The organism is Caulobacter sp. GW821-FHT10C03 (genome assembly GCF_059415485.1).
Genome location: NZ_JBWKNI010000014.1, coordinates 1 through 111049, shown reverse-complemented (window position 1 = coordinate 111049; position 111049 = coordinate 1). Strand labels below are relative to the sequence as shown.

At 69.3% G+C, this 111049-nt stretch carries 100 protein-coding genes and 2 pseudogenes (1 of these 102 cut by a window edge); 61 read left to right on the top strand and 41 right to left on the bottom strand.

What is annotated here, in order from left to right; all coding sequences use genetic code 11:
* Window positions 1-156, bottom strand: partial view of a phosphatidate cytidylyltransferase gene (locus tag AC07NG_RS18030; RefSeq protein WP_494595443.1) — the 5' end (the start) only. It extends 828 nt beyond the left edge of the window; only the first 156 of its 984 coding nucleotides appear in the window; the start codon lies at window positions 154-156; the stop codon falls past the left edge of the window.
* Window positions 157-264: 108 nt separating this feature from the next.
* Here AC07NG_RS18030 and AC07NG_RS18025 point away from each other — a divergent pair, with 108 nt between their 5' ends.
* A complete protein-coding gene (locus AC07NG_RS18025) occupies window positions 265-936 on the top strand; it encodes a CDP-alcohol phosphatidyltransferase family protein (RefSeq protein ID WP_494595441.1) in 672 nt (223 codons plus the stop codon).
* Window positions 937-942: 6 nt separating this feature from the next.
* Here the strand turns inward: AC07NG_RS18025 and AC07NG_RS18020 are convergent, their stop codons facing one another.
* Entirely contained in the window at window positions 943-2256 is a 1314-nt protein-coding gene (locus tag AC07NG_RS18020; RefSeq protein WP_494595439.1) for a pseudouridine synthase, read from the bottom strand.
* 145 nt (window positions 2257-2401) lie between these two features.
* Between AC07NG_RS18020 and AC07NG_RS18015 the strand changes: the two genes are divergently transcribed.
* From AC07NG_RS18015 to AC07NG_RS18005, 3 genes are read left to right on the top strand one after another with little or no spacing between them, the layout of a single operon-like run.
* Window positions 2402-2914, top strand: a complete 513-nt coding sequence (locus AC07NG_RS18015; protein WP_494595437.1) for a DUF7662 domain-containing protein — start codon at window positions 2402-2404, stop codon at window positions 2912-2914.
* The gene (locus tag AC07NG_RS18010; RefSeq protein ID WP_494595435.1) at window positions 2904-3335 is read left to right on the top strand and encodes a type II toxin-antitoxin system VapC family toxin; all 432 of its coding nucleotides are present in this window, start codon (window positions 2904-2906) and stop codon (window positions 3333-3335) included. The genes AC07NG_RS18015 and AC07NG_RS18010 overlap by 11 nt, the downstream gene beginning before the upstream one ends.
* Window positions 3332-3811 carry a nucleoside deaminase gene (locus AC07NG_RS18005; RefSeq protein ID WP_494595434.1) on the top strand — a complete coding sequence of 160 codons (480 nt, stop codon included), beginning with the start codon at window positions 3332-3334 and terminating at the stop codon, window positions 3809-3811. The genes AC07NG_RS18010 and AC07NG_RS18005 overlap by 4 nt, the downstream gene beginning before the upstream one ends.
* Here the strand turns inward: AC07NG_RS18005 and AC07NG_RS18000 are convergent.
* Window positions 3808-4212, bottom strand: coding sequence for a hypothetical protein (locus tag AC07NG_RS18000; RefSeq protein WP_492856269.1), 405 nt, complete (start codon window positions 4210-4212; stop codon window positions 3808-3810). The genes AC07NG_RS18005 and AC07NG_RS18000 overlap by 4 nt on opposite strands.
* Window positions 4213-4330: 118 nt before the next feature.
* Between AC07NG_RS18000 and pseB the strand changes: the two genes are divergently transcribed.
* Window positions 4331-5368, top strand: a complete 1038-nt coding sequence (gene pseB / locus AC07NG_RS17995; protein WP_487290188.1) for a UDP-N-acetylglucosamine 4,6-dehydratase (inverting) — start codon at window positions 4331-4333, stop codon at window positions 5366-5368.
* The gene (pseC, locus tag AC07NG_RS17990) at window positions 5368-6531 is read left to right on the top strand and encodes a UDP-4-amino-4,6-dideoxy-N-acetyl-beta-L-altrosamine transaminase (protein WP_494595432.1); all 1164 of its coding nucleotides are present in this window, start codon (window positions 5368-5370) and stop codon (window positions 6529-6531) included. The genes pseB and pseC overlap by 1 nt, the downstream gene beginning before the upstream one ends.
* A gap of 200 nt (window positions 6532-6731) precedes the next feature.
* Here pseC and AC07NG_RS17985 read toward each other — a convergent pair whose 3' ends face one another.
* The 3 genes from AC07NG_RS17985 to AC07NG_RS17975 form a co-directional block, all read right to left on the bottom strand.
* Window positions 6732-7043, bottom strand: a complete 312-nt coding sequence (locus tag AC07NG_RS17985) for an EthD family reductase (protein WP_492856271.1) — start codon at window positions 7041-7043, stop codon at window positions 6732-6734.
* A gap of 66 nt (window positions 7044-7109) precedes the next feature.
* Window positions 7110-7421, bottom strand: a complete 312-nt coding sequence (locus AC07NG_RS17980) for an EthD family reductase (RefSeq protein WP_494595429.1) — start codon at window positions 7419-7421, stop codon at window positions 7110-7112.
* Window positions 7422-7492: 71 nt separating this feature from the next.
* The gene (locus AC07NG_RS17975; RefSeq protein ID WP_492856273.1) at window positions 7493-9199 is read right to left on the bottom strand and encodes a hypothetical protein; all 1707 of its coding nucleotides are present in this window, start codon (window positions 9197-9199) and stop codon (window positions 7493-7495) included.
* A 277-nt stretch (window positions 9200-9476) separates the two neighbouring features.
* Between AC07NG_RS17975 and chvI the strand changes: the two genes are divergently transcribed.
* From chvI to AC07NG_RS17950, 5 genes are all read left to right on the top strand, one after another.
* Window positions 9477-10187, top strand: a complete 711-nt coding sequence (gene chvI / locus AC07NG_RS17970) for a two-component response regulator ChvI (RefSeq protein WP_487290184.1) — start codon at window positions 9477-9479, stop codon at window positions 10185-10187.
* Window positions 10156-11817: a two-component sensor histidine kinase ChvG gene (gene chvG / locus AC07NG_RS17965; RefSeq protein WP_494595427.1), complete on the top strand. Its 1662-nt coding sequence runs from the start codon at window positions 10156-10158 to the stop codon at window positions 11815-11817. Before chvI ends, chvG begins: the two co-directional genes overlap by 32 nt.
* On the top strand, window positions 11814-12248 hold the full coding sequence (locus AC07NG_RS17960) for an HPr kinase/phosphorylase (protein WP_110119892.1): 435 nt from the start codon (window positions 11814-11816) through the stop codon (window positions 12246-12248). The genes chvG and AC07NG_RS17960 overlap by 4 nt, the downstream gene beginning before the upstream one ends.
* A 75-nt stretch (window positions 12249-12323) precedes the next feature.
* Window positions 12324-12728 carry a PTS sugar transporter subunit IIA gene (locus AC07NG_RS17955; protein ID WP_058348726.1) on the top strand — a complete coding sequence of 135 codons (405 nt, stop codon included), beginning with the start codon at window positions 12324-12326 and terminating at the stop codon, window positions 12726-12728.
* Window positions 12725-13003: an HPr family phosphocarrier protein gene (locus tag AC07NG_RS17950; protein ID WP_110119891.1), complete on the top strand. Its 279-nt coding sequence runs from the start codon at window positions 12725-12727 to the stop codon at window positions 13001-13003. Before AC07NG_RS17955 ends, AC07NG_RS17950 begins: the two co-directional genes overlap by 4 nt.
* Before the next feature lie 178 nt (window positions 13004-13181).
* Here AC07NG_RS17950 and AC07NG_RS17945 read toward each other — a convergent pair whose 3' ends face one another.
* Together AC07NG_RS17945 and bioB are read right to left on the bottom strand one after the other, a co-directional pair.
* Entirely contained in the window at window positions 13182-15935 is a 2754-nt protein-coding gene (locus AC07NG_RS17945) for a M16 family metallopeptidase (protein ID WP_494595425.1), read from the bottom strand.
* 183 nt (window positions 15936-16118) lie between these two features.
* Entirely contained in the window at window positions 16119-17147 is a 1029-nt protein-coding gene (bioB, locus tag AC07NG_RS17940) for a biotin synthase BioB (RefSeq protein WP_492856277.1), read from the bottom strand.
* Between the two features lie 108 nt (window positions 17148-17255).
* Between bioB and AC07NG_RS17935 the strand changes: the two genes are divergently transcribed.
* Entirely contained in the window at window positions 17256-18749 is a 1494-nt protein-coding gene (locus AC07NG_RS17935) for a CYTH and CHAD domain-containing protein (RefSeq protein WP_494595423.1), read from the top strand.
* On the opposite strand, the gene AC07NG_RS17930 is transcribed toward AC07NG_RS17935, so the two are convergent.
* Together AC07NG_RS17930 and AC07NG_RS17925 are read right to left on the bottom strand one after the other, a co-directional pair.
* A complete protein-coding gene (locus tag AC07NG_RS17930; RefSeq protein WP_494595421.1) occupies window positions 18733-19425 on the bottom strand; it encodes an imm11 family protein in 693 nt (230 codons plus the stop codon). The two genes, AC07NG_RS17935 and AC07NG_RS17930, sit on opposite strands and share 17 nt — an antisense overlap.
* Before the next feature lie 68 nt (window positions 19426-19493).
* Window positions 19494-21590 carry an AsmA family protein gene (locus AC07NG_RS17925; protein WP_494595419.1) on the bottom strand — a complete coding sequence of 699 codons (2097 nt, stop codon included), beginning with the start codon at window positions 21588-21590 and terminating at the stop codon, window positions 19494-19496.
* Between the two features lie 364 nt (window positions 21591-21954).
* Here AC07NG_RS17925 and ahcY point away from each other — a divergent pair, with 364 nt between their 5' ends.
* Both ahcY and AC07NG_RS17915 read left to right on the top strand, forming a co-directional pair.
* Window positions 21955-23346: an adenosylhomocysteinase gene (gene ahcY, locus AC07NG_RS17920; RefSeq protein WP_110119885.1), complete on the top strand. Its 1392-nt coding sequence runs from the start codon at window positions 21955-21957 to the stop codon at window positions 23344-23346.
* Between the two features lie 175 nt (window positions 23347-23521).
* A complete protein-coding gene (locus AC07NG_RS17915; RefSeq protein ID WP_494595417.1) occupies window positions 23522-24370 on the top strand; it encodes a PfkB family carbohydrate kinase in 849 nt (282 codons plus the stop codon).
* Window positions 24371-24545: 175 nt separating this feature from the next.
* On the opposite strand, the gene AC07NG_RS17910 is transcribed toward AC07NG_RS17915, so the two are convergent.
* On the bottom strand, window positions 24546-25457 hold the full coding sequence (locus AC07NG_RS17910; RefSeq protein WP_494595415.1) for a 2-hydroxyacid dehydrogenase: 912 nt from the start codon (window positions 25455-25457) through the stop codon (window positions 24546-24548).
* Between the two features lie 72 nt (window positions 25458-25529).
* Between AC07NG_RS17910 and AC07NG_RS17905 the strand changes: the two genes are divergently transcribed.
* On the top strand, window positions 25530-26669 hold the full coding sequence (locus AC07NG_RS17905) for a serine hydrolase domain-containing protein (RefSeq protein ID WP_494595413.1): 1140 nt from the start codon (window positions 25530-25532) through the stop codon (window positions 26667-26669).
* Window positions 26670-26748: 79 nt separating this feature from the next.
* On the opposite strand, the gene AC07NG_RS17900 is transcribed toward AC07NG_RS17905, so the two are convergent.
* The 3 genes from AC07NG_RS17900 to AC07NG_RS17890 all read right to left on the bottom strand — a co-directional run bounded on the left by AC07NG_RS17900 (window position 26749) and on the right by AC07NG_RS17890 (window position 29276).
* Window positions 26749-27078, bottom strand: coding sequence for a DUF8776 family protein (locus AC07NG_RS17900; RefSeq protein ID WP_487290173.1), 330 nt, complete (start codon window positions 27076-27078; stop codon window positions 26749-26751).
* 113 nt (window positions 27079-27191) lie between these two features.
* Complete coding sequence (gene rarD / locus AC07NG_RS17895) at window positions 27192-28109, bottom strand: EamA family transporter RarD (RefSeq protein ID WP_487290172.1); 918 nt, start codon at window positions 28107-28109, stop codon at window positions 27192-27194.
* 138 nt (window positions 28110-28247) lie between these two features.
* Window positions 28248-29276 (bottom strand): aspartate-semialdehyde dehydrogenase, encoded by a 1029-nt coding sequence (locus AC07NG_RS17890; protein ID WP_487290171.1) that lies wholly within the window; start codon window positions 29274-29276, stop codon window positions 28248-28250.
* A 218-nt stretch (window positions 29277-29494) separates the two neighbouring features.
* Here AC07NG_RS17890 and AC07NG_RS17885 point away from each other — a divergent pair, with 218 nt between their 5' ends.
* Window positions 29495-30745 carry a UbiH/UbiF/VisC/COQ6 family ubiquinone biosynthesis hydroxylase gene (locus AC07NG_RS17885; protein ID WP_492856399.1) on the top strand — a complete coding sequence of 417 codons (1251 nt, stop codon included), beginning with the start codon at window positions 29495-29497 and terminating at the stop codon, window positions 30743-30745.
* A gap of 101 nt (window positions 30746-30846) precedes the next feature.
* Here the strand turns inward: AC07NG_RS17885 and AC07NG_RS17880 are convergent, their stop codons facing one another.
* Complete coding sequence (locus AC07NG_RS17880) at window positions 30847-31053, bottom strand: Trm112 family protein (RefSeq protein ID WP_110119879.1); 207 nt, start codon at window positions 31051-31053, stop codon at window positions 30847-30849.
* Window positions 31054-31161: 108 nt separating this feature from the next.
* Here AC07NG_RS17880 and AC07NG_RS17875 point away from each other — a divergent pair, with 108 nt between their 5' ends.
* Window positions 31162-31554 carry a hypothetical protein gene (locus AC07NG_RS17875; protein WP_494595409.1) on the top strand — a complete coding sequence of 131 codons (393 nt, stop codon included), beginning with the start codon at window positions 31162-31164 and terminating at the stop codon, window positions 31552-31554.
* Between the two features lie 139 nt (window positions 31555-31693).
* On the opposite strand, the gene AC07NG_RS17870 is transcribed toward AC07NG_RS17875, so the two are convergent.
* The 6 genes from AC07NG_RS17870 to AC07NG_RS17845 form a co-directional block, all read right to left on the bottom strand.
* Window positions 31694-32350: an LON peptidase substrate-binding domain-containing protein gene (locus AC07NG_RS17870; protein WP_492856289.1), complete on the bottom strand. Its 657-nt coding sequence runs from the start codon at window positions 32348-32350 to the stop codon at window positions 31694-31696.
* A gap of 50 nt (window positions 32351-32400) precedes the next feature.
* Window positions 32401-33312: a thioredoxin gene (trxA, locus tag AC07NG_RS17865; protein WP_494595407.1), complete on the bottom strand. Its 912-nt coding sequence runs from the start codon at window positions 33310-33312 to the stop codon at window positions 32401-32403.
* A 74-nt stretch (window positions 33313-33386) separates the two neighbouring features.
* Window positions 33387-33779 (bottom strand): MAPEG family protein, encoded by a 393-nt coding sequence (locus AC07NG_RS17860; protein WP_492856291.1) that lies wholly within the window; start codon window positions 33777-33779, stop codon window positions 33387-33389.
* A 60-nt stretch (window positions 33780-33839) separates the two neighbouring features.
* Entirely contained in the window at window positions 33840-35006 is a 1167-nt protein-coding gene (locus AC07NG_RS17855; RefSeq protein WP_494595405.1) for a hypothetical protein, read from the bottom strand.
* Window positions 35007-35110: 104 nt separating this feature from the next.
* On the bottom strand, window positions 35111-35647 hold the full coding sequence (locus AC07NG_RS17850) for a prolyl-tRNA synthetase associated domain-containing protein (protein WP_494595403.1): 537 nt from the start codon (window positions 35645-35647) through the stop codon (window positions 35111-35113).
* A gap of 73 nt (window positions 35648-35720) precedes the next feature.
* Window positions 35721-36410: a YiaD family glycine zipper/OmpA-like lipoprotein gene (locus tag AC07NG_RS17845; RefSeq protein ID WP_487290163.1), complete on the bottom strand. Its 690-nt coding sequence runs from the start codon at window positions 36408-36410 to the stop codon at window positions 35721-35723.
* 154 nt (window positions 36411-36564) lie between these two features.
* Between AC07NG_RS17845 and AC07NG_RS17840 the strand changes: the two genes are divergently transcribed.
* Window positions 36565-37500 (top strand): isopenicillin N synthase family dioxygenase, encoded by a 936-nt coding sequence (locus AC07NG_RS17840; RefSeq protein WP_110119871.1) that lies wholly within the window; start codon window positions 36565-36567, stop codon window positions 37498-37500.
* 89 nt (window positions 37501-37589) lie between these two features.
* Here the strand turns inward: AC07NG_RS17840 and AC07NG_RS17835 are convergent, their stop codons facing one another.
* Entirely contained in the window at window positions 37590-39464 is a 1875-nt protein-coding gene (locus tag AC07NG_RS17835) for a ubiquitin-activating E1 FCCH domain-containing protein (RefSeq protein ID WP_494595400.1), read from the bottom strand.
* A gap of 76 nt (window positions 39465-39540) precedes the next feature.
* Window positions 39541-40452, bottom strand: coding sequence for a LysR family transcriptional regulator (locus AC07NG_RS17830; protein ID WP_494595399.1), 912 nt, complete (start codon window positions 40450-40452; stop codon window positions 39541-39543).
* Window positions 40453-40602: 150 nt separating this feature from the next.
* On the opposite strand from AC07NG_RS17830, the gene AC07NG_RS17825 reads away from it, so the two are divergent.
* The 3 genes and pseudogenes from AC07NG_RS17825 to AC07NG_RS17815 all read left to right on the top strand — a co-directional run bounded on the left by AC07NG_RS17825 (window position 40603) and on the right by AC07NG_RS17815 (window position 43201).
* Window positions 40603-41598 carry an aldo/keto reductase gene (locus tag AC07NG_RS17825; RefSeq protein ID WP_494595398.1) on the top strand — a complete coding sequence of 332 codons (996 nt, stop codon included), beginning with the start codon at window positions 40603-40605 and terminating at the stop codon, window positions 41596-41598.
* Window positions 41595-41760: pseudogene (locus AC07NG_RS17820) on the top strand (hypothetical protein); the annotation flags it as partial. The gene AC07NG_RS17825 and the pseudogene AC07NG_RS17820, both read left to right, overlap by 4 nt.
* A 91-nt stretch (window positions 41761-41851) precedes the next feature.
* Window positions 41852-43201: a metallophosphoesterase gene (locus tag AC07NG_RS17815; RefSeq protein WP_494595396.1), complete on the top strand. Its 1350-nt coding sequence runs from the start codon at window positions 41852-41854 to the stop codon at window positions 43199-43201.
* On the opposite strand, the gene AC07NG_RS17810 is transcribed toward AC07NG_RS17815, so the two are convergent.
* Window positions 43198-44160 carry a DUF1176 domain-containing protein gene (locus AC07NG_RS17810; protein WP_494595395.1) on the bottom strand — a complete coding sequence of 321 codons (963 nt, stop codon included), beginning with the start codon at window positions 44158-44160 and terminating at the stop codon, window positions 43198-43200. The two genes, AC07NG_RS17815 and AC07NG_RS17810, sit on opposite strands and share 4 nt — an antisense overlap.
* 69 nt (window positions 44161-44229) lie before the next feature.
* Window positions 44230-46050 carry a glutamine--fructose-6-phosphate transaminase (isomerizing) gene (gene glmS / locus AC07NG_RS17805; protein WP_487290157.1) on the bottom strand — a complete coding sequence of 607 codons (1821 nt, stop codon included), beginning with the start codon at window positions 46048-46050 and terminating at the stop codon, window positions 44230-44232.
* 194 nt (window positions 46051-46244) lie between these two features.
* Here glmS and glmM point away from each other — a divergent pair, with 194 nt between their 5' ends.
* A complete protein-coding gene (glmM, locus tag AC07NG_RS17800) occupies window positions 46245-47591 on the top strand; it encodes a phosphoglucosamine mutase (RefSeq protein WP_494595392.1) in 1347 nt (448 codons plus the stop codon).
* 6 nt (window positions 47592-47597) lie between these two features.
* Here glmM and AC07NG_RS17795 read toward each other — a convergent pair whose 3' ends face one another.
* A complete protein-coding gene (locus tag AC07NG_RS17795; protein ID WP_494595391.1) occupies window positions 47598-49310 on the bottom strand; it encodes a hypothetical protein in 1713 nt (570 codons plus the stop codon).
* A gap of 242 nt (window positions 49311-49552) precedes the next feature.
* Here AC07NG_RS17795 and AC07NG_RS17790 point away from each other — a divergent pair, with 242 nt between their 5' ends.
* The 3 genes and pseudogenes from AC07NG_RS17790 to AC07NG_RS17780 form a co-directional block, all read left to right on the top strand.
* Complete coding sequence (locus AC07NG_RS17790; RefSeq protein WP_158285907.1) at window positions 49553-49705, top strand: hypothetical protein; 153 nt, start codon at window positions 49553-49555, stop codon at window positions 49703-49705.
* Between the two features lie 140 nt (window positions 49706-49845).
* Window positions 49846-50985: an acyltransferase family protein gene (locus AC07NG_RS17785; protein WP_494595390.1), complete on the top strand. Its 1140-nt coding sequence runs from the start codon at window positions 49846-49848 to the stop codon at window positions 50983-50985.
* A gap of 10 nt (window positions 50986-50995) precedes the next feature.
* Window positions 50996-51131, top strand: a pseudogene (locus AC07NG_RS17780) (hypothetical protein); the annotation flags it as partial.
* 12 nt (window positions 51132-51143) lie between these two features.
* Here the strand turns inward: AC07NG_RS17780 and AC07NG_RS17775 are convergent.
* Genes AC07NG_RS17775 through kefF form a run of 3 tightly spaced genes read right to left on the bottom strand, consistent with a single transcriptional unit; the run spans window position 51144 to window position 54490 of the window.
* The gene (locus tag AC07NG_RS17775) at window positions 51144-51890 is read right to left on the bottom strand and encodes a DUF6065 family protein (protein ID WP_487290152.1); all 747 of its coding nucleotides are present in this window, start codon (window positions 51888-51890) and stop codon (window positions 51144-51146) included.
* 41 nt (window positions 51891-51931) lie between these two features.
* Window positions 51932-53893, bottom strand: coding sequence for a monovalent cation:proton antiporter-2 (CPA2) family protein (locus AC07NG_RS17770; protein WP_110119860.1), 1962 nt, complete (start codon window positions 53891-53893; stop codon window positions 51932-51934).
* 3 nt (window positions 53894-53896) lie between these two features.
* Window positions 53897-54490 (bottom strand): glutathione-regulated potassium-efflux system oxidoreductase KefF, encoded by a 594-nt coding sequence (gene kefF / locus AC07NG_RS17765; protein WP_199228449.1) that lies wholly within the window; start codon window positions 54488-54490, stop codon window positions 53897-53899.
* Window positions 54491-54598: 108 nt separating this feature from the next.
* Here kefF and AC07NG_RS17760 point away from each other — a divergent pair, with 108 nt between their 5' ends.
* The 10 genes from AC07NG_RS17760 (at window position 54599) to AC07NG_RS17715 (ending at window position 62637) form a co-directional block, all read left to right on the top strand.
* Window positions 54599-55309 (top strand): CoA transferase subunit A, encoded by a 711-nt coding sequence (locus AC07NG_RS17760; RefSeq protein ID WP_487290150.1) that lies wholly within the window; start codon window positions 54599-54601, stop codon window positions 55307-55309.
* Window positions 55309-55950, top strand: a complete 642-nt coding sequence (locus AC07NG_RS17755) for a 3-oxoacid CoA-transferase subunit B (protein WP_110119857.1) — start codon at window positions 55309-55311, stop codon at window positions 55948-55950. The genes AC07NG_RS17760 and AC07NG_RS17755 overlap by 1 nt, the downstream gene beginning before the upstream one ends.
* Before the next feature lie 294 nt (window positions 55951-56244).
* Window positions 56245-56745 carry a DinB family protein gene (locus AC07NG_RS17750; protein ID WP_494595389.1) on the top strand — a complete coding sequence of 167 codons (501 nt, stop codon included), beginning with the start codon at window positions 56245-56247 and terminating at the stop codon, window positions 56743-56745.
* 228 nt (window positions 56746-56973) lie between these two features.
* Window positions 56974-57573 carry a hypothetical protein gene (locus tag AC07NG_RS17745; RefSeq protein ID WP_494595388.1) on the top strand — a complete coding sequence of 200 codons (600 nt, stop codon included), beginning with the start codon at window positions 56974-56976 and terminating at the stop codon, window positions 57571-57573.
* Between the two features lie 159 nt (window positions 57574-57732).
* A complete protein-coding gene (locus tag AC07NG_RS17740) occupies window positions 57733-58203 on the top strand; it encodes an SRPBCC family protein (protein WP_494595387.1) in 471 nt (156 codons plus the stop codon).
* A complete protein-coding gene (locus tag AC07NG_RS17735; RefSeq protein ID WP_494595386.1) occupies window positions 58200-58661 on the top strand; it encodes an iron-sulfur cluster assembly scaffold protein in 462 nt (153 codons plus the stop codon). Before AC07NG_RS17740 ends, AC07NG_RS17735 begins: the two co-directional genes overlap by 4 nt.
* A 55-nt stretch (window positions 58662-58716) precedes the next feature.
* Window positions 58717-58968, top strand: a complete 252-nt coding sequence (gene yidD / locus AC07NG_RS17730; protein ID WP_487290145.1) for a membrane protein insertion efficiency factor YidD — start codon at window positions 58717-58719, stop codon at window positions 58966-58968.
* Complete coding sequence (gene thrS, locus AC07NG_RS17725) at window positions 58965-60941, top strand: threonine--tRNA ligase (RefSeq protein WP_492856306.1); 1977 nt, start codon at window positions 58965-58967, stop codon at window positions 60939-60941. Before yidD ends, thrS begins: the two co-directional genes overlap by 4 nt.
* Window positions 60941-61864: a glycosyltransferase family 2 protein gene (locus AC07NG_RS17720; protein ID WP_492856307.1), complete on the top strand. Its 924-nt coding sequence runs from the start codon at window positions 60941-60943 to the stop codon at window positions 61862-61864. Before thrS ends, AC07NG_RS17720 begins: the two co-directional genes overlap by 1 nt.
* Window positions 61861-62637: a class I SAM-dependent methyltransferase gene (locus tag AC07NG_RS17715; RefSeq protein WP_494595385.1), complete on the top strand. Its 777-nt coding sequence runs from the start codon at window positions 61861-61863 to the stop codon at window positions 62635-62637. Before AC07NG_RS17720 ends, AC07NG_RS17715 begins: the two co-directional genes overlap by 4 nt.
* A 182-nt stretch (window positions 62638-62819) precedes the next feature.
* Here AC07NG_RS17715 and AC07NG_RS17710 read toward each other — a convergent pair whose 3' ends face one another.
* From AC07NG_RS17710 to AC07NG_RS17695, 4 genes are all read right to left on the bottom strand, one after another.
* Window positions 62820-64481, bottom strand: a complete 1662-nt coding sequence (locus AC07NG_RS17710; RefSeq protein WP_494595384.1) for a DUF4166 domain-containing protein — start codon at window positions 64479-64481, stop codon at window positions 62820-62822.
* The gene (locus AC07NG_RS17705) at window positions 64478-64906 is read right to left on the bottom strand and encodes a thiol-disulfide oxidoreductase DCC family protein (protein WP_494595382.1); all 429 of its coding nucleotides are present in this window, start codon (window positions 64904-64906) and stop codon (window positions 64478-64480) included. The genes AC07NG_RS17710 and AC07NG_RS17705 overlap by 4 nt, the downstream gene beginning before the upstream one ends.
* The gene (locus AC07NG_RS17700; protein ID WP_492856311.1) at window positions 64903-65505 is read right to left on the bottom strand and encodes an SRPBCC family protein; all 603 of its coding nucleotides are present in this window, start codon (window positions 65503-65505) and stop codon (window positions 64903-64905) included. Before AC07NG_RS17700 ends, AC07NG_RS17705 begins: the two co-directional genes overlap by 4 nt.
* Before the next feature lie 239 nt (window positions 65506-65744).
* Window positions 65745-66623, bottom strand: a complete 879-nt coding sequence (locus tag AC07NG_RS17695) for an isoaspartyl peptidase/L-asparaginase family protein (protein WP_492856312.1) — start codon at window positions 66621-66623, stop codon at window positions 65745-65747.
* 68 nt (window positions 66624-66691) lie between these two features.
* Here AC07NG_RS17695 and AC07NG_RS17690 point away from each other — a divergent pair, with 68 nt between their 5' ends.
* From AC07NG_RS17690 to AC07NG_RS17675, 4 genes are all read left to right on the top strand, one after another.
* Window positions 66692-67687 (top strand): NADPH:quinone oxidoreductase family protein, encoded by a 996-nt coding sequence (locus AC07NG_RS17690; protein WP_494595381.1) that lies wholly within the window; start codon window positions 66692-66694, stop codon window positions 67685-67687.
* 274 nt (window positions 67688-67961) lie between these two features.
* On the top strand, window positions 67962-68861 hold the full coding sequence (locus AC07NG_RS17685) for a WecB/TagA/CpsF family glycosyltransferase (RefSeq protein ID WP_492856314.1): 900 nt from the start codon (window positions 67962-67964) through the stop codon (window positions 68859-68861).
* 21 nt (window positions 68862-68882) lie between these two features.
* Window positions 68883-69098, top strand: a complete 216-nt coding sequence (locus AC07NG_RS17680; protein ID WP_110119843.1) for a hypothetical protein — start codon at window positions 68883-68885, stop codon at window positions 69096-69098.
* A 97-nt stretch (window positions 69099-69195) separates the two neighbouring features.
* On the top strand, window positions 69196-70083 hold the full coding sequence (locus tag AC07NG_RS17675; RefSeq protein WP_494595379.1) for an SDR family NAD(P)-dependent oxidoreductase: 888 nt from the start codon (window positions 69196-69198) through the stop codon (window positions 70081-70083).
* Between the two features lie 4 nt (window positions 70084-70087).
* Here the strand turns inward: AC07NG_RS17675 and AC07NG_RS17670 are convergent, their stop codons facing one another.
* The gene (locus AC07NG_RS17670; RefSeq protein ID WP_494595378.1) at window positions 70088-71401 is read right to left on the bottom strand and encodes a UDP-glucose dehydrogenase family protein; all 1314 of its coding nucleotides are present in this window, start codon (window positions 71399-71401) and stop codon (window positions 70088-70090) included.
* Window positions 71402-72059: 658 nt separating this feature from the next.
* Here AC07NG_RS17670 and AC07NG_RS17665 point away from each other — a divergent pair.
* The 4 genes from AC07NG_RS17665 to AC07NG_RS17650 all read left to right on the top strand — a co-directional run bounded on the left by AC07NG_RS17665 (window position 72060) and on the right by AC07NG_RS17650 (window position 78269).
* The gene (locus tag AC07NG_RS17665; protein ID WP_110133398.1) at window positions 72060-72602 is read left to right on the top strand and encodes a hypothetical protein; all 543 of its coding nucleotides are present in this window, start codon (window positions 72060-72062) and stop codon (window positions 72600-72602) included.
* A 115-nt stretch (window positions 72603-72717) separates the two neighbouring features.
* Window positions 72718-73992: an outer membrane beta-barrel protein gene (locus tag AC07NG_RS17660; protein WP_494595377.1), complete on the top strand. Its 1275-nt coding sequence runs from the start codon at window positions 72718-72720 to the stop codon at window positions 73990-73992.
* A 169-nt stretch (window positions 73993-74161) separates the two neighbouring features.
* Entirely contained in the window at window positions 74162-76384 is a 2223-nt protein-coding gene (locus tag AC07NG_RS17655) for a GumC family protein (protein ID WP_494595375.1), read from the top strand.
* Between the two features lie 46 nt (window positions 76385-76430).
* On the top strand, window positions 76431-78269 hold the full coding sequence (locus AC07NG_RS17650) for an O-antigen ligase family protein (RefSeq protein WP_494595373.1): 1839 nt from the start codon (window positions 76431-76433) through the stop codon (window positions 78267-78269).
* A 58-nt stretch (window positions 78270-78327) separates the two neighbouring features.
* Here AC07NG_RS17650 and AC07NG_RS17645 read toward each other — a convergent pair whose 3' ends face one another.
* Window positions 78328-78477: a hypothetical protein gene (locus AC07NG_RS17645; RefSeq protein ID WP_158285848.1), complete on the bottom strand. Its 150-nt coding sequence runs from the start codon at window positions 78475-78477 to the stop codon at window positions 78328-78330.
* 242 nt (window positions 78478-78719) lie between these two features.
* Between AC07NG_RS17645 and pssZ the strand changes: the two genes are divergently transcribed.
* A complete protein-coding gene (gene pssZ / locus AC07NG_RS17640) occupies window positions 78720-79346 on the top strand; it encodes an exopolysaccharide biosynthesis protein PssZ (protein ID WP_492856400.1) in 627 nt (208 codons plus the stop codon).
* Window positions 79347-79459: 113 nt separating this feature from the next.
* Here pssZ and AC07NG_RS17635 read toward each other — a convergent pair whose 3' ends face one another.
* Entirely contained in the window at window positions 79460-80311 is an 852-nt protein-coding gene (locus tag AC07NG_RS17635; protein ID WP_494595371.1) for a transglutaminase-like cysteine peptidase, read from the bottom strand.
* A gap of 250 nt (window positions 80312-80561) precedes the next feature.
* Here AC07NG_RS17635 and AC07NG_RS17630 point away from each other — a divergent pair, with 250 nt between their 5' ends.
* The 4 genes from AC07NG_RS17630 to AC07NG_RS17615 all read left to right on the top strand — a co-directional run bounded on the left by AC07NG_RS17630 (window position 80562) and on the right by AC07NG_RS17615 (window position 87019).
* Window positions 80562-81359 (top strand): metallophosphoesterase family protein, encoded by a 798-nt coding sequence (locus AC07NG_RS17630; RefSeq protein WP_492856321.1) that lies wholly within the window; start codon window positions 80562-80564, stop codon window positions 81357-81359.
* 67 nt (window positions 81360-81426) lie between these two features.
* Entirely contained in the window at window positions 81427-82023 is a 597-nt protein-coding gene (locus AC07NG_RS17625) for a polysaccharide biosynthesis/export family protein (protein ID WP_494595480.1), read from the top strand.
* Between the two features lie 169 nt (window positions 82024-82192).
* On the top strand, window positions 82193-84625 hold the full coding sequence (locus AC07NG_RS17620; RefSeq protein ID WP_492856323.1) for a bifunctional diguanylate cyclase/phosphodiesterase: 2433 nt from the start codon (window positions 82193-82195) through the stop codon (window positions 84623-84625).
* Between the two features lie 78 nt (window positions 84626-84703).
* Window positions 84704-87019 (top strand): hybrid sensor histidine kinase/response regulator, encoded by a 2316-nt coding sequence (locus AC07NG_RS17615; RefSeq protein ID WP_494595368.1) that lies wholly within the window; start codon window positions 84704-84706, stop codon window positions 87017-87019.
* A gap of 310 nt (window positions 87020-87329) precedes the next feature.
* Here AC07NG_RS17615 and AC07NG_RS17610 read toward each other — a convergent pair whose 3' ends face one another.
* Window positions 87330-88868, bottom strand: coding sequence for a helicase HerA-like C-terminal domain-containing protein (locus AC07NG_RS17610; RefSeq protein ID WP_494595366.1), 1539 nt, complete (start codon window positions 88866-88868; stop codon window positions 87330-87332).
* A 109-nt stretch (window positions 88869-88977) separates the two neighbouring features.
* Between AC07NG_RS17610 and AC07NG_RS17605 the strand changes: the two genes are divergently transcribed.
* The 4 genes from AC07NG_RS17605 (at window position 88978) to AC07NG_RS17590 (ending at window position 98596) form a co-directional block, all read left to right on the top strand.
* Entirely contained in the window at window positions 88978-90105 is a 1128-nt protein-coding gene (locus AC07NG_RS17605) for an AI-2E family transporter (RefSeq protein ID WP_492856326.1), read from the top strand.
* A gap of 338 nt (window positions 90106-90443) precedes the next feature.
* Window positions 90444-95258 carry an NAD-glutamate dehydrogenase gene (locus tag AC07NG_RS17600; protein WP_494595364.1) on the top strand — a complete coding sequence of 1605 codons (4815 nt, stop codon included), beginning with the start codon at window positions 90444-90446 and terminating at the stop codon, window positions 95256-95258.
* Window positions 95259-95494: 236 nt separating this feature from the next.
* On the top strand, window positions 95495-96670 hold the full coding sequence (locus AC07NG_RS17595; protein ID WP_494595362.1) for a DUF418 domain-containing protein: 1176 nt from the start codon (window positions 95495-95497) through the stop codon (window positions 96668-96670).
* A gap of 207 nt (window positions 96671-96877) precedes the next feature.
* Entirely contained in the window at window positions 96878-98596 is a 1719-nt protein-coding gene (locus tag AC07NG_RS17590) for an alkaline phosphatase D family protein (protein ID WP_494595360.1), read from the top strand.
* 169 nt (window positions 98597-98765) lie between these two features.
* On the opposite strand, the gene AC07NG_RS17585 is transcribed toward AC07NG_RS17590, so the two are convergent.
* Together AC07NG_RS17585 and hisI are read right to left on the bottom strand one after the other, a co-directional pair.
* Window positions 98766-99392 (bottom strand): LysE family translocator, encoded by a 627-nt coding sequence (locus AC07NG_RS17585; RefSeq protein WP_110121921.1) that lies wholly within the window; start codon window positions 99390-99392, stop codon window positions 98766-98768.
* On the bottom strand, window positions 99379-99801 hold the full coding sequence (gene hisI / locus AC07NG_RS17580) for a phosphoribosyl-AMP cyclohydrolase (protein WP_494595479.1): 423 nt from the start codon (window positions 99799-99801) through the stop codon (window positions 99379-99381). The genes AC07NG_RS17585 and hisI overlap by 14 nt, the downstream gene beginning before the upstream one ends.
* A gap of 75 nt (window positions 99802-99876) precedes the next feature.
* Here hisI and AC07NG_RS17575 point away from each other — a divergent pair, with 75 nt between their 5' ends.
* The 5 genes from AC07NG_RS17575 to AC07NG_RS17555 all read left to right on the top strand — a co-directional run bounded on the left by AC07NG_RS17575 (window position 99877) and on the right by AC07NG_RS17555 (window position 101950).
* A complete protein-coding gene (locus AC07NG_RS17575) occupies window positions 99877-100761 on the top strand; it encodes a DUF817 domain-containing protein (RefSeq protein WP_492856333.1) in 885 nt (294 codons plus the stop codon).
* 258 nt (window positions 100762-101019) lie between these two features.
* Window positions 101020-101322, top strand: coding sequence for a hypothetical protein (locus AC07NG_RS17570; protein ID WP_487290114.1), 303 nt, complete (start codon window positions 101020-101022; stop codon window positions 101320-101322).
* Window positions 101319-101588, top strand: a complete 270-nt coding sequence (locus AC07NG_RS17565) for a hypothetical protein (RefSeq protein ID WP_110121918.1) — start codon at window positions 101319-101321, stop codon at window positions 101586-101588. The genes AC07NG_RS17570 and AC07NG_RS17565 overlap by 4 nt, the downstream gene beginning before the upstream one ends.
* Window positions 101581-101757, top strand: coding sequence for a hypothetical protein (locus AC07NG_RS17560; RefSeq protein ID WP_199228617.1), 177 nt, complete (start codon window positions 101581-101583; stop codon window positions 101755-101757). The genes AC07NG_RS17565 and AC07NG_RS17560 overlap by 8 nt, the downstream gene beginning before the upstream one ends.
* A gap of 1 nt (window position 101758) precedes the next feature.
* Entirely contained in the window at window positions 101759-101950 is a 192-nt protein-coding gene (locus tag AC07NG_RS17555; RefSeq protein WP_487290111.1) for a hypothetical protein, read from the top strand.
* A 170-nt stretch (window positions 101951-102120) separates the two neighbouring features.
* Here AC07NG_RS17555 and folE read toward each other — a convergent pair whose 3' ends face one another.
* Complete coding sequence (folE, locus tag AC07NG_RS17550) at window positions 102121-102777, bottom strand: GTP cyclohydrolase I FolE (RefSeq protein ID WP_494595359.1); 657 nt, start codon at window positions 102775-102777, stop codon at window positions 102121-102123.
* A gap of 192 nt (window positions 102778-102969) precedes the next feature.
* On the opposite strand from folE, the gene cysS reads away from it, so the two are divergent.
* On the top strand, window positions 102970-104361 hold the full coding sequence (gene cysS, locus AC07NG_RS17545; RefSeq protein WP_492856335.1) for a cysteine--tRNA ligase: 1392 nt from the start codon (window positions 102970-102972) through the stop codon (window positions 104359-104361).
* 169 nt (window positions 104362-104530) lie between these two features.
* Here the strand turns inward: cysS and AC07NG_RS17540 are convergent, their stop codons facing one another.
* Window positions 104531-106114, bottom strand: coding sequence for an ArnT family glycosyltransferase (locus tag AC07NG_RS17540; protein WP_494595357.1), 1584 nt, complete (start codon window positions 106112-106114; stop codon window positions 104531-104533).
* A 190-nt stretch (window positions 106115-106304) separates the two neighbouring features.
* Here AC07NG_RS17540 and AC07NG_RS17535 point away from each other — a divergent pair, with 190 nt between their 5' ends.
* The 3 genes from AC07NG_RS17535 (at window position 106305) to aguB (ending at window position 110938) form a co-directional block, all read left to right on the top strand.
* Complete coding sequence (locus AC07NG_RS17535; RefSeq protein ID WP_492856337.1) at window positions 106305-108899, top strand: TonB-dependent receptor; 2595 nt, start codon at window positions 106305-106307, stop codon at window positions 108897-108899.
* Window positions 108900-109045: 146 nt separating this feature from the next.
* Window positions 109046-110050: an agmatine deiminase family protein gene (locus tag AC07NG_RS17530; protein ID WP_494595355.1), complete on the top strand. Its 1005-nt coding sequence runs from the start codon at window positions 109046-109048 to the stop codon at window positions 110048-110050.
* Between the two features lie 6 nt (window positions 110051-110056).
* Window positions 110057-110938, top strand: a complete 882-nt coding sequence (aguB, locus tag AC07NG_RS17525; RefSeq protein ID WP_494595353.1) for an N-carbamoylputrescine amidase — start codon at window positions 110057-110059, stop codon at window positions 110936-110938.
* Window positions 110939-111049 lie beyond the last annotated feature (111 nt).

The following is a 111049-nucleotide window of genomic DNA, read 5'->3' as shown; positions in this document are numbered from 1 at the left end:
CTCGAACGACTTGCCGGGCTTGAGCAGCGGCAGGACGGCGGCGATGGCGCTGGCGACGCCCAGCAGGATCACCACGCCGCCCAGGCCCGCCAGCAGGGCGGGCGGCTTGGCGGCCAGGAAGGCCTGCGCCCGTCCTATCCAATCGGCGAAATCCATCGACGCTCCCGCTGGCTCGACCTTCGGTATAGCCTAGTTGCGCAGAGGCGTGGAACTTCCCGCCGCCGTCGCCCTTCCGGGAACGACGCCCCGCCGGAAAGCCGCCCGATGACCGATGCGCCCGACCTCGACAACCGCCGCCCGCTGAGGAGCCGCCAGACCGCCTGGGCCCAGGGCCTGGCCAAGGCCGTGGCCGGCAAGGGGATCAAGGCCGACGCGATCTCTGGCCTGGGCCTGGCCTTCGCGGGCCTGGGCGGGGCCCTGCTGGCGGCCAGCGGCGGGGTGGACGGCTGGCCGCGCGGCGCGGCCCTGGTCGTGGCGGCGGCCTGCATCCAGCTGCGGCTGGTCTGCAACCTGCTCGACGGCCTGGTGGCGGTGGAGCACGGGCGCGGGAGCCCGTTCGGCCCGATCTGGAACGAACTGCCCGACCGCATCGCCGACGTGCTGCTGCTGGCCGGGGCCGGCTACGGGGCGATGACGGCCGGCTTCTCGGGCGGCCCGGCCTTGGGCTGGCTCGCCGCCGTGCTGGCGGTGCTGACGGCCTATGTGCGCGAGCTCGGCCGGGGCCTCGGCTTTCCCGCCGACTTCTCCGGACCTCTGGCCAAGCCCCAGCGCATGGCGGCGCTGACGGCGGCCTGCGCCGTCGCCGCCTTCGAGCCGCTGTGGCGCGGGCGCGGCGAGGTGCTGGCCCTGGGCCTGGCGGTGATCGCCGTCGGAACCCTGGTCACCGTCGCGCGGCGGACAGGGAACCTCGCCACGCGGCTGGCGGAGAAGGGGTAGGAAGGTCTACCGCTTCGGACCGCGCGGCGCGGGCTTGCCGCCGGTGGTCGGACGCGGGCCCTTGAAGCCGGCGGGTTTGGCGGTCGGGCGAGCCGCCGTCACGTTCCCGCGCACGGCGCCCTGGGGGGCGGCCTTGCTCGCACCGGCCTTGCTGGCCGGTCCTCTGTTCAGAGGCCCCTTGCCCACCGGACCCTTGCCCGCCGCATCCTTGGCCGCGCCCGGGCGCGGGCCAGGCGGCTTGCCGCGCGGCGGGGCCTTGTCGACGAACTTGGTCTCCAGCGACTTGGGCTTGTGGCTCTTGGCCTTGTGGCCGTCGGTGCGGATCTTGGCCTTGGCCCAGCCGGCCTTATAGACCTTCTTGGGCTCCTCGACCTTGGGCGTGGCGATCTGCGGGGCGCGGCCGGAGGGGGCGCGGCGCTGCACCTCGCCGCCGCGCGGACGCTCGCCGTCCTTGGCGACGCCCGGGGCGTAGAGCGGATCGGCGACGCCGACGAATTGCGGCCGGTCGCCCGTGGGCATGTTCTCTTCGGAGATCACGCCTTCGAGCAGTTCGCGGATCACCCGCGGACCGACCTCCTCGACCTGGCCGGTCAGCAGCGTGCCCAGGGCGAACGGGCCGTAGGACAGGCGGATCAGGCGGTTGACCTTCAGGCCCACCGACTCCAGCACCTTGCGGACCTCGCGGTTCTTGCCTTCGCTCAGCGTGATCGTGATCCACACGTTGCGGCCGCCGCCGGCCTTGTCCTGGGCCTTGTCGAGCTTGGCCTCGATCGGGCCGTAGCGGACGCCCTCGATGGTCTTGCCGTCCTTCAGCTTGTCCAGCGTTTCCTGGGTGGCGTGGCCGAAGGCGCGGGCGCGATAGCGGCGGGTCCAGGCGTTCTGCGGCATCTCCAGGGCGCGCGACAACTCGCCGTCGTTGGTCAGCAGCAGCAGGCCCTCGGAGTTCAGGTCGAGGCGGCCGACCGAGATCAGCCGCGGCAGGCCGTGGGGCAGGGCGCCGAACACGGTGGGACGGCCGCCCGGATCGTTGTGGGTGGTCACCAGGCCGGTGGGCTTGTGATAGCGGAACAGGCGGGTCTGCTGGCGATCCTCGACCAGCTTGCCGTCGACGACCAGCAGGTCGCCGGGGAACACCCGCACGGCCGGGGTGGTCAGGACCTGGCCGTTCAGCACCACCTTGCCGGCCTCGATCAGCCGCTCGACCTCGCGCCGCGAGGCCACGCCCGCGCGGGCCAGGGCCTTGGCGACGCGCTCGCCGCCCTCGGCGTCGGTGTCGTGCTCGACGGCGTCGTGCAGGGCGGGCTGGTACTTGTCGGTCATGACCGGTGTTCCTTCGATGGGAGGGGCGCATCTCACGATGGGCGTTGAAGAAATCTCATGGCGCCGAACGCCGGAGGGATCAAGGCGCGGACTTTTCGGATCCAAGGTGATATAACAGTATATAACTTATGGATGAGAGGCGGCGATGAAGTACGAACCGCTCAAGCGCCATCTCGAAGGCGCCTATGACCGTGACGAGCTGCGCCTGGCTTTCGACGAGATAGAGGCCGTGCTGGGCTTTCCCCTGCCGCGCTCGGCGCGCGAGCATCAGGCTTGGTGGTCCAACACCCGCATCGGCCACACCCACGCCGCCGCCTGGCTGGACGCCGGCTGGAAGACCTCGGCGCTGGACCTGGCCGGTCGCCGGGTGACCTTCGTTCGCGAGGCCGTGCGGGGCGTCGCCGAGGGCGGGGCGCCGTTTCGCCATCGCGGCGAAGACCTCGCCGTGCCGCTCGACCTGCTGAACCCGGCCGCCGTGCAGATGATCGACCGTCATGCCGCCTCGGTCGGTGTCCCGCGCGAGACCGCCGTCGCCCTGCTGCTCAACGACCTGGCCGTCGAGCGCCGCCGGGCCCTGCTGGCCGACCTGGCCCAGCCCCTGCCGGCCGGCGCGACCGACAGCGCCGCTCTGGTGCGCGAGGACCGCGATGGCCGCTGAGGTCGTGCTCGACGCCTCGGTGGCGGCCAAGCTGTTCTTTATCGAAGCCGGCTCCGACGCCGCCCGCGCCCTTGTCCTGTCGGACGCCCGGCTGATCGCGCCCGACCTGCTGTGGATCGAGATGGCCAGCATCGCCGCCCGGCGGGTGCGGACCGACGGGCTGGACGAGGCGCGGGCCGGGCGCGCGGTCTCGGCCCTTGATCAGATCGTCGCCGAGTTTCACCCGATGGGCGGCCTGGCCGATCGCGCCTTCGCCCTGGCGTCGCGGCATGGCATGAGCGCCTATGGCGCGGCCTATGTCGCCCTCGCCGAGCAGCGCGGGGCGGTGGTGGTCACCGCCGACGCCCGCCTCGTCGCCAAGGCGCGGGGCGCGGGCCTCGACGCGTATGTTCGCCTGCTCGAAGACGGAGGCCGCCCATGACCGACGAAGACGCCATGGCCCTGGCCCTGGAGGAGGCCCGCGCGGCCGCCGAGCGGGGCGAGACGCCGGTGGGGGCGGTGATCCTCGATCCGAGGACGGGCGAGGTGATCGCCAAGGCCGGCAATGGTCCCATCGCCGCCCATGATCCCACGGCCCACGCCGAGATCGCGGCCATGCGGGCGGCGGCGGGCAAGCTTTCGAACTACCGGCTGACGGACCTGACCCTGGTGGTGACCCTGGAGCCCTGCGCCATGTGCGCCGGGGCGATCAGCCACGCCCGCATCGGCCGTGTGGTCTGGGGCGCCGACGATCCCAAGGGCGGGGCGGTGGTGCACGGCCCGAAATTCTTCGCCCAGCCCACCTGCCACTGGCGGCCGGAGGTCACGGGGGGAGTCATGGCGCAGGAGAGCGCCGACCTGCTGCGCGGGTTCTTCCGGGCGCGGCGGAAGGCGAAGCCCGCTCCGCCGGAAGCCTAGTTCACCATCGCCGAACCGAGCAGCACCTTCGCGCCCTTCTTGCCCAGCACCCGGTCGGCGGCCTTCTGCATCTCGGCGCCGATATAGTCGAGGTCGGGCGGCGTGCCGCGGCGCAGGCCCGCGGTGTAGGTCATCAGCACCTGGGCGAAGGCCGCGCGCAGGCGCGGGGTCGAGGCCACGGCGTATTCCATGACCTTGGGATCCTTGGCCTCGATGCCGGTCTCCAGCGTCATCACGCCCTTGCGGCCGTCGCGGCGGATGGCCGTGGCGGTGATGGTCGGCAGGGCGAAATAGGTCGGCGGCGCCTCCTTCTTGGCCTCGTGGCCGCTGGCGAAAGCGGGCGAGGCGCAAAGACCGGCGAGCGTCAGGACGGCGGCGAGGAGGGCAAGGATGCGGCGCATGGACTTCCCATAACCCGTCGTGGTTGACGTCCTCTTTACGTCTGGTGCGTCACAAACGGCGTTAACCTGGATTGCCCGTGCGTCGTTTTCGCGCGCGGCGGGCGCGAGGAGGCTGATCTTGGGACGCTTTTCACCGCAAACCCTCGACCTCGACGGCAAGGTGATCCTGGTCACCGGCGGTACGGGATCGTTCGGTCGCCGGTTCATCGAGACCGTGCTCAGGCTGTCGGACCCGCGGAAGGTCATCATCTATTCCCGCGACGAGCTGAAGCAGAGCGACATGCAGCTGGAGCTGCGCGAGCAGTTCGACGAGGCCGCCTTCGCCAAGCTGCGCTTCTTTCTCGGCGACGTCCGCGACCGCGAGCGCCTGACCCTGGCCCTGCGCGGCGTCGACATCGTCATCCACGCCGCGGCCCTGAAGCAGGTGCCGGCCGCCGAGTACAATCCGTCCGAATGCATCCACACCAACGTGCTGGGCGCCGAGAACGTGGTCTGGGCCAGCCTCAACAACGGCGTGAAGCAGGTGATCGCCCTGTCGACCGACAAGGCCTGCAACCCGACCAACCTCTATGGCGCCACCAAGCTGGCCTCGGACAAGACCTTCGTGGCGGCCAACAACCTGTCGGGCGACATCGGCACGCGCTTCGCGGTGGTCCGCTACGGCAACGTGGTGGGTTCGCGTGGCAGCGTCGTGCCGCTCTATCGCCGGCTGCTGGCCCAGGGCGCGACCGAGCTGCCGATCACCGATCCGCGTATGACCCGCTTCTGGATCACCCTGACCGAGGGCGTCGATTTCGTGCTGTCGTCGCTGAACCTGATGCGCGGCGGCGAGATCTTCGTGCCCAAGATCCCGTCGATGGCCATGCCGGACTTGGTGAAGGCCATGTCGCCGACGGCGGGGATCAAGGTCATCGGCATCCGTCCCGGCGAGAAGCTGCACGAGATCATGATCAGCGCCGACGACTCGCGCTCGACCGTCGAGTTCGACGACCGCTTCGCCATCGAGCCCAACTTCGCCGAGTTCGGCCGCGTCCCCTATTCGGCGGCCGATGGCGCCAAGCCGGTCGCGGAGGACTTCTCCTACAGCAGCGACAACAACCACGACTGGCTGAGCGCCGACGGCCTGCTGGCCATGCTGGAGGAAAAGGCGGGCTGATGGCCCAGCCGTTCCTCCCCTATGGTCGCCAGACCATCGAGGACGACGACGTCGCCGCCGTCGCCGCCGCCCTGCGGGCCGACTTCCTGACCACGGGGCCGACGGTCGAGGCCTTCGAGACGGCGTTCAAGCAGAAGGTCGGGGCGCAGCACGCCATCGCCACGGCCAACGGCACCGCCACCCTGCACCTGGCCATGCTGGCCCTCGGTGTCGGCGAGGGCGACGTCTGCATCGCCCCGTCGGTGACCTTCCTGGCGACGGCCAACTGCGCCCGCTATGTCGGGGCCGAGGTGGTGTTCGCCGACGTCGATCCGGTCAGCGGCCTGATGACCCCCGACACCCTGGCCGACGCCCTCTCCCGCGTGGGTGAGCGCCGCGTGCGGGCCGTGCTGCCGGTGCATCTGCGCGGCGACGTCTGCGACCTGCCGGCGCTGAAGGCCATGGCCAGCGCGGCCGGCGCGGTGCTGGTCGAGGACGCGCCGCACGCCCTGGGCTCGACCGCGACCTTCGGCAACGAAGAACACCCTGTCGGTGACGGCGCCTATTCGGCCTTCGCCAGCTTCTCGTTCCATCCGGTCAAGACGCTCGCCACCGGCGAGGGCGGCATGCTGACCACCAATGACGCGGCCCTGGCGGCGCGGGCCCGCTCCCTGCGCGGTCACGGCATGGTGCGCCCGGCCGGCGCCGAGCCCTGGGTCTACGAGATGCCGGAGCTGGGCTTCAACTATCGCATCCCCGACGTGCTGTGCGCCCTGGGCATCTCGCAGCTGGCCAAGCTGGACCGCTTCGTCGAGCGTCGGCGGACCCTGACGGCCCGCTACGGCGAGCTGCTGGCCCCGCTGTCGCCGCTGGTGACCCTGGCGGCCAGTCCGACCGGGTCGAACCCGGCCCTGCACCTGCTGACCGTGCTGATCGACTTCGAAGCCGCCATGACCACCCGCGCCGCGGTGGTGGACTCCCTGAAGGCGCAAGGGATCGGCAGCCAGGTGCACTACATCCCCGTGCACCGCCAGCCCTACTATGTGAACCGGTATGGCCTGGCCGATCTGCCCGGCGCCGACGCCTGGTATGACCGCTGCCTGACCCTGCCGCTCTATCCGACCATGGACGACAGCGACGTCGACCGCGTGGTCGAGGCGCTGGCGAAGGCGCTGGGGCTGTAGAAACCTCTCCCATAGGGAGAGGGAGGGGCCCAGGCGAAGCCTGGGAGGGTGAGGGGTTAGGGACGGCGGCCGTTCGCGCGCCGTCGTTCTCGCGAGGATTTTCGGGATTATTCGGTGAGGGCGTACCCCCTCACCCTCCCACGCCTGCGGCGCGGGTCCCTCCCTCTCCCCATGGGAGAGGTTCCTAGAGGTTGGCGCTTCTACCCCGCCGCGTAGATCTCGATGACCGGCGCGATGTCTGTGAAATTGGCGACGTCGGCGTGCAGGCCGGGCGCCGCCGGGCTGTCCAGGCAGGCGCGCATGGCGGCCTCGTCGCGGAAGGTCAGGTGCGCCATCGCCACGAACGGCGCCGGACCGCCGTCCAGGGCCGACACCCCGCGATAGACCCGGGCGTCCAGCAGGCCGGTCTCCGCCAAGGCCTCGCGCACCATGCGGATGTGGGTGCGGGCGTAATAGTCATGGTCGAAGCGAGCGCCGTCGCGGGCCGGGTAGACGATGCTGATGAAGGCCATGGCGAGTTCCGGGCTGGGCGAGCGGGGGCGGGTCGCCCACGCCCGCCGGTGAAGCTTTGAACCGCTTTACCCTTCGACGCTGATCTGGGCCACCGGCGTGATGTCGGTGAAGTTGGCGACGTCGGCCTGGACCGCCGGGGCCTCGGGGCCGCCGAGTGAGGCCTGCAGCGCGGCGGCGTCGCGGAAGGTCAGGTGCACCATGGCCACGAAAGGCGGCGGCGAACCGTCCGGCCCGGGCACGCCGCGATAGATCGTCGAGCTCACCAGGCCGGTCTTCCTGAAGGCCTTTTCCGCCAGCGGGATATGCACCGTCTTGTAGTAGTCATGATCGAACTTCGCGCCGTCGCGGGCGGGGTAGAAGACACTGAAGACGGCCATGGATGGGCTCCGGGTTTGGGAGCCCGAGACTTGGGGTCTCGCCGGAGCGTGGGCAAGCTTGGAGAAGCGCCTCAGGCCGCCTGTTGCTGCTGCACCAGGCCCTTGAGCAGGTCCAGCGTCTCCGGACTGGCCGCCAGGGCCTCGCGCGCTTCGGGGGCGCGGGCCAGTTTCAGGGCTTCGATGCGGGCGCGGTCGGCGACCGGGCCGGTGGGGCCGGCCTCGCCGGTGGCCAGGCGGGCCAGCAGGGCCAGGCGCTGGGGCAGGGGCGCGGGCGCGCGGACCAGCAGGGCCAGCAGGCGGGCGTCGGCCTCGACCATGCCGCCCACCTCGCCCAGCTTGGCGCACAGCGGCTGGTAGTCCTCGGGCACCAGGCCCGAACGGATCAGCGACTTCTGCAGCGCCGCCAGGGCGGCCAGCTTCACCGACGGGGTGTCGGGACCCTGGCGCATCTCCTTCTCGAAGCGCATCGCCTGGATGTTGGCCGACAGCCAGCGGGCGGCGTGGCGCTTGTTGACCGCGCCCATGACGTTCTCGGCCAGGCGGATCAGCATGACGATCTCTTCGCGCGCCGAGCGGTCGCGGCCCAGCAGGCTCTCGATGAAGTCGCCGTTGAGCAGGGTCTTGGAGCGGGTGGTGAACGCCGCGGTGATGTCCTCGGCCGGCAGGATGCGGCCGGCGGCGGCCGTCAGGCTCATCGCCAGGGCCCGCAGATGCTCGATCTCGCTCTCGGCGTCGGTCGGCTTCAGGCGGCGCACGCCGTTCAGCTCCTTGAGCACCCGGCGGGCGATCGAGGCGCGGACGGTGGGAAAGGTGTCGCCGGTCAGCCACTGGCCCAGCCGCTTGGCCGTGCCGGACAGCTCGGGCATGCAGGCCCGGACGCTGGCCTCGATCCGGATCAGCGCCTCGACCTGCGCCCCGCCGGCGAGGCGGGTCATGGCGGCCAGGGTGGCGCCCAGGTCGTCGGCGGTGTTGAGCAGGTCGGCCATGCCGGCCTTGGAGCCGATGATCTCGGCCAGGGGGGTCTCGATGGCGGCCAGGGCGGCGGCGCGGGCCTTGGGCTCGGCCGGCGCGGCGTCGGCCAGGTCGAGCAGGCGGGCGATCTTCTCGCTCCAGTCCTTGGCCGGGGCGATCGAGGCGGCGACGCCGGCCCCCAGCAGGAAGGCGCGGTCCGGGTCGGCGGCCAGGCGCTCGGCGGCTTTCGCGAAGCCTTCCTTGTCGAGGTCCGGCAGCTGGCCCTTCTTGAAGGCCTTCATCAGGTTGGCGACCGAGCGCTCGACCAACCCCTGGAAATTGCGGATCAGTTCGTGGACCGACATGCCCCGGGCCTCGGCCTCGGGAATGGCGATCTTCTGCAGGGCGTGCTGCAGGTCGGTGCCGGAGGCTTCCAGCTTTTCGACCAGGTCGGGCCGGTGCAGCAGTTCGAAAGGCGTGGCCTTGTGGCGGTGCAGCCAGCTTTCCAGCAGGCGGCCGATGCGGTCGCGGGCGTGGGCCGTGTAGAGGTCGGCCGGCTGCACGCACAGCGGCTCCATCTCTTCCACGGGCTTCTTCGGCTTGCCGCCGTCGACCATGCCCTTGGTGAAGATCGAGATGGAGCGATATTCGCGGGTTTCGGGGTCCAGGGTCTCTTTCGAGACCCGCACGGCGACGGCGCGCCCCGAGTTCAGAACCTCCTCGGCCTGGGCCAGGGCGTGGCTGCGGATCTCGGTGGCCATGTCCAGAGTCCATTGCGCGCCGACCTTGCGGCGCACGAATAGCTCGTAATGGACCTGGTCGCTCATGGGCTGATGGGGCTCCTGAGACTCGACTATGGCGTACGAGACCTTAAGGCGAGGTTGAGGGACCAAGACCGGTGTTTTGCGCTTTCTTCGTACTGGGCTTCGTATCGGGCTTGGTATCGGCGCGGCGGATCGACGCCTCATGTGTGTCCAAGCCCGCCACGCCCCGGCCGCAATAGGGTTCGAAAAGGCCGGATGGAAAGCTTGGCCGCTCCGTGCGTTGTAGCGGAGCGCCAGGGTCGATAGGATCGGCCCACGGATTTTCGGAGGATTACACGGCTTGGCCGAGATCACGCTCATCGACGACGACGAAAACATCGTTGCTTCGGTCTCTCTGGCCCTGGAGAGCCATGGCCACACGGTGAAGGCCTATTACGACGGCGTCTCCGGGCTCGAGGCGGTGGAAAGCAATCCGCCCGACCTCGTCATCCTGGACGTCAAGATGCCGCGCATGGACGGCATGGAAGTGCTGCGCCGCCTGCGCCAGTCGACCGAGACGCCGGTCATCATGCTGACCTCGAAGGACGACGAGATCGACGAGATCCTCGGCTTCAACCTCGGCGCCGACGATTACATGCACAAGCCGTTCAGCCAGCGCCTGCTGCTCGAGCGGGTGAAGGCCGTGCTGCGTCGCGCCCGTCCCGAGGAAGAGGATCCCGCGGCCCCGGCCGCCGGCGCCGCCGGCTCGAAGATGATGAAGCGCGGCAAGCTGACGCTCGACCCGGCCCGCCACGACAGCCTGTGGGACGGCAAGCCGGTGCGCCTGACGGTCACCGAGTTCCTGCTGCTGCAATCGCTGGCCCAGCGTCCCGGCTTCGTGAAGAGCCGCGACAACCTGATGGACGCCGCCTACGACGATCAGGTCTATGTCGACGACCGCACCATCGACAGCCACATCAAGCGGATGCGCAAGAAGTTCCGCCAGGTGGACCCCGAGTTCGATTCCATCGAAACCCTGTATGGCGTCGGCTACCGCTACCGCGAGGCCTGAGCCGGGTCCTGAGCCTGCGCCGCGCGAGCGGCGCCGGCTGGCCTGGCCGCGCGCTTCGCGGCTGGGGCGGCTGATCATCGGCCTGAACCTGCTGGCCCTGGCCATCCTGGTGGTCGGCGCCCTCGTGCTCAACGAGCTGCGCAACGGCCTGATCAACGCGCGGATCGACAGCCTCAGCACCCAGGGCGAACTGATCGCCAACATCATCGAACGGGCCGCCACCGTGGGCGAGCCCGAGCCGGCGCTCGACGTGGCGGCGGCCAACGACATCCTGCAATCGTTCTTCGCCGGCCATTCGCAGCGCGCCCGCCTCTATGACGGCCAGGGTCGGCTGCTGGCCGACTCCTACCTCGTCGAGGACCGCGTCGAATGGAAGGTGCTGCCGCCCGCCCGCAAGGCCGGCGACAACGGCTTCCGGCTGTCGCTGCAGGACAAGGACGCCAAGCCCCGCGCCCTGGAGCGCGCCCGCGCCGAGTTCGAGCAGGAGATCGCCCGCGCCCGCATGGGCGAGACGGTCAAGCAGCAGCGCGTGGCCGAGAACGGCGAGCGGGTGGTGTCGGTGTCGATCCCGATCCAGCACGTTCGGGCGGTTCTGGGCGTGCTGACCGTCGAGGCGGGCGACGTCGACGAGATCATCACCGCCGAGCGCAAGGCCCTGCTGCCCTTCGTGCTGGTGGCCGTGGGCGCGGTGCTGGTCTCCAGCGTGCTGCTGCACCGCCTGGTGGCCCAGCCGGTGCTGCGCATGGCCCGGGCCGCCGACCACGTGCGCCTGGAGGGCGCGCGGGCCATCAGCCTGCCCGACATCTCGCGCCGCAACGACGAGATCGGCGACCTTTCCCGATCCCTTGAAGAAATGACCGAGGCCCTGTCCGAGCGGATGGGGGCCATCGAGCGGTTCGCCGCCGACGTGGCCCATGAGATCAAGAACCCCCTGACCTCGATCCGTTCGGCCATCGAGACCCTGGACCTCGTCACCGAGCCCAAGGCCCGCCAGCGCCTGCTCGGCATCCTGCAACAGGACGTCGGGCGGCTGGATCGCCTGGTCACCGACATCTCCAACGCCTCCAGGCTCGACGCCGAGCTGTCGCGCGAGGCGCCGCGGCCGATCGATCTGGCCCGCCTGCTGACCGAGACGGCGGCCATCTATCAGGGCCAGGTGCGCGGCGAGGAGCCGCCGTTCAGCGTCCGCGTGGCGCTGGCCGGCCTGCCGACCGGTCCGGTCCGGGTGCTGGCGCGGGAGATCCCCGTGGGCCAGGTGTTCCGCAACCTGATCGACAACGCCCGCTCGTTCAGCGCCGGCGACGGCGAGGTGCGGGTCGGGCTGGTTCGCCAGAACGGCCGGCTGACCACGACGGTCGAGGACGACGGCCCGGGCATTCCGGCCGACAATCTGGAGACCATCTTCGAGCGCTTCTACACCTCGCGGCCCAAGGGCCGGGCGTTCGGCGGCAATTCGGGCCTGGGCCTGTCGATCGCCCGCCAGATCGTCGAGGCGCACGGCGGCAAGATCCACGCCGAGAACCGCCAGGACGAGACCGGCAAGGTGATCGGCGCGCGGTTCGTGGTCGAACTGCCCGAGCATCGCGACGGCCATCACAATCACGGCCACGGCCATGGGGGGCGCGAGTGATCCGCCACGCCGGGCTGGTGGCCCGCCTGGTCGGCGGCCGCTGGCGCGGGGCGCTGATCGAGGGGGCCTCGGGCGCGGGAAAGAGCGATCTGGCCCTGCGGACCCTGGAGGCGGGCTTTCGCCTGGTGGCCGACGACCGTGTGGTGACCTTCGCCTCCGACGGCCGGCTCTACGGCCGCGCGCCCGATCCTCTGGCCGGTCTGGTCGAGATCCGGGGCTTCGGGGTGGTCTCCGAGCCGGCTTTGCGCCTCGCCGAGATCACGCTGGTGGTGCGCTGCGTCGAGGCCCCGGAACGCGTCGAACGCCTGCCCGAGCCTCGGTTTGAAGTGGTTTTGGGCGTTTCCGTACCCGTCTTCGACCTGTGGCCGCTCGAACCCGCCGCTCCGACGAAGATCGCACGCATGCTGGAGCATCTTGGAGTCGCTCCCTAACAAGCGTATCAAGGCGGCCCGCGCGGCGCCTCCCTGCCGTTTCGGGCGAAGGGGATCCCGTTTGAGAGACCAGGCATGATCGGGCTCGTGATCGTCACGCACGGGCGATTGGCGGAGGAATTCGTTTCCGCCATGGAGCATGTGGTGGGGCCGCAGACCGCGGTGAAGGCCATCTGCATCGGGCCGGAAGACGACATGGAGCGTCGCCGGTCGGACATTCTGAAGGCTTGCGCCGCCGTCGACGACGGCGCCGGGGTCATTCTGCTGACTGACATGTTCGGCGGCACGCCCAGCAACCTGGCCATCTCGGTCATGGAGCAGACCAAGGCCGAGGTCATCGCCGGCCTGAACCTGCCGATGCTGATCAAGCTGGCCAGCGTGCGCACCCGCGACGACCTGGACGCCTGCGTCGCCCACGCCCAGGAGGCTGGACGGAAATACATCTCCGTGGCCTCCTACGTGCTGGCGGGAGAAAAATGAGTCGAACGGCGACAGCCACGGTCGAGATCGTCAACGAGCGCGGGCTGCACGCCCGGGCTTCGGCCAAGTTCGTCAAGCTGGCCTCGGGCTTCGACGCCGAGGTCAAGGTCGCCCGCGAGGGCTCCAGCGTCGACGCCCGCTCGATCATGGGCCTGATGATGCTGGCCGCCGGCATCGGCTCGACCATCGACATCGCCGCCGAAGGCCCCGAAGCCGAAGCCGCCGTGGATGCGCTGGTGGAGCTGGTGGGAAACCGGTTCGACGAGGAGCGGTGATCCTTCCCTTCTCCCCTTGCGGGAGAAGGTGGCGCGCAGCGCCGGATGAGGGGTCTCTCAGACATCAGAAACGCCGCGACAGCTGAACAGCCGTCGCGGCGTTTCTGTTCGTACGACCCCTCACCCGACCTCCCTTCGGGAGGCCACCCTCTCCCGCAGGGGGAGAGGGGTTCAGGATTTACTTCACCGGCTTGCCGTCGGCGTCGATCACCTGGATGTCGAGCTTCAGGGCCTTGAGCTTGGGTTCGACGACGGCGCGGTCGCCGACGATCACCCAGACCAGCTCGTCCGGCTTGATCGCCTTCTTCGCCGCCGCCGTGGCGCTGTCGACGGTCACCGCCCGCACGTCGGCCGGATAGTTGTCGAAATAGCTGTCGGGCAGACCGTAATTGACCAGCTCGCCGATCGAGCCGGCCACGGCGTCGCCGGTCTCCCAGTTGCCGGGCATCGACAGGGTCAGGCTGTTCTGGGCCTTGGCCAGCTCGGCCGGGGTGATCGGGCGCGCGCCGATGATCTCGGTCAGCTCCTTGCGGGCCTCGACGAAGGACTCGGCGGTTTTGTCGGTCTGCACCGGCGCGCGGATCAGGAACAGGCGCGAGCCGCGGGCGTCGCGCACGCCCGACGAGGCGCCGTACGACCAGTGCTTGTCCTCGCGCAGGTTCATGTTCAGGCGCGAGACGAAGTCGCCGCCGAACACCGTGTTGAAGGTGTCCAGCGCGGCCTGCTCTGACGGATCGCGCGGCGGCAGCAGGTCGCCGGCGGCGATCACCGACTGTTGGGCGCCGGGCTTGTCGATCAGGTAGACGGCGGCCTTGGCGGGGGCGGCGACCACCGGCGGCTTGGACTTGGTCTGGGCGCCCTTCCAGCCGCCCAGCTGGGCTTCCAGCTTGGGCAGAAGTTCGGCCAGGGTGGTGTCGCCCACCACGACCAGGGTGGCGCCCTGCGGCTGCAGCCAGGTCTTCTGGAAGCGCACCAGGTCGTCGCGGGTGATCGAGGCGATCGAGGCCTCGGTCGTCAGCTGGCCGTAGGGCGAGCCCGCGCCATAGGTCAGGACCGGCAGGATGCGGCCCGACATCGCCTGCGGGTTCTGCTTGGCCTGCTGGATGGCGGCGATGTTCTGCTTCTTGAACCGGTCGAGGTCCTCGGGCTTGAAGGCCGGGTTCTGCAGCACGTCGGCATAGATCGCCAGGGCCGGGTCGAGGGTGGTGGTCAGGGTGTTCAGGGTGACCTGGGTGAAGTCCAGGCCGCTGCCCGAGCCGACGCCGGCGCCCAGCTGGGCCAGTTCGCGGCTGATGGTCAGGCCGTCGCGATGCGTCGTGCCTTCGGTCAGCATGCTGGTGGCCACGCCGGTCAGGCCCGCCTTGTCGCCGGCGCTGGCGGCGACGCCGGCGTCGAACACCATGTTCATGCGGATCTGCGGCGTCTCGTGGCGCTCGGCCAGGATCACCTTGACGCCGTTCGACAGGGTGGCGCGCTCGAGCTTGACGAAGGCCGGGGCCTTGGTCGCGCCGACCTCGGGCATGGTTTTGCGATCGACGCCGGCGGTGGTGGTGTAGGTCGGGAACGGCGTCACCGTCAGGGTGAAGTCGCCGTCGGTCAGCCAGGTCTTGCCGGCCGTCTGCAGCTGGGCCGCCGTGGCCCCCCGAACGCGCTCCAGGCTCTCCTTGTAGGCGTCCGGCGATCCGAGGAAGACCTGGCTTTCGGCCAGGATGTCGGACTTGCCGCCGAAGCCGCCGATCCGCTCGACGCCGCGCACGAAGTTCGACAGGTGCAGGGTGCGGACCTTGGCCACCTCCTCGGGGGTGGGACCGTCGCGCAGCAGGCGCTGGAACTCCTCGTCGAAGGCCTTCTCGACGGCGGCCGGGTCGCCGCCCGGCTTGACCGTCAGGATGACCAGGAACTGGCTGCCGATCTCGCTGGTCGAGACGGTGGCGCCGACATTGGTGGCGATCTGGTCGGTGTAGACGAGGCGCTTGTAGAGGCGCGAGGTCTTGTCGGAGACCAGCACGTCGCTGAGCAGATCCAGATAGTCGATGTCGGCCGCGCCGTATTCCGGCACGTTCCAGACCTTGTAGACCCGGGCCTGGGGCACGCGGTCCTGCATGTCGGCGCGCTGGCTGCCGGTGCGCTTGGCCACCCAGGCCTTCTGGTGAGTGAGGGGCGGACCCGAGGGGATGTCGCCGAAGTACTTCTCGACCTTGGCTTTCGCCTCGGCCGGGGTGATGTCGCCGGCCAGCACGAGGGTGGCGTTGGCCGGGCCGTAGTAGTTCTTGAACCAGTCCTTGACGTCGTCCAGCGAGGCCGCGTCGAGGTCTTCCATCTCGCCGATGACCGTGTGGCCGTAGGGGTGGTCGGCGTCGTAGGTGCTGGCGGTGATCACGTCCCAGACCTGGCCGTAGGGCTGGTTCTGGCCCTGGCGCTTCTCGTTCTGGACGACGCCGCGCTGCTCGTCGAGGCGGGCCTTGTCTATGGCCCCGACGAGGTGGCCCATGCGGTCGCTTTCCAGCCACAGCACCTGGTCCAGGGCCGCGGTCGGCACGTTCTGGAAGTAGTTGGTGCGGTCGGTGTTGGTGGTGCCGTTCATGTCGGTGGCGCCCAGCTTCTCCAGCGCCTTGAACCAGTCGTCGTTGAAGTTCTCCGAGCCGTTGAACATCAGGTGCTCGAAGAGGTGGGCGAAGCCCGTGCGGCGCTTGGGCTCGTTCTTGGAGCCGACGTGGTACCAGACGTTCACGGCCACGATCGGGGCCTTGTGGTCCTCGTGGACGATCACGGTCAGGCCGTTGGGCAGCACGAACTTGCTGTAGGGGATGTCGACTTCGGGCAGCTGCGCCAGCTGGCCGGTGACCTTGGCCGCCGGCTTTGGCGCGGCTTGGGCCAGCACGGGGTTGGCGAGGAGCAACGCCGCGATGGCGGCGGAGGCGAACAGCTTCATGAAAGGCCCCGAATAGGTTTCGCGTAAAAGCGAAGATGCCCCGCACCATAGGTTGCGGGGCCTCCGGGACAAGCGAGCGGCGTGCGCCGCCGGATTAAATTTCGTCCAGAAATGCTCGAGCTTGGGGGCTCACCCCCACCCGTAAAACCCCCGCGAAAGCGGGGATTTCACGGAAGGTGGAGGTTACTCCGCGGGAATGGCTTCCGGAGCCGCGACCTCGGCCTTCACCATGACCATCGGCTTCAGATCGAGGTCGTGGAACAGGCGGCTGTCGTCGTCCATGTCCGGCAGCGGCGTGGTCAGCAGCTTGCCGCCGACGAAGATCGAGTTGGCGCCGGCCATGAAGCACAGGGCCTGCAGTTCGCGGTTCATGCCTTCGCGGCCGGCCGACAGGCGGACCATGGCTTTCGGGCAGACGAGGCGGGCGACGGCGATGGTGCGCACGAACTCGATGGAGTCGATGGCCTTTTCGCCCTCGGCCAGGATCTGGTCGCCCAGCGGGGTGCCGCTGATCGGCACCAGGCCGTTGATCGGCAGGCTGTCGGGATGCGAGGGCAGGGTGGCCAGCTGGTGCAGCAGGCCGGCGCGGTCGCGGCGGGTCTCGCCCATGCCGACGATGCCGCCGCAGCAGGTGCTCATGCCCGCGTCGCGCACATAGGCCAGGGTGTCGAGGCGCTCCTGGTAGGTGCGGGTCGTCACCACGTCCTTGTAGTAGTCCGGGCCGGTGTCGAGGTTGTGGTTGTAGTAGTCGAGGCCCGCGTCCTTCAGCTGCTTGGCCTGTTCGGCGGTCAGCATGCCCAGGGTCGCGCAGGTCTCCATGCCCAGCGCCTTCACCCCGCCGATCATCGCGGCGAGCTTGGGCAGGTCGCGGTCCTTCAGCTCGCGCCAGGCAGCCCCCATGCAAAAGCGCTGGGCGCCGCCGTCGCGGGCGGCCTTGGCCTTGGCGATGACCACGGCCGGCTCCATCAGCTTCTCGGCCTTGAGGCCGGTCTTGAAGTGGGCGCTCTGGCTGCAGTAGCCGCAGTTCTCGGCGCAGCCGCCGGTCTTGACCGACAGCAGCTGCGACAGCTGCATCTCGGAGGGGTCGAACCAGGCGCGGTGAACGCGCGCGGCCTCGAACACCAGCTCCATGAACGGCAGGGCGAACAGGGCCTCGACCTCCGAAAGGGTCCAGTCGTGGCGGGGCTGTGCGGAGATGTTGATCGGCGTCATGGCGCGCAGGTTTGAACTTGGGCGATCCGAATGGCAAGACGGCCCGCGCATGCGCACCGATGTTGCGTTGCGGAAGCCAAACCCCGCCAGGCCGGTTATAGTCGTATGATGGACCGCGAAATCGAACTGAAGTTCCTGATCGCCCCGGAGGCTTCCGACGCGGTCCTGGCCCGTCTGGACGGTCGCGAGGCCGTGCGCCGGCTCGACGCCACCTATTACGACACCGCCGACCACGCCCTGCGCCGGGCGGGCTTCGGCCTGCGGGTGCGCGACGGCGACGGCGGCCGCAAGCAGACCCTGAAATCGGCCTCGGCCGGCGGGGTGTTCGCGCGCGGCGAATGGGAGGCGCCGGTCACCGGCCCCGGTCCCGACCGCGACCTGCTGGACCAGACCCCGGCCGGCCGCATCGTCAACGGCGACGTGCTCGCCCCCATCTTCGCCACCAAGGTCGAGCGCACCCTGCGCCTGGTCGAGCACGGCGGGGCGACCATCGAGGCGGCGCTGGATCGCGGCGAGCTGCAGGCCGGAGCCGACCGCGCCGCCGTCAGCGAGCTGGAGCTCGAACTGAAGACCGGCGCGCCCGCCGCCCTGTTCGCCCTGGCCCGCGACCTGATGGCCCACGTGCCCCTGCGCCTTTCCCTCGTCAGCAAGGCCGAGCGCGGCTACGCGCTGGCCCTCGGCGAAGCGCCGTCCGCCCGGCGCGAAGCGGCCGTGCTGCGGCCCGACATGACCGCCGCCGAGGCCTTCCAGGCCCTGGGCAACACCGCCCTGGGCCGCCTGTGCGTCGCCGCCGAGACCCTGGCCGACCTGCCTGGGCCCGAGGCGGTGCACGAACTGCGCGTCGCCGCCCGCCGGCTGCGGGCGCTGATCAAGCTCTTCCGGCCGCTGACCGGCAAGCTGGCCGCGACGCCGGCTTTGGAAGCGCTGAAGGCCCTGGCCGACGCCCTGGGCCCGGCCCGCGACCTCGACGTCTATATCGCCGGCGTCTGGCGTCCGGCGGTGTCCGCCGATCCGCAGCCGGTCGAGGGTCTGGGGGCGTTGGGCAAGGCCCTGGTCGAAGCCCAGCAGGGCGCCTATGCCCGCGCGGTCGACGCCGCCCAGCCGGAGCGCTTCGGCCCGCTGGCGCTCGACATCGCCGCCTGGCTGGAGACCGGCGACTGGCTGGAGGACCCCGAGCGCGCCGAGGCCCGCCGCGCGCCGGCCAAGGCCTTCGCGACCAAGCAGCTGAACAAGCTGGCCAAGGACGTGCTGAAGCGCGGCGAGGACTTCGACGCCCTCGACATCGAGGCCCGCCACGCCTTGCGCATCCGCGGCAAGGGCCTGCGTTACGCCATCGACGCCCTGGCCCCGCTGTTCCCCGATCATCCCAAGCGGCTGGAGCGGTGGTCGGCGGCGACCCGCCAGATGCAGGACGCGCTGGGCGGCCTAAACGACGCCAGCCTGGGTGCGAACCTGGCCCGCGCCGCCGCCCTGGCCGATGGCGACCCCGAAGCCGCCTACGCCGCCGGTCGCCTGTCGGCCACGCCGGAAGGAACGGAGAGCCTGACCCGCGAGGCCAAGGCCGCGCTGGACGAACTGGCCGACCTCAAGCCGTTCTGGTGAGGACCGGCTGGTCGCCTGAAATCACGCCGACCGCGGCGAAGCCCCCGATGAGGCCTGACGCCTTGAACCGGTTACGGAAATCGCCCGAGCAATAGATTTTGTGGCTCAGCAGCGGGCGGAAGATCTGAGCCTCGCCGACCATGTCGCGCCTGGCGTAGACCTTCCCAAAGGGGCTCGGCTCGACAAACCGCATGCCTGGATACTCGGACTGGATGCATTGGGTTCGGTCGTGGTCCAGCGCGTCCAGATACCTGACCACATCGCACAACCAGTAGCGGGGGCCATCGTAGGGACCGCCCTCATCAAGGGCGACGTCGAGCGGGTGAAAGCGGAACGCCTCGGGATCGCTTGCGAGGAAGAAGCTTCGGGCGCGGTCGGAAACCACCCAGAACCGGCTACCCGCCGAGCCGTCGATGTCGGCGATCGCCAAGCCGGGCCTGGTCGCCGAGCGGGCCTTTCGCGGCGCCAGCAACACGGGCGGCGCGAAGCCTTCCGGAAAGCCGGTTCCGGGCTGATAGGCCTGGCCCCCAGGGTGAGCGATCGGTCCGGCGGGGACTTCGCGCATCCATCCCAGTTCGCCGCCGGGATACAGCCATCTGATGCGCGGATCGGTTTTGCCCGGCCAGACCGGCATTACTGAATAGAGGCGCGAGGACGCAGCGGCCGTCTTTTCCATCTCTTGCCCCTCCGCAGTGTAGGCGCCATCCTAAGTGGAGCTTGGGCGATGGCAATCGCGGGCGGCTTCTACTTCCCCTTCTTTGGCGCGGCCTGGGTGGTCTGGGTCGTGCGCACCGCTACGCCTTCGCCGCGCGCTTCGGCGACCAGGCCCGCGCAGTCGGCGTCCTTTTCTAGGCCCGGAGTCACGAACGGCAGGATGGCGGCCAGCGGGTTGATCAGCGAACCCAGCGCCGCGGCGACGCCGCCCTGGGCGAAGGCCCCGCTGGTCTGCAGGCTGATGCGGGGCGCGGCCAGAGGACCCTTGATCTCGATCGGGATGAACAGCCGCACCAGGCGCGGCTTCTTGCTGTCGCCCTCGATCTGCAGGTCCAGGCGCTCGGTCTCCAGGTTGATGGTGCCCTCGCCCTTGGCCAGGACCACGCCGGTGTCGGCGATGATCTTGTCGGCGCGCATCACCCCGTTCCTGACGTCGAAACTGGCCACGGCGCAGCGCAGGCTGGTCTCCTTGGTGTCCTTCGACAGCAGCATCAGCAGGCCCTTGGAGGCGTTGACGCCCAGGAGCTCGGCGAAGGCCTGACGCACCTGGCCCTTGGGGGCGACCAGGGTCACCGTGCCGTTCGACGAGGCCGCGGCGCGGTGCACCGAGTTGCCGACGCCGCGCAGCTTGGCCCGGGCGACGATGCCGCCCTCGATGGCCGGCTTGCCGCCGCTCTTCAGCGGAATGAAGTCTTCCAGCTTGGCGTTGGTCAGGCGCAGGTCGAGGTCGGTGACCGGCACGTTGGGCCGCGCGTCCAGCCGCACCTTCCCGGCCAGATCGCCGCGCGAGAAGGTGAAGGCGATCGGGTCCATGTTCAGCACGCCCTTGTCGAGCGTCAGGTCCAACCTGACCTTCTGCAGGGGGAGGTTCGGCGCGTTCACCGCCAGGGCGCGGTAGGTGACCTTGGCGTCCATGGCCCGCACGCGGTCGGTCTGCAGGGTGGCGTCGGGCAGCAGGCGGCCGGTGGCCTCGCGTTGGCCGGCCTCGACCTTCTGGCCGGCCGAGGCGGTCTCGCCCCTGCCCGTGGCTGGCGCGGCGCCGACCAGGCTGCCCAGGTCGTCGAAGTCCAGGCGCTTGGAGCGCAGATCGGCCTCCAGATAGGGCCGCTCGCGGTCGACTAGCACGAAGAGGTCGCCGCTGACGTCGCTGTCGCCGATCCGGCCGTTCAGCTTCTCGAAGTCGAACCGGCCGCCCTTGCGCACCAGGTGGCCGCTGATCCTGTAGGGTGGGGTGTTGGGCAGGGTCAGGCCGGTCAGGCCGTAGAGCCGGTTCAGGTCGCTGCCGGCCACCGTCAGGTCGCTTTCGAAGCGGCCCAGGTCGAACGGCTTGGTGATCGAGCCCTCGGCGCTGACCTGGGTCGAGCCGGCGCTGACCTTGGCGTCGAACGGGTAGGGGCGGCTCGGCGAGATGTTCAGCAGCGGGCCGCCGGTCACCCGCGCCAAGAACGGCGAGCGGTTGTACTGGCCCTTGCCCTCCAGCACGAAGCGGCCCTTGCCGTCGCCGCTGGCGTGTTCGTTCGAGCTGACCGTGCCGATGAACAGCACGTCGCGCGAGCGGTCCTCGACCCGCAGTTGGCCCTCGTTGATCACGAAGTGCTGGATCGCCGGCAGCTTCAGCGGCTTGGCGCTCTTCTTGTTCGGGTCGCCGAAGGTCCAGTTGGCGCGGCCCGAGGCCTCGCGCAGCAGGCGCACGTCGGGCCGGTCCACCGCCACCAGCGGCAGGATGACGTCGCCCTTCAGCAGCGGCAGCAGCTTGATCTGCACCGCCACGCGGTCGACCCGGGCCATGTGTCCCGATTGCGGACCGGTCTTGGGCGCCCAGTCGGGCTGGCCGAGATAGAGGCCGTAGGCCTCGGCCTTGGGCGAGAACGACCAGGGATGAACGCGCAGGTCGCCGTCGATCCGCACTTGCCGGTGCAGCTGGGCCGAGGCGAAGCGGCCGACCGGGCCGCGCAGCATGTTCCAGTCGAACCAGACGACGAAGGCGATGATCGCCGCCAGGATCAGCAGGGCCGCGCCGATCCCCCAGCGCGCGGCGCGCGGCAAGGCGCGCCACGAGCGGCGTCGCGGCGTGGCGGTGGCCTCGGGCGGAGGCGGCGGCGGTGGCGTAACGGAACCTTCCGGCATCCGCCTACAACGCGTGGGCGGCGCCGTTTCGTTCCAAGGCGGGCTATTTGCGCCCTGTTTCGTCGGCCCGTTTAGTAGACGAGCTTCAGGCTGCCCACGATGACGGCGGCCGCCACGAAGGCGACGATGGCCACGATTTCATAGGCCTTGAAGAAAGGCCGGCTCGGCGAGCGCATGTTCGATAGTCCCCCAGATCCCACTTTGACACTTGAGCCGCCTTCGCCCGCAAGCGTCACGCCAGTTCGCCCGAGACGGGTTTTCCTTCGCGCCCTGCGGACATAAGGAAATCTTTATGTGAATTTGCCACTGTCCGCCGTGCGCGCTATAAGGCGGGCAAGACAATCCCCCGATCCAGGAGCCGACCGTGGCCGACTACATCGTCAAGGACATCTCGCTCGCCGATTTCGGCCGCAAGGAACTCGCCATCGCCGAGACCGAAATGCCGGGCCTGATGGCCACCCGCGCCGAATACGGTCCGGCCCAGGTGCTGAAGGGCGCCCGCATCGCCGGCAGCCTGCACATGACCATCCAGACCGGCGTGCTGATCGAGACCCTGACGGCCCTGGGCGCCGAGGTCCGCTGGGCCTCGTGCAACATCTTCTCGACCCAGGACCACGCCGCGGCCGCCATCGCCGCCGCCGGCATCCCGGTCTTCGCCTTCAAGGGCGAGAACCTGGTCGAGTACTGGGAATACGCCCACAAGATCTTCGAGTGGCACGACGGCGGCTACCCGAACCTGATCCTCGACGACGGCGGCGACGCCACCCTGCTGTGCGTGCTGGGTCCGAAGGCCGAGAAGGATCCGTCGATCCTCAACAACCCGACCAACGAGGAAGAAGAAGCGCTCTACACCGTGATGAAGCGCTACCTGGCCGAAAAGCCGGGCTTCTACTCGGCCATCCGCGACGCCATCGGCGGCGTGTCGGAAGAGACCACCACGGGCGTGCACCGCCTGTACCAGATGGCCGCCAAGGGCGACCTGCCGTTCCCGGCCATCAACGTCAACGACAGCGTCACCAAGTCCAAGTTCGACAACCTCTATGGCTGCCGTGAAAGCCTGGTCGACGCCATCCGTCGCGGCACCGACGTCATGCTGTCGGGCAAGGTCGCGGTGGTCTGCGGCTACGGCGACGTGGGCAAGGGCTCGGCCGCCTCGCTGCGCCAAGGCGGCGCCCGCGTGATCGTCACCGAGATCGACCCGATCTGCGCCCTGCAGGCGGCGATGGAAGGCTACGAGGTCCAGACCCTCGACGACGTGGCCGGCAAGGCCGACATCTATGTGACGGCGACCGGCAACAAGGACGTCATCACCGTCGACCACATGCGGCAGATGAAGAACAACGCCATCGTCTGCAACATCGGCCACTTCGACAGCGAAATTCAGATCGCCGGCCTGCGCAACTTCAAGTGGGACGAGATCAAGCCGCAGGTCCACCACGTGGAATTCCCGGACGGCAAGAAGATCATCGTGCTGTCGGAAGGCCGTCTGGTGAACCTGGGCAACGCCACCGGCCACCCTTCGTTCGTGATGTCGGCCTCGTTCACCAACCAGACCCTGGCCCAGATCGAGCTTTGGACCAACAAGACCGCGTACAAGAACGAGGTCTACACCCTGCCCAAGCACCTCGACGAGAAGGTCGCGTTCCTCCACCTGGAGAAGCTGGGCGCCAAGCTCTCGAAGCTGAACAAGGAACAGGCCGACTATATCGGCGTGCCGGAAGCCGGTCCGTTCAAGCCGGACCACTACCGCTACTAGGAGCGCGCTTGGTATCTTTGATCAGGAGCCTGCAAGCAGGCTCCGGGCGTTCGACGGAAAGCCCGCTCTTTGGAGCGGGCTTTTTTGTTGCGGATCGACCAGTGGACGAGCCGCCGTGGTTTTGCCTTCGTGACGCCCTGTTCAAGTTCCGCAGGCTCGGCTAACTGCTTTGCCCATGCCGCTCGCGCTTCTCATTTCCAGCCACGTCGCCGGCAGCCAGGTGGGCGCCACCGCCCAGGCCGCCGCCCTGACCCAGTTCCGCATCGACACCATGGTGGTCCCCACCGTGCTTTACGGCCGCCATCCCGGCTGGGGCGTGCCCGGCGGGGCGCCGGTGCCGATCGAGGTGGTCGAGGGCATGCTCGACGGTCTGGAGGCCAACGGCCTGTTCGGCCTGACCGACCTGGTCATCACCGGCTATTTCGCCAGCGCCGCCCAGGTGCGCGCCGCCGCCCGCGCCATCGACGCCGTGCGCGCCGCGCCGCGCGACGGCGCCGCCGCCCGCAAGCCGACCATCATCGTCGATCCGACCATGGGCGACGCCGGCAAGGGCCTCTATGTGCCCGCCGAGGTGGCCGACGCCATCGCCGCCGACCTGATCCCCCGCGCCGACATCGTCGCCCCCAACGCCTGGGAACTGCAGCGCCTGACCGGCGCCGAGGTGCGCGATCCGGCCGGGGCCGTGCGCGCCGCCCGCCTGCTGAACAAGCCGGTGATCGTCTCGTCGGTGCAGCGCGGGAACGAGATCGGCGTGGTCTATGCCGACCGCAAGGAGGCCTGGCTCGCCGCCCACGCCAAGGCCGAGCGCTCGCCCAGCGGCACCGGCGACCTGCTGACCGCCCTGTTCGCCGCCTCGATCCTCGAAGGCCAGACCCTGTCCTACGGCCTGGCCCGCGCCGTCGGCGGCGTCGCCGAGACGGTGACCGCCGCCAACATCTGGAACGCGCCTGAACTGCCGATCGTGGCCATGGCCGCCCGCATCAAGCAGACCTCGCCGACCGTGCGGATCGAGCGGCTGGCTTAGGGGCGGCTTCCCCCCATTCTCCCGTCATTCCCGCCCTTGTGGCGGGAAACCCTCTAGAAGCCGCAAGGGCAGTAGGGGCGGCGTGCTTGGCACGCCGCTTGCGCTTCACGTGCGAGCGGAACCAGGGGTTCCCGCCACAAGGGCGGGAATGACGGGAGTGAATTTGAGGGCGTCCTTACACCCCGAACCGCTTCTCCAAACTTTCCAGCACCAGCGCCGCCATCGCCTCCCGGGCTTCGACCGTCGCGCTGCCCCGGTGCGGCTGGAGCACGACATTGTCCATCGCCAGCAGCGCCTGCGGCACGTTGGGTTCGTCCTCGAAGACGTCGAGACCCGCCCCGGCGATCGTTCCATCCGTCAGCGCCGCGACAAGGGCGGCTTCGTCGACCACCGAGCCGCGCGCCACATTGATCAGCAGGCCGTCGGGTCCCAGCGCCTCCAGCACCGCCCCATCGACCAGCGGTCCGGCGTCGCCGGGCGTGACCAGGAACAGCACGTCCACCGCCTTGGCCAGCGCCAGCGGACTGGCGTGGTAGGCGTGCGGGACGCCCTCCACCGGCCGGCGGCTGTGATAGGCGATGCTCGCCGCGAACGGCGTCGCCATGTCGGCGATCGCCCGGCCGATCTGGCCAAGGCCCAGGATCCCCACCGTGCGTCCGGTGGCGCGCCGGGCCAGGGGCAGGCGCTCGGCTTTTGGCCAGCGGCCTTCGCGCACATAGCGGTCGGCCGTGACCATGCGGCGCGAAAGCGACAGCCACAGCCCGATGGCCAGCTCAGCGACGTCTTCGGTGAGCACGCCGGGCGTCGTGGTCACGGCCACGCCCCGGGCGGCGGCGCGGGCCAGATCCACCTTGTCGAGGCCGACGCCGTGCACGGCGACGATCTCCAGGACGGGCAGGCGGTCCCACAAGGCGTCCGGCACGCCCAGGTCGCCGCCGGTGACCAGGCCCCGGATCTTCGGTGCGACCTCGCCGATCAAGGCGTCCGGATCGGCGGCGCGATAGGGGCAGTGGACGACGTAAGCCGCCTCCAGCCCGGCTTCGAGCTGCGGCGACAGGGCCTTGAGCTGCAGGATCTCGGGCTTCATCGACGGGCTCCGTTACGCGGGGGACTGTCCTTCGGATGACAAACCCGGGCGCGCCGGGCTAGAGCAAAAGCCATGAGCCTCGACATCACCGGCGTCTGCCCCGCCCCGTTCGCCCAGGTCTACGAAGCCTTCGAGGCCAATTTCGATCCGACCTCGCCGGGCGGCGGCGAGCTCGGTGCGCGCTTTTCCCTGGCCATCGACGGCGAGATCGTCGTCGACCTGATGGCCGGCTTCGCCGATCGGCGACGGGAAGTCGCCTTCGGCCCCGACACCCTGACGCCGCTGTTCTCGACCACCAAGGCGATCGCCGCCCTGCTGGTCGCGCGCCTGGTGGACCAGGGCAAGCTCTCCTACGACCAGACCGTCGCCTCGGTCTGGCCGGAGTTCGCGCAGAACGGCAAGGAAGCGATCACCGTCGGCCAGGTGATGTCGCACCAGGACGGGCTGTCGGGCTTCCTCGACGAGGTCGATCCGGCCATCTGGTTCGACTGGGAGGCGACGACGGCCAAGCTGGCGGCCATGGCCCCGCTGTGGCCGGTCGGCACGGCCAGCGGCTACCACCCGGTGACCTTCGGCTACACGGCCGGCGAGATCTTCCGCCGGGTCGACGGGCGGACCATGGGCACGGCGCTGCGCGAGGATCTGGCCGTTCCGCTGGGCCTCGACATCTGGATCGGCCTGCCCGACAGCGAGCACGAACGCTGCGCCGACCTGATGCGGCCGACCGCCTTCCCCAAGTTCGGCGAGATCAACGACGCCATCCGCGCCGCCTTCATGACCAAGTGGGCCGCGCCCGGCGGCCGCGGCACCGGCGAATGGCGACGGGCCGAGATCCCCTCGGCCAACGGCCACGCCACGGCCCATTCGCTGGCCCGCCTGATGGGCGCCCTGGCCAGCGGCGGCACGCTGGACGGGGTCAAGGTGCTGTCGCAGGAGACGATGGAGCTGGCGAGGGCCGAGCGCATCGCCGGCCAGGACCTCGTTCTGCCCTACGCGATCAGCTGGGGCGCGGGCTTCATGCGCAACACCCCCAACTTCTTCTACGGCCCGACGAGCGACGCCTTCGGCCATTCGGGCTGGGGCGGCTCGTGCGCCTTCGCCGATCCGAAGACGGGCGTCTCGGGGTCGTACGTGATGAACCGCCAGGGCAACGAGCTGATCGGCGATCCGCGTGCGGTGAGTTTGATCAAGGCCGCGTACGCGAGCCTGTAGGGAAGGCTCTCGCCCTCCCAATAACTCCCGTCATTCCCGCCACAAGGGCGGGAATGACGGGGAGAATGGGGAAGGGGCCTTACAGCCCCAGCCGCCCCTTCAGCCGCTCGGCCACGGCGCCCAGGGTGATGGTCGCCAGGGCTTCCTGCACCTCCAGCGGCACGCCTTCGGGGGCGGCCTGCACCAGCTTGGCGGTGAAGTCGGTGATGGCGGTGATGTGCTGGGCCAGGTGGTCGACCGTGTGCAGCTCCTGCATCACGGCCAGGCGCGATTCCGCCGGCGTGTTCTCGAGGATCTTGCCCAGGGCGCTGTCCAGATGGCCGCAGGCCTCGGCGGCCAGCGACATCTCGACGGAAAGGGCCTCGAGCACGGCGGCGAGGTTGGGCGTGGCGCCAGCATCGGTAGTCATGGTTTCCCCCTGCGAAAGACTGCGGGCATACCTGCAATCGCGTCCGTTGCCGCCGACTTAAGCGCCGGCGGCCATGCGACAAATTGACCAACGTTTTGTCACGACTGAAGTTCTCAGGCCACAGCGGGCGCGGCCCTGAGCCTTTTCCAGGCGCCGTAGGCGAACACCGCCACCCCCAGCCAGATGAACACGAACGACAGCGCCCGCAGCGGCGTGAAGGCCTCGCCCAGGAAAACGCCGAGCAGGAACTGCAAGGTCGGGGCGATGAACTGCAGGAAGCCCAGCGCGCTCAGCGGCAGGCGGCGGGCCGACCAGGCGAACAGCGCCAGCGGGATCACCGTGGCCGGGCCGGCGACCAGCAGCAGGATCGCCGTGCCGGCGCCTTGCGTGAAGTGCCCCGCGCCGCTGGCCTGCAGATGCCAGACGTACAGCAGGCCCGGGATGGCCAGATAGGCGCACTCGATGAAGAGGCCGGTCTGGGCGTCGGCCTTCACCTGCTTTCGCACGATCCCATAGACACAGAAGGTCAGGGCCAGACCCAGCGACACCAGCGGCAGGTGGCCCAGGGCCACCGTCTGGATGGCCACGCCGACGGTCGCGAAGCCGATGGCGACCTTGCCCTCGGTAGTCATCCGCTCGCGGAACAGCAGGGCGCCGGCCGCCATGTTCATCAGCGGGTTGATGTAGTAGCCGAGGCTGGCCTCGATGACGTGGCCGGCGTTCACCGCCACCACGTAGATCGTCCAGTTGCCGAAAATGGCCAGGGTCGACAGGGCCAGCAGGGCCAGGGTTTTGGGCTGGCGCATGACCGCCGCCACCTGGCCGCTCTGCCGGGCCAGAAGCACCAGGCCGCCGGCCCACAGCACCGACCACAGCGTGCGGTGCGCGATCATCTCGAACGAGGTGACGCCAAGCGTCGCCAGGGTGTGGAAATAGAGGGGCAGGAAGCCCCACATCACATAGCAGCCGACGCCGGCCAGATAGGCCGAACGCGCGTCGCTGGAAGCGCTGCTGGTGGAACTTGGGGGCATGGACCGCACCTTTCGCGGAGGGATCTGACAGGGAGTCGTCCCGGCGTCCGCCCGCTTTTTGCGGAGAGGTGCGAAATTCGCCCGAAGGCGCTTCCCGTCGTCCCTCCGCTGGCGGAAGGACGACGGGGAGGTCGTTCTTTAGGCCGGCGTCTTCTGCTTGATCAGGCCCTTGTCGTGCAGCAGCTGGGCGATCTGCACCGCGTTCAGGGCCGCGCCCTTTCGCAGGTTGTCGGCCACGCACCACAGGGCGATGCCGTGCTCGACGGTCGGGTCCTTGCGGATGCGCGACACGTAGACCGGGAACTCGCCCTGGGCTTCCTTCGGCGTGATGTAGCCGCCGTTCTCGCGCTTATCGACCACCACGATGCCTTCGGCGTCGCGCAGGATCTCGCGGGCGTCGTCCTCGTCCAGCGGGCCGGTGAACTCGATGTTGATCGACTCCGAGTGGCCCACCATCACCGGCACGCGCACGCAGGTGGCGACCAGCTGGATGGCCGGATCCAGGATCTTCTGGGTCTCGACGGTCATCTTCCACTCTTCCTTGGTGAAGCCGTCGTCCATGAAGACGTCGATGTGGGGGATGACGTTGAAGGCGATCTGCTTGGTGAACTTCTTCGGCTCGGGCGCGCCCAGGACGAAGACGCCCTTGGTCTGGTCCCACAGCTCGTCCATGCCTTCCTTGCCCGCGCCGGAAACCGACTGGTAGGTCGACACCACCACGCGCTTGATCGGCACCTCGTCGTGCAGCGGCTTCAGCGCCACCACCAGCTGGGCGGTCGAGCAGTTGGGGTTGGCGATGATGTTCTTGGGGATGGAGTTGACGGCGTCCGGGTTCACTTCCGGCACCACCAGCGGCACGTCCGGGTCCATCCGGAAATGGCTGGAGTTGTCGATGACGATCGGACCGGCCGCGCCGATCTTCTCGCCCCAGGCGGCCGAGATCGACCCGCCGGCGCTCATCAGCACGATGTCGACCTTCGAGAAGTCGAACTGCTCCAGGTCCTCGCACTTGAGGATCTGATTGCCGAACGAGACCTCGGTGCCGATGGATTTGCGCGAGGCGATGGCGTGCATCTTCTCCACGGGGAATTTCACTTCCTCGAGGATGTTGAACATCTCGCGGCCCACGTTGCCCGTGGCGCCGACCACGGCGACCCGGTAACCCATCGCAGTCTCCAATCTTTCAGCCCCGACAAGGGGAAATGCGCCGTCCCGTTACGCCTGGGAACGCCGGTAGGCAAGGGCAGGGTTTTTCAAACAGGGCGGCGTATGGCCGCGCTTGAGGGAATATTTTTGCGAACGGGCGTCAGCCCCGTCTGCGTAAGGGCGCCTCGGACCTTCCGTCCAACTGGACAGCCCGCCCGCGCCGGGCGCATACCCACGCCATGCGCAAGCACGACGCCGACGTCATCATCGCCGGGGCCGGCATGGCCGGAACCACCCTGGCGCTCGCCCTCGCCTCGGCCGGGGTCAAGCCGCTGCTGGTCGATCCGCAGCCCTTCGACGCCCAGCTGGCCCCGACCTTTGACGGTCGCTCGTCGGCGATCGCCTATTCCTCGTTCCGCCAGTGGCGGGCGATCGGCGCGGGCGAGGCCCTGGCGCCCCACGCCCAACGCATCGAGCAGATCCTGGTCACCGACGGCAAGGCGCCCGGCGCGGCTTCCGGAAAGCCGTCGCCCTTCTTCCTGCGCTTCGACAGCGGCGAGATCGCCGACCGCTCGGAAGGCGAGCCCCTGGGCTACCTGATCGAGAACCGCCAGATCCGCGCGGCCCTGTCGAAGACGGCGCTCGACAAGGGCCTGGAAGTCATCGCCCCCGCAGGCGCGGCGGGCCTTGAGGTCGACGCCGCCGAAGCCCGCGTGACGCTCACCGATGGCCGGGTGCTGACCGCGCCGCTGGCGGTCAGCGCCGAGGGCCGTGGCTCTGCCCTGCGCAAGGCGGCCGGCATCGGCGACATCGGCTGGGGCTACGGCCAGAGCGGTGTCGTCGCCACGGTGAAGATGCAGCACCCGCACGAGGGCGTGGCGCACGAATACTTCCTGCCCAGCGGCCCATTCGCCATCCTGCCGCTGACCGACAACCGCGCCAGCCTGGTCTGGACCGAAAGCACCGCGCGCGGCGAAGCCCTGCGGGGCGCTTCGCCCGAAGCCTTCCACGCCCACCTGATGCGCCGGTTCGGCGATTTCCTGGGTGAAGTCGAGATGGCCGGGCCGGTGTTCGTCTATCCACTGTCGCTGTCGCTGGCCGAGCGGATCACCGCGCCGCGCCTGGCCTTGATCGGCGACGCCGCCCACGGGGTGCACCCGATCGCGGGGCAGGGACTGAATCTGGGCCTCAAGGACGCCGCGGCCCTGGCCGAGGTGGTGGTCGAGGCGATCCGCAACGGCGAGGACATCGGCGCCGAGGCGACGCTCGAGCGCTACGCCCGCTGGCGCAGGTTCGACAACGTCACCAACGCCCTGGCCTTCGACGGCTTCGTGCGCTTGTTCTCGAACGACAATCCGCTGCTGCGCATCGCGCGCGGCGTCGGCATGGCGGCGGTCAACCGCATCGCCCCGGCCCGCCGGTTCTTCATGCACGAGGCCGGCGGCGGCGTGGGCGACCTGCCGAAGCTGCTGCGAGGGACGGCGCTTTAGGCCCCCTCAGTCGGCTTTGCCGACAGCTCCCCCAGAGGGGGAGCATCAATCCTCCCCCTCTGGGGGAGGTGGCCCGAAGGGCCGGAGGGGGTTAGCGCCGCCTACTCCCCGTCCGCCAGGCTGCGGGCTTCTTCCGGCAGCATGATCGGCACGCCGTCGCGGATCGGATAGGCCAGCTTGGCCGTATGGCTGACGAGTTCGCCGCGGGCGCGGTCGTAGAACAGCGGGGCGCGGGTCACCGGGCAGACCAGCACCTCCAGCAGGCGCGGATCGACATCGACGGGCGGGAGCGGAGGAGCGGCGGTCATGGCGCTGTTCTAGAGCCGGCCGGCGAAATGGGAAAGCCCCGCCGCCGGAACCTCCGGCGCAAGGTCGCGGTTGTCGCAGAAGCGATAACAACGATCTTGGATGCAGACATGACCGTCACCGAACGGATCTTCCTGAGCACCACCGTGGCCGCCAGCGTCATGACCCTCGCCGCCTGCGGCTCGATGGGAGGGGGCGGCGGCTATTCCCCGCGCCTGGCGACCAACGCCGCCGACGAGAAGGCCTTCGCCAGCACCTTCGCCTCGTGCCGCGACGAGGTGCGGGGCGGCAAGACCACCGGCTTCAAGGTGCACCCGGCCAGCGCCACGGCCCGCGACCTGCCGCCCGGCCCGACCGGCCTGGTGCTCAAGGTCCCCTACGACAAGGCCAAGGGCAGCAAGAGCCAGCGCGCCGCCCTCGACGAGCGGCACAAGGCGGCCATGGGGCAATGCCTGTCGGAGAACGGCTACCAGGTGGCGGCTTGGGATGCGGTGAAGCCGTAAGTCCTATCCATATCTCCCGTCATTCCCGCCCTTGTGGCGGGAACGCCTCTGTCAGCCGCAAGGGCGGATGGGGCGGCGTGCTCGGCACGCCGCTTTCGCCTCACGTGCGGGCGTTGGAGGGGATGATCCTGACGCTCCCCTACTGCAGCGACGGCGGTTCGTCGTCGTCCTGGGCGGCGTCGATTTCCAGCAGGGTGACCAGGGTGTTGCGGCGGTCGGCCAGGGTGCGGGCCTCCAGCAGGGCCTGCTTCTCCAGCGGATCGAACGGCAGGGCCATGGCCAGGCTGTTGATCAAGGCGTCCGAGGGCGCGGCGTGGGCCTCGCCCCAGTCGATGGCCAGGCCGCGGTGGTCGAGATAGCGCCGCAGGGCGTTCAGCAGCGGCGCGCCGTCGCCGGCGGGCTCCTGCTGGTCCTCGTGCAGGTCGAGGTCATAGGGCGCGAAGTCGGCCCGCACCTGACGATAGGGCGTGCGCACCGGCAGCTCCTCGCCGACCCGGAACCGCGCCACCCCGGTCAGGGTGATCAGGTAGCGGCCGTCGCTGGTCTCGGCGAAGCTGGTCACGCGGCCCGCGCAGCCGACCGGCGCCAGAGACGGCCTCTGCACGTCGCTCCCGGCCCGGGTCTGCACCATGCCGATGATCCGCTCGCCCGACATGGCGTCGTCCAGCATGTTCAGATAGCGCGGCTCGAAGATGTTGAGCGGCAGCTGGCCGCCCGGCAGCAGCAAGGCGCCGTCCAGCGGGAACACGGGTATCACCAGCGGCAGGTCGAGGGTCTTCCGGTATACGCCCGGCATGGCGGCCTCCTTGACTGGATAGTGTGAACGCGCGGCCCCGCCAGGGTTTCCTAGCTGAACAGGATCGCCGACAGACGCTTGCGGCCCTGCTTGGCGATTTCCGAGGTCGGCCCGGCCGCCTCGAACACCGTCAGCAGCTGCTTGCGGGCCGCTTCGTCGTTCCAGGCGCGGTCGCGCTGGATGATGGTCAGCAGGTGGTCGCTGGCCAGGTCCAGGCGGCCGGCGCCGGCCAGGGCCTTGGCCAGCTCGAAGCGGGCCTCGTGATCGTCGGCGTCGGCGGCCAGGCGCTTTTCGAAGGCCGCCGTCTCGGACGGGGCGGCCTCGGCCAGCTTCAGGGCGGCGCGCACGCTTTCCAGGTCAGGATCCTTGGCGGTCTCGGGGGCCATGGCGGCGATCTCGGCCGCGCGCTCCAGGTCGCCGCCGGCCAGGTAGACGCGGGCCAGACCGCCCAGCGCCTTGATGTTGTCGGGCTCCATCTGCAGCACCTGGGCGAAGGCCTGGGCCGCGCCGCCCAGGTCCTCGACGTCCAGGCTCTCCTTGGCCATCGACAGCAGCTCGTCCACCGCGCCGGCGGCCGGCGGGCCCGAGATGCGCTCGACGAATTGCTGGATCTGGCTTTCGGGCAGGGCGCCCTGGAAGCCGTCCACCGGCTGGCCGTCGACGAAGGCGTAGACCGTGGGGATCGACTGCACGCGCAGCTGGCCGGCGAAGCCCGGGTTCGCGTCGACGTCGATCTTCACCAGCTTCACCGCGCCCTTGGCGGCGTTGACCATCTTTTCCAGGGCCGGGGTCAGCTGGCGGCACGGACCGCACCAGGTCGCCCAGAAGTCGACGATCACCGGCTGGGTCTTCGAGGCCTCGATGACGTCGGCCATGAAGGTGGCGTCGGTCCCGTCCTTGATGTGCTCGCTCTTGCCGCCGCCGGCCTGGATGGGGGCGGGCTTTTCACCGATCAGGGACATGGGTCTTCTCTCACGCGCGGTCGCTCAGCGCCGCAAGATGGTCCTTGCCGGGCCGCTTCGCAATCTTCGCCGCGTCACGAGCGGATCATTGCTGTGAGGACCCCGGCCCCGGCGCCTGCCAGGGCCAGCCAGGTCAGGGTGATGCCGATGGCCCGCGGCGGGATCTTCGCCCCCGTCAGCATGCCGATCGCGTGGATCAGCCGGCCTAGGGCGAGGGCGATCGCGCTGGCCAGCACCAGCGCCGTCGGCGCGCCCTCCAGCTCGGCCAGGCCGATGGCGATCAGGCCGATCGGGACGTATTCGATGTAGTTGCCGTGGGCGCGGATGCGGGCGGTCAGCACCGGGTCGTCGCCCTTGCCGAGCGTGATCTGCGACTTCAGCCGATAGGTCGCCACCGGCACGCTGAGGGCCACCAGTCCCGCGACGCTCGCCACGCACAAAGCAGAAGTGATCGGCAACCAGGTCATGGCCCCTCCCTCGGGTTTGTTTTGCGGGAAGGATGCGGCCTGTGGTTGTGCCGCGCAAGCCTAGTCCTGGCCGCCCTCGGCCGCCGGCCGCAGTCCGAACCAGCCGCCGTCGGCGTCGAACAGCACCGCGTAGCGGCGCAGCACGTGGCGGCCGGTGTTCACGAAGGCTGTCTGCATCGGCGAGTTCACCAGCACCTGGCTGGGGGCCGCGTCGTCGGGCCGGCCCACCGTGAAGGCGAAGGTCGTGGCCGGCGCGGTCGGCACGGTGACGGTCACCGTCTCGCCGGCCGCCAGCACCTTTGCAGGGGCCTTGTCGTTGTGGTTGGTCTGCGTGACCGTCCGCAGGGCGCTTGGATCGGCCACGCCCAGATACATGGTCGGGATGCCGGTATCGATCAGCAGAGCGCCCGGCTGGGCGGGCAGGCGTCCGGCCGCGACCCGCATCGGCGCCTGCGGCCAGTCCAGCGGCCCGCCCGCGCCCGGCGGCCCCAGCTTGGCGAACCGGAAGCCGGCGGCCAGCGCCGGGGTCAGGCCCGCGTGCACGCCGTCGCGCGTCACCACATAGCCCCGGCGAAAGGTCGCCGGCGCGATCGGCCGGCCGTCGATGGCGACGATGTTCAGCAGCGGGTTCTTGTCGGGCGTGCCCTGCGACTGGCCGTTGCCCTCGCGCCCGAAGCCGACGCCCATATAGGCGATGCCCTTGGGCAGATCGATCCGGGCCTTGGGCGCGGCGCAGGTCCCCGGCGCGGCCTTCACGTCGTAGCCGGGGCAGTTGAGCTCGGTCTCGACCACCAGCACAGGAACCTGCGACCGGGCGACCTCGACGCCGGCCCCATCGAGGAAGGCGACGCTGGTCGGAACCCAGTGACCGATCCACAGCCGCTTGCTGCTGCTCAGGAACTCCCAGCCGGGCTTGTATCCCGCCGTCTTGGCGGGGCTGTAGCCGGGCAGGTCCGCCGCCGAGATCACCAGGCCCGTCGAGCCGGTGTCCATCACCACCGGCGGCGGTCTGAAGGCGCCCAGCGGCCCGTCGAGGCGCAGGGCCACGGTCGGCGCCGTCGTGAACGGCGCCTGCCCGGCCGGCCAGGGCGTGAACGGAATGAACCGGGCCTGGTCGAAGGCTTTCAGGTCGGGTCCCGAGGCGGGCTCCGATTGGGCGCAGGCCTGGGTCGTCAGCGCCGCGCAGGCCAGGACCGCGGTCAGGGCGGGTCGGAAAGCCAGATGCATGGAGAGCCTCCTCGAGGGTGGAGTTCGCGCGCCTCAATGCAACTTAAAATGTAGAAAGGCCGTCCGGTTTCAAGCTGAGCTGGAAAAAGGCGACCCACCCTGTCCTAGCCGACCCCGTCCTGGCCGACCCGGTCCTGGCCAACGACGGCCATGGCCTCGAAGTCGACGATCATCGGCTCGATCCCCAGGGCGGCGAGGAACTTGCGGAAGCCGGCCTGGCTGACGGCGGTGGTGGCGTCGTTCTTCAGTGGATGGAAGTTCACCGGATCGGCCTGCCCCAGCGCCTTGTCGAGCACGAAGCGGATGCGCCGCTCGCCGTCGTTGATCAGGCCGAAGGCGGTGACCGAGCCCGGCGTCACCCCGAGAGTCTCGACCATCATCGCCTCGGGGCCGAACGACAGCCGGCCCGAGCCGATCACGTGGTGCAGCTTCTTGAGGTCGATCACCGTCTCGCCCAGCGCCGAGATCAGCCACAGCTGGCCCTTGGCGTCCTTGAGGAACAGGTTCTTGGTGTGGCCGCCGGGCAGGGCCTTCTTGATCTCCAGCCCCTCCTCGACGCGGAACACCGGCGGGTGGTCGAGGGTGGAATGATCGACGCCGTGGGCGTCGAAGAAGGCGATGAGGTCGGCGCGGGTCTTCATGGTCCCTGTAAAGCGAAGGGCGGGGCGGCTGGTCAAGCCGCCCCGCCCCCGATCTGGCGTCCTGGCGCGTCGCTTACTGGGTGAGCGGGCGCAGGATGATCTCGACCCGGCGGTTCTGGGCGCGGCCCTCGGCGGTGTCGTTGGTGGCGACCGGCTGGCGCTCGCCCTGGCCGGCCACGAACAGGCGGTCGGGCAGCACGCGACCGGGACCGGTCAGATAGGCGGCCACCGAGCCGGCGCGACGCTCCGACAGACCCTGGTTGTAGTCGTCCGGACCGGTGGAGTCGGCGTGGCCGACCACGTCGATCGTGGTCTGCGGATAGGCGTTCAGGGTGCGGGCCACGTCGTCGAGCACGCGGGTGAACTGCGGCTGCACGTCCGACTTGTCGACGGCGAAGGTCACGTCGCTGGGCATGACCAGCACGATCTGGTCGCCGTTGCGGCGGATCGCGACGCCCGAACCTTCCAGGCTGCGGCGGAAGTCGGCCTGCTGGCGGTCCATGTAGGCGCCGGTCGCGCCGCCGGCCAGGGCGCCGATGCCCGCCCCGATCAGGGCGTTCTTGCGGCCCTGCTCGCCCTTGTTGGTGTTGGTCAGATAGCCCAGGGCCGCGCCGATGCCGGCCCCGGCCAGGGCGCCCGTGCCGGTGTTGTTGCGCACCGGCATGCCCGTGTACGGGTCGGTGGTGGTGCAGGCCGTCATGGCGCCGGCGCCGATCAGGAGGGCGCCCAAAGCGGCGGCGCGGAAGGCGGTCTTGTTGGTCATCTGCCGTCTATCCCGTGAAGTGTTCGATTAGCGGATGAAACGCACCCGTTATGGTCAAGTTCCGACAAACCACATGAGCGGGGGATGAACGGCCTTCGTTCCGCCGCCTCTTGGGTGTAGTAAGGCCCGTCTTACTAATATCCGAAGGCCAACCGTGTCCGCATCCGCCATCGAGCCCGTCTCGTTCACCCTCTACAGCAAGGACTTCGACCGCTTCTCCAAGGAGCTGGGCGCCTCGTTCGAGCGCTATGGCTTCGCGGTGCTCTCGGAATACGACCTGCCGCAGGACCGCATCGACGCGGCGGTGGACGACGCCAAGGCCTTCTTCGCCCTGCCGGTCGACACCAAGAAGCAGTACGCCGGGGTCAAGGGCGGCGCGCGCGGCTACATCCCGTTCGGGGTCGAGACCGCCAAGGGCGCCACGCACCACGACCTGAAGGAATTCTGGCACATGGGTCGTGACCTGCCGCCCGGCCACCGCTTCCGCGCCACCATGGCCGACAACGTCTGGCCGGCCGAGATCCCGGCCTTCAAGCATGACGTCAGCTGGCTCTACAACGCCCTCGACAGCATGGGCGGCAAGGTGCTGGAGGCGATCGCCACCTACCTGAAGCTCGACCGCGACTTCTTCAAGCCGACCGTCGAGAACGGCAATTCGGTGCTGCGCCTGCTGCACTATCCGCCGATCCCGCAGGACGCCACCGGCGTGCGCGCCGGCGCCCACGGCGACATCAACACCATCACCCTGCTGCTCGGCGCCGAAGAGGGCGGCCTGGAGCTGCTCGACCGCAACGGCGACTGGCTGCCGATCAACCCGCCGCCGGGCTGCATCGTCGTCAACATCGGCGACATGCTCGAGCGCCTGACCAACCACGTCCTGCCCTCGACCGTCCACCGCGTGCAGAACCCGCCGCCCGAGCGCCGGAGCGTGCCGCGCTACTCGACGCCGTTCTTCCTGCACTTCGCGTCGGACTACGAGATCAAGACCCTGCCCAACACCGTCACCGCGGAGAACCCGGACCGCTATCCGGAGTCGATCACCGCCGACGAATTCCTCCAGCAGCGCCTGCGCGAGATCAAGCTGGCCTGATCGGGCCGCCGAGGTCTCCGAAACGACGAAGGCCCCGTCCTCGCGGACGGGGCCTTTTTCATGCGCGCTTCGGGCGCGGCGCTCGCCTGCTACTGGGCGATCCGCAGCGCCGATATCTGCTGGGAGATGGCCTTGAAGGCGGTCTTCAGCTCGGTGGCGTTGGCCGGGAAGTAGGCGTAGTCGCTGCTGGTGGCGCAGGCGCTGAGCATCGACTTGGCGGTGGCGTCGCTGCCGACGTCGAAGCCCACCGTGTAGATGATGATGTTCTTGGCCTTCATCTTGGTGCACAGCGTCTGGGCCTGGGTGAAGGCGTCGCCGTTGGTGGCCGCGCAGTTGATGTGGTCGGCCGTGCCGCCCGAGCCGGAGCCGGCGTCCTTGGCGATCACGCCCTTGCAGTAGTTGGTGTTGAACGCGCCGTCGGTCATCAGCACCACCACCTTCATCAGGTCCTCGGCGCCATAGGCGGCCGGCTTCTGCGAGGTGTTGGGCCACAGGTACGAGAAGTTCGGCGAGACCATGTACCAGCCCCAGGCCAGGCCGATCTGGCCGGCCGTCGAGCCGCCCACCGCCAGGGCGTTGATCTGGGCCTTCAGGGCCGTCTTGTCGGTGCTCAGCGGGGTGATGATGCTGGTCGGGCAGGGGTTGGTCGAGCTGGCGCCATAGGAGGTCGAGGCCGGGTAGTTGCGGCCGACCAGCGAGGTGCTGGGGGCGTCGTCGGTATAGGCGTAGGCGCCCGTGCGCTCGGTGGCGCAGGTGCTGATCGGGAAGCTCTCGCTGGTGCTGCTGGCGCTGGTGAAGTTGAAGAAGGCGCAGCTGATGTCCGAGCGGGCGGTGCTGTAGCACGAGCCCGTGCCGCCGGTTCCGGCGGTGGTGTACGAGGTGCCGACGATGTTGGTGTCGAAGGTCGTCGTGGTCTTGTAGGTGATCGTCGGCTTCTGGCTGTTCAGGGCCGTCATGCCGCTGATGCCGCTCAGCAGCACCTGGTCGCCGGTCTGGAAGTTGTGCGTCGAGGCGGTGGTGATCACCACCGAGCAGGTCGAGGTCAGGCACTTGTAGATCGTGCCGGCCGAACCGGTGCTGGTGATGCTGCTGCTGGGCGTGACCTTGAAGGTGGTCGTCGACGGCACGCTGGTCACGGCCAGGATCTTGGAGTTCAGATAGCTGGAGCCGGTGCCGGTGATGTAGACGTAGTCGCCCACCGCCAGGCCGTGCGTTGCCGAGGTGGTGATCGTCGTCGGCGAGCCCTTGGTGTAGGCCGAGATGGTCTTGGTGGCGCTGTACCAGGCCGCGCTGCTCAGCGTGCTGGACGGAACGGCCCCGCGCACGCTGTCGGCATAGGTGCTGACATTGACGCCGATCGAGTACGGCACGATCGCGGCCTTGGAATAGTAGGGCGTCTGCACGTCCTGCACGACGGTGTCGATCAGGTCGGCGGCGGCGGTCTTCAGGGCGCCGATGCGGCTGGTGCCGTCCATCGAGCCGGTGATGTCGAGCACCAGGGCCACTTCCAGGTTCTTCGACGAGCGCACCACGTAGGACTTGGCGCTGGTCACCAGCGGCTTGTTGTTGTTGATCAGGCCCAGGATGATCGGCGAGATCGAGATCGAGGCTTCGCCGATGACCTCCTTCTTGGAGTCGACGTAGAACTTCGACGTGGCCGTGGTGGAGCCGAGTTCGGCCTTGAGGGCCGCGCTGCCGGTCGCCGTCAGGGTGCTCTCGTCGGTGGCGGTGGTGCGCGCGGCGATCAGGGTCGCGGCGTCCAGGGCGTCCTGCAGGCGGCGCCGCTCCAGGCTCATCCGGCTGACGTCGACGACGCCGAACACCAGGATCGACAGCGGCAGGATGCTGAGAGCCACCCAGACGGCGATGCCGCCGCGCGTGTTCGAACCGAGGCCGCGCAGGCGCGTGGCGACACGGGCGAACGCCCCGCCCAGACGGGCGGCGAAGCGGCTGTGGACGGTCATCGGCGGAGTGCCCCTCGTTCTATCGCCGGGCAGCATGACAGCCGACGGTGAACAGGCGGCAAACGCCGGAGAAGATTCAATTTCCCGCCAGGCTTGCGGTTCTGCGGGCCCGCAGGAAGTCGACGAAGGCCCGCAGCGGGGCGGGCATGTGCCGCCGGCTGGGGTAGTAGAGGAAGGGTCCGTCGAAGGGCGGGTTCCAGTCTTCCAGCACCGGGACCAGCCGGCCGGCGGCCACCGCCGGCGCCAGCAGGCCCTCGAAGCTCATCACCACGCCCAGCCCCTCCTCGGCGGCGCGGATCTCCAGTTCCGACGACGAGGTGACCAGCGGTCCCTCCGGCGAGACGCGGATGATCTCGCCGTCCTTCTCGAACTCCGGAACGATCATCGCCCCGCTGGGAAAGCGGTGGCGGATGCAGGGCATGGCCAGCAGGTCGCGCGGATGGCGCGGAACGCCGTGGCGGGCCAGGAAGTCCGGCGAGGCCGCGGCCTGGTAGCGCTCGGGACCCGACAGCGGCACGGCGATCATGTCCTTCTCCAGCCGCTCGCCGTAGCGCACCCCGGCGTCGGCCCCGGCCGCCAGCACGTCGACGAAGCTGTCCTCGACGATGATCTCCAGCGTTATGCCGGGATTGGCGCGCAGGAACGGGCCGATCAGTTCGCCGAGGGACAGCTTGGCCGCCGCGCCGGGCACGTTCAGCTTCAGGGTTCCGGTCGGGCTGTCGCGGAACTGGTTCACTGCGTCCAGCGCGCCGGCCACCTCGGCCAGGGCGGGTGAGAGGCGCTCCAGGAGGCGCTCGCCGGCCTCGGTGGCGGTGACGCTGCGGGTGGTGCGGTTGAGCAGGCGCACGCCCAGCGCCGCCTCCAGTCGCCGCACCGCCTCGCTCAGCGACGAGGCCGACACCCCTCGGCCCACGGCCGCGCCGCGAAAGCTCCGGGCCCGGGCCACGGCGGCGAAGGCGTCGAGATCGGCGAGGTCGGGGCTGGCCATTGTGCGAATTTCCGAACGGCTCGTGCGTGAGTGAGCGGATTATCGCACAGGTCGCGCGAAGGCATAGTCGCCTCGTCAAACACCGCGGCGCTCGAGTGTCCCCAACCCCTTTCTGTTTTCCAGGCGCCGCCCCGCACGAAGGAAACCGCCATGCGCACCCTCAAGCTCGGAACCACCGGTCCCGCCGTCTCGGCCCTCGGCCTCGGCTGCATGGGCATGTCCGACCTCTACGGCCCCGCCGACCGGGCCGAGAGCATCGCCACCATCCACGCCGCCCTGGAGGCCGGGATCACCCTGCTCGACACCGGCGACTTCTACGGCATGGGCCACAACGAGATGCTGATCGCCGAGGCGCTCAAGGGTCAGGACCGCGACAAGGCCCTGATCAGCGTCAAGTTCGGCGCCCTGCGCGGCCCGGACGGCGCCTTCCTCGGCTATGACAGCCGGCCCAAGGCGGTGAAGAACTTCCTGACCTACTCGCTGCGCCGCCTGCAGGTCGATCACATCGACGTCTACCGGCCCTCGCGCCTGGATCCCGACGTGCCGATCGAAGACACCATCGGCGCCCTCGTCGAGCTGCGCGACGCCGGCTACATCCGCCACATCGGCCTGTCGGAAGTGGGCGCCGACACCATCCGCCGCGCCGCCGCCGTCGCCCCGATCAGCGACCTGCAGATCGAATATTCGCTGCTGTCGCGCGGCATCGAAGAGGCCATCCTGCCGACCACCCGCGAGCTCGGCATCTCGATCACCGCCTACGGCGTGCTGTCGCGCGGCCTGATCAGCGGCCACTGGGACAAGACCGCCCAGCCCGCCGCCCGCGACTTCCGCGCCCATTCCCCGCGCTTCCAGGGCGAGAACCTCGACCGCAACCTGGCGCTGGTCGAGACCCTGCGCGGCGTCGCCCAGGCCAAGGGCGTCAGCGTCGCCCAGATCGCCATCGCCTGGGTCGCCTCGCGCGGCGACGACATCGTCCCCCTGGTCGGCGCCCGCCGCCGCGACCGCCTGTCCGAAGCCCTGGGCGCGCTCGACGTCGTGCTGACCGCCGACGACCTGGCGGCCATCGAGGCGGCGGTGCCCAAGGGCGCGGCGGCCGGCGAGCGCTACGCCCCGGCGATGATGGCGCACCTCGACAGCGAGAAGTGAGGGGGCCTTCCTCACCTCCTTCCTTCCCGTCATTCCCGCCCTTGTGGCGGGAACCCCTCTGTCAGCCGCAAAGGCGAGTGGGGCGGCGTGCTCGGCACGCCGCCGGCGCTTCCCGTGTCAGCGGAACCAGGGGTTCCCGCCACAAGGGCGGGAATGACGGGAGTAAGGGGGTAAGCGCGCTGATCTCGCCCTCAACGGTTTCCTCCGCCGCCGACAAGTTCTAGGCAGGGCGCGGCAATCGCGGAGGCTTGGCATGAACGGTTTCAATCGGCGCACGGTGCTCGGCGGCGCGACGGCCGGACTGATGCTCGCCCCCGCGGCCTTGGCCGCCACCGGTCGGGCCAAGGTGCTGATGCTGTCGGACCTGCACTCGGCCTACGGGATCATGCCGGCCCTGCTGGAGACCATGCGCCGCATCGTCCGCCGTGACGCCACGCCCAGCCTGATCCTGCTGAACGGCGACCTCTTCGAGGCCGGCAACGTCGTGGCCAAGCGCAGCGACGGCGAGCTCGACTGGGCCTTCCTGGAAGCCGTCGCCAGGCTGGCGCCCACGGTCATCAACATCGGCAACCACGACGCCGACCTGGTCGAGGACATCGCCGCCGCCGCCGAGCGCGCCCGGGCGCTCGGCATCACCGTGGTCAGCAACATCGTCGACAAGCGCACCGGCCGTCCGATCGCCTCCTCGCGCGCCACGCTCGACCTCGGCTACCCGGTGCATCTGGTCGGCTGGGCCACCAATTCGATCGACACCTATCCCAAGGCGATCCGGCCCGACCTGTCGATCCCGGCGCCGACGCCGTGGGCGCAGGCCAATCTGCCGTCCGCTCCGCCCAGCGACGGCCTCCTGATTGTGATGAGCCACGCCGGCCTGCCCGCCGACCGGCCGTTGCTGGCCGGCCTGCCCGACCGCACCCTGTTCCTGGGCGGCCACAACCACCTGACGGTCGAGCACGCGCGGGGGTCCAGCCGCTACGTCCACACCGGCGCCTGGGGCCAGCCGCTGACGGTGGCCACGATCGATCGCGCCCGCAAGGCCGACCCGATCCGCATCTCCCGCGTCGTGGTCGATCCCAATGGACCGGCGGATCCGGTCCTCAAGCGTCACGTCAAAGAGGTGCTCGCCGCCCGCCTGCTGCCCGAGGAGCGGGCGGTGGTCGCCCGCGTCCCCAAGGCCCTGTCGCTGGGCGACACCGGCCGCAAGGTCGCCGGCCTGATGGCCAGGGCGGCCGGCGCCGACGTCGGCTTCATGGGCCACACGACCATGGGCATGGGCCTGCCGGCCGGCGAGCTGAGCCGCTACGCCTACGACTCCGTGGTCCGCTTCGACGGCGTGATCATGAAGGCGGAAGTCGACGCGGCGACCCTGGCCGACATCCTGTCGCGCACCGACCAGGATCGCGGCTTCCCGTTCGACAGGCTGACCGGCGACTTCGCCTACGCCAGCGGCCCCACGCGCCCCGACAAGACCCATCTGACCATCGTCACCACCGACTGGTGCGCCGGCCGCCAGAAGGAGTATTTCGGCCGCGAGGACCTCGTGTTCAGCAAGACCGACCTGAAGGTGAAGCCGTTGATCCTGGCCGGGCTGGCGGCGGGCTAGCGCTCCTCGACCATGGCCCGGAACGAGGTCGGCCAGTCGGTCTCGTCCATGCCGATGCACTCGGCCGAGGCGTCGCGGATCAGGGCCAGGCGCTGGCCGTCCCACACCCAGTCGCGCCGCTGCCCGCAGCCGTAGTAGCGGTTGTCGCGGAACACCGCCGTCAGCACCCGCGTCTGGTAGTCGAAGGTGACGTTGGTCAGCTCCGGGGCGCCGCCGGCGGGGGCGTCGCCGAAGGCCGGCAGCGGCAGCAGCCGGCCGGCGTCGTCGGTCATGTGCAGCTTGGCGTCTTCATTGATCGACACGCCGCTGCAGTTCGACACCCACAGGATCTTGTTGGGCGACAGGCGGACGATGGCGAATTCCGACAGGGCCTCGCAGGCCTTGGCCACTTCGGGCGGCGTCGATGGCAGGTCGGCCGAGGGCGGCGCGGCCGGGCGGCGCACGATCGGCGGCGAGGCGGCCACGCCGGGCTTGGCCCGAGACCACGCCAGGGCCGCGCCGGCGTCCTTCAGGGCGATGGTCGCCGCTGGCCACGGATCCGAGGTCAGGCCCAGCTTCAGGCTGGCCCCGGCCTTCAGGGCGTCGAGCGCGCGCTGGATCTCGGCGTCGTCATAAAGCACCGCCCGCGTCGACGGGCGGTTGGCGCGGCCGGGCAGGGTCGCCGACCACAGCGTCGCGCCGGCCTTGTCGGCGATCTCGATCTTGAGCTGGCCGTCCGACGGGCGCTGCGAGCGCACCCCGGCGCCGAACACCAGCCGCCGGCCGCCGGCGGTCTCGGCCAGCAGCACATAACCCGGCTGGGCCAGGGTCTCGCCCGCGCCCCAGGTCGAGCAGCCGACGGCGTCGCACAGCCCATGCCAGTTGGCGGCGTCGTACGCCTCGGCCGCGCGGGCCTGCGCCGCCGCTCCGAACAGGACGACGGGCGCCAGCACCGCCGCCAGCCAAGGTCTATCGATCATCGAAGCACGCCCCCGGAAAACATTCCGGGAGTAGAGTCTTTGGCCGGTTCTGCCGTCAAGCGTGCGGCGCTATTCCACCGTCACCGACTTGGCCAGGTTGCGCGGCTGGTCCACGTCCGCGCCCTTGATGACGGCGACGTGGTAGGCCAGCAGCTGGATCGGGGCCGACATCACCAGGGTCGAGACCAGCGGATCGCTGGCCGGGGCGGTGACGACGACCTTGGCGCCGGCCGGGGCGTGCTTCACGCCTTCGGTGTCGGTGATGAAGATCACCTGGCCGCCGCGCGCCATGACCTCGCTCATGTTCGAGGCCGATTTTTCAAACCAGCTGTCATGGGGCGCGAGGATGACGATCGGGGTCTTGTCGTCCACCAGGGCGATCGGGCCGTGCTTCAGCTCGCCGGCGGCGTAGCCCTCGGCGTGGATGTAGCTGATCTCCTTCAGCTTCAGCGCGCCTTCCAGGGCCAGGGCCGACATCGGGCCGCGGCCCAGATAGAGCACGTCGCGGGCCTTGGCGACGTCGGCGGCGATCTCCTTGATCGCGCCTTCCAGGTGGATGGCCTCGGCGATCAGGCGCGGGGCCTCCAGCAGCACCTTCACCAGGCGCTGCTCCTCGGCGGCGTCGATGGTCCCGCGCGCCTTGGCGGCGGCCACGGCGATGGCGGTCAGCACGCTGACCTGGGCGGTGAAGGCCTTGGTCGAGGCCACGCCGATCTCCGGACCGCAGTGGATCGGCCAGACCACGTCGACCTCCCGGGCCATGGTCGATTCCGTGGCGTTGACGACCACGGCGCTCTTCATGCCCTTGGCCTTGCAGTAGCGCAGGGCCGCAAGCGTGTCGGCGGTCTCGCCCGACTGCGACATGGCCACGACCAGCGCTCCCGGACGCAGGGCCGGCTGGCGGTAGCGGAATTCCGAGGCGATCTCGACGTCCACCGGCAGGTCGGCCAGCTGCTCGATCAGGTACTTGCCCACGACGCCGGCGATGTAGGAGGTGCCGCAGGCGACGATCTGGATGCGCTCCAGCTTGGCCCAGTCGACCTCGCCCGGGATGGCGGTCTTGCTGGTCAGGGCGTCCACATAGGCCGCGATGGTGCGCTGGCACCCCTCGGGCTGGTCGTGGATCTCCTTTTCCATGAAGTGGCGGTAGTTGCCCTTCTCCATCATCACGGCGCTGGCCGGCACCACGCGCACGGGGCGGGTCACCGCCGCGCCCGAGGCGTCGAAGATCCGGGCGCTGTCGTGGTCGAGGGCCACGTAGTCGCCCTCGTCGAGATAGATCACCCGGTTGGTGAACGGGCCGACGGCGAGCGCGTCCGAGCCCAGGAACATCTCGCCCTGGCCTTCGCCCACGACCAGCGGGCTGCCGCGGCGGGCGCCCAGCACCAGGTTCTCGGCCCCCTCGATCAGCACGGCCAGGGCGTAGGCCCCGGTCAGGCGGTCGAGCGTGGCCTTGAAGGCGTCCAGCGGGGCCAGGCCCGTGGCCAGCTCGGCGTCGATCAGGTGGGCGATCACCTCGGTGTCGGTGTCGCTGGAGAAGGTGCGGCCGGCGGCGGCCAGCTCGGCCTTCAGTTCGGCGAAGTTCTCGATGATGCCGTTGTGCACCAGGGTGACGCGGCCGGCCGAATGCGGGTGGGCGTTCTTCAGGTTCGGCTCGCCGTGGGTGGCCCAGCGGGTGTGGCCGATGCCGGTGGTGGCGGTGAGAGGCTCGGCGGCCAGCACCTCTTCCAGGGCCTTGATCTTGCCCTTGGCCCGGCGGCGTTCGACGCCCGTCCCCACCACGCCCGCTATGCCGGCCGAGTCGTAGCCCCGGTACTCGAGCCGCTTGAGGCTCTCGACCAGACGCTCGGCGACGGAGGCCTTACCGACGATGCCGATGATGCCGCACATGGGACATGATCCTTTGTAGAACGCGCCGGGAGGATTATTGCTACCCGTACGGGATATTTCGAGCGCGGCCTTTAGCACTCGCGCAGGGACCGGCGACGTAAATCTGCATTTCGGATCGTTTCGCGGTCCAGACTCCGCCCCGGCGAGGCTCTATATGGGCCGAGCAAGTTCACTTAAGCGACATGAAGACCCCCATGAGCAAGCGCGCCTATTTCGGCACCGACGGCATCCGCGGCCAGGCCAACAAGCACCCGATGACCGCCGAAGTCGCCCTGCGCGTCGGTTTGGCGGCCGGCAAGCTGTTCCGCTCGCAGGACGACCGCCGTCACCTGGTGGTGATCGGCAAGGACACCCGCCTGTCGGGCTACATGATCGAGCCGGCCCTGGTCGCCGGCTTCACCAGCGTCGGCATGGACGTGCGCCTGTTCGGCCCGCTGCCCACCCCGGCCGTGGCGATGATGACCCGCTCGATGCGCGCTGACCTCGGCGTGATGATCTCGGCCTCGCACAACAATTTCGCCGACAACGGCATCAAGCTGTTCGGCCCCGACGGCTACAAGCTGTCGGACGAGCAGGAACTGAAGATCGAGGCCCTGATGGGCGAGGGCCTGCAGGAAGGCCTCGCCGCCCCGCGCGACCTTGGCCGCGTCAAGCGCATCGACGACGCCCAGGCCCGCTATGTCGAGATCGTCAAGGCGACCTTCCCGCGTCACCTGTCCCTTTCGGGCCTGCGCATCGTCGTCGATTGCGCCAACGGCGCGGCCTACAAGGTCGCCCCCACGGCCCTCTACGAACTGGGCGCCGAGGTCATCAGCCTGGGCGTCGATCCGGACGGCACCAACATCAACGAGGAATGCGGCTCGACCCATCCCGACGCGATGGCCAAGCTGGTGCGTGAGTACCGCGCCGACATCGGCATCGCCCTGGACGGCGACGCCGACCGCCTGGTGATCTGCGACGAGAAGGGCCTGATCGTCGACGGCGACCAGATCATGGCCATCATCGCCGGCGCCTTCGCCCGGGCCGGCAAGCTGAAGGCCGGCGGCGTCGTGGCCACCGTGATGTCGAACCTCGGCCTCGAACGCTCGCTCAGGGACCTGGGCCTGACGCTGGAGCGCACCGCCGTGGGCGACCGCTACGTCATGGCCCGCATGCGCGAGGGCGGCTTCAACGTCGGCGGCGAGCAGTCGGGCCACCTGATCCTGTCGGACTTCTCGACCACGGGCGATGGCCTGATCGCCGCCCTGCAGGTGCTGGCGGTGATGATCGAGACCGGCCAGCCGATGAGCGCCCTGGCCCGCCAGTTCGAGCCGGTGCCGCAGCTGCTGGAAAACGTCCGCTTCGCCGGCGGCAAGCCGCTGGAGGCCAAGACCGTGAAGGAAGCCATCGCCGACGGCGAGGCCGCCCTCAACGGCAATGGCCGCATCGTCGTGCGGGCCTCGGGCACCGAGCCGCTGATCCGCATCATGGCCGAGGGCGACGACCCGGCCCTGGTGCGCAAGGTCGTCGGCGACATCGCCTCGGCCGTGAAGGCCGTCTGACGCCCTTCAATTCTTGGCGAGGCGTTCGGGCGTGGCGGCGTAGCGGCCGACCAGGCCCAGGGCCTCGCCCACCGCCTCGTGCTCGGCGCCCAGCAGCTTGGTCAGCTCCTGGATGGCCGGGGTCACCCCGGCCGTCAGCACGTCCCTCAGGCTGTCGGCCTTGATCGGGTCGGGCGAGCGGCCGTGCAGCATGGCGGTCTTGATCCGCTCGGCCTCCTCCAGGCCGCCCTTGACCAGCCCGCCCAGGATCGCGTCCTCGAACAGCTCGAACGGCGGGCAGGTCAGGCACGGCCATGGGCCGGGCAGCTTGATCTTGTCGATCTCGGCATAGGGGAAGCGCAGCTCGTCTAGCAGGTCGAACAGCGACTGGGTGATCCAGCACGGACCGTAGGTCCGCACGATCCAGCGCCGCAGCACCCCGCCCAGCTCCAGGGCCGTCAGGCGTGGCGCGTACTCCTGGAACCCGGGGGTCTGGAAGTGGCTGACGAAGGTCGTGAAATAGAGGCAGCGGGTGGTGTAGCCCGGCGGGCTGAGCCAGCTGGCCAGGTTGATGTAGTAGCGGCTGATCTTGGCCCAGTTGTCGCCGTTCTCGGCCTTGATGTCCCCGATGTTGACGTCGAACCAGTGGTGCCAGGTCGAGTCCGTCGCCACCCGGCCCACCCCCGCCCGGTGGCCGTCATAGACGCTGATCATCGGGAAGCGCGACCGGGCCGGCTGGGGACCCTTGGAGAAGACGTAGGGCGGCGAGGCCAGGGTCGCGCCGTAGGCGATCACGGTCGGCTCGGGCTTGGGACCGCCGCTCAGGGCGTCCGGATATTCCGCCTCCTTGCCCTCGCCGAAGTCGTAGGCGGCGTCGAGATCGATCGTGCCGGTGTCGTGGCACAGGCCCTCGTGGGCGTGATCGGGCATGACGTCGATCGGCCCGAGGGTCGGGTGGCAGAGCACCGGATGGGGCCGCACCTTCTCGAGGAAAACGCTGATCCGCTGGCGCTGCCAGGGTTCCCAGTCGATCGGCTGCGGGGTCAGGTCGCCCTGGTGGGGGCCGTTGCCCAGCGCCAGGGGGCCGCCCGGCCAGCCCGGCTCGTAGGCGGGCGAGGGCGGGCGCAGGGTGTCGATGCGGTCGGGCGTGTCGATCGGCGGCACGCCGTCGGCGTTGGTCCAGCGCCGCATCGAGCGGATGCGCGGCATGCGCCAGCACATCGAGGCGCCCAGATAGTCATGGTCGCCGGTGGCGAACAGTCCGCCCTTCTTGGTCTTCATCCACTTGGCCAGATAGGCCAGCTCGGTGTCGGTCGAGGCGGTGGGGTGAGCCTGGATGGGGGCATCCGAATTGCCGCCGCTGTTGTTCGGCGCGAAGCCGAAGCACCAGATCTGCTCGTAGCGGTCGATGACCTTGGCGGCGCCGTCCTGCATGTCGAACCGGAAGTTGACGTACTTGGCGGCGTAGGGGTCGGCCGGGACGACGACCGCCGGCGTTCCCGCGCCCCGCAGGGCGATGTCGATGCGGAACCGCATGCAGCCGACCTTGGAGGCGCGGATCAGCTCGATGACCGAACCGACGCCGAACCCTTCGCCGGGAACGGTGGCGATGTTGAAGTCGACCACCACCAGGATGTCGACGACGGTGTTGAGCGCCAGGACCGGCTTGAGCGCCTCCGTCAGCGGGCCGATGAACGCGCGATTGATGCGGGCGGAAGCAAGGAAATCAGAGAACGCCACAGCAACCTCCGATTGATTTATGTTCCAATGCTATCTATGCGCCCATATCGATCGTCGGTAAACCCAGGGCTGTCGGTCGGGGATGATTTTTGGTGTGAATGCACCAAAATTGGCGAAAAAGCGGCGGAAATTCGCCCGAAAGGCGATGGCCAAGGTTGTGTTTCGTCAGTTTCGTGACATCGTCGAGTCCGTGGTTAACGGCGCGAGCCCCCACAGCGCCGGGCCACGGGAGGATGTTCCAGGTGTTCCACACGCAGGATACGCGGCCCGTCGCCGCGCCCGGACTTTTGCACAGCCGCGACTTCCGACGCGCCCTGTTCTTCGGCGGCGTGCTCAGCAGCGCCTTCTGGCTGGCCACGGCCTGGCTGGCGGGGCGGCTGTTCCTGAACCTCTGAGGCGGTGCGACCCGTCCGGAGACAGGCCCCCGTCTAGCGGCAGGCCCCGGCGACAGGCCGATGGCGTTTTCTAAAAAGGGTTGAGGTTCAACGGCGAACCCAACAACGCTGGCGCGTTCTTCACCAGCGAAGCTTGGTTCATGACGTCATCCTCCGCGACCGCCCCGGCCCCTGTTCGGACCAAGAGCCACTACGTCATCCTCGACGGCCTGCGGGGCGTTGCCTCGCTGATGGTGGTCGTCTTCCACCTGTTCGAGGCCTATTCCGGCGGCAGTCCGCAGAAGCAGATCATCAACCACGGCTACCTGGCGGTGGACTTCTTCTTCCTGCTGTCGGGCTTCGTCATCGCCTACGCCTATGACGACCGCTGGGAAGGCGGCATGGGGCAGTGGGACTTCTGGAAGCGCCGCCTGGTGCGCCTCCAGCCGATGATCATCATCGGCGGTCTGGTCGGCGCGGCGTTGCTGGGCCTCCAGCACTGGTCGCTGTTCCCCAAGCTGGCGACGGCCACGACCTGGCAGGTGATCGGCGTCCTGCTGCTGGGCTTCGTGATGATCCCGCTGCGGCCGTCTGCCGAGATCCGCGGCTGGGGCGAGATCTATCCGCTGAACGGCCCGCAATGGTCGCTGTTCTACGAATATATCGCCAACTTCCTCTACGCCGTCGGTCTGCGGAAGCTTTCGAACCGCTGGCTGGGAGGCCTGGTGGCGCTGTCGGCCATGGCGCTGATCTGGCTGCTGGTGCGAGGCCCGCGCGGCGACGTGATCGGCGGCTGGGCGCTGGACGCCAATGGCGTCCAGATCGGGCTTACGCGGGTGATGTTCCCGTTCTTCGCCGGCGTGCTGCTGATGCGGCTGGGCAAGCGGATCAAGGTCGGCCACGGCTTCTGGGTCTGCAGCCTGCTGCTGGTCGCCGCCTTTTCCCTGCCGCGCTTCGGCGGGACGGAACGGCTGTGGCTGAACGGCCTCTACGAGGCCGCCTGCATCATCCTGCTGTTCCCGCTGATCGTCGCCATCGGCGCCGGCGAGAAGGACGCCAGCGGCCCGTCGTTGCGGATCGCCCGCTTCTTCGGCGACCTCTCCTACCCGCTCTACATCACCCACTATCCGCTGATCTACATCTACACCGGCTGGGTCATCGACCGGAAAATCCCCGCCGCCCAGGGCGCGCTGGTCGGGGTCGGGGTGTTCGCGGCGGCGGTGGCGATCGCCTGGGCCAGCCTCAAGCTGATCGACGAGCCGGTGCGGCGCTGGCTGGCGGGGCGGGTGCTGGGGCGCTAACCCCCAACGCCCGTCATTCCCGCCCTTGTGGCGGGAACCCCTCTGTCAGCCGCAAGGGCGGCAGAGGCGGCGTGCTCAGCACGCCGCTTGCATCTCACCTGCGAGCGGAACCAGGGGTTCTCGCCACAAGGGCGAGAATGACGGGAAGAAATGGGGCCTCAGAACCCGATCTTCGGGGCCTTCAGGCGGCGCTTGTTGACGTGGCCCTTCGGCGCCGGGGCCTCGATCTCCTCGGGCAGTTCGCCCTTGAAGTAGAAGCGCTGCCAGGCCTCCTTGGTGGCGGCCGGGTCGCGGGCGGCGATGCGGGCGTTGAACTCGCCGCGCTTCTCGGCCCAGACGTCGTACTGCTTGCGGATGTCTGGGTTGGCGTTCATGTGCCGGATCACCGGCTGCACGTTCTCCAGCGGCTTGTCCTGGATCATGGTGATGAAGCAGAACGGCTCGCCCTTGGCGAACTTCACCGTGCCGGGGCGGGTGAAGATCCAGTTCATCGTGAAGGGGAAGGGCAGCCAGTCGGTCTCGACCAGGCCGGCCAGCGGCTGGATGCCGTCCTTGATGTGGTTGGGCGGACCCATGGTCCAGATCAGCCAGTCCGGCGGCGTGCGGAACAGATAGCCGGTGTGGAAGGTGATCGTCCCGCGCGAGAAGTGCGATTTGACGAAATCGTCGAAGCCCGGGTGCGGGTGGTCCGACTTGAAGGTGATGTCGTTCTGGTGGACGCCGCCGTTCCAGGTGGCCTCGAACCCGACCGGGCACAGGATCTCCCAGCCGGTGGTGTTGGCCATGGTCAGCGGCAGGCAGCGATAGGGATGGCGGTCGGCGAAGTGGTCCATCCAGGCCCGCTGCGGACGTCCAGGCACGATCTCCGGCGGCCGGCTCTCGGTGGGATAGCACTCCAGATACATGCCGCTTCTTTCCCGTTGTTATTGACGACCTTCCTCCTGCCTTAGCCCTTCGGCGGCGCTCCCGTCCAGCCGTCCGCGTCGGCCGGTTCCACGGGCTCGCCGTCCCGGCCCTGGCGCTGGGCCAGCTTGCGCAGTTCCTCGTCGCGGGCGGCGGTGTCCCAGGCGCCGCCCATCTCGCCCGGACGCATCCTGGCCAAGTCGGCGGCCAGCAGGCGGTCCATGGTCTGGGCCGCGTCGCGCGACGCCAGGATATAGGCCTCTTCCTGGCCCCACATCGGCTTCAGGTCCTCGAAGGTCTTGCGGTCGTGGCGGCGGAAGAAGGAGGTGGCCCGGAACGCCTTGTGGGCGCGGAATCCCAGCTTCTGCAGGGCCGTCGAACCCAGCGCCAAAGCCGCCTCGAAGGTCTCGCGCTCGACCGCGTCGGCGCCGTTGGCCAGCAGGTCGTAGGCGTGGCGGCGGTCCCAGGCGCGGGCCAGGATGATCAGGTGCGGGAAGGCGTTGCGGGCCGTCTCGACCAGCTCGGCTGTCTTCTCGCGATCATCGAGCGCGACGATCAGCATCCGCGCGTGCTCGGCCCCGGCGGCGCGCAGCAAGTCGAGGCGCGTGGCGTCGCCATAGTGCACCCGTCGGCCGAAGCGCCGCAGCAGCTCGATCTGCTCGATGTCGCTGTCCAGAACCGTCGACTTGAAGCCGTTGGCCTGCAAGAGGCGGCCGGTGATCTGACCGAACCGGCCGAAGCCGGCGATGATGATGTCGGGCTCGCCCTCGTCGAAATTGGGGGCCTCGGGCTCGACGTCGGGGATCGAGGCGTTGATCAGCTCGGCGATGCGCTCGTAGAGGATCATGGCCACCGGCGTCAGGGCCATGGAGACGGCGACGGCGGCGGTCAGCAAGGCCGCCAGGTCCGCGCCGATGACGCCGGCCCCGACCGTGAAACTCAGCAGCACGAAGGCGAACTCGCCGCCCTGGGCCAGGGCCGTGGCCACGGCCGCCGCCCCGCGTCCGGGCGCGCCGGCCAGGCGGGCGATGCCGAACATGACCAGGAACTTCAGCACCATCAGGCCCAGCACCAGGGCGATCAGGGTCAGGGGCTGGCGGGCGATCAGCATCAGGTCGATGCCGGCGCCGACGGTGATGAAGAACAGGCCCAGCAGCAGGCCGCGGAACGGCTCGATGTCGGTCTCCAGCTCGCGGCGGAACTCGCTCTCGGCCAGAACCACCCCGGCCAGGAAGGCCCCGAGCGCGGGGGAAAGGCCGACGGCCTGCATCAGGCCCGCCACGCCAACCACGATCAGCAGGGCCGCGGCGGTGAAGATCTCGCGCAGTCGCGCCTCGGCGATGAAGCGGAAGATCGGCCGCACGACGTAGCGTCCGCCGCCGACGACGGCGCCCACCGCGCCCAGCACGGCCAGGCCCTGGGCCCAGGCGGGCAGGTGCGAGATCAGGCTGGCGCCATGGCCGCCGGCGTCCGCGCCGTGCGCCTCGGGCGCGACGGTGGCCAAGAGCGGCAGCAGGGCGAACATCGGGATCACCGCCAGGTCCTGCAGCAGCAGCACCCCGAAGGCCGCGCGGCCCACCGGACCTTGCCTCAGGCCCTTCTCGTCGAGGGTCTGCAGCACGATGGCGGTCGACGACATGGCCAGCACCAGGCCCACGGCCAGGGCGGTCTGCCAGGGCAGGCCCAGCAGATAGCCGATGGCGGCCACGGCCAGCGAGGTGCCCACCACCTGGGCGCCGCCCAGGCCGAAGATCGTCTTGCGCATTTCCCACAGGGTGGAGGGGCGCACCTCCAGCCCGATCAGGAACAGCAGGATGACGACGCCGAACTCGGCGAAGCGCATGACGTCGCCCTGCTCCCCGACCAGCGACAGCATGGCCGGGCCGATCAGCACGCCGGCGATCAGGTAGCCCAGCACCGAGCCCAGGCCCAGCCGCTTGGCGATCGGCACCGAGATCACCGCGGCGCCCAGATAGACGAGGGTCTGCTTCAGGAACGGTTCCATGGCTTACGCTCCCTCGGCCGCGTGGTCGGCGGTCAGCAGGGCCGACAGCCGCGCCTGGTAGCGCAGGGCCTCGGCCTTCAGCTGCTCGTCGTCCTTCATCGCCGCCCCGTGCACCACGAACGGCGTCTCCCAGACCATGCCGCACAGATAGGCCGTCTGCTCCAGCGGGCGCAGGAATTCGTCCAGGGTGAAGCGGTTGTAGCCCTTGGCGTGATAGGCCTGGGCCGCCCCGCCGGTGGTGCAGGCCACGAACAGGCGCTTGCCGGCCAAGGCGTCGCCGCCCAGGCCGTAGGCGAAGCCGTGCAGCCACACCAGGTCCAGCCACTCCTTCATCAGGGCCGGCGGCGAGTACCAGAACAGCGGGAACTGCAAGGCGATGATGTCGTGCTGGAGCAGCTTCTGCTGCTCGGTCTCGATGTCGATCGCGAAGTCCGGATAGGTCTCGTACAGGTCGTGGAAAGTGACGCCGGAAAGGGCCTTGGCCGCCTTGGCCAGGGCGCGATTGGCGCGCGAGCGTTCAAGCGCCGGGTGCGCCAGGGTCAGCAGGGCGCCGGCGGTGGCGGGCGTCACGAGCGCGGTGTTAGGCTCGCCCGTCACGCGCGCTCACCGATCGAAGTCGCGTGGCGGGAAAATTTATTCATCAAGGCTTGAATTTCTCCGGCCGGCGCTTCAGAGCAGTCGGCGAACGTCGCTCCGGGAGGAACCATGGTCGACAAGGTGAAGTCCGACGCCGCTGAAGCGTTGGCGGGTCTGCTGTTCGACGGCATGACCATCATGGCGGGGGGCTTTGGTCTCTGCGGCATTCCCGAAAACCTGATCGCGGCGATCCGCGAAACGGGGGTCAAGGACCTCACGGTCATCTCCAACAACTGCGGGGTCGACGGATTCGGCCTGGGCATCCTGCTGGAGAACCGTCAGATCAAGAAGATGGTCTCGTCCTATGTGGGCGAGAACAAGCTGTTCGAACAGCTATACCTGAGTGGGGAACTGCAATTGGAGTTCAACCCGCAGGGCACGCTGGCCGAACGCATCCGCGCCGGCGGCGCGGGCATCCCCGCCTTCTTCACGCGCACCGGCTACGGCACCCTGGTCGCCGAGGGCAAGGAAACCCGCGAGTTCGACGGCGAGATGTACGTGATGGAGCGCGGCCTGGTGGCCGACCTGTCGATCGTCAAGGCCTGGAAGGCCGACGCCGAGGGCAACCTCGTCTACCGAAAGACCGCCCGCAACTTCAATCCGATGATGGCCACGGCCGGCAAGGCCACGGTCGTCGAGGTCGAGGAACTGGTCGAGACCGGCGCCCTCGACAAGGACAACATCCACACCCCCGGCATCTTCGTCGACCGCATCATCAAGGGCGCGAAGTTCGAAAAGCGCATCGAGCGCGTCACCACGCGCCAGAAGGAACAAGCGTAATGGCCTGGACCCGCGACGAGATGGCGGCCCGCGCCGCCAAGGAGCTGCGCGACGGCTTCTACGTGAACCTCGGCATCGGCATCCCGACCCTGGTGGCCAACTACATCCCCGAGGGCATGCACGTGACGTTGCAGAGCGAGAACGGCATGCTGGGCATGGGTCCCTTCCCCTATGAGGGCGAGGAGGACGCCGACCTGATCAACGCCGGCAAGCAGACGATCACCGAGCTGGACTCCAGCTCCTATTTCTCGTCGGCCGACAGCTTCGCCATGATCCGCGGCGGCCACATCGCCCTGTCGATCCTGGGCGGCATGCAGGTCTCCGAAACCGGGGACCTCGCCAACTGGATGGTGCCCGGCAAGATGGTCAAGGGCATGGGCGGGGCCATGGACCTGGTGGCCGGCGTCAAGCGCGTGGTCGTGGTCATGGACCACTGCGAGAAGTCGGGGGCGCCCAAGCTGCTGAAGGCCTGCTCGCTGCCGCTGACCGGCGCGGGGGTCGTCGACCTCTTGATCACCGAACTGGGCGTCTTCGAGATCAACCGCGGCAAGACCCCGGTGAAGCTGATCGAACTGGCCCCCGGCGTCAGCGTCGACGAGGTCCAGGCCAAGACCGAGGCGGCGTTCGAGGTGGCGATATAATTCCCTCTCTCTGAGAGAGAGGGAGGGGCCCACGCCGCAAGGCGTGGGAGGGTGAGAGGTTTCACCTTTTGCCGGAAAGTCCTGGGTCCTTTTGTCGGGACCGCTTGGCGGCGCCTCGTTCGGAGAGTTTGTCACCTCTCACCCTCCCACCGCTGCGCGGCGGGCCCCTCCCTCTCTCAAAGAGAGAGGGGCTCCGTGGAGGCGTCTGGCCAGTCCGAACCTTGCACCGCCCGCCAAGCTGCGCCATCTCCGCACCGGGCGACCCACAACCCGCCCGCGTTCGGAGCCGACCCCATGCGCGACTACTTCATCCTGATGGCCGGCTACAACGCCTGGGCCAACGCCCGCCTGCACGACGCCTGCGAGGCCCTGCCGCCGGGCTGCTTCACCGCGCCGCGCGGCGGTTTCTTCGGCTCGATCGCCGGGACCCTGAACCACCTGCTGGTCACCGACCGCATCTGGACCGCGCGCCTGACCGGCACGCCGCTGCCGTCCTACGGCCTCGACACCCTGCTGTTCGACGACCTGGCGTCCTTGCGCGCCGCCCGCGACGCCGAGGACGCGGGCCTCGTGGCCTATGTCGCCGGCCTCACCGACGAGGCCTGCGCGGCGCAGTTCCGCTGGGTGCGCAAGGCCGACGGGGTCGAGGTGGTCGGCCCGCTGTGGAAGACCCTGGCCCACCTCTTCAACCACCAGACCCATCACCGCGGCCAGGCCCACGACCTGCTGAGCCAGGCCGGGCTCGCGCCGCCGTCGCTGGACCTGCCGGTGTATCAGCGCGAGGCGGGGGTGTGAGGCTGCTCTTTTAATCCCGTCATTCCCGCCCTTGTGGCGGGAAACCCTCCGTCAGCCGCGCGAGCGGGCGGGGCGGACTGCTGAGCAGTCCGCTTCGGCTTCACCCGCGAGCGTGACCGAGACCAACACTTGCTCACGACGTTCATCTGAGCATCCAGAATGAGCCTCCGGGCCGACGTCGCTTCACGACCCGTTGCGGAGTTTGCAGGACGGCTGCACCGTGATCGGATGAGCAAGATCGCACAAGCCATAGCCGAGTTTCGCCAAACCCAAGGGCTGAAGGCCGCCCAGGCGTTGGAGGTGTTGCTTGAGGACAGCTATCCCGACGACGCTGTGGTCTTGGATCTGGTCGATGCGCTGGCGCAATTTCGCCCGGGAGGAAGCGGAAGCGACCTTCTGCTGGACGAGGCGGCTATCCTAAGTCTGCTTGAACGCTCCGAGACCCATATCCTCCAGCTTCCTTTGCCTTGCGCGACGAGGGCGTCGTGGAAGGCTTTACCGTCGCCAACGAAGCGAGCGCCGCTTCGCATCGCCAAGCCATTTTCAGACTCTGAAGGCGATCGGATGAAGCGCGGCTTCGTGCCTCGCGAAATGGAGGACCGCTGGTTCATCTATTTCGAGAACGGTTGGCTGAACTTCCATCAAAGCTGGAGCGGCGCTCACATTTTCGCCGTTCGCCTGGATGGTGCGCCATTCGGCGTTCGCATAAACGATGGGTGGGTTAGCAACGACCATGCCCAGTATCACTCCCGGGGGAGCGAGCATGACACGGCTTTGGTGCTTGAACTGATCGAGACGTACTTTGGAGACGCTGCAAGCCACCGCTGACCACCCATGGCCGATATCAAATCCGTCTGTTTCCGTGCGAGTTGTCGGTAGCGGTGGAAGTCTCCGGCTCCAGGGCGGGAATGGCGGGAGAGAAGAGCGAGAAAAAGGGGGGCAGTTCACACCTGTAGCTCCACCCCCTGGATGTGCTAGATCGCTGCCATGAAACGCGCCGTCGAGCACCGCATCGGGGTCCAGGCCCCCGCCGAGATCGTCTGGGAAGTCGTGTCCGACTTCGACAGCTGGCACCAGTGGAACCCGCTTTACATCAAGGCCGCCGGCCAGCTGAAGATCGGCACGGCCCTGACGCTGGAAGAGGCGATCGGCGATCGTCCGGTCAAGGTCATCCAGCCGATCGTCCAGGACTGGGTGCCCTACGAGCAGCTGCACTGGCGTTCGCAGCGCCTGGGCGGCTTCGTCACGGCGATCCGCTACATCGAGGTCGAGAACATGGGGCCGAACAACGCCACCTTCTCGAACGGCGAGCTGTTCATGGGCCTGCTGGTCAAGTGGATCGGCAAGGACGAGCGCAAGGCGCTGAAGGCGGCCTTCACGGCCATGGGCGAGGCGGTGCGCGACCGGGCCGAGGCCCTCTGGCGCGAGCGTGGCGCGGTCCCATCTGAAGTCGGATGATCGACGATCTCTACAGCGCCCGCATCCTGACGCTCGTGGCCAACATGCCGCGGGCCGGGCGGCTGGCCGCGCCCGACGCCAGCGCCGAGAAGACGGCCAAGCTGTGCGGCAGCCGCATCGTCGTCGACGTGGTGGTCGAGAACGGCAAGGTCGCCGACTTCGCTCAGGAGGTTTCGGCCTGCGCCCTGGGCCAGGCCAGCGCCGCGGTGCTGGGCGCGCAGATCATCGGTACGGATCTTTCCGAACTTGAGTTGGCCCGCGACGCCCTGGCCGCTATGCTCAAGTCGAACGGCCCGCTCCCCGTGGGCCGCTTTGCGGAGCTCGCCGTGCTGGAGCCGGTCAAGGACTATCCCGCCCGTCACGCCTCGACGCTTCTGGCGTTCGAGGCCGCGGTCGAGGCTGTCCGGAAGGCCACAGCTTCCGCCCAAACGCGAACTAGCAGCGCCGGCGCCGCTTGATCGGAGCTTTTCGCGGGTGCGATAAGTCCCCGACTCCGTTCGCGAAAGCGCCGGCATGAGCCTTTATGACCGCACTGTCGACCTGGGCCTGCGCGCCTACAAGTTGACGCTCTCGCCTCTCATCGGGCGCCAGTGCCGCTTTATGCCGACCTGTTCGGAATATGCGGCCCAGGCGCTCAAGGATCACGGACCCGCCAAGGGGTCCTGGCTGGCGCTGCGACGGATCTGCCGATGCAATCCGTTCGGCGGCTGGGGATACGACCCGCCGCCGCCGCGCGAGCCGCGTAAATGGATGTGTGAAGAATGATCGATCTGGTTTTCCCCGACGGCTCCTCCCGTCAGTACCCCGATGGCGCGACGGGTCGCGACGTCGCGGCCGCCATCTCCAAGTCGCTCGAGAAGAAGGCCCTGCTGATCAAGCTGGACGGTCAGGTGCTCGACCTCGACCGCGCCTTGACGCCCGACCTGCTGACCGGCGAGCGCAAGTTCGAGATCCTGACGCGCGACGCCCCCGAGGCCCTCGAAACCATCCGCCACGACACCGCCCACGTGCTGGCCGAGGCCGTGCAGGAACTGTTCCCCGGCACCCAGGTGACGATCGGTCCGAACGTCGAGGACGGCTTCTATTACGATTTCGCCCGCGACGAGCCGTTCAGCCTGGATGACCTGGCGACGATCGAAAAGCGCATGAAGGAGATCGTCGACCGCGACGAGAAGATCACGCGCGAGGTCTGGGACCGCGACGAGGCGATCAAGCACTTCGACGAGATCGGCGAGCAGTACAAGGCCCAGATCATCCGTGACCTGCCGGGCACGGACACGATCACGGTCTATCGCCAGGGGAACTGGAAGGACCTCTGCCGCGGCCCGCACCTGCCGTCGACCAAGCATGTCGGCAAGGCCTTCAAGCTGACCAAGCTGGCCGGCGCCTACTGGCGCGGCGACCAGAACAACGCCCAGCTTCAGCGCATCTACGGCACGAGCTGGGCCTCGGAGGCCGACCTCGAGGCCTATCTGAAGCGCATCGAGGAAGCCGAGAAGCGCGATCACCGCAAGCTGGGCAAGGCGCTGGGTCTCTTCCACATGCAGGAAGAGGGCCGGGGCATGGTCTTCTGGCATCCCAAGGGCTGGAAGCTCTGGCAGACGCTGGAGGCCTATATGCGCCGCAGCCTCGACCGCGCCGGCTATATCGAGGTCAAGACGCCCCAGGTCCTGGACAAGACCTTCTGGGAGAACTCGGGCCACTGGGACAAGTACCGCGCCAACATGTTCGTCTGCGAGACGGTCGAAGGCGAGATCCTGTCCCTCAAGCCGATGAACTGCCCCGGCCACGTGCAGATCTGGAACGTCGGCCAGCGGTCGTACCGTGAACTGCCGATGCGCATGGCCGAGTTCGGCGCCTGCCACCGCTACGAGCCGTCGGGCGCCCTGCACGGCCTGATGCGGGTGCGCGCCTTCACCCAGGACGACGCCCACATCTTCTGCCGCGAGGACCAGATCGTCGAGGAGACCGAGCGCTTCATCCGCCTGACGCGGATGATCCACGCCGACCTCGGCATGACGACCAAGTACATCGCCCTGGCCACCCGTCCGGAGCTGCGCGCCGGTTCGGACGAGTTCTGGGACAAGGCCGAAGGCATGCTGGCCGAGGCCGCGCGCCTGGCCGGCGTCGAGCCGGTGATCGCCGAGGGCGACGGCGCCTTCTACGCGCCCAAGCTCGATTTCATTGTCCAGGACGCCATTGGGCGGGAGTGGACCTGCGGCACGCTGCAGCTTGATTATGTTTTGCCGGAACGTTTGGGCGCCGAATACGTTGCCGAGGATGGATCCAAGAAGCGGCCGGTGATGCTGCATCGCGCGATCCTGGGGTCGTTCGAGCGGTTCATCGGGATTCTTTTGGAAAACTACGCGGGCCACCTGCCGCTCTGGCTGGCGCCGACCCAGGTCGTCGTCGCCACGATCACGTCGGATGCGGACGATTATGCGCGCACGGTGGTCGAGCGGTTGATCGCTATGGGATTGCGCGCGGAAGTCGATCTTCGTAACGAGAAGATCAACTACAAGATTCGTGAGCATAGCCTCGGCAAGGTTCCGGTGATCGCAGTGGTCGGGCGTAAGGAAGCGGAGACGGGGCAGGTCGCCCTGCGTCGCCTCGGCGGCGAAGGGCAGCAGATCCTGTCGCTCGACGACGCGCTCGTCGTGCTCGGCCAGGAAGCCACCCCGCCCGACCTCGTGCGCGCCAAGGCGCCGCAAGACGTTCGAGAGCCTGCGCAGGTCTGATGAACAGCATTCTCCCGTCCTTTACGGTCCTCGCCGCAGGCGCACGTCCCGCCAAACCCTTGGTTTCGGTGGTGATGGTCGTCTATTGGACGGGAGAAGCGCTGGTCGACAGCATCCGCCACGTGCTGGCCGAGCCGATGGTCGACGAGTTCGTCATCGTCGATAACGGCTCCTCGCCGTCGGACGCCGAGATGCTGCGGGCCCTGGGCCTGACCGAGCCGCGCGTGCAGCTGGCCCAGGGCCACGGCAATGTCGGCTTCGCCCGGGGCGCCAATCTCGGCGCCTCGATCGCCCAGGGCGAATACCTGATCTTCGTCAATCCGGACGCCAACCTGCAGTCGGACTGCGTGCCGGCCATGGTCGCGGCCTTCCGCGACCAGCCGGTCCCCACCGTGGTCGGCGCGCGGGTCATGAATGTCGACGGCACCGAGCAGCGCGGCGGCCGCCGGGGCGAGGTGACGCCGGTCACCACCCTGATGAGCCTGTCGCAGCTCAGCCAGAAGGTGAAGCGCTTCGCCCGCTTCGAGATCCACCGCGAGCACGAGCCCCTGCCGGCCGAGCCCGCGCCCGTGCCGACCATCTCCGGCGCCTGCTTCGCCCTGCGCCGACCCGACTTCGTGGCCCTGGCCGGCTTCGACGAGGGCTATTTCCTGCACGTCGAGGACATCGACCTGTGCTGGCGGGCCCGCCAGGCCGGCGGCCAGGTGCTGTTCCACCCCGAGGCCCGCGTCATCCACCTGGGCCACACCAGCCTGGAGCACCCGGTCAAGGTCGAGTTCCACAAGGGCGTGGGCCTGTCGCGCTACTTCATCAAGCGGGCCGACACCTGGCAGCGCTATGTCGCGGCCGTCATGCTGGCGCCGCTGATCCTGCTGCTGTCGATCTGCCGCCCGGCCCTCAATCCCCGTCTGCGCAAATCATGAGGCGCCGACTGATCGGCGTGCTCGACCGCCTGGGCCTGGCCGACGCGGCCTTCGCCATCTTCCAGCACCTGCAGGCCCTCAAGCCGGCGGCCGAGGATGTCGCCGTCGAGGATCTGCCGGTCCCGCCGGCCTATCTGCGGGTGATGACCGCCGGTCACGCCGACGCCGCGGCCTTCCTGAGCCAGGGGCGCGCCGCCGCCGACCTGGTCGAGGCCGTCGCCGCTCGCCACGACCGGCCGCTTTCCGAGCATCCCGACGTGCTCGACTTCGGCTGCGGCTGCGGGCGGGTGTCGCGCTATCTCGGCGCCCGGGCCCGGCTGTCGGGCTGCGACATCAACGGCAAGCTGGTCGACTGGGCCGGCGCCAACCTGCCCGGCCGCTTCGTGCTCTCGCGCCAGACGCCGCCCCTGCCCTACGAGGCGGCCGCCTTCGACCTCGTCTACGCCACCTCGGTCTTCACCCACATGACCGAAGAGCCGCTGAAGGCCTGGCTGGCCGAATTGGCCCGGGTCGTGCGGCCCGGCGGCCTGGCCCTGCTGTCGTTCTTCGACGAAAAGATCCCGGCCGCCGCCGAGTTCGCCGACCGCCTGACCGCCGACGGTTTCCTTATCCGCCAGCGCGGGGCCGAGGGCTCCAACCTGCTGTGCGGCTACATGACCGCCGAAGGCTTCGCCCGCCGCGCCGCTCCGGCCTGGCGTCTGGTCGAGACCATCCCCAGCGACGTCTCCGGCGTCGGCCAGGCCATGGCGGTCTTCCGGCGGATGGACGCCTAGGTCCTGATCGACATTCACCGGCCTGAGCTCATTTTTCACCGAGCATCCCCGCGAAGGCGGGGACCCAAGCCGAGGTTGGAAACGATCCACGGTCGCGCCTCATCCTGAAATCCAGCTTGGGTCCCCGCCTTCGCGGGGATGCGCGGATTTGAAAGTCGCGAATAGCTGAGTGTCGATACGCCTTAACGTTCGCCGCCCAGCCGTCCGGCATAGCCGAACACCACGCCCAGCCACGGATGGGCCACCAGCACCCGGAAGCGATAGGTCCCGTCGCGGGCGAAGGTGTAGGCCCGCACCCTCGGACCCCAGGCGGCCGGCAGGGGCAGGGGGCCCAGCCGCCAGCTTTCGAAGATCCACGAAAAGCCCTCGCCGCGCGCCGCCGCGTGGAAGCGGAAGGTCAGCGGACCGACCGTCTCCTCGAAGGCGAACGGATCGTCGGCCGCCGCGGCGATCCGCGAGCGGAAGGTCCGCGCGCCGAAGCGCCGGCTCCAGGTCTCGGCGCCGGCCTCCGGCGTGATGCTCACCGCCAGGGCGTGGGTCCCCGGCGCGGGCAGGCCCTGTAGCCGCCTGGCCAGGCTCGCCAGTCCGCGTCCGCCCCGTGCGCGGGCGCGGCCCTCCATCGTCACCGCCGCCGCGCCATCGTGCGCGGCTCGCACCACCGGCGGCAGGGCGTCGAAGGCCGGTCCCAGCACGCGGGGGAAGGGGCCGGGTGCGGCCGGAGCGGCGCGGTCGATCCGCGTCTCGATCGGCAGGCCGTCCAGCGGCGCCAGCAGGTCTTCGAGTGGAGCCAGGCCGACGCAAGGCGCCGCCCGAGCCTCGCCCAGGCGCGCGTCCAGCAGCGCCGCGACCATGGCCGCCGCCGGGGCGGCCGGTACGTTGGGACCCGCGCCTTCCTCGGCCCACAGGCTCCAGCGGGCCAGCGCCGGCGCGCCCGTCGCGTCCAGGCCCTCGGCTCGCACGGTCATGCCGCCCCGGTCCGAGCCGAACGGCGCCAGCAGGCCCGCCCCGGCGTTCAGCAGCACGGCCAGCGGCTCCAGCGCCGGCAGCAGCTTCCAGCGGCGCAGCAGGCTCAGGGACCAGAGCCCTAGGTGCAGCGGCGCCAGCTCCAGTCCGGCCCCGAACAGGGCGTCGCGCGTCGGGGCGTAGCGGGTCTTCAACTGGTCGAGGTCGGGGGTCTCGGCCAGGCTGACCCATCGCCGGCCAAGCCCCGGGAAGACCAGGCGTCGCGGGGCGCTCCAGCCGGGCCGTTCGGTCTCGCGGCCATCGGTGAACACCGCGACCGGCGCGCCGGCCCAGCGCAGGATCGCCCGCACCACCGACAGGCCGCGCGGCGCCCGCGCGCCGGGCGAGATCGCCGCCTCTATGCGGTCGATCCGCGTCCAGCCCTCGGTGAGGCGATCGACCGCCGCGCAGGTCAGGGCCGGGGTCGAGCTCGCGCCCGTGATCGCCCAGCGCCCGGCCGCCTTGACCGGAACCGCCAGCCGTTCGGGAAAGGCGGCGACGAAGTCGCGGGCGTCGGCCAGGTCGACATAGTGCGCCCCGGCCGCCAGCACGGCGGCTGGGAAGGCCGCGTCCTGGCCCTGGAACGGTCCGGCCGCGTCGATCACGACGAACGGCTTCAGGGCGGCCAGGGTCTTCGGCCGCTCGCGATCGACGACCGCGACCTCGATGCGGGCCTTGCGGCGATCCTGCATCAGCTCGGCCTGGAAGGCCTCCAGCGGTCCCAGCCGTCGGGCGGCCAGCACCAGCTCGACATCGGGCCGGCGGGCCAGCATCCGCGCCAGGCGCGAGCCAAAGACGCCGGTGGCCCCCACCAGGACGACGCGTTTACGGGGCAGGGTCATGTGGTCGGCGGCTCCAGCACGAAGCGGGCTCTCTGCTGCGGCGTCGGGACCATGCAGCTGCTTTTCTTGCCCATCAGCCGGTAGCGGTTGGCCGCCAGCCAGTCATAGGCGCCGTCGCGCCAGCGCTCTGGAACCACGCCGATGACCGCCAGCCAAGACCAGGGCGCGCCCAGCCTTTTCAGCAGCGCCAGCACCGCGGCGCTCTTCTCCAGCGCCCGGCCGCCGTCGAGCAGCAGGAAGCTCTTCGGATCGTCCGGATCGATCCCGTGGGCCAGCGCCAGCTGCCGTCCATAGTCCGACTGGATCGGCGTGAACCGCATGATCCCCTTGCGATCGATGGCCAGCACCGTCCGCACCGAGCCCGAGCAGAAGTTGCAGACCCCGTCGAACAGCCAGAGGGGCTCGGGCGGCGGGGCAGGGGTCACGGGCGGGTCTCCAGGCATTCGCGTCTCAGGGCCAGCAGGGCGGCGGGCACGTCGCGGCGCATGGCCGAGGACACCACGCCCGAGGGCAGGCCGAACGGCGCGCTGGCGCGGTTCTCGTAGAGCACCCGCGTGCCGCCGCCGGCCAGCGGCGTCAGCAGCCAGCGGCCCTGGCAGTCGCGGATGTCGCCGTCGATGCAGCGGAAGACGATGCTGCGATAAGGCGACAGGGTCAGTTCCGACACCGACCGCAGCGGCGGCAGCAGCAGGCTCCACTTCACGCGGTGCTCGCGGGTCTCGGCCCGGCCGTCGGCCGAGCGCGACAGCACCGTGCAGCGGCGCACGCCCGGGGTCATGCGGGCGGCGCGGTCGCAGTCCAGGATCGTGCGCCAGACCACCTGCGGCGGGGCGGCGATGTCGATGGCCGCGCGCACCTCGCCGCCGTGGACGCTGGGATCGGCGCGCACGCCCAGCGCCACCTCGCCCGTCTCGACCCGGCGGATCCAGTCGGCGTCCAGCGCGACGTCGGCGCGCGCCGGGAGCGCTTGGGCGAAGGCCGCCAGGCACAGCAGAATGGGAAGGGCGGCGACGCGACGCGACATGAGGCGAAGCTAACCCGCTCGCCTCCCGGTTGGCACGCCCTTTCGCGCCTCGCCCCAGGGCGGATCGACATTCGCCTCCCAGTTTCTCCCCAATACGACTTTCCCCGCGAAGGCGGGGATCCAAGCTGACTTTCAGGAGGAGGCGCGGCCGTGGATCATCCGCAGACGCGGCTTGGATCCCCGCCTTCGCGGGGATGCTCGGTGAAAAAGCGGCTCAAGCTCGCGAGCGCTGGCCCGCCTCAGAACGCCTCGGCGACGATGGTCCCGTCGGGCAGCAGGGCCGCGCGCTTGAGGCCGCTGGAGGCGAACGGCATGGCGACATTGCCGTCCCGGTCGACCGACACCAGGCCGCCGTGGCCGCCCAGTTCGGCGACGCCTTCGATGGCGCCCTTGGCGGCCTCGTCCAGGCTCTGACCGCCGAAGCGGATGCGGTGGGCGATCTGGGCGGCGACGGCGGTGCGGATGAAATATTCGCCCTGGCCGGTGCACGAGACCGCGGCGAAGCCGTCGGCCCAGGCCCCCGCGCCGATGACGGGGCTGTCGCCCACCCGGCCCGGCAGCTTGCCGAACACGCCCGCCGTCGAGGTGGCGGCGGCCAGGCGCCCCTCCTGGTCCAGCGCCACGCAGCCGACCGTGCCCGTAGGCAAGACGTCCGGCGCGGCGTTGTCCTCGAAGGCGCCGGCGCGGGTGTAGTAGGCTTCCGGATCCTCGATCGTCTCCAGGCCCTGGGCGCGGGCGAAGCTCATGGCGCCTTCGCCGGCCAGCATCACGTGCGGGGTCTTCTCCATCACCGCCCGGGCGGCCAGGATCGGGCTGGCGAAGCCCTGCAGCGCGGCCACCGAGCCGGCGCGGGTCGTGGCGCCGTCCATCAGGCTGGCGTCCAGTTCGTACTCGCCCGCGGCGTTGGGCGAGGCGCCCTTGCCGGCGATGTAGAGGCCCGAGGCCTCCAGCGCCGCCACCGTCTCGACCACCACGTCCAGCGCCGAGGCGCCTGCGGCCAGCCGCTCGCGCCCGGCCTCGATCAGGCCGCGCATGTGGGCGATCTCGACGGAATAGTCATGGCCGCGCTTGGCGCCGGCGCCGCCGTGCAGGGCGAGAGTAAAACGCTTGTTTGACATTCTGCTTCCTTGGCCGCGCGGCCTGCGTTAGCGTCGGCGTTCTAAAGAAAGAATACGGGAGAAGCGAGATGAAGGCGGTGCTCAGCAAGGCGGTCGGCGGACCCGAGACCCTGGTGCTGGAGGAGCTGCCCGATCCGACCCCCGCGCCCGGCCAGGTGCTGATCGACGTCAAGGCCTGCGGGGTCAACTATCCCGACCTGCTGATCATCCAGGACATGTACCAGTTCAAGCCGACCCGCCCCTTCGCGCCGGGCGGCGAGGTCTCGGGCGTGGTGGCCGCGCTCGGCGAGGGCGTCACCACCCTGTCGGTCGGCCAGCGGGTGCTGGCCTCCACCGGCTGGGGCGGCATGGCCGACAAGCTGGCGGTCGAGGCCGCGCGCTGCACGCCGATCCCCGACGCCATGCCCTTCGACGAGGCCTCGGCCTTCATCCTGACCTACGGCACCTCCTACTACGCGCTGAAGGACCGAGGCTTCCTCAAGCCGGGCCAGACCCTGCTGGTGCTCGGCGCGGCCGGCGGCGTGGGCCTTGCGGCCGTCGAGCTGGGCAAGGCCATGGGCGCGCGGGTCATCGCCGCCGCCTCCAGCCAGGAGAAGGTCGACCTGGCCGTCTCGCGCGGCGCCGACGCCGGCGTCGTCTACGCCCGCGGCCCGTTCGACAAGGACGGCCAGAAGGCCCTGGCCGACCAGCTGAAGGCCGCCTGCGGTCCGAACGGCTGGGACGTGGCCTATGACGCGGTCGGCGGCGACTATTCCGAAGCCACCATCCGCGCCGCCGGCTGGGGCGGCCGCATGCTGGTGATCGGCTTCCCGTCGGGCATTCCGAAGATCCCGCTGAACCTGACCCTGCTGAAGTCGTGCGACATCGTCGGCGTGTTCTGGGGCGCGGCCGTGGCCCGCGATCCGGCCGGCCACGCCGCCAATGTCCGCGAGCTGATGGACCTCTACGCCGCCGGCAAGATCAAGCCGTACGTCTCCGAGCGCTTCCCCCTGGAAAAGGCCGGCGACGCCATCGCCCACCTGGCCAGCCGCAAGGCCATGGGCAAGGTCGTGGTGACAATCTAAACGCCCGTCATTCCCGCCCTTGTGGCGGGAACCCCTGGTTCCGTTCGCAGGTGAAGCGCAAGCGGACTGCTTGGCAGTCCGCCTCATCCGCCTTTGCGGCTGACAGAGGGGTTCCCGCCACGAGGGCGGGAATGACGGGAGGAGAGGGGGCTCCGTCCCATAATGAAACAGCAGTAAAATCATACGGTTAAATCTCGCTAAGGACGTCCTTTAGCGAAGCGGTTAGGTCACCTGAGCTATTGCTGCTCTTCGAATAGTCGGAGGCGGGGTTCAGATGTTCCTTCCTGCTCGCGACGCGTATCCTCTGGAGGCGCGCCGCCCGTTTCGCATGAACCGGCGTCCCGAAGAGCGCGTGAAGGTGCTCGGGGGCGAGATGGATCTCGTGCGCCCCGAGGAGGTCTTCCACTTCGTGGCGGGCCGGATCTCGGCCGGCAAGGGCGCGGTCGTCGCCAACCACAACCTGCACAGCCTCTACCTGATCCAGAAGGACCAGCAGATCGTCGACTTCTTCAAGTCGGCCGACCTGATCGAGGTCGATTCCGTGCCGCTGATCTTCTGGGCCCGCATCGTGGGCCGGGCCAGCCGCCGCTTCCACCGCTGCACCTATCTCGACTGGCGCAACGACTTCTGGGCGCGGGCCACCAAGGAAAACTGGAAGGTGTTCTTCGTCGGCGGCGCCCCGGGCGTGGCCGAGGCGGCGCTGGACAACATCCGCCGCGACTGGCCGACGGCCCAGGTCGAGAGCCATCAGGGCTATTTCGACGTCACCGACGGCAGCCTCGAGAACGAGGCGGTGGTCGAGAAGATCCGGGCCTACAAGCCCGACGTCCTGCTGGTCGGCATGGGCATGCCGCGCCAGGAGAAGTGGCTGCTGGAGAACCACAAGAAGCTCGACCCCTGCGTCGGCTTCACGGTCGGCGGCGCCTTCGACTACGAGGCCGGCGTGCAGCTGGCCGCGCCGCGCTGGATGGGCCAGGTGGGCATGGAGTGGCTGTTCCGGCTGATGGCCGACCCGCAGCGCCTGTTCACCCGCTACTGCGTCGAGCCGTGGCATCTGTTCGGTCCGGCGATGGTCGACGCCAAGAACGCCCTTGCGCGGCAGCTCAAGCCGGGCAAGAAGAAAAACCAAGTTTCGCCCGAGGCGTACCGTCGGGCGCCGGTTCTCAAGCCTTAAACCAACGTCCGTGGGGGACCTATGGGTTTGAACATCGAAAAGCCGCGCCGCCGCGCGATTGAGCAGCCGAACGCCTGGCAGCGCGTCTGCGCCGCCTTCGGCCTGGCCGGACTCGTGCTGGCCTGGGTGGTGATGCTGGTTCCGTGCGCCCTGTGGCTGGTCTTCAGCCTGGTGACGCGACGGCCGGCCGTGGGGCGGCCGTTTCCGAACCGGGTCTTCGGTTCGCCCGCCAACTGACGCTGGGTAAGACTGGCCGCGCGCGGCCGGCCATTCCATGATCCTCCCGCGCTGAGCGGCCCGCCTCCAGAGGCCGCGAGCCAAGGGAGGAAGCCGCATGGGCGGACGTCTGGACGGCAAGGTCGCCGTCATCACCGGAGCCAGCTCGGGCATAGGCCTGGGGGCCGTGGAACTGTTCGTCGCGCAGGGCGCCCGCGTCATCGCCGCCGACCTGCAGGTCGAGAAGGGCGAGATCCTCGAAAAGCGCTTTCCCGACGCCGTGCGCTTCGCGCGCTGCGACGTCACGGTCGAGGCCGACATCGCCGCGGCGATCGATCTGGCGACGCAGGCCTTCGGCGGGCTCGACATCCTGTTCAACAACGCCGGCCACGGCGGCGCGCCGCACGGCGCGGCCGAGATCACCGGCGAGGCCTGGGACGCCACCTTCGCCGTGCTGCTGCGCGGTCCGGCGCTGGGCATGAAGCACGCCGTGCCGGCCATGCTGGCGCGGGGCGGCGGCTCGATCATCAACACCGCCTCGATCGCCGGCCTGCAGGCGGGCTTCGGGCCGCTGGCCTATTCCTCGGCCAAGGCGGCGGTGATCCACATGAGCCGCTGCGCGGCGGCCGAGCTGTCGCCGCTGGGCATCCGGGTCAACGCGCTGTGCCCCGGCCTGATCGCCACCTCGATCTTCGGGGCCTCGATCGGCCTGCCGCGCGACGTCGCCGACCAGATGGCCGCCCGCGTCGCCGAGATCGGCCCGAAGATCCAGCCGATCGCCAAGGCCGGCCTGCCCGACGACATCGCCTGCGCCGCCCTCTACCTGGCCAGCGACGACGCCGCCTTCGTCACAGGCACGCACCTGGTGGTCGACGGCGGCATCACCATCGGCCCGCGCAGCAGCTGGGATACGCGCACCCCCTCGCCGATCCTCGCCGCCATGGGCGTCTCGCCCGAGCAGGCGCAGGCGATGAAGGCGGCGCTGATCGCCGGCGAGGGCGGGTAGGGGCCTACTTCGCCCCGCGCCCCACCGAGGCATAGGTGAACCCGGCCCGCACCATTTCGGCGGGCTTGTAGATATTGCGCAGGTCGACGACGACCGGGGCGGCCAGCAGGCCCTTGAGGCGGACGAGGTCGAGGGCGCGGAACTGGTCCCACTCGGTGAGGATCAGCAGCACGTCGGCGCCCTGGGCGGCCTCGTAGGGACCGCCGACGAACTCGACGCCCGGCAGCAGGTGCTCGGCCTCGTGGCGGCCTTCGGGGTCGAAGGCGCGGACCTTGGCGCCCCTGGCCTGCAGGGCCGGCAGGATGTCGAGGCTGGGGGCGTCGCGCATGTCGTCGGTGTTGGGCTTGAAGGTCACGCCCAGCACCCCGACGGTCTTGCCCGACAGGTCTTCGGCGCCGAGCACGGCGGCGACCTTGTCGGCCATGGCCTTCTTACGGGCGGTGTTGACCTCGACCGTGGTCTCGATCAGCCGGGTCGGCGCGCCGTAGTCGGCGGCGGTCTTCACGAGGGCGATGGTGTCCTTGGGGAAGCACGAGCCGCCGTAGCCGGGGCCGGCGTTGAGGAACTTGCTCCCAATGCGCTTGTCCAGGCCGATGCCCTTGGCCACCTGCTGCACGTCGGCCCCGACCTTTTCACAGAGGTCGGCCATCTCGTTGATGAAGGTGATCTTCATGGCCAGGAAGGCGTTGGCGGCGTACTTGATCAGCTCGCTGGTGCGGCGGCCGGTGAAGACGATCGGGGTCTCGTTCAGGCTCAGCGGGCGATAGAGCTCGCGCATCACCGCCTGGGCCCGCTCATCCTCGGTGCCCACGACCACGCGGTCGGGACGCTTGAAGTCCTCGATGGCCGCGCCTTCGCGCAGGAACTCGGGGTTGGAGACCACGGCGAACTGGGCGTTGGGGGCCACGCGCTTGACGATGGCCTCGACCTCGTCGCCGGTGCCGACCGGCACGGTCGACTTGTTGACGATCACGGTGAAGCCGTCGATCAGGCCGGCGATCTCCTCGGCCGCGGCGTAGACGTAGGAGAGGTCGGCATGGCCGTCGCCGCGACGGGTGGGGGTGCCCACGGCGATGAACACCGCGTCGGCGTCCTTGATCGCCTGGGCGCCTTCCAGGGTGAACGACAGCCGGCCTTCGCGGACGTTGCGGGCGACCAGATCGTCCAGGCCCGGCTCGAAGATCGGAATCTCGCCGGCCAGCAGCCGCGAGATCTTGCGCGGATCCTTGTCGATGCACGTCACCACGTGACCGAAGTCCGCAAAACACGCCCCAGACACCAGGCCCACATAGCCCGTGCCAATCATCGCTACGCGCATCGAAACCTCTTCGTTCGGATCGGGCCGGATGCTCGCCGCCCCAGGACTGAGGAGGATGGCGCGGGCGAGGTCAGGCGTGGCCTCCATGCGCCGCGCAAGCGTGCGGCGCAATACGGCAAAGCGCCTTTCCGCACCGGGAGACCGGACAAGCGATCAAGGCTGTACTATAAGGATTCATCTCCCTGAGGTTGCATCGTGCTCATCGCCATCACCGTCATCGTCTTTCTCGTCGCACTACTCATCTGGCCCAGCATCGAGCGGCCGGTGGTGCGAGGACTGCGCCGCATGACGCGTCGGCGACGTTGAGTGCTCTGTGTGCGAACGAGCCGATATTGAACAGACGACAATTGGCTCTGCTCATTGATCATAAACTCGACTCTATGGCCGAGCTTGATGCTCTCCAGGCGAGTCGATGAGTTGTCGCGGGAAATATTCGCCTTTCAGGATATAGAACCGATGGTTCCCGGGCTTCATGCCCGCGTCACAGGCATGGCCTAAGAATTGATCCTGGCAGAAGCAGGTCGCTCAGGGATTGTTGCGCATCTGTGCAAAAACCGTCTCTGTCGCGGCCGAATTAACCGAACGCCGGGATTTAGGGCTGGCAATAGCCCTTGGTTGCGGCCTATAGGAAAACGCGCATTACTAATGGGGGTAAACCATGTCATCGCGTTTCGCCAAGGCCGCCGCGCTTGGCCTGGTCATTACCGTAGCGCCGCTCGCTTCGATCGCGGCTTCGCTGCAGGCTCCGGCCGCCGCCACCGAGACGGCCGCGCCGACCGCTGAAGATCTGCAGTCGGTGATCGCCGACGCGGCGACCGCCGCCGCCGCCGATCCCGGCTACGCCGCCCTCGACGCCGCCGGCAAGCAAGCCGCCGTCAAGGCCGCGATCGCCGCCGCCCTCGCCAAGACCGGCGCCTCCCCGGCCGTGATCGTCGCCGCCCTGACCCAGGCCGCCGCCAGCGGCCTGATCACCGGGACCATGGCCGTCGACGTGGCCTCGGCCGTGTCGCCGGAGCTCGGCGCCCAGGTGGCCTCGGCCACCGGCGCGACCGGCACCGTCACCGCGGCGACCGACGGCGGCGACTCCGTCACCGTGCTGTCGAGCCTCGACGGCGCGGCCGGCGGTGGCGGCGACGCTGGTACGCCGGGCGCTCAGTATGATCCGTGCGCCGGCGTCATCGCCGACTATTGCGGCACCTGATCGCCGTCTAGAACTTCGGCGCTCTTCGCGCCCTCGGGTTTCGTCGGCGAGCCCTTTTTGTTTGTGTCGGGTTTCCGAAAAGACGGCCTGATGGTCGTCGAAGTGGGGATGGATAATGAGAATTCTGGCTTCAGCCGCGGTCGCGGCCGTGCTCGTCGCGGCTGCGCCGCAGATGGCGGCTGCGCAAGACGCCGCCACCAGCTTCAAGCGTGACAAGCACGTCAGCGTGCGCCAGCGTCCGCGCCCGGACTACGAGGCCGCGGGCGTTCGCCTGGGCGCGTTCAAGGCGTATCCCCGGCTGACGATCGAAGCCGAGCGGGACGACAACATCTACGCCGTCGCCGCCAGCGAGACGAGCGACACCATCTGGCGCGTGAAGCCGGAACTGGCGCTGCGTTCGGACTGGTCGCGTCACGCCGTGGGCGCCTTCGCCTCGGCCTCGGTGAACCGCTATTCGAACCACGACACCGAAAACAACGAGGAATACACCCTCGGCGTGAACGGCCGTCTGGACGTCGTGCGCGGCACGAACATCTCCGGCTCGCTGCAGTACCAACAGCTGATCGAGCCGCGTTCGGCGCCGGAATCCCTGGCCACCGCCCTGGCCCCGATCGAGTACTCGCTGCTCACGGCCAACCTGAAGGGCGTCAAGGAGTTCAACCGCCTGCGCATCACGGGCGACCTGACCAGCAAGGCCTACGACTACAAGGACGGCCGCCTGGCGGTGACCGGCGGCGGCACGACCGTGCTGGACCAGGACTTCCGCGATCGCGACCAGGTCCGCTACGGCGTCAAGGCCGACTACGCGGTCAGCCCCGACACCGCCTTCTACGTCGCGCTGGCCGGCGACTCCCGCCGCTATGACGTCACCAAGACCCGCGACTCCGACGGCTACAACCTGACCGCCGGTGTCGACTTCGAACTGGCCCAGGCGATCCGCGGCCAGGTCGACGCCGGCTACATGAAGCAGACCTACGACAACTTCGCCGGCGGCAGCCGCGACGTCAGCGGCTTCAGCACCAAGAGCAAGGTCGAGTGGTTCCCGACCGAGCTGACCACGGTCACCTTCAACGCCTCGCGCGCCATCGAGGAAGCCGTGGTCTCGGCCTCGCAGGGCTACGTGTCGACCAACAGCTCGGTCGCCGTCGACCACGAGCTGCTGCGCAACGTGCTGCTGTCGGGCCAGGCCAGCTTCGGCAAGGACGACTACGACGGCATCGATCGCGCCGACAAGCGCACCGGCGGCAAGCTGTCGGCCGCCTATCTGATGAACCGCCGCGTCGGGGTCTTCCTGACCTACACCTACGCCAAGACCAAGTCCGACGGCGTCGACAAGTCCAAGAGCTTCACCGACAACAAGCTGGCCGCCTCGGTCGCCTTGCAGTTCTAAAGGCCTGGCGGCCGAACTTTCATCGGTCGCCGCGCCCCCGGTTGTTCGAAAGTGGAGCCGGTTAATCCATTGCCGATGTTTCCGACGGTAATGGTCGAGCTCCAGGCCTGAAATAGGTCACGGTCCTTCGCTAGCCGGGGGGCCGTTCGACCAGTGAAGAGTGCGCATCATGGACGGCTCGACCTTCGAGACCCAAACCGCTCCGGCGTCCGACGCCGGAGCGCCTGCGTTCGACCTCAACGTCATCATCGCCGTGTTCCGGCGGCGGCTGCGACTGTTCGCGGCCGTGGCGCTGGCGGTGTTCGTGGCGGTCGTGCTCTACACGCTGCAGCAGACGCCCACCTACTCGACCGCCGCCCAGGTAATGCTGGACGTGCGTCAGGAGCAGGTCGCCCCCGACATGAACGCGGTGCTCTCGGGCCTGCCGGCTGACAGCGCCGTGGTCGACACCGAGGTCGAGGTGCTGCGTTCGCGCTCGCTGGCCGGCCGCGTGGTCCAGAAGCTGAAGCTCGAGGAAGACCCGTACTTCAACCCGAGCCTGGCCGGCGCCAAGGGCGTCCGCGCCTGGCTGCCGTTCCTGAAGAAGGCCGTCACCCCGGCCGACAAGCTGAGCGACGTCGAGATCCAGCGCCGCCGCGAGCGCATCGTCGACCGCGTGCTGTCGGGCCTCAACGTCCGCCGCGCGGGCGTCACCTACCTGATCACGGTCCAGTACACCCACCCCGATCCGGCCCAAGCCGCCAAGCTGGCCAACGCCTTCGCCGACCTCTACCTGACCGAACAGCTTGAGGCGAAGTTCGACGCCACCAAGCAGGCCAACGAGTGGCTGAACACCCGCGTGGCCGACCTGCGCGGCGAGCTGCAGCAGGCCGAGGCCGACGTCCAGCAGTACAAGATCGCCAACAACCTGATGAGCGCCCAGGGCGCGACCCTGACCGAGCAGGAGATCTCGGGCCTGAACCAGCAACTGGCCGGCGCCCGCGCCGAGCAGGCCGAGACCGACGCCCGCCTCAGCATCGCCCGCAGCCAGCTGGCCCGCGGCAGCACCGGCGAGGACGTCGGGGAGTCGCTGAACTCGCCGGTCGTGCAGCAGCTGCGCAAGCAGCGCGCCGAGAAGAGCGCCGCCGTGGCCGACCTGTCGGGCCGCTATGGCGACCGCCACCCCGACCTGCTGAAGGCCCGCCGCGAACTGGCCGACATCGACGGGCAGATCCAGGCCGAGATCAAGCGCATCATCTCCAACCTCGAGGCCCAGGCCCAGGTCGCCCGCCAGCGCACCGGCTCGATGGCCGGCAGCGTCGGCGCCGCCCGCGGGGCCCTGGCCGGCAACAACCGCGCCGGCATCCGCCTGGGCGAGCTGGAGCGCAAGGCCGACTCCGTTCGCACGCTGTATGAATCGCTGCTGGGTCGCTTCAAGCAGACCACGGCGCAGCAAGGCATCGAGCAGGCCGACGCCCGCGTGGTGTCGCGCGCCACGATCCCCACCCGTCCCAGCGCGCCCAAGCCGTCGCTGAACCTGATGATCGGCCTGGTCGTCGCCTTGGGCGCCGGCGTCGCCGCCGTGGTCCTGGCCGAGATCCTGATGGCCGGCCTGTTCACCGAGGACGAGGTCGAGCGCCGCCTGGGCGTCTCCTACCTGGGCTCGGTGCCGCTGCTCAGCTCCACCCTCGACGACTCCCGCGCCCTGCGTGGCCTGACGCCGCCGGACTACCTGCTAAACAAGCCGCTCTCCAGCTTCGCCGAAAGCCTGCGCAAGCTGCGCGCGGCGATCCTGTTCTCCAAGGTCGGCGAGCCGGTGAAGGTGATCGCGGTCACCTCGTCGCTGCCGGGCGAGGGCAAGACCACCACCACCTTCTCGCTGGGCCGTACGCTGGCCGCTTCGGGCGCCAATGTCGTCGTCGTCGACTGCGACCTGCGCCAGGGCGCGATCAACCGCTTCCTGCCCACGGCCCCGACCGTGGGCCTGATCGAGGTGCTGAACGGCGCCGCGACCCTGGACGAGGCGCTGGTCAACGACGAGAGCGGCGCCAAGGTGCTGCCGCTGATGAAGTCGGCCTACACGCCGCGCGACGTCTTCGGCTCGGCCGCGTTCCTGCGGCTGCTGGCGGAACTGCGCCAGCGCTTCGACGTGGTGCTGCTCGACACCGCCCCGCTGCTGGCCATCGCCGACACCCGCATCCTGGCGCCGCACGCCGACGCCGTGGTCATGCTGGCCCGCTGGAAGCGCACCCCGGTCAAGGCCATCACCTCGGCCCTGTCGCTGCTGCAAGGCCGCGGCGTGTTCCTGGCCGGCGTGGCCCTGACCCAGATGGATCTGAAGGCGCAGTCCCGCTACGGCTACGGCGACGCCGGCTACTATTACAAGAGCTACCGAAAGTACTATGCCGACTGACGCGGGGCGGACCCGGCGGCTCGCGGGGTCCGAAACCGCCGCCTGTTTGGTCCTGACGGGCCTGGTGTTCGCCGCCGTCCTGGCCTTCGGGGCCAGCGAACTGGCGGTGGCGGCCGGCTTCTCGGCGCTCTACGCCCTGTTCCTCGTCGGCCTGCTGGCCAGCTGCGGCTGGGCGCGCCGTGACCTGTCCCGACTCGGCGGATGGCTGGTTCCGGGCGTGCTGGCCGCCCTGCTGCTGGCCGCCGTCCTCTGGCCGCTGACCCCCTGGACGCCCGACGGCGCCCACCCGGTCTGGTCCTACGTTCCGAAAGCCTTCGCCGCCACGACGCTGGACCGTTCGGCGGTGCTGCTGAACGTCGTCAACCTGCTGGGCCTCTTCTGTCTCTACGTTTCGGCGCGGGTGATCGGCGCGTCGCAGACGCGCGGCCGCCGCCTGCTGTTCTGCCTGCTCGGCGCCATGGCGATCTACGCCGCCGGCGCGCTGGCGCAATACGTCTCGGTGCGCGGCGCGGGCCGGATGCGCGCCACCCTGCTGGGTCCCAACAGCGCCGCCACCGTCTTCGCCGCCGCCCTGGTCATGGCCGTGGCGGCCCTCGCGGCGCGGCTGCGCCGGGGCGGGGCGCGCATGCTGCGCCAGGGCGATCCGCGGGCCGTCAGCCTGGCGAGCCTGAGCGCCCTGCTGCTGGTCTGCCTGCTGATGACCGCCTCGCGCGGCGGTCTGGTCGCGGCGGTGTTCGGCGTCGGCCTGTTCGTCGCCTGGGAGCTGTTCTCCGGTCGCGGCGCCACGCGCAAGGCCGCGGTGTTCTACGCCCTGGTCGCCCTGCTGGTCGCCGGCGTGCTGGTGTTCAACGGCGCGGGCCTGGTGTTCGAGCGCTTCGGCATGGCCCAGCAGAACCTCGACGTCCGCGCCCAGATCGTCGCCCCGCACTGGCGCGCCTTCCTGGCCGCGCCTTGGTTCGGCTACGGCCTGGGATCGTTCCCGACGGTCAACCAGCTGGTCGTCACCCAGGACAGCCTGCCGGCGCTCTACAATGTCCGCGCCGTGCACAATCTCTATGTCCAGTGGCTGGAGGAAGCCGGCGTGGTCGGGACAGCGCTGATGGCGGCCCTGTTCCTGGAACGCCTGGCCCCGATCGGCCGCGCGGCCCTGGGGTCGGACGGCCTTTCGGTCTGGTCGCGGGGCGCGGTCTGCGCCGCGGCGGTGTTCCTGGTCCACGGTCTCAGCGATTTCGCCCTGCAGGCGCCGGCCATCCAGGCCCTGGCCGTGGTCGGTCTCGGCGTGGTCGGCGGCATGGCGACGGGGCGTCGCGAGGCTCGCGGCGCGCCCAGCTCGCGGCCCGCGCGGCTGATGCTGGCGGGAGCGGCCGCCTGTTATCTCGTGGCGGCGAGCGCGGCCGCGCCGATGCTGGCGGTCAAGCTGGACGGCGACCTGTCGCCCTGGCCCACGGCCTCGGCCGAGGTCCTGGCCTCGCGGATCGAGCGGGGCCTGTCGCAGGGCGCGCCGTCGCGGCAAGAACTGGCGACGCTGGACGGTCTCAGCGACCGCGAACTGGCCCTGCGGCCGGGATCCGGCTCGGCCTGGCTGCGGCGGGCGGCGGTGGACGCGGCGGCCGGGCGCGACAAGGCCGCGGCCCAGGCGCTGGAGCGATCGTATCTGGTGGCGCCGCTGCAGACGGGGCTGTTCCGCGCGCGGACGGTATTCGCCTTCGAACGCTGGGACCGGCTGACGCCGGCGGCCCGCGAGCAGGCGCTCTATCATCTGGGGGCGGAGTGGCGCCTGCGGGGCAAGCCCAAGCGGTTCATCGCCCTGGCCAACAGCATCCGCAACCCGGCGGGCCGGGTGGGCATGGCGCTGGAGCTGACGGCGCTGGGCGTTCGGCCCTGATCTAGACGCTGATCCCGGTGCGGGGCGCCGTCAGGGCCTGAAGGTCAGGTCTGGGGGATCAGAACAGCAGGCGGACGGCTTCGACCGCCGCGTACCACAGGCCGGCGGAAACGACGGCGGCCAGGCCCCAGCCGATGGCGCGCGGCAGACGGCGCGGCGCCGGGATCGTCTGGGCGAGGCTGTTCAGCGAGAGATTGACGTGCGGCATGGAACCCGAAGTCCTACGCGCAGGCCCTCCCTACGCGACTACAGCCTAGTTCGCTGACCCTAAAGCCTGCGTGAAGGAACAGGGTTTATGCAATGTCACTATATTTATGGTTAAGTATCAGTTTCCGCGCGACGTCGTCGAAGAGTTGCATTAGGTAGTTAGATACGAAGTGGGGCGGGCTTCGTTTTGTGTGTGGTGGGATAGGGGGTTGCGCTGTGAGCGGAAGCTCGAACACCGAACTCATGGGCGGCGTCCAGTCGGAGATTCTTCCGCGCGTGGCTGTCGACCCCGGCAAGCGTGTGATCGACGTCGTCGTTTCAGGCCTTGCACTGATCTTTTTCGCGCCCGTGCTTCTGCTTGCGGCGCTGTTGATCAAACTTGAATCGCCTGGACCGATCCTGTTCCGCCAGACGCGGGGCGGGCTGAACGGTCGCACCTTCACGATCTTCAAGCTGCGCTCGATGCGCTGCGAGGAGAACGGCGACAAGGTCGTCCAGGCCAAGCGCGACGACGACCGCATCACCAAGATCGGCAAGATCCTGCGCACCACCAGCATCGACGAGCTGCCGCAGCTGCTCAACGTGCTCAAGGGCGACATGTCGCTGGTCGGTCCGCGTCCGCACGCCATGGCGCACGACGCCTATTACGGCGCGCTGATCTCGACCTATCACATGCGCTTCCAGGCCAAGCCGGGCCTTACCGGTCTGGCCCAGATCCGCGGCCTGCGCGGCGGCACCACCGACGTCGAGGCCATGGCCGCCCGCGTGAAGGCCGACATCGCCTATATCGACGGCTGGTCGCTGTTCAGCGACATCCGCATCATCCTGCTTACCGTGCCGCACCTGCTGCTGGCCGAGAACGCCTACTAGGCTTCAGCCTGAAGGCGCCTGACCAAAGGGCGCCGCACCAAGATTAAAGGCCTCGCTCCGGGATCCGGAGCGAGGCCTTTCTCTTTGGGCTGAGATCCGGGGAGGGCCGGGGCTCAGCTCACCGAGACCCAGGCCGACGAGCCGGCCACCTGGCGCTCGATCCAGCGATAGTTCAGTTCGCTCCAGGGCGTGGCCCAGGGCGTCAGGTTGTCGAGCACCCAGTCGCCCTGCTCGAAGGCGACCAGCAGCACGGCGTGGCTTTCGCCGCGGGCGGTGACCGCGACGGCCATCGACAGGGCCGAGGCCGGCACGCCCGCCTCGATCAGGCGGCGGCGCTTTTCCAGCGCATAGTCTTCGCAGTCGCCGTACATCTTGCCGTCGATGACCTTCGGCAGCGACCAATACTCGGCCAGGCCGTAGAGATCGAAGTCGTCGGCCTTGCGGACTTCGCGGTTCACCTGGCGATTGATCTCGTTGATCAGCTTCATCTGGTCGCGGGTCAGGCGGGCCAGGCCGTCGACGTCCGAAGCCAGCGTCATGGCCGGTTGGGCGGAGGCGGCGGGCGTCGTCGCCAGCAGGGCGGCCAGGGTCTGGTCCAGCGAGCTCAGGCGAATGTTAACGTCCGGGCGCACGGCGCGCAGGACTTCGATGGTCTGGACGGAAGTATCTTCGTCTTCTTCTACTGCCGAGACGGCCAGCGGGGCCGAACCCCAGGTCAGGCGGCGCTCGCCGATCGACGAGGTGTTGATGGCGGCGGAATTGGCGTCGAGCGCCAGGGCGGCGACCTCTTGCGGCGGCGCGATGCAGCTCGCCTGATCCCGCTGGCACAAGGCTTTGAAGCCCGGAGGGGCCGCGGCCGGGGCGCCATGCGGCATGAAGGCCGGCGGCGCGGCCATGGCGGGCGCGGCGGCGATCATCGCGCTCAGGGCGACGGCGGCGGATCCAAGAAATGCGGAGATCTTCATGGTGGTCTCGCGAAGTTCGTGAGTCCATCTTGTGATCTTCCATTGAATATCGGATCAAAATGCTTGGTGTTTTAACGAATAAGCGATCTGGTTTATTCGGTATTATTGATAATCGTCTCTGAATATTCACGGTGAAATTGCCGTGCAAATTCTCGGTGTATTTCGTGTTAACAATGGCGCGCGGCGACAGTTGCCGCCCGCAAGCGGCTGAGGCAGTTTGAAGCCTCGTTTTCCGTCATCGTCAGAGCCCATGGTTTTCCGCTTCCTGCGTCCCAAGTCCGCGTCGAAGGCCAAGACCGCCAGCACCGGCGGGCGGGTGGTCTACGCCGTGGGCGACGTCCACGGCCGCCTCGACCTGCTCGACGACCTGCTCGACGCCGTGGCCGCAGACTTCGCGGGCCTGGGCCGCCAGGACCGGCCGGTGCTGGTGTTCGTCGGCGACTACATCGACCGCGGCGCGGACTCGGCCGGGGTGATCGACCGGGTCGAGGCGCTGAAGGCGGTGTCCGGCGGCGCCTCCGGCTTCGAGGTGCGGGCCCTGATGGGCAATCACGAGCAGACCCTGCTGCAGTTCCTCGACGATCCCGAGGGCGGGCCGGTGTGGGCCGAGTTCGGCGGCGGCGAGACCCTGGCCTCCTACGGCGTCGCCCGCCCGGCCGGTCGCGATCCCGAGGCCTGGCGCGCGGCGCAGGAGCAGTTCCAGCGCAACCTGCCCAGCCGGCACCTGGCCTTCCTGCGCCAGCTGGAGCTTTCAGCCCTCTATGGCGACTACCTGTTCGTCCACGCCGGCGTGCGGCCGGGCCGCTCCCTGGCCGAGCAGGACCCGCAGGACCTGCTGTGGATCCGCGGCGACTTCCTGCACCAGCCCCACGGCCTGGGCCTGGTGGTGGTGCACGGCCACACCCCCGACGAGGAGCCGTTCGTTGGGCCGCACCGCATCAATGTCGACACCGGAGCCTACGCCACGGGCGTTCTGACCGCCGTTCGCCTGGGCGAAGGACCGCCTTCGATGCTGCAGGCGCGAAAACGTCGAGCCGTACCGGCGTGATGCTTGTGACTGTCCTTCGCCCATGCCATGAGACCGGCGAGGGATGCAGCCAAGAGACGTGACCAGCATGATTACCGTTCGGCGCTTCATTCGGGCGGCTTCGCTTTGCCTGGCCCTCGCCGCCGTCGCACCGGCCGCCCAGGCCCAGGGCGCTCCGCCCGCGCCCCAAGCCAGCGCCCCGATCACCGCCGACCAGGCCGCCGGCCTCGACTACCAGCTGGGCTCGGGCGACAAGGTCCGGGTCACGGTCTTCGGCGAGCCGTCGCTGTCGGGCGAGTTCTACGTCACCGGCTCGGGCAAGCTGTCCCTGCCGCTGGTCGGCGAGGTCAAGGCCGAGGGCCTCAGCGTCCGCCAGTTCCAGGACACGGTCGAGACGGCCCTGCGCGACGGCTACCTGAAGGAGCCACGCGTCAGCGTCGAGGTGCTGAACTTCCGCCCGTTCTACATCCTGGGCGAAGTCACCAAGCCGGGCACCTATCCTTATACTTCGGGCCTGACCGTCCAGAACGCCGTGGCTACGGCCGGCGGCTACACCTACCGCGCCGACAAGGGCAAGGTGTTCATCAAGCACGACGGCGAAGAGAAAGAGACCAAGGTCGAACTCACGCCCTCGACCAAGGTCGGCCCGGGCGACACGGTCCGTATCGGCGAACGCTTCTTCTAAGAAACACCGCGCGGGCGCGGTATATTTCGTGCAATCGGACGGATTAAGGTTCGATTCACTACGAAATGCGGCGATGGGCCGCGCCTGCGACTACCTGGCCGCGTATTAGAAACCATTTTTTTGTATCTTTCCGCACAGAGTGGCTTCGTACCACTCTGGGGGAACGCCTTTGTTGAAGGTTCTGACCTGCCTCACCGGGCAGCATGACTTCAGGCTCGTGCTCGTCGCCGGCCTCGTCTGCTTCGCCGCGTGTTTCACGGCGTTCCGTCTTTTCTCGCGCCTGCGCGGGGCCCGCGGCCTGGTCCGCGGCGCCTGGCTGCTGCTCACCGGCCTCGTCGCCGGCTCGGGCGTCTGGGCCACCCACTTCATCGGCATGGTCGCCTACGACCCGGGCCTGAAGACGGGCTACAGCCCGGCCGGCACCCTGCTGTCGCTGATGATCGCCGTGCTGTTCATGGCCGCCGGCTTCGCCGTGGCCTCGGCCGAGCGCACCCGCACCAACGACTGCGCCGGCGGCCTGCTGCTGGGCCTGGGCATCGGGGCGATGCACTACACCGGCATGTCGGCCTTCGTGACCCAGGGCTACGTGGTCTGGGAACAGGCCACCGTCGCCGTTTCGGTGCTGATCGGCGTCGCGTTCTCGGCCGGCGCCCTGGTGCTGGGCGGCCGCGCCCGCACGCTGCCCAAGCAGCTGATCGGCGGCGGCATTCTGACCCTGGGCGTCTGCGGCCTGCACTTCACCGGCATGGGCGCTGTGACCATCATGCCCGACGCCAGCGTCATCGTGCCCGAACAGCTCCTGTCGGGCGCCGTGCTGACCCTGGCCGTCACCTCGATCACCGGCCTGATCATCCTGGGCGGCCTGGGCGCGGTGACCATCGAGTCCTCGACCAGCCGTTCGGCCCTCGACCGCATCCGCCGCCTGGCCAACGCCGCCTATGAAGGCATCGTCGTGGTTCAGGACGGCCGCATCAACGACGCCAACGCCGCCTTCTGCGAACTGGCCGGCGCCTCGCTGGACGAACTGGTCGGCAAGCCGCTCTACAACGCCATGCTGACCTTCGACGGCAAGGAATCCTCCCGCGAGGGCGTGCGCCGCGAAGGCCTGCTTCAGCCGCCCGAAGGCGGCCGCGCCATTCCGGTCGAGGTGTTCTCGCGCCTGATGGACGACGGCGCCCGCACCGAGACCTCGGGCCTCACCGTGCTGGCCATCCGCGACCTGCGCGAGCGCCGCTCGGCCGAGGAGAAGATCCGCTATCTCGCCGAACACGACGGCCTGACCGGCCTGCCCAACCGCAACTCGCTGCAGGTGCGCCTGGCCGCCGCGCTCGAGCGCGTCGAGGCCTCGGGCGAAAGCCTGGGCCTGGTCTGCATCGACCTCGACCACTTCAAGGAAGCCAACGACCTGCACGGCCACCTGGCGGGCGACGCCCTGCTGGTCGAGGCCGCGCGCCGCCTCCAGGAGTCGGTCACCGCCCCGTCCTTCGCCGCGCGCCTCGGCGGCGACGAATTCATCATCGTGCAGATCGCCGCCGGCGACCAGCCGACCGCCGCCGCCGAACTGGCCGGCCACGTGCTGGAACAGCTGTCGTTGCCCACCGTCTACGAAGGCCAGGACCTGGCCATGGGCGCGAGCCTCGGCGTGTCGCTGTTCCCCGACGACGGCCGCACCGCCGAGGCCTTGCTGGCCAACGCCGACATGGCCCTCTACCGCGCCAAGGAAAGCGGCCGCGGCGTCTATCGCTTCTTCAAGCGCGAGATGGACGAGACGATCCGCGAGCGCCGCACCCTGGCCCGCGAGCTGCGCCAGGCGATCACCGACGAGGAGCTGGTGGTGTTCTACCAGCCGCTGGCCCGCGCCGCCGACGGCGAGGTCTGCGGCTTCGAGGCCCTGGTCCGCTGGAAGCACCCGGTGCGCGGCATGGTCCCGCCGCTCGACTTCATTCCGGTGGCCGAGGAGAACGGCCTGATCACCCAGCTGGGCGAGTGGGTCCTGCGCCGCGCCTGCGCCGACGCCGCCAGCTGGGACCGCCCGCTGCGCATCGCCGTCAACCTGTCGCCGCTGCAGCTGAACCAGCCCAACCTGCCCACCCTGGTGCACGAGGTGCTGATCGCCACCGGCCTGTCGCCCTCGCGACTGGAGCTGGAGATCACCGAAAGCGCCCTCTTCAAGGACTACCAGCGCGCGCTCGACAACCTGCGCCGTCTGAAGGCCCTGGGCGTTCGCATCGCCATGGACGACTTCGGCACAGGCTTCTCGTCGCTGTCGACCCTGCAGTCGTTCCCGTTCGACAAGATCAAGATCGACAAGAGCTTCGTCGAGAACATCCACCGCCACGACCGCGCCACCGTCATCGTGCGCGCCGTGCTGGGCCTGGGCCGCAGCCTGGAGATCCCGGTCGTGGCCGAGGGCGTCGAGACCCAGGAGCAGATCGACTTCCTGCGCGGCGAGGCCTGCGCCGAGCTGCAAGGCTACGCCATCGGCCGTCCGGGTCCGCTCGACAGCCTGTCGGCCTGGACCCTGGCCAGCGCCGCCGCCGTGTTCGAGCCCCTCCCTGAAGCCGCCAAGGCTCCGAAGGTCAAGGTTCGCGGCGCGGCCTGATCCGCCGGAACCTTCACCGCTGAGGGGCGTTAGCCCAAGCGCCCTCCTGGGGGTGTGCGCGTGATCTAGGGCGGCGGCATGGGCCAATTTCTGAGCCGGACGGCGATCCGCTTCGCCTCGTCCGTCGATCGGCCGATCCTTCGGCTGTGCCTCGTGGTCCTGGCCGTGGGGCTGGCGGCCGCGGCGCGCGTCGGCGCCGTCGCCCTGACCAACCATCCGAGCAATTTCCCGCCGTTCTTCGTGGCGGTGATGCTGGCCGCCCTGGTCGGCGGCCTGTGGGGCGGGCTGCTGGCGGTCGGGGCCAGCGCCCTGCTGGTCAAGCTGCTGTGGATGGGACCGCTGGACGCCGTCGAGGCCGCCCAGCTGGCGACCTTCGCGGTGAGCGCCGGCCTGATCGTGCTGTTCGTCGCGGCCCTGCGGCTGGCGGTGCGCAACGGTTTTGCGGCCGAGGAGCGGTTCCGCATCGCCCAGGAGGCCTCGCTCGACGCCTTCGTCATCCTGGAGCCGATCCGCCGCGGCGGCCAGATCATCGACTTCCGCTGGACCTACGCCAACCCCGCCGCCCAGGCCATGCGGCCCAAGGGGATCTCCACCCTGACCGGCCGCCGGGTGCGCGACGTCTTCCGCGACGACACCGGCGAGCAGATGCTGGTCCGCCTGACGCGCCTGCTCGACGAGGGCGGTCCCGACGACCTGGAACTGATGCGGGTGATCGACGGCGAGCCGCGCTGGGTGCGCTCGTCCGGCGTGCGGATCAGCGAGGGCCTGGCCATCACCTTCCGCGACGTGACCCGCGAGCGCCAGGCCGCCGCCGCCCTGCGCACCAGCGAGGAGCAGTTCCGGGGCGTGGCCAACGCCGCCCCGGTGATGATCTGGATCTCCGACATCGACGGCGACTGCGTCTGGTTCAACGACGCCTGGCTGAAGTTCACCGGCCGCTCGCTGGAGGAGGAGACGGGCAGGGGCTGGGCGCATGGCGTCCATGCCGACGACCTGGGTCCCGCCGAGGCCGAGGTGCTGGCCGCCACCAAGCTGCGCCAGCCGTTCCGCGCCGCCTTCCGGCTGAAGCGCGCCGACGGCGCCTGGCGCTGGATCAGCAGCGCCGGCGCCCCGCGCCACGACGCCTACGGCCAGTTCCAGGGCTATATCGGCAGCTGCTTCGACAACACCGAGGTGGTCGAGACCACCCTTGAGCTCGAAGCCCGCGTGGTCGAGCGCACCGCCGCCCTGGAGGCCAGCATCGCCGAGCGCGCCAAGGCCGAGGCGGCGCTCGCCCAGGCCCAGCGGCTGGAGACGGTCGGCCGCCTGACCGGCGGGGTGGCCCACGACTTCAACAACCTGCTGACCGTGATGGTCGGCGGGCTCGACATGATCCTCAAGAAGCCCGGCGACGTCGCCCGGGTGCAGCGGCTGGGCGAGGCGGCCCTGGCGGCCGGCCAGCGCGGCGAGCGCCTGACCCGCCAGCTCCTGGCCTTCTCGCGCAGTCAGGAACTCAAGCTCGAGGTCGTCGACATCGCCGGCCTGATCCTGCAGGTCGAGCCCCTGGTCCGCCGCGCCGCCGGCGACGCCAAGACCCTGGTGGTCGAGGCCGATCCGCGTGCCGGCGCCAGCCGCGTCGACGCCGCCCAGTTCGAGGCGGCCCTGCTCAACCTCGTCGTCAACGCCGTCGACGCCACCCCCGACGCCGGGACCATCACCGTCTCGGTCACCGCCGAGGCGCTGGTTGACGGCCAGGCGGGCGAGGCCCCGGCCGGCGACTATGTGCGGGTCGCCGTCACCGACACCGGCCACGGCATGTCGCCCGAGGTGCTGGGCCGGGTGTTCGAGCCGTTCTTCACCACCAAGGAGGTGGGCAAGGGCACCGGCCTGGGCCTGGCCCAGGTCTACGGCTTCGTGCGCCAGTGCGGCGGGGCGGTGACCATCGACAGCCAGGAGGGCCGAGGCACGACGGTGTCGCTGCACCTGCCGGCCGCCGCGCCCGAGGCGGCGGGGGCGATCGTCGTCGAGGCCGGTCCGGAGGCCGATCTGTCCGGCGTGCGCGTGCTGCTGGTCGAGGACGACGCCAGCGTCCGGGCCATCACCGAGGGCGCGCTGTCGGAAATGGGCTGCATCGTCGTGGTCGCCGAGCACGGCCACGCGGCCCTGGCGCGCCTGGAGGCCGAGCCGCCGTTCGACGTGCTGCTGTCGGATCTGGTCATGCCCGGCGGCGTCAGCGGCGTCGAACTGGCCCGCATCGCCGTCCAGCGCGACCCCGACATGGCCGTCCTCCTCACCACCGGCTACGCCGGCGACCGCCTGGCCGCCGCCCTGGAGGACTCGCCGTGGCCGGTCCTGCGCAAGCCGTTCCGGATAGAGCAGCTGCGAAGCGCGCTGGCCGAAGCCATCCGACGCTGATCCCTCTCCCCTTGCGGGAGAGGGTGGCCCTGCGGAGCAGGGTCGGGTGAGGGGTCTCTCAAACATGAAACGCCGCGACAGCCGATCAGCCGTCGCGGCGTTTTTCGTGGGTGCGACCCCTCATCCGACGGCCTTCGGCCGCCACCTTCTCCCGCAAGGGGAGAAGGGAAACCACAAGGAATCTCCCCCTGTGGGGGAGGTGATCGCGCAGCGATCGGTGGGGGGAGCGGCTGCGAAATCGGCCAAAGCACGGCAAGCTGAAAACGGCCCCCCACCGGCCTTCGGCCGCCTCCCCCAGAGGGGGAGGTTTCTACCGCCTCCGGCTCAATCCCCCCAGCAGCCCGCGCATGATCTCCCGCCCCGCCTGGCTGGCCACCGTGCGGATCAGCGACTTGGCGAAGGTCTCGGCCATGCCCTGGCGGTTCGACGCCCGAGGCCGCGAAGCCCGCGCATCCTCGCGTTCCTCCTGAGCCCGCTGGCGCTCGCGCACCTTCTCTTTCGCCGCCCGCTGGCGCTCGGCCTCGGCCGCGTCCTCCGCGGCGGCGGCGTCCTTCTGGGCCTGGGCGGCGCGGCCTTGCAGGGTCTCGTAGGCCGAGGCGCGGTCCTGCACCTGGTCGTAGAGGCCGGCCACCGGGCTCTTGGCGACGGCGGCGGCGCGTTCTTCCGGCGTCAGCGGGCCTAGGCGCGAGGCCGGCGGGCGGATCAGGGTTTTCTGCACCACGGTCGGCGCGCCCTTGGCGTCGAGCACCGAGATCAGCGCCTCGCCCACGCCCAGGGCCTGGATGGTCTCGGCGGTGTCGAAGGCCGGATTGACCCGGAACGACTGCGCCGCCGCCTTCAGCCCCTTCTGGTCGGCGGGGGTGTAGGCGCGCAGGGCGTGCTGCACCCGGGCGCCCAGCTGGCCCAGCACCGCGTCGGGAATGTCGGCCGGGTTCTGGGTGACGAAATAGATGCCCACGCCCTTGGAGCGGATCAGCCGCACCACCTGCTCGATCTTCTCGATCAGCGGCTTGGGCGCGTCGTTGAACAGCAGGTGCGCCTCGTCGAAGAAGAACACGAGCTTGGGCTTCTCCGGATCGCCCACCTCGGGCAGCTCCTCGAACAGCTCCGACAGCAGCCACAGCAGGAAGGTCGAATAGAGCTTGGGCGACTGGATCAGCTTGTCGGCCGCCAGGATGTTGACGTAGCCGCGCCCCGTCACGTCGATGCGCATGATGTCGGAGAGCTTCAGGGCCGGCTCGCCGAAGAAGTGCTCGGCGCCCTGCGTCTGAAGGGTCAGCAGCTTGCGCTGGATCGCGCCCACCGTGGCCGGCGAGACGTTGCCGTACTGCGTGCCGATGTCGGCGGCGTGGTCGGCCACGTATTTCAGCGCCGCCTGAAGATCCTTCAGGTCCAGCAGCAGCAGGCCGTCCTTGTCGGCGACGTGGAAGGTGATGGTCAGCACCCCTTCCTGCACGTCGTTGAGCTCCAGCAGCCGCGACAGCAGCACCGGCCCCATCTCCGAGATGGTGGTCCGGATCGGGTGACCCTTCTCGCCGAACAGGTCCCAGAAGATGGTCGGCGGCGCGCCGGGGCTGAGCGCGATATCCATCGAGGCGGCGCGGGCCAGCATCTTCTCGTTGGGCGTTCCCGGGGCGGCGACGCCCGAGAGGTCGCCCTTCACGTCGGCGGCGAACACCGGCACCCCGGCGTCGGCGAAGGCCTGGGCCATGATCTGCAGGGTCACCGTCTTGCCGGTGCCCGTCGCACCGGCCACCACGCCGTGGCGGTTGGAGCGGTCCAGCCGCTGTGTGACCGGCCCCTCACCAAGCCCAATGAGGATCTCGCCGTCGCCGATCTCCAGGGTCATGCGCAACTTCCCTACATGATTGAGGCTTAAGCCTAGCTCTAAGCCTTGTCCTTCGCCATTCCGGCTGAACAATGGTCCCCAAGACTTACGTCAAAAGAGATTCCCGTCGATGACGACCGCTCCGCCCTCGATCACCAGCCGCAACGCCGTCGTCTTCCTGGCGGTGGTGGCCGCCGGCGCGGCCATGTACTTCGCGCGCGACATCCTCACCCCGCTGGCCCTGGCCGCCTTCCTGGCGGTGATGATCGACAGTTTCGCCCGGGTGCTGAGCAACCGGGTGCCGAAGTTCCCGCAGCGCCTGGCCCTGCCGATGGCGATCCTGCTGTCGCTGCTGCTGTTCGGCGGCTCGGTGTGGATCGTGGTCGACAACGGGGCCGAGTTCGTCGGCCAGGCCAAGGCCTACGCCCCGCGCCTCAACGAGGTGATCGCCAAGGTCACCGGCCTGGTGGGCGTGCAGGTGCCCCCGACCATCGACGACCTGATCGCCCAGCTCAATCCGCAGCAATATGTCGGCGCCGTCGCCGGCAGCCTGCAGAACTTCGCCTCCAACGCCGTGCTGGTGCTGATCTATCTGGGCTTCATCGTCGCCTCGCGCCGGGGCTTCTCGCGCAAGATCGTCGCCCTGTTCCCGCACCACGCCGAGCGCGACCGCTCGATGGCCCTGTTCCAGCGCATCCGCAACGGGGTGGAGCAGTACCTGTGGATCCAGACCGTCACCGGCCTGATCATCGCCATCGCCGCCTGGGCGGTCATGGCCCTGGTCGGGCTCGACAACGCCTTCTTCTGGGCCTTCCTGATCTTCATCGCCAGCTACATCCCGATCCTGGGCGGGGCCGTCGGCTGCATCCTGCCGCCGCTGTTCGCTCTCGTGCAGTTCAATCACACCCTGCTGCCGGCCATCATCCTGGCCGCCGCCCTGCAGGTGATCTACTTCGTGGTCGGCAACGTCGTGCTGCCGCGCATGCAGGGCGACAGCCTGAACATGGACCCGACGGTGGTGCTGCTGTCGCTGGCCGTCTGGGGCGCGCTGTGGGGCGTCACCGGCATGTTCCTGTCCACCCCCCTCACCGTGGCCGTGATGCTGATCCTGGCCCAGTTCGACGGCACCCGCTGGATCGCCATCCTGCTGTCGGAAGACGGCGATCCCAGCGGCGAGAAAGCCGTCGAGCACGGCCCGGCGGGCGTTGCCAAACAGGGTTCGGCGAGAAAAAAGCCAAGTTTGAAAAAAGGGGCTTAAATTCCGAAAAGGCGCGCCTATCTAAGTCTCGTACCGGGAGCCCCCACCCCGGTCCCGCGCGACGCCAGCCTGCTTTACCTGGCGCGTCGTAAGCGGAAACAGCCCGCCGCTCCCCCCAAGGCGGGCCTGCGCCGCCGGTCTCCCCCCACCGGCGGCGCTTCCGTTTCCGGACCGCATTTCCGAACAATCAACGGTCATCCGGCTCGGCTAGAAATGTGGGTGGCGCATCCTTCGGAATTTGGCAGTTTAGGCAAAATATTGTTCGGTTCTCAGGCGCGTGTGTTGAACGCGCGTGGGAAAGGGCTAGGTTGTCGCCAAAAATTCGCGAGGAAATACCCATGGTCGGCGAAAATGACCGCAAGGCGAACCAGCAGGCGTCCAACGCTCTGAGCGCGGCCCTGGCCGCGGCGCTGGGCGGATCGCTTTCCCCGCCCCAGGCTCAGTTCGCGGCCCTGGCGTCGGAAGACTGGTCGGCCGAGGAACTGCCCGGCGTCGGACCCGCCGAAGTGGCCGCCGGTCTCGCCGAACTCTGGCGCTTCGCCGAATCCGCCGCCGACCAGCCCCTGGCCCTGCGCGTCCGCGCGGCCGAAGGCGGCGACGTGCTCGAGATCGTCCAGCCCGACCGTCCCTTCCTCGTCGACAGCATCATGGGCGCCATCGCCGAGACCGGCTTCTCGGTGCGCGCCATGTTCCACCCGATGGTCGAACTGGCCGGCCAGCGCCGCTCGCTGATCCAGGTCTGGCTCGAGCCCGTCGGCCAGGACCGCGAGCAGGCCCTGCTGACCGCCGTCCGCGACGCCCTGGGCGACGCTCACCTGGCCGTCGACGACTTCGACGCCATGCGCGCCCTGATGCGCCGCACGATCGACGAGCTGCGCGGCGCGGGCGTCGACCTCCCCGCCGAAGAGCGTAACGAGGGCCTGGCCTTCCTCGACTGGCTGGAAGGCGACCACTTCGTGTTCCTGGGCGCGCGGGTCTACGACTATCCCCGCACCGCCGACGGCGGCTACGCGGCCGAGGAACCGCTGTACCAGCCGGAAGGCAGCCTGGGCGTCCTGCGCGACCAGACCCGCACCGTCCTGCGCCGCGAAAGCGAGCCGGCGATCCTGTCGCCCCAGGTCCGCGACCATCTGCTGCTCGGCGCGCCGCTGGTCGTCGCCAAGTCGAACCTGCGCTCCAAGGTCCATCGCCGCGGCTACATGGATTATGTCGGCATCCGCCGCTACGGCCCCGACGGCAAGCCCTCGGGCGAGGTCCGGTTCGTCGGCCTGTTCACCGCCGAGGCCTACGAGACCCCCGCCCACGAGGTGCCGCTGATCCGCCGCAAGGTCGAGCACGTGCTCGACCAGGCCGGCAAGGATCCTGACAGCCACAACGGCAAGCGCCTGCGCAACATCCTCGAGACCTGGCCGCGCGACGAGCTGTTCCAGATCGAGGAGGGCGACCTGCTCTCCATGGCGCTCGGCGTGCTGCACCTCTACGACCGTCCGCGCGTGCGCCTGTTCACCCGCCGCGACCCGTTCGACCGCTTCATCTCGGCCCTGCTGTTCGTCCCGCGCGAGCGCTATGACTCCGGCGTGCGCCAGCGGGCCGGCGAGCTGCTCAGCCAGGCCTTCGACGGCCGCGTCTCGGCCTACTATCCCAGCTTCTCCGACGCCCCCCTGGCGCGCGTGCACTACATCCTCGGCGTCAAGCCGGGCCAGCACGGCGACCCGGATCTGGCGGCCCTGGAAGCGGCCATCGCCGAGACCACCCGCACCTGGGACGACCGCTTCGAGGCCATCGTCCGCGAGCGCGGCGCCACCCGTCCGGTGGTCGACACCCTCTCCCGCTGGGCCGGCGCCTTCCCGCCCGGCTATCGCGACCAGTACGACGCTCCCGAGGCCCTGGCCGACATCGCCGTCGTCGACGACCTGAAGTCCGGCGAGGCCGTGCGCGTGCGCGCCTTCCGCCGCGAGGGCGACGACGCCCTGACCTTCCGCTTCAAGCTCTATCGCCCCGGCGCCGCCGCGCCCCTGGCCGACGTGCTGCCGATCCTCGAGCACATGGGCCTCAAGGCCCTGATCGAGGACGGCTTCAAGCTGAAGCCGATCGTCGACGGCCTGATCTCGCCGACCTGGGTGCACGAGTTCGTGCTGCGCGACGAGCAGGGCGAGCACCTGGCCTTCGCCGACGTGAAGGGCGCCTTCGAGGCCGCCTTCGTGGCCATCTGGACCGGCCGCGCCGAAAGCGACGGCTTCAACCGCCTGGTGCTGGAGCTGGGCGTCGACTGGCGCGAGGCCGCCCTGGTCCGCGCCCTGGCCCGCTACCGCCAGCAGACGGGCCTGGACCCGTCGCAGGCGGTGCAAGAAGCCGCCTTGGCCGACAATCCCGGCGTCGCCCGCCTGATCCTGGATCTCTTCCGCATCAAGTTCGATCCGGCCATCGCCGCCGACTTGGAGGCCCGCAAGGAGCAGGCCGTCGCGGTCGCCGACAAGATCACCGAGGCCCTGCAGGCGGTCGAAAGCCTCGACGCCGACCGGGCCCTGCGCCGCATCGCCGCCCTCGTGGGCGCGATCCAGCGCACCAACTTCTACCAGACGGCCGAGGACGGCGCGCCCAAGCCGCACATCAGCTTCAAGATCGCCTCGCGCGAACTGGCCGACCTGCCCGCGCCCAAGCCCTATCGCGAGATCTACGTCTCGGCCCCGCACGTCGAGGGCGTGCACCTGCGCTTCGGTCCCGTCGCCCGCGGCGGCCTGCGCTGGTCCGACCGCCGCGACGACTTCCGCACCGAGGTGCTCGGCCTGGTGAAGGCCCAGCAGGTCAAGAACGCCGTCATCGTGCCGGTCGGCTCCAAGGGCGGCTTCTATCCCAAGCAACTGCCGCGCGGCGGCGACCGCGACGCCATCCAGGCCGAGGCCATCCGCGCCTACAAGACCTTCCTGTTCGGCCTGCTCGACATCACCGACAACATCGACGCCGACAACAAGGTGATCGCGCCTGACGCCGTGGTCGTCCACGACGGCGAGGATCCCTATCTGGTCGTCGCCGCCGACAAGGGCACGGCCACCTTCTCCGACATCGCCAACGGCGTGGCGGAGTCCTACGGGTTCTGGCTGGGCGACGCTTTCGCGTCGGGTGGGTCGGTGGGCTACGACCACAAGGTCATGGGCATCACCGCCCGCGGCGCCTGGGAAGCGGTCAAGCGCCACTTCCGCGAACTGGGCAAGGACATCCAGTCCCAGCCCTTCACCGTCGTGGGCGTCGGCGACATGTCGGGCGACGTGTTCGGCAACGGCATGCTGCTGTCCAAGCAGACCCGGCTGCTGGCCGCCTTCGACCATCGCCACATCTTCCTCGACCCCGATCCGGATCCCGCGATCTCGTGGGAAGAGCGCGACCGGATGTTCAAGCTGCCGCGCTCGTCCTGGGCCGACTATGACGCCAGCAAGCTTTCCAAGGGCGGGGCCATCGTGCCCCGGAACCAGAAGGAGATCCCGCTGTCGCCCGAGGTCCAGGCCATGCTCGACCTCAAGGCCGCCAGCGTCTCGCCGGCCGAGCTGATGACCGCGATCCTCAAGTCGCGCGCCGAGCTGCTCTATCTCGGCGGCATCGGCACCTATGTGAAGGCCAAGGGCGAAACCAACGCCGACGCCGGCGACAAGGCCAACGACGCCATCCGCGTCAACGGCTCGGACCTGCGGGTCAAGGTGGTGGGCGAGGGCGCCAATCTGGGCCTGACCCAGGCTGGCCGCATCGAGTTCGCGCAAGCCTCTGGCCACCTGAACACCGACGCCATCGACAACAGCGCCGGCGTCGACAGCTCCGACCACGAGGTCAACATCAAGATCCTCACGGGCCTGCTGGAGCGCTCGGGCGACCTTACGCGTCCCAGCCGCAACACCCTGCTGGCCTCGATGACCGACGACGTCGCCCATCACGTGCTGGAGCACAACTACGACCAGACCCTGGCGCTGACCCTGCTGGAAAGCGACAGCGTCGAGGAGCTCGACTCCCACGCCCGCTTCATGAGCGAGCTGGAAGGTCGCGGCCGTCTCGACCGCAAGGTCGAGGGCCTGCCCGAGGCCGCCGTCCTGGCCGACCGCGCCCAGGCCAAGAAGGGCCTGACCCGTCCGGAGCTGGCCGTGCTGCTGGCCTACGGCAAGCTCGACCTCTTCGACGAGATCATCGCCTCGCGCGCCCCGGACGATCCCTGGTTCCAGGCCACCCTGCACGGCTACTTCCCCAAGGCGCTGGGCGTCTATGCCGACGCCATGCAGAAGCACCGCTTGAAGCGCGAGATCATCGCCACGGTGGTCGGCAACCAGATGGTCAACATGTGCGGCCCGACCTTCCCGAGCCGCCTGAAGGCCGCCGCCGGCTGCGACGTCGAGGCCCTGGTGGTCGGCTTCGCCGCCGCCCGCGAGATCCTCGGGATCGACGCCCTGTGGGACCAGGTCTCGGCCCTGGACAACCAGGCCGGCGCCGACGGCCAGACCGCCCTCTACAAGGCTCTGGCCTACGCCCTGCGCAGCCTGACCTTCTGGCTGGCCCGTCGGGCCTTCCGCGACAAGTCCAGCGTCAAGCAGCTGGTCGAGGCCTACGGTCCGTCGGTCGCCGCCCTCAAGAGCCTGACCCCGACGATCCTGTCGGGCTTCGAGCAGAAGACCACGGCCAAGCGCGCCAAGGCCTATGTCGCCGACGGCGCGCCCCAGGCCCTGGCCGAAGCGGTCGCGGCCCTGCAGCCGACGACCACGGCCGCCGACCTCGTCGACATCGGCAACGCCTCCAGCTGGAGCGTCGAGAACGTCGCCCGTCTCTACCACCAGGTCGGCGCGGCGCTGGGCTTCGACCGCCTGCGCTGGGCGGCCGGCCAGTTCGTCGGCGGCGACAGCTTCGAGCGCCTGGCCGTCCGTCGCCTGATCGAGGACCTGCTGTTCGAGCAGGCCGCCATCACCCAGGCGGTTCTGAAGTTCGCCGCCAACGCCCAGGCCGGCGATGACGAGAGCTCGGCCAAGGCCGCCGTGACCTCGTGGGCCGCCCTGCGCGCCGACCGCGTCAAGGCCGCCAAGCGCACGGTGGAAGACATCGAACAGGCCGGCGGCGGCTGGACCTTCGCCAAGCTCACCATCGCAAACGCGGCGCTGCGCGAGCTGTCGGTTCAGGGCTGATCGGCAAGTCCCTCTCCCCTTGTGGGAGAGGGTGGCCCCGCGGAGCGGGGTCGGGTGAGGGGTCTCTCAGACATCGAACGCCGCGACAGCCGATCCGCTGTCGCGGCGTTTCCGTGTGTGCGACCCCTCATCCGTCGACTTCGTCGCCACCTTCTCCCGCAAGGGGAGAAGGAACCGGCTGACGTCGTCCGCGAAGCCCGTCACCATCGCCCGGCAACAACCGGGGCAAGCGCCGCATGGCCGCCGACAAAGACCGCATCCTCCTGCTCGACGCGCTGCGCGGCCTCGGCGTGCTGGGCATACTGCTGTGCAACGCGCCCGACTTCGCCTTTCCCAGCGTGGTGGCCGAGAGCGTGCTGCACTGGCCGTTCGGGACGGGGACCGACACCCTGTCGGTCTGGCTGGTCACCCAGTGGCTGTTCCAGCGCAAGTTCGTCACCCTGTTCGCCATGCTGTTCGGGATCTCGATGTTCCTGGTCGGCGGCGAGCGGTCGCCCAAGGGCGATCGCCTGCTGCATCGGCGCCTTTTCTGGCTGCTGGCGTTCGGGATCGCCCACGGCTTCGCGATCTGGTGGGGCGACGTGCTGCTCAGCTACGCCCTGGCCGGCTTCGCCGTGGGCCAGGCGCGGTCGTGGTCGGCGCGGCGGCTGCTGGGCTGGGGCGTCGGCCTCTGGCTGGTCTTCGCCGTGCTGACGGGCCTGGCTATCGCCCTGGTCGGCGGCGACGCCCAGGCCCCGGTGGAAGCCGCCCGCGAGGCCGCCAGGTCGGCCGCGGCGATCGCGGCCTATCGCGGCGACTTCCTGCATTCCCTGGCCGCCAACGCCCGCGAGCGGCTGGAGGGGCTGCTGGCCGAACCGATCATCTTCCTGCTGACGACCAGCCTGATGATGATCGGCCTGGGCGCCTTCAAGACCGGCGTGTTCACCGGCGAGGCCTCGCGGCGCACCTACGGCGTGCTGATCGCCGTCGGCCTGGCGGCCCTGGCGGCCACCGGCTGGATCTATTTCGCCTTGGTGCTGGGCGGGCTGCCCGAGCGGCTGCTGAACCTGGCCAGCGCCGTGCAGACCATCACCGCCCCCCTGACCACCCTGGCCTATGTCGGTCTGATGGCCCTGGCGGCCGGCTCGACCGGTTTCTGGCGGAAGATCCCCGCCGTGCTGGCCCCGGTCGGCCAGATGGCCTTCACCAACTACCTTTCCCAGTCCTTGATCATGACCGCCATCTTCTACGGCGGACGCGGCCTTGGCCTCTACGCGCGCCTGGACCGCCCGGCCCTGGCCCTGATCGTCGTCGCCATCTGGATCGTCCAGATCCTGTGGTCGCGGTGGTGGCTCGATCGCTTCACCATGGGTCCGCTGGAATGGGTCTGGCGGCGGCTCTATCGCGGACCCGCGCCGCTGCGGCGGGCCTGAAACCCCTCTCTCCATGAGAGAGGGTTTCGGTGACCGCTCCCCAAGGTCTCCGCAGCACGGGCGGGGTTGAAAAGTTTGGGAGGCCGGCGATTGTCAGTGTCGGTCACAAGAAACCGCCGAGCGAACGGCGTGCGTCACATGTCTGTCGCCGCTCGTCGCTAACGCCGCTTGCAGACGCCGTGGGCGTCCCGTCGGGGAGTGCGTACAATGAAGATCGATCGTCGCGGGCTTCTGGCCCTGCTCGGCACGGGCGCGGCCACGCCGGTCGCCGCCGCCGCTCCCAAGCCCTTCGAGGGCGAGGTGAAGTTCCTGCACGGCCTGGCCTCGGGCGACCCGCTGGCCGACCGCGTCATCCTCTGGACCCGCGTCACGCCCCAAGGCGCGACGGCAGGTGGCGCCGCCGCTCCAGTCGCCGTCCGCTGGGAAGTGGCGACCGATCCGGACTTCAAGACCCTCGTCGCCCAGGGCCGGACGCTGACCGACGCCGGCCGCGACTGGACCGTGAAGATCGACGCCACGGGCCTGAAGCCGGGCACGGACTATCACTACCGCTTCCGCGTCCTGAAGGCCGGCAAGCCGGTCGGCGAGGGGATCACGGGCGCGACCCGCACCCTGCCGCAGAGCGGCGTCAAGGACGTGGTCCTGGCCGTCACCTCCTGCTCGCTCTATCCGAACGGCTACTTCAACGCCTACGACGCCATCGCCAAGCTGCCGCGCGTCGACGCCGTGCTGCACCTGGGCGACTACATCTACGAATATGGCGGCGGGCCCAAGGACTACGGCATGAGCTCGCCGGTCGCCGCCCAGCGCCAGCCGGATCCGCCGCACGAGATCGTCAGCCTGTCGGACTATCGCCGCCGCCACGCCCTCTACAAGACCGACCCGATGCTGCAGGCCGCCCACGCCCGGGCGCCGTGGATCGTCGTCTGGGACGACCACGAGACCGCCAACGACAGCTGGGTCGGCGGGGCGGAAAATCATGATCCGGACAAGGGCGAAGGCGACTGGGCCGCGCGCAAGGCCGCCGCGCTCAAGGCCTATTACGAGTGGATGCCGATCCGCGAGCCGTCCAGCGGAACCCTGCCCGAGGCCGCCTGGCGCCGCTTCCAGTTCGGCGACGTCGCGACCCTCCTGATGGTCGAGACCCGCCTGACCGCCCGCACCGAGCAGCTGACCTACGAGCGCGACCTGCCCAAGACCGCCGACGGCAAGCCCGACATCGCCGCCTTCGTCGCCAAGTGGAAGGATCCCTCGCGCCGGATGATGGGCGAGGGCCAGGAGCAGTGGCTGGCCCGCGAGGTCGACGCCTCGGTCAAGGCCGGCACCGCCTGGCAGGTGCTGGGCAACCAGGTGGTCATGGCCCGCGTCGCCCCGCCCAACCTCAAGGCCACGATGGGCGACGAGAAGTTCGACGCCATGCTGGCGGCCCTGCCCGAATACGCCCGCGGCCGGGTGGCCGGGGGCGTGGCCATGTCGGCCTTCGACATCCCCTCCAACCTCGACGCCTGGGACGGCTATCCGGTCGATCGCCAGCGGGTCTACGACATCTTCAAGGCCAGCCAGGCGACCCCGATCGTCCTGGCCGGCGACAGCCACATGTTCTGGGCCAACGAGCTGTGGGACGACGCCGGCTCGACCCGCGTCGCCGCCGAGTTCGGGGCCACCTCGGTCACCTCGCCCGGCTACGGCGACATCATGCCCGGCGCCCCGATCGGCGAGGCCTTCGTCCAGCGCAACAAGGAAGTGAAATACGCCCACCCCAGCGCCAAGGGCTTCGTCCTGCTGACGCTGGAAAAGGGCAAGGCGACCGGCGAACTGATCGCCGTCTCGACCATCCTGTCGACCGACTACACGACCAGCGTGCTGAAGACGTTCGTGGTCACCCCGGCGGATGGCGGCGGGGTCAAGGCGCTGAGCGAAATCTGATCCTTCTCCCCTTGCGGGAGAAGGTGGCGGCGAAGCCGACGGATGAGGGGTCTCTCAGATCGGAGACGCTTCATCCGGTCTGGCCGTCGCACGCAGCTTCGAGGTCTGAGAGACCCCTCACCCGACCTGCTGCGCAGGCCACCCTCTCCCGCAAGGGGAGAGGGATTTCCTACCGCCGCTCCAGCGCCAGCCGCAGCCCAAACGCGATGAACACCCCGCCGCTGATCCGGTCCAGCCACCGCACCACGGCGGCTTCCCGCAGCAGGCCGGCCAGCGGCGCTGTGGCGGCGATCAGCAGGCCGGCCCAGGCCAGGCCCAGCAGCACGTGGATCCCCGCCAGCAGCGTGCCGAACACGCCGGGATTGGCGCCCGTCGGGATGAACTGGGGCAGGAACGAGATGTAGAACACCCCGACCTTGGGATTGAGCAGGTTGGTGAACAGGCCGCGCCGGAACGAGTCCGCGATGCCGCCGCCGGTGGGCGACACCGCGCCCGGCTCGAAGCGGTCGCGGGGCTTGATCAGCATCTTCACGCCCATCCACACCAGATAGGCCGCGCCCGCCCACTTCAGCGCCGTATAGGCCAGCTCGGACGCGGTCAGCAGCGCCCCGGCCCCGAAGGCCGCGGCCATGCCCCAGATCAGGCAGCCCACGCCGATGCCCATGGCCGCCGCGGCCGCGCGGCGCGGGCCTTCGGTGGCGGCGCTGCGCAGCACCAGGGCCGTGTCGAGCCCGGGCGTGATGGTCAGCAGGGACGCGGCCAGGGTGAAGGCGACGAGGGCCTCAGGCGTGGTCATGGACGTGCTCTTCCTCCCGCTCGACCAGCTGGCCGTTCTCCCAGACGCGATAGAAGCACGAACGGAAGCCGACGTGGCAGGCGCCGCCGTCGCCCTGCGGGCGCACCTTGATCACCACGGCGTCCTGGTCGCAGTCGACGCGGACCTCGCTGACGATCTGCAGCTGGCCGCTGGTCTCGCCCTTCTTCCACAGGCCGTTTCGCGAACGGCTGAAATAGTGGGCGACGCCCGTCTCCAGGGTGAGTTTTAGGGCTTCGTCGTTCATCCAGGCCAGCATCAGGATCTCGCCGGTGTCGGCGTGCTGGGCCACCGCCGCCACCAGGCCGGCGGCGTCGAAGCGCGGGGCCAGGGCCGGCCCCCGTTCCAGGGCTTGCTTGTCGGGGGCGGAGGGGAAGAAGGCGCTGGTCATCAAAGACATATGGCGCAACACCCCCGGTTTGGGCTAGCCTCCCGCATCCGGCGGGGGACGGGAAAAGACGGGACGATGGACCTCAAGTCCAGGATCAAGGGCGGCGTGGCGGTTTTGGACCGCTGGGCGCGGCCCTGGGCGGAGCGCTCGAAGGCCAACGCCAGGGCCTACGAATTCCTGTTGTTCGGCCTGAAACAGGCTTGGGCGTGCTTGTTCGGCGGCCTGATGCTGGCCCTGCTGGTCGGCACCTTCCTGTTCTGGCCCAAGGACGCGGCGCTGGCGCGCTACGACTTCCTCGTCATCGCCTCGGTCGCCATCCAGGCGGCCCTGCTGCTGCTCAAGCTCGAGCGCTGGGACGAGGCGGCGGTGATCCTGATCTTCCACCTGGTCGGCACGGCCATGGAGATCTTCAAGACCGCCCACGGCTCCTGGGTCTATCCGGAAGACAGCGTGCTGCGGATCGGCGACGTGCCGCTGTTCACCGGCTTCATGTACGCCTGCGTCGGCAGCTACATCGCCCGCGCCTGGCGGCTGTTCGACTTCACCTTCGTGAAGTACCCGCCGTTCTGGAGCGCCCACATCCTGGCGGTGCTGGTCTACGTCAACTTCTTCACCCACCATTATGTGACCGACATTCGCCTGGGCCTCTTCGTGCTGTCGGCGGTGCTGTTCGGCCGCACCTGGATCGTCTACACGCCCGACCGCCAGGCGCGGCGCATGCCGCTGCTGCTGGGGCTGATGCTGGTGGCGCTGTTCATCTGGTTCGCCGAGAACCTGGGCACCTTCGCCGGGGCCTGGATCTATCCCAGCCAGGCCGGCGGCTGGCATATGGTCGCCATCGAGAAGCTGGGGGCCTGGTACTTGCTGATGCTGATCAGCTTCGTCCTGGTCAGCCTCGTCCACCGCCCCCTCGACGCCTGCGTCGAGCGCCTGCGCGAAGGCATCCGCGCGGCGGCCTGAGGGCCGCTCCGACAGCCGCGTCGAGCCGGAGAAATCCCGCCGGGATCGCCCGCTTCGTGCTATGATGATCCATGCGCCGAAGAGCGCGCCAAGGGGTTCCGTTCGCGGCGACCTCGACCTGGTTCGGCGGCCCGCCGGTTTCATGCCGGCGTCGTTCGCGGGCCTTTTCGTTCAAGGCCGTTTTCGTTCATCGCCGCCGACGTCCGGCGCGCCGTCCTATCGCCAGGACGTGCGTCGGCGCGCGCCTGGAGATCCTCGATGTCCCGCTTCCCGCCGACTGACCCGCCGATCGCTTCGCAGGCCGAAGGGCGTTCGCCGCGCCTGTCGCGGGATCTTCGCCTGCTGGCCCTGTCGGATGTCCTGCGGCGCTATGCGGCCCGTTTCCAGCCCGACCTCAACGCCGCCGGCCTGCTGGCGCATCGCGCCATCGCCGCCGCGTTCGCCAAGCCGGTCGCCGCCGCCGACGCCAAGGGCGCGATGGAAGCGGGGCTGCGCGCCCATGTCGACGACAGCCTGGCCGACCAGGCCGCGAAGACGCCTCCTCCTGGCCGGCGCTCATGAGCGCCCGCAGCGTCAGTGGAAGCGCGCCGTTCGGGCGCCACGACTACGAGATCACCTACGGCTGGCGGGACGAGGCGCTCAGCGTCACGATCGGCGGCCAGCTGGCCACCCCGCCGGTCATCGGCGACATCTACACCCTGGGCTCGCCCGACGGCGGCATCCAGGACTTCACGGTCATGCAGATGACGCGTGAGCGCGGACAGGGCTGGGTGGCGCGTTGCAGCGCCGCGGCTCGCCCGCCCCGCCTGGAGGGCTCCGATGACTGAGGAAACCGACCGCATCCAGCGGGAGAACGAGTATCTCAAGCGCCGCAACGCCCAGCTCCAGGCCGAGGTCGGCGACCTGACGGCCGAGGTGGTGCGGCTGCAGCAGCGCCTGGGGGCGTTCGCCGTCCGCGCCGCCGTCGCGCCCAACCCGCTGTCGGGCGGCCAATAGGATGGCGCTCTCGCCCGAGCAGGTGACGGCCCTGCGCAATCTCGCCCGCAAGAAGCAGGGCCACGACGTCGACTGGATCAACATCGCCGACGCCCGCGGCCTCACCGAACTGGGCCTGGCCGAGCGCGGCCGCACCGGCTGGATCATCACCAGCGCCGGCGAGGCGGAACTCCTGGCCTACGAGCGCAGCTAGGATCCTTCTCCCCTTGCGGGAGAAGGTGTCGGCGAAGCCGACGGATGAGGGGTCTCTCAGACGCAAAACGCCGCGACAGCCGATCGGCCGTCGCGGCGTTTCTGTTCGTGCGACCCCTCACCCGACCCCCGCCTTCGCGGGGGCCACCCTCTCCCGCAAGGGGAGAGGGGTTATTTGCGGGTCACCAGATCCATGAACCGCTGCTGCAAGACCTTGTCGGTCTTGAACACGCCGCGGAACTGGGTGGTGATGGTCGAGACGTCGTGGTGGTGCACGCCGCGGGTGCTCATGCACTGATGCTCGGCGTCGATCAGCACGGCGACGCCGGCCGCCGAGAGGTGGTCCTCGATGGCGTCGGCGACCTGCATGGTCATGGTTTCCTGGGTCTGCAGGCGCTTGGCGAAGATCTCGACCAGGCGCGCCAGCTTCGACAGGCCCACGACCTTGCCGGTGGGCATGTAGGCCACCCAGGCCTTGCCCAGGAACGGCGCCATGTGGTGCTCGCAGTGGCTCTGCACGTCGATGCCGCGCAGCATGACCATGTCGTCATAGCCCTGCACGTCCTCGAAGGTGCGCGACAGCTCCTTGGCCGGGTCGCCCGTATAGCCGGCGAACCACTCGCCATAGGCGTCGACCACGCGCTGGGGCGTGTCGAGCAGGCCCTCGCGGTCGGGGTTGTCGCCGGCCCAGGCCAGCAGGGTCCGCACCGCGGCCATGGCCTCGTCTCGGCTGGGGCGCTGGGCGGGTTCAAGATCAAGACCGGCGTTGTCGCCAAATTGCGACAGATTGGGGCCGATCAGGGTTCGCTCGCGGGTCAGTGCGTCCATGTTTTCGAAGGGGGCTTTCCACGGGCTGAGTTGCGCCGGAGCGCCGTTCGCCCCGGAATTACGCGTGCCACCCGTTAAAGGGCGCGCCTCTCACGTCGCAAAGACGTGGTTCGAAGGCTCGCTCCCCGCTATATGGGTCCGGTTTTTCGTTCCGACAACACCCTTCCGCTGCGTCAAGGCGACCGAGTTTTCATGACCATCAGGCTCTACGACACCATGGCGCGCGAGAAGCGCGACTTCGTTCCCGCCGATCGCGACCGGGTGACGATGTATGTCTGCGGACCGACGGTCTACGGCTACGCCCACATCGGCAACTTCCGTCCGGTGGTGGCCTTCGACGTGCTGTTCCGCCTGCTGCGCCACGAATTCGGCGACGAGGCGGTGGTCTATGCCCGCAACGTCACCGACGTGGACGACAAGATCAACAAGAAGGCCGCCGACGAGGGCGTCGAGATCAAGGTCATCACCGACCGCTATCTCGCCGCCTATCACGAGGACGCCGACGCCCTCGGAGCCCTGCGCCCGACGCTGGAGCCCAAGGCCACCGACCACATCGACGCCATCGTCGAGATGATCGGCAAGCTGGTCGACAATGGCTCGGCCTACGCCGCCGAGGGCCACGTGCTGTTCGACACCCAGAGCTTCGCCGACTACGGCCAGCTCTCCGGCAGGCCGCTGGACGACATGATCGCCGGCGCCCGCGTCGAGGTCGCCCCCTACAAGCGCCACCCGGCCGACTTCGTGCTGTGGAAGCCGTCCAAGGAAAACGAGCCCGAGTGGCAAAGCCCCTGGGGCGCGGGCCGTCCGGGCTGGCACATCGAGTGCTCGGCGATGATCGACAAGCAGCTGGGCCTGCCGATCGACATCCACGCCGGCGGCATCGACCTGCAGTTCCCCCACCATGAGAACGAGGTGGCGCAAGGGCGCTGCGCCCACGGCCTGCCGACCTACGCCCGCTACTGGATGCACAACGGCTTCCTCGACATGGACGGCGAGAAGATGTCCAAGAGCCTGGGCAACGTCATCATCCCGCACGAGCTGGTGAAGACCACGCCGGGCGAGGTGGTGCGCTGGGCCCTGCTGTCGGCCCACTACCGCCAGCCGCTGGACTGGACGCCCGAGCTGCTCGAGCAGAGCAAGAAGTCGCTGGACCGCCTCTACGGCGCCCTGCGCCGCGCCAAGGACGTCGTCGCCGACCAGGCCGTCGAGGCCCCCCAGGAGGTGATGGACGCCCTCTGCGACGACCTCAACACCCCCGCCGCCGTCGCCAAGCTGTTCGAGGTGTCGAGCGCCATCGAGAAGGCCGTCACCGCCGGCGACCTGACCGAGGTGGCCATCCACAAGTCGCGCCTGCTCGAGGCCGGCGCCCTGCTGGGCTTCCTGCAGGCCGATCCCGACGCCTGGTTCGAGGGCGACGCCTCCGACGACCTCAAGGCCCAGGTCGAAGACCTGCTGGCCCGCCGCGTCGCCGCCCGCGCCGCCAAGGACTGGACCGCCGCCGACGCCATCCGCGGCGACCTCGACGCCCTCGGCGTCGTGGTCATGGACAGCCCGACCGGCGCGACCTGGCGGATGAAGGACTAGGATCAAAAAAGGCTCCCTCCGAAGAGGGAGCCTTTTTTATTTTCCGTAAAATCCCCGCGAAAGCGGGGACCCAGGCTTTTTCTGAAACCCGCGGCGCTCGACGATAAAACACCTGGGCCCCCGCTTTCGCGGGGGTTTTACGGGTTTATCGATCCACGCCCGCGAAGCCTCACCGCGCCGTAGAACCACCCTTCTCCGGATCCGGCGGCAGGCCCGTCTTCGGGTCGCGGGCCACCGGCGCGAAGCCCTCGGCGATGAACAGGTCCGTCCGCCGCACGCGCTTGCGGTCGAGCCGCACACGGACGATCTCGTCGCCCGAGGTGGCCTTGAAGTCCTGCTCGATCTTGGCCTTGTAGACCCCCTCCAGGCTGGCGATCAGCGTGCGCTGGCCGTAGGCGGCGGTCATCGGGGCCTCGGTCTCGGCCTGGTTCTGCGGATGGGCCTCGTGCACCCAGATGCGCAGCGGCGGGGCGCCGACCGTGCCCCAGTAGTCGCGCCCGTAATAGGCGGCCACGTTGAACAGGAAGCGGTCGTCGACGGCCACCGAGGTCAGGCGCTGCCCGGCCTGCTCCTCGCGGGCGCGGTTGATGATCGCCTGCACCGTCTGGTCCCAGCCGCGCACCCGCTTGAAGCTGTTGGCGAGACCAATGCCGTCGGCCAGGCGCGGGCTGATCAGGCAGGCCAGGAACAGGGCGGCGAAGGCGGCCTGCAGGGCCAGGCCCCCGGCCAGCCAGCGCTTGGCGCTCCAGCGCACCATCCAGCCGGCGACCAGCACCGAGCCGGCGACATAGGCGGCGGCCGCCCAGTTGGCGTTGGCGCGGCTGACGAAGGCCTGGCCGGCCACGGTCAGCAGCGGCGGCAGAACAAAGCACAGCAGCAGCACGTCGGCGGCCTGCAGGCGCTTCTTCACCGCCAGAACGATCCCGCCGCCCAGCAGCACGCCGAAGGGCAGGGGGCCGAACACCCCGAACTGCGAGCCGACGAACTCGACCAGCTCGCGCGGATTGAACAGCGACTTGGCGCCCCAGTTGGCGTTGGCGGCGGTGTGCTCGACCGTGGCGAACTTGTGGGCCGCGTTCCAGATCAGGTTGGGCGCGAAGACGGCGATCAGCACGCCGAAGAAGGCCAGGCCCATCGGCCAGGTCCAGACCTTGCGGGCTTCGCGTGACAAGGCGAGGTGCGCGCCGATGCTGAACAGCACGTAGATCGCCGCGTATTTCGACAGGAAGGCCAGGCCCAGGGCCGCGCCCAGGCCGGCGGCGGTCAGCAGGCGCTCGCGCGGGGTCTTGGCCGCCGGCAGCGAGACATAGGCCCAGATGGTCAGGGCCAGGAAGAACAGCAGCGGCGCGTCGGTGCCGATCACGCCCGACGACAGCTGCACGCCCGGCATCAGGGCGTAGACGCCGGCGGCGGCCAGGCCGGTCCAGCCGCCGTACAGGCGGCGGGCGATGCGGTGGACGATCAGCGCGGTGGCGCCGTGCAGCAGCGGCGCGCCCAGCCGCAGCCAGCCTTCGGTGTCGCCGCCGATCGTCGTGGTCAGCCAGATCACCCAGGCGATCATCGGCGGCTTGGAATAGTAGCCGAAATCCAGGGTCCGCGACCAAAGCCAGTACTGGGCCTCGTCGGGGTACAGCTCCAGCGGCGTCGAAAAAATCGCCAGTACCCGGACGATCGTCAGCAGGGCGACGCCGATCAGGGTCAGGCGCCACGCGCGGGCTGCGGAATCTTCGGCGGCGTAGGGGGACGCGGTCATGACGCGCTTCTTAGCGAAGTAAGGGAAATCTGACCAATTGTTCCGCAAGCGACTGATCGATGTGGCAGATTCTGGGCCATCGTGGCCTTTCCGTCACCAAACCTTCTAAATGTTTCGCTACACCGCCCAAACGATGCGGTTCGATGCTCGTTTTTCCGAACTAGCGTCAAAGAATGAGGGGATCATTGGAATGAACACGAAAAAAATCGCCTGTCTGGCGTCGACCGCGCTGGTCGGCAGCCTGCTGGCGGCGACCGCCGCCATGGCTCAGTCGACCGCCTCGACCGAACTGGACTCGATCGTCGTCACCGCCAGCACCCGTCCGAAGACGGTCGATGGCATGATCACCGCCGAGACGGTCGCCAAGAGCCGCACCACGGTGTCGCAGGAATTCCTGCAGACCCAGGTTCCCGGCCAGACCGTCATCCAGTCGCTGAACATCCTGGTGCCGGGCCTGAACTTCACCAACAACGACCCGTACGGCTCGTCGGGCGGCAACATCCGTCTGCACGGCTTCGACGGCAACCGCGTCGCCCTGACCTTCGACGGCATGCCGCTGAACGACACCGGCAACTACGCGACCTACACCAACCAGCTGCCCGACTCTGAAATCATCGGCAGCGCCTCGGTCAACACCGGCTCGACCGACGTCGACAGCCCGACCGCGGCCAGCACCGGCGGCACCATCGGCATCTCGACCCTGACGCCCTCCAAGGAGCGCGGCGCCTGGGTCCAGGCCAGCGTCGGCAGCTTCGACTACCAGCGCTACGCGGCCATGGTCCAAAGCGGCGAAGTCGGCCCCTGGGGCACCCGCATGTGGGTGGAAGGCTCGTACCAGAAGTACGACAAGTTCAAGGGCGAAGGCGAAATCTACAAGCGCCAGATCAACGCCAAGATCTATCAGCCGATCGGCGACGGCACCGACTTCATCAGCCTGGCCGCGCACTACAACGTCAACCGCAACAACGCCTACTACGGCCCGAGCCTGCGGACCGCGACGGCGTCGCTGCCTAACGAAGTCGACACGGCCGGCTGGAGCGTCGATTTCGCGACGGCTTACGTTGCGCCGACCTCTCGCGCCGGCGGCACCGGCGTCACCGGCGACATCGACCTCGACTCGGCCTCGACCAACTCGAGCTTCTACAACCTGCGCGTCAATCCGTCGAACACCGGCAACATCCGCGGTCAGTCGAAGTTCACGCTCGGCAACGGCTTCACCCTGACCGTCGACCCGTCGTTCCAGTACACCCTGGCCAACGGCGGCACCCAGAACACCACCCTGTCGGAAAGCTGCCGCGCCGCTTACTTCGCGGCCAACCCGACCGTGACGGCCGCCCCGACCAGCGCGCAAGCCACCAGCGCCTGCTCGACCTCGACCCGTCAGCTTCTCGGCGCCCAGACCACGGCTTCGCTGCTCACGGCCGGCGTTGACCTGAACGGCGACGGCGACACCAACGACACGGTGCGGGTCATGAACCCGAGCAACACCAACACCCGTCGTTACGGCCTGCTCACCTCGCTGATCTGGAAGCTGAACGACAACAACGCCATCCGCGTCGGCTACACCCTCGACTACGGCCGTCACCGCCAGACCGGCGAGTACAGCTTCATCGACCAGGGCGACACCCCGACCTACCAGAGCTGGTTCGGCGGCAAGGACGGCCACGGCGACAAGATCGTGACGGCCGACGGCAAGAGCTTCATGCGCGCTCGCGACCGCTTCTCGATCGCCACCCTGAACCAGGTCAGCGTCGAGTACCGGGGCAAGTTCCTGGAAGACAACCTGAACGTCAGCGTCGGCCTGCGCGCGCCGTTCTTCAAGCGTGAACTGAACCAGTTCTGCTACTCGCAGAACGCTTCGAGCACCGTGCGCTGCACCACCGAAACGCCCAGCACCCCGCTGGCCAACGGCAACGTGACGTTCGATGGTGGCACCACCCAGTACATCGCTCCCTACTCCAAGACCCTGAAGTACGACGACGTGCTGCCGAACATCGGCGCGACCTACCGCTTCGGTGAAGCCAGCTCGATCTACGGCAGCTACGCGGAATCGACCTCGCTGCCGCGTACCGACAACCTGTACACCGTGCTGCGCCTGGCCAACGGCTCGATCGGCAACGCGACCGTCCAGCCGGAAACCAGCACCACCTTCGAAGGCGGCTATCGCTACCAGAGCGGTGCGATCATCGCTTCGGCCAGCGCCTGGGCGACCCAGTTCGAAAACCGGATCGTCAGCTCGTACGATCAGGACCTGGGCCTGAACATCGACCGCAACGTCGGCAAGGTGAAGCAGTACGGCTTCGACGCCTCGGTCGGCTTCAAGCCGGTGGAGTACCTGGCGGCCTACTTCTCGTTCTCGTACAACGACAGCGAAGTGCAGGATAACATCGCCATCACCTCGACGACCTTCGCCGCCACCAAGGGCAAGGAAATCGTCGAGACCCCGCACGTCACCTTCTCGAACCGCATGGAATGGGAAGTCCTCGAGGGCCTGACCCTGGGCGCCCAGACCAAGTACGTCGGCGAGCGTTGGGTCACCGACGTCAACGACCTGAAGGTTCCGTCCTACATCACGACGGACCTGGACGTGCGCTTCGAGCTGGAGCGCTTCGGTTACAAGAACTCGAACGTCCAGCTGAACGTGATCAACGTGTTCGACAAGAACTACTACGGCAACATCGGCACCCAGACGAGCGCGACCCCGGGCGCGCCCGGCTACAGCCGTCCGTTCGCCAACATCGGCGCCCCGCGCACGGTGACCCTGACGCTCCGCGCCGGCTTCTAAGCCTCCGCAAGCTTCGCAAGACGGGGAAGGGCGGCTCTTCGGAGCCGCCCTTTTTCTTTTGTCGCACCAATTTGCTAGAAGGCGCGCTTGACCCTTCGACCCCCAGGGGCCATCTGCGCCCCCTCTTGTTGACCAGGCTTTCGAAAATGACCCTCACCGTTCCCGCCGAGTGGGCTCCGCACCGCGCCATGTGGCTGGGTTTCCCCAGCCATGGCGAGCTCTGGCAGGAAGACCTCGAGCAGGCCCAACAGGAGGTCGCCGACCTCGCCCGCGCCCTGGCCGGCCCGGGCGGCGAGCGCGTGCGCCTGATGGTCGTCGGCGACGAGGCCGAGGAAGCGGCGAAAGCCCTGCTCTCCGACACCACCGTCGAGATCGTCCGCGGCCAGTTCGGCGACATCTGGCTGCGCGACACCGGCCCGATCTTCACCGCCGGCGGTGACGGCGCTTCGGCCGCCGGCTTCAAGTTCAACGGCTGGGGCGGCAAGTACGACCTGGAGGGCGACGACATCGTCGCCGAGCAGATCGCCGCCGCCTCGGGCGCGCCGCTGGTCCGCAACGACTTCATCCTCGAAGGCGGCGCCGTCGACCACGACGGCCTGGGCACCGTGTTGACCACCCGCCAGTGCGTGCTGAACGAAAACCGCAACGAAGGCTGGGACGAAGCCTCCGCGACCTCGGCCCTGGCCGCCGCGCTCGGCGCCAAGAAGGTGCTGTGGCTGGGCGATGGCCTGCTCAACGACCACACCGACGGCCACGTCGACAACCTGGCCCGCTTCGTCGCCCCGGGCGTCGTCGCCTGCCCGATGGCCTTCGGCGCCGACGATCCCAACGCCGAGGTCTATGCCGAGACCGCCCGCCTGCTGGGCGCCATGACCGACAGCCGCGGCTCGCCGCTGCAGGTCGTGCGCATCCCCTCGCCGGGCCGGATCCTCGACGAGGACGGCGAGCCGATCCCGGCCTCGCACATGAACTTCCTGATCGCCAACGAGGCGGTGATCGTGCCGATCTACGCCGAGGAATCCGGCGCCTTCGCCGTCGAGGTGATCAAGGGCCTGTTCCCCGAGCGCCAGGTCATCGGCCTGGCCTCGACCGCGATCCTGACGGGCGGCGGCTCGTTCCACTGCATCAGCCAGCAAGAACCCGAGGAGTAAGTCCGCATGCCCCGCACGCTCAGCGTCGCCGCCATCCAGACCTCCTACGGCATGGACCTGGACGCCAACATCAAGAAGACCGAGGGCTTCATCCGCGAGGCCGCGTCCAAGGGCGCGCAGGTCATCCTGCCGTCGGAGCTGTTCCAGGGCCCGTACTTCTGCGTCGCGCAGGAAGAGCGCTGGTTCGCCGAGGCCCATCCGTGGCGCGAGCACCCGGTGGTCAAGGCCATCGCCCCCCTGGCCGGCGAACTGGGCGTGGTCATCCCGATCTCGATCTTCGAGCGCGAGGGCCCGCACTACTTCAACAGCCTGGTGATGGCCGACGCGGACGGCTCCCTGCTGGGCGTCTACCGCAAGAGCCACATCCCTGACGGCCCCGGCTACATGGAGAAGTACTACTTCCGGCCGGGCGACACGGGCTTCAAGGTCTGGGACACGCGCTTTGGCCGCCTGGGCGTCGGCATCTGCTGGGACCAGTGGTACCCCGAGGCCGCCCGGGCCATGGCCCTGATGGGCGCCGAGGCCCTGTTCTACCCCACCGCCATCGGCAGCGAGCCGCATGACGCCAGCCTCGACACGGCCCTGCCCTGGCGGCGGGCCATGCAGGGCCACGCGGTCAGCAACGTGATCCCGGTGGTCGGCGCCAACCGCATCGGCTTCGAGCCCTGGGACGGCTATCCCAACGGCGGCCAGACCTTCTACGGCTCGTCGTTCATCGCCGACCATCGCGGCGACCTGGTCAGCGAACTCGGCCGCGCCGACGAGGGCCTGGTCCAGGCCAGCTTCGACCTCGACTTCCTCACCACCCACCGCGCCGCCTGGGGCTTCTTCCGCGACCGCCGTCCGGAGTTCTACACCAGCCTGGCCGGGCCGCGGCCGAGCGCCTGATCCGGCAAGACAAATCCTCCCCCTCTGGGGGAGGTGGCCCAGAGGGCCGGAGGGGGTAGCGCCGGCCTATGCCGCGCAAGCCCCCTCAGTCGCTTCGCGACAGCTCCCCCA

Excerpts from the sequence above, each read along its gene's own strand:
- AC07NG_RS17575 (WP_492856333.1), top strand. The coding sequence starts at position 99,877 with ATGGACCTCAAGTCCAGGATCAAGGGCGGCGTGGCGGTTTTGGACCGC.
- AC07NG_RS17600 (WP_494595364.1), top strand. The coding sequence starts at position 90,444 with ATGGTCGGCGAAAATGACCGCAAGGCGAACCAGCAGGCGTCCAACGCT.
- AC07NG_RS17700 (WP_492856311.1), bottom strand. The coding sequence starts at position 65,505 with ATGTCGCGTCGCGTCGCCGCCCTTCCCATTCTGCTGTGCCTGGCGGCC.
- AC07NG_RS17615 (WP_494595368.1), top strand. The coding sequence starts at position 84,704 with ATGGGCCAATTTCTGAGCCGGACGGCGATCCGCTTCGCCTCGTCCGTC.
- AC07NG_RS17830 (WP_494595399.1), bottom strand. The coding sequence starts at position 40,452 with ATGGCCAGCCCCGACCTCGCCGATCTCGACGCCTTCGCCGCCGTGGCC.
- glmS (WP_487290157.1), bottom strand. The coding sequence starts at position 46,050 with ATGTGCGGCATCATCGGCATCGTCGGTAAGGCCTCCGTCGCCGAGCGT.
- AC07NG_RS17975 (WP_492856273.1), bottom strand. The coding sequence starts at position 9,199 with ATGAGCGACCAGGTCCATTACGAGCTATTCGTGCGCCGCAAGGTCGGC.
- AC07NG_RS17665 (WP_110133398.1), top strand. The coding sequence starts at position 72,060 with ATGTCATCGCGTTTCGCCAAGGCCGCCGCGCTTGGCCTGGTCATTACC.
- AC07NG_RS17985 (WP_492856271.1), bottom strand. The coding sequence starts at position 7,043 with ATGGCCTTCATCAGCATCGTCTACCCGGCCCGCGACGGCGCTCGCTTC.
- folE (WP_494595359.1), bottom strand. The coding sequence starts at position 102,777 with ATGGACGCACTGACCCGCGAGCGAACCCTGATCGGCCCCAATCTGTCG.
- AC07NG_RS17680 (WP_110119843.1), top strand. The coding sequence starts at position 68,883 with ATGGGTTTGAACATCGAAAAGCCGCGCCGCCGCGCGATTGAGCAGCCG.
- AC07NG_RS17625 (WP_494595480.1), top strand. The coding sequence starts at position 81,427 with ATGATTACCGTTCGGCGCTTCATTCGGGCGGCTTCGCTTTGCCTGGCC.
- AC07NG_RS17755 (WP_110119857.1), top strand. The coding sequence starts at position 55,309 with ATGGCCTGGACCCGCGACGAGATGGCGGCCCGCGCCGCCAAGGAGCTG.
- AC07NG_RS17670 (WP_494595378.1), bottom strand. The coding sequence starts at position 71,401 with ATGCGCGTAGCGATGATTGGCACGGGCTATGTGGGCCTGGTGTCTGGG.
- AC07NG_RS17810 (WP_494595395.1), bottom strand. The coding sequence starts at position 44,160 with ATGATCGATAGACCTTGGCTGGCGGCGGTGCTGGCGCCCGTCGTCCTG.
- AC07NG_RS17560 (WP_199228617.1), top strand. The coding sequence starts at position 101,581 with ATGACTGAGGAAACCGACCGCATCCAGCGGGAGAACGAGTATCTCAAG.
- AC07NG_RS17720 (WP_492856307.1), top strand. The coding sequence starts at position 60,941 with ATGAACAGCATTCTCCCGTCCTTTACGGTCCTCGCCGCAGGCGCACGT.
- AC07NG_RS17825 (WP_494595398.1), top strand. The coding sequence starts at position 40,603 with ATGCGCACCCTCAAGCTCGGAACCACCGGTCCCGCCGTCTCGGCCCTC.
- thrS (WP_492856306.1), top strand. The coding sequence starts at position 58,965 with ATGATCGATCTGGTTTTCCCCGACGGCTCCTCCCGTCAGTACCCCGAT.
- AC07NG_RS17980 (WP_494595429.1), bottom strand. The coding sequence starts at position 7,421 with ATGGCCGTCTTCAGTGTCTTCTACCCCGCCCGCGACGGCGCGAAGTTC.
- yidD (WP_487290145.1), top strand. The coding sequence starts at position 58,717 with ATGAGCCTTTATGACCGCACTGTCGACCTGGGCCTGCGCGCCTACAAG.
- AC07NG_RS18015 (WP_494595437.1), top strand. The coding sequence starts at position 2,402 with ATGAAGTACGAACCGCTCAAGCGCCATCTCGAAGGCGCCTATGACCGT.
- AC07NG_RS18005 (WP_494595434.1), top strand. The coding sequence starts at position 3,332 with ATGACCGACGAAGACGCCATGGCCCTGGCCCTGGAGGAGGCCCGCGCG.
- AC07NG_RS17750 (WP_494595389.1), top strand. The coding sequence starts at position 56,245 with ATGCGCGACTACTTCATCCTGATGGCCGGCTACAACGCCTGGGCCAAC.
- AC07NG_RS17815 (WP_494595396.1), top strand. The coding sequence starts at position 41,852 with ATGAACGGTTTCAATCGGCGCACGGTGCTCGGCGGCGCGACGGCCGGA.
- AC07NG_RS17685 (WP_492856314.1), top strand. The coding sequence starts at position 67,962 with ATGTTCCTTCCTGCTCGCGACGCGTATCCTCTGGAGGCGCGCCGCCCG.
- AC07NG_RS18020 (WP_494595439.1), bottom strand. The coding sequence starts at position 2,256 with ATGACCGACAAGTACCAGCCCGCCCTGCACGACGCCGTCGAGCACGAC.
- AC07NG_RS17900 (WP_487290173.1), bottom strand. The coding sequence starts at position 27,078 with ATGACTACCGATGCTGGCGCCACGCCCAACCTCGCCGCCGTGCTCGAG.
- AC07NG_RS17845 (WP_487290163.1), bottom strand. The coding sequence starts at position 36,410 with ATGACCAACAAGACCGCCTTCCGCGCCGCCGCTTTGGGCGCCCTCCTG.
- AC07NG_RS17535 (WP_492856337.1), top strand. The coding sequence starts at position 106,305 with ATGAACACGAAAAAAATCGCCTGTCTGGCGTCGACCGCGCTGGTCGGC.
- chvG (WP_494595427.1), top strand. The coding sequence starts at position 10,156 with ATGGCGTCGGCTACCGCTACCGCGAGGCCTGAGCCGGGTCCTGAGCCT.
- AC07NG_RS17735 (WP_494595386.1), top strand. The coding sequence starts at position 58,200 with ATGATCGACGATCTCTACAGCGCCCGCATCCTGACGCTCGTGGCCAAC.
- AC07NG_RS17610 (WP_494595366.1), bottom strand. The coding sequence starts at position 88,868 with ATGACCCTGGAGATCGGCGACGGCGAGATCCTCATTGGGCTTGGTGAG.
- aguB (WP_494595353.1), top strand. The coding sequence starts at position 110,057 with ATGCCCCGCACGCTCAGCGTCGCCGCCATCCAGACCTCCTACGGCATG.
- hisI (WP_494595479.1), bottom strand. The coding sequence starts at position 99,801 with ATGACCAGCGCCTTCTTCCCCTCCGCCCCCGACAAGCAAGCCCTGGAA.
- AC07NG_RS17570 (WP_487290114.1), top strand. The coding sequence starts at position 101,020 with ATGTCCCGCTTCCCGCCGACTGACCCGCCGATCGCTTCGCAGGCCGAA.
- AC07NG_RS18000 (WP_492856269.1), bottom strand. The coding sequence starts at position 4,212 with ATGCGCCGCATCCTTGCCCTCCTCGCCGCCGTCCTGACGCTCGCCGGT.
- AC07NG_RS17850 (WP_494595403.1), bottom strand. The coding sequence starts at position 35,647 with ATGAAGACCCGCGCCGACCTCATCGCCTTCTTCGACGCCCACGGCGTC.
- AC07NG_RS17930 (WP_494595421.1), bottom strand. The coding sequence starts at position 19,425 with ATGGAAAAGACGGCCGCTGCGTCCTCGCGCCTCTATTCAGTAATGCCG.
- cysS (WP_492856335.1), top strand. The coding sequence starts at position 102,970 with ATGACCATCAGGCTCTACGACACCATGGCGCGCGAGAAGCGCGACTTC.
- AC07NG_RS17555 (WP_487290111.1), top strand. The coding sequence starts at position 101,759 with ATGGCGCTCTCGCCCGAGCAGGTGACGGCCCTGCGCAATCTCGCCCGC.
- rarD (WP_487290172.1), bottom strand. The coding sequence starts at position 28,109 with ATGCCCCCAAGTTCCACCAGCAGCGCTTCCAGCGACGCGCGTTCGGCC.
- AC07NG_RS17770 (WP_110119860.1), bottom strand. The coding sequence starts at position 53,893 with ATGGAACCGTTCCTGAAGCAGACCCTCGTCTATCTGGGCGCCGCGGTG.
- AC07NG_RS17935 (WP_494595423.1), top strand. The coding sequence starts at position 17,256 with ATGGACCGCGAAATCGAACTGAAGTTCCTGATCGCCCCGGAGGCTTCC.
- trxA (WP_494595407.1), bottom strand. The coding sequence starts at position 33,312 with ATGTCCCTGATCGGTGAAAAGCCCGCCCCCATCCAGGCCGGCGGCGGC.
- AC07NG_RS17950 (WP_110119891.1), top strand. The coding sequence starts at position 12,725 with ATGAGTCGAACGGCGACAGCCACGGTCGAGATCGTCAACGAGCGCGGG.
- AC07NG_RS17635 (WP_494595371.1), bottom strand. The coding sequence starts at position 80,311 with ATGAAGATCTCCGCATTTCTTGGATCCGCCGCCGTCGCCCTGAGCGCG.
- pseC (WP_494595432.1), top strand. The coding sequence starts at position 5,368 with ATGGCCCAGCCGTTCCTCCCCTATGGTCGCCAGACCATCGAGGACGAC.
- AC07NG_RS17870 (WP_492856289.1), bottom strand. The coding sequence starts at position 32,350 with ATGCCGGGCGTATACCGGAAGACCCTCGACCTGCCGCTGGTGATACCC.
- pssZ (WP_492856400.1), top strand. The coding sequence starts at position 78,720 with ATGGGCGGCGTCCAGTCGGAGATTCTTCCGCGCGTGGCTGTCGACCCC.
- AC07NG_RS17855 (WP_494595405.1), bottom strand. The coding sequence starts at position 35,006 with ATGCATCTGGCTTTCCGACCCGCCCTGACCGCGGTCCTGGCCTGCGCG.
- AC07NG_RS17785 (WP_494595390.1), top strand. The coding sequence starts at position 49,846 with ATGACGTCATCCTCCGCGACCGCCCCGGCCCCTGTTCGGACCAAGAGC.
- AC07NG_RS17890 (WP_487290171.1), bottom strand. The coding sequence starts at position 29,276 with ATGGGTTACCGGGTCGCCGTGGTCGGCGCCACGGGCAACGTGGGCCGC.
- AC07NG_RS17710 (WP_494595384.1), bottom strand. The coding sequence starts at position 64,481 with ATGACCCTGCCCCGTAAACGCGTCGTCCTGGTGGGGGCCACCGGCGTC.
- AC07NG_RS17530 (WP_494595355.1), top strand. The coding sequence starts at position 109,046 with ATGACCCTCACCGTTCCCGCCGAGTGGGCTCCGCACCGCGCCATGTGG.
- AC07NG_RS17775 (WP_487290152.1), bottom strand. The coding sequence starts at position 51,890 with ATGTATCTGGAGTGCTATCCCACCGAGAGCCGGCCGCCGGAGATCGTG.
- AC07NG_RS17660 (WP_494595377.1), top strand. The coding sequence starts at position 72,718 with ATGAGAATTCTGGCTTCAGCCGCGGTCGCGGCCGTGCTCGTCGCGGCT.
- AC07NG_RS17590 (WP_494595360.1), top strand. The coding sequence starts at position 96,878 with ATGAAGATCGATCGTCGCGGGCTTCTGGCCCTGCTCGGCACGGGCGCG.
- AC07NG_RS17585 (WP_110121921.1), bottom strand. The coding sequence starts at position 99,392 with ATGACCACGCCTGAGGCCCTCGTCGCCTTCACCCTGGCCGCGTCCCTG.
- AC07NG_RS17740 (WP_494595387.1), top strand. The coding sequence starts at position 57,733 with ATGAAACGCGCCGTCGAGCACCGCATCGGGGTCCAGGCCCCCGCCGAG.
- AC07NG_RS17945 (WP_494595425.1), bottom strand. The coding sequence starts at position 15,935 with ATGAAGCTGTTCGCCTCCGCCGCCATCGCGGCGTTGCTCCTCGCCAAC.
- AC07NG_RS17955 (WP_058348726.1), top strand. The coding sequence starts at position 12,324 with ATGATCGGGCTCGTGATCGTCACGCACGGGCGATTGGCGGAGGAATTC.
- AC07NG_RS17565 (WP_110121918.1), top strand. The coding sequence starts at position 101,319 with ATGAGCGCCCGCAGCGTCAGTGGAAGCGCGCCGTTCGGGCGCCACGAC.
- bioB (WP_492856277.1), bottom strand. The coding sequence starts at position 17,147 with ATGACGCCGATCAACATCTCCGCACAGCCCCGCCACGACTGGACCCTT.
- AC07NG_RS17925 (WP_494595419.1), bottom strand. The coding sequence starts at position 21,590 with ATGCCGGAAGGTTCCGTTACGCCACCGCCGCCGCCTCCGCCCGAGGCC.
- AC07NG_RS18025 (WP_494595441.1), top strand. The coding sequence starts at position 265 with ATGACCGATGCGCCCGACCTCGACAACCGCCGCCCGCTGAGGAGCCGC.
- AC07NG_RS17905 (WP_494595413.1), top strand. The coding sequence starts at position 25,530 with ATGAGCCTCGACATCACCGGCGTCTGCCCCGCCCCGTTCGCCCAGGTC.
- AC07NG_RS17875 (WP_494595409.1), top strand. The coding sequence starts at position 31,162 with ATGACCGTCACCGAACGGATCTTCCTGAGCACCACCGTGGCCGCCAGC.
- AC07NG_RS17690 (WP_494595381.1), top strand. The coding sequence starts at position 66,692 with ATGAAGGCGGTGCTCAGCAAGGCGGTCGGCGGACCCGAGACCCTGGTG.
- AC07NG_RS17760 (WP_487290150.1), top strand. The coding sequence starts at position 54,599 with ATGGTCGACAAGGTGAAGTCCGACGCCGCTGAAGCGTTGGCGGGTCTG.
- AC07NG_RS17605 (WP_492856326.1), top strand. The coding sequence starts at position 88,978 with ATGACGACCGCTCCGCCCTCGATCACCAGCCGCAACGCCGTCGTCTTC.
- AC07NG_RS17860 (WP_492856291.1), bottom strand. The coding sequence starts at position 33,779 with ATGACCTGGTTGCCGATCACTTCTGCTTTGTGCGTGGCGAGCGTCGCG.
- AC07NG_RS17745 (WP_494595388.1), top strand. The coding sequence starts at position 56,974 with ATGAGCAAGATCGCACAAGCCATAGCCGAGTTTCGCCAAACCCAAGGG.
- AC07NG_RS17645 (WP_158285848.1), bottom strand. The coding sequence starts at position 78,477 with ATGCCGCACGTCAATCTCTCGCTGAACAGCCTCGCCCAGACGATCCCG.
- AC07NG_RS17630 (WP_492856321.1), top strand. The coding sequence starts at position 80,562 with ATGGTTTTCCGCTTCCTGCGTCCCAAGTCCGCGTCGAAGGCCAAGACC.
- AC07NG_RS18010 (WP_494595435.1), top strand. The coding sequence starts at position 2,904 with ATGGCCGCTGAGGTCGTGCTCGACGCCTCGGTGGCGGCCAAGCTGTTC.
- AC07NG_RS17880 (WP_110119879.1), bottom strand. The coding sequence starts at position 31,053 with ATGACCGCCGCTCCTCCGCTCCCGCCCGTCGATGTCGATCCGCGCCTG.
- AC07NG_RS17595 (WP_494595362.1), top strand. The coding sequence starts at position 95,495 with ATGGCCGCCGACAAAGACCGCATCCTCCTGCTCGACGCGCTGCGCGGC.
- AC07NG_RS17715 (WP_494595385.1), top strand. The coding sequence starts at position 61,861 with ATGAGGCGCCGACTGATCGGCGTGCTCGACCGCCTGGGCCTGGCCGAC.
- AC07NG_RS17915 (WP_494595417.1), top strand. The coding sequence starts at position 23,522 with ATGCCGCTCGCGCTTCTCATTTCCAGCCACGTCGCCGGCAGCCAGGTG.
- AC07NG_RS17885 (WP_492856399.1), top strand. The coding sequence starts at position 29,495 with ATGCGCAAGCACGACGCCGACGTCATCATCGCCGGGGCCGGCATGGCC.
- AC07NG_RS17675 (WP_494595379.1), top strand. The coding sequence starts at position 69,196 with ATGGGCGGACGTCTGGACGGCAAGGTCGCCGTCATCACCGGAGCCAGC.
- AC07NG_RS17910 (WP_494595415.1), bottom strand. The coding sequence starts at position 25,457 with ATGAAGCCCGAGATCCTGCAGCTCAAGGCCCTGTCGCCGCAGCTCGAA.
- AC07NG_RS17835 (WP_494595400.1), bottom strand. The coding sequence starts at position 39,464 with ATGACCGTCCACAGCCGCTTCGCCGCCCGTCTGGGCGGGGCGTTCGCC.
- AC07NG_RS17655 (WP_494595375.1), top strand. The coding sequence starts at position 74,162 with ATGGACGGCTCGACCTTCGAGACCCAAACCGCTCCGGCGTCCGACGCC.
- AC07NG_RS17695 (WP_492856312.1), bottom strand. The coding sequence starts at position 66,623 with ATGTCAAACAAGCGTTTTACTCTCGCCCTGCACGGCGGCGCCGGCGCC.
- AC07NG_RS17540 (WP_494595357.1), bottom strand. The coding sequence starts at position 106,114 with ATGACCGCGTCCCCCTACGCCGCCGAAGATTCCGCAGCCCGCGCGTGG.
- glmM (WP_494595392.1), top strand. The coding sequence starts at position 46,245 with ATGAGCAAGCGCGCCTATTTCGGCACCGACGGCATCCGCGGCCAGGCC.